The organism is Citrobacter sp. Cpo089 (assembly GCF_030332695.1).
In the GTDB taxonomy this organism is placed as follows: domain Bacteria; phylum Pseudomonadota; class Gammaproteobacteria; order Enterobacterales; family Enterobacteriaceae; genus Citrobacter; species Citrobacter portucalensis.
The window spans coordinates 57,672-173,014 of record NZ_JAOWHJ010000062.1 but is presented as its reverse complement, the minus strand read 5'-3'; the positions used below and the strand labels follow the sequence as shown (position 1 = coordinate 173,014).

At 52.2% G+C, this 115,343-nt stretch carries 106 protein-coding genes, 12 tRNA genes, 1 other RNA gene and 3 pseudogenes (2 of these 122 cut by a window edge); 68 read left to right on the top strand and 54 right to left on the bottom strand.

The genetic code is table 11. The features are described 5' to 3' along the window. The 18 genes from nadA to cydA all read right to left on the bottom strand — a co-directional run. Nucleotides 1–835 carry the 5' portion of a quinolinate synthase NadA gene (nadA, locus tag OGX92_RS14275; protein ID WP_149281364.1) on the bottom strand. It extends 209 nt beyond the left edge of the window, so only the first 835 of its 1,044 coding nucleotides appear in the window; it begins with the start codon at nucleotides 833–835; its stop codon lies beyond the left edge, outside the window. A 281-nt stretch (nucleotides 836–1,116) separates the two neighbouring features. After that, nucleotides 1,117–1,249: non-coding RNA, RtT sRNA (locus tag OGX92_RS14270), on the bottom strand. A 22-nt stretch (nucleotides 1,250–1,271) separates the two neighbouring features. After that, nucleotides 1,272–1,347 (bottom strand) — tRNA-Lys (locus OGX92_RS14265). Between the two features lie 32 nt (nucleotides 1,348–1,379). After that, nucleotides 1,380–1,455, bottom strand: a tRNA-Lys gene (locus OGX92_RS14260). Between the two features lie 146 nt (nucleotides 1,456–1,601). Further along, nucleotides 1,602–1,677, bottom strand: a tRNA-Lys gene (locus OGX92_RS14255). 3 nt (nucleotides 1,678–1,680) lie between these two features. Then, nucleotides 1,681–1,756 (bottom strand) — tRNA-Val (locus OGX92_RS14250). A 26-nt stretch (nucleotides 1,757–1,782) separates the two neighbouring features. Next, nucleotides 1,783–1,858: transfer RNA gene (locus tag OGX92_RS14245), tRNA-Lys, on the bottom strand. A gap of 165 nt (nucleotides 1,859–2,023) precedes the next feature. Further along, nucleotides 2,024–2,815, bottom strand: coding sequence for a cell division protein CpoB (gene cpoB / locus OGX92_RS14240; RefSeq protein ID WP_063940680.1), 792 nt, complete (start codon nucleotides 2,813–2,815; stop codon nucleotides 2,024–2,026). Nucleotides 2,816–2,824: 9 nt separating this feature from the next. Further along, a complete protein-coding gene (gene pal, locus OGX92_RS14235; RefSeq protein ID WP_003022983.1) occupies nucleotides 2,825–3,343 on the bottom strand; it encodes a peptidoglycan-associated lipoprotein Pal in 519 nt (172 codons plus the stop codon). A gap of 34 nt (nucleotides 3,344–3,377) precedes the next feature. Further along, complete coding sequence (tolB, locus tag OGX92_RS14230; protein ID WP_003022981.1) at nucleotides 3,378–4,670, bottom strand: Tol-Pal system beta propeller repeat protein TolB; 1,293 nt, start codon at nucleotides 4,668–4,670, stop codon at nucleotides 3,378–3,380. Between the two features lie 128 nt (nucleotides 4,671–4,798). After that, nucleotides 4,799–6,055: a cell envelope integrity protein TolA gene (gene tolA / locus OGX92_RS14225; protein ID WP_008784157.1), complete on the bottom strand. Its 1,257-nt coding sequence runs from the start codon at nucleotides 6,053–6,055 to the stop codon at nucleotides 4,799–4,801. Nucleotides 6,056–6,119: 64 nt separating this feature from the next. Beyond that, nucleotides 6,120–6,548, bottom strand: a complete 429-nt coding sequence (gene tolR / locus OGX92_RS14220; protein ID WP_003022978.1) for a colicin uptake protein TolR — start codon at nucleotides 6,546–6,548, stop codon at nucleotides 6,120–6,122. A 3-nt stretch (nucleotides 6,549–6,551) separates the two neighbouring features. Then, on the bottom strand, nucleotides 6,552–7,244 hold the full coding sequence (gene tolQ, locus OGX92_RS14215; RefSeq protein ID WP_003022976.1) for a Tol-Pal system protein TolQ: 693 nt from the start codon (nucleotides 7,242–7,244) through the stop codon (nucleotides 6,552–6,554). Further along, a complete protein-coding gene (ybgC, locus tag OGX92_RS14210; protein WP_003831439.1) occupies nucleotides 7,241–7,645 on the bottom strand; it encodes a tol-pal system-associated acyl-CoA thioesterase in 405 nt (134 codons plus the stop codon). The genes tolQ and ybgC overlap by 4 nt, the downstream gene beginning before the upstream one ends. A 275-nt stretch (nucleotides 7,646–7,920) precedes the next feature. After that, the gene (ybgE, locus tag OGX92_RS14205; RefSeq protein WP_063940682.1) at nucleotides 7,921–8,214 is read right to left on the bottom strand and encodes a cyd operon protein YbgE; all 294 of its coding nucleotides are present in this window, start codon (nucleotides 8,212–8,214) and stop codon (nucleotides 7,921–7,923) included. Then, complete coding sequence (gene cydX, locus OGX92_RS14200) at nucleotides 8,214–8,327, bottom strand: cytochrome bd-I oxidase subunit CydX (RefSeq protein ID WP_003022970.1); 114 nt, start codon at nucleotides 8,325–8,327, stop codon at nucleotides 8,214–8,216. The genes ybgE and cydX overlap by 1 nt, the downstream gene beginning before the upstream one ends. A gap of 14 nt (nucleotides 8,328–8,341) precedes the next feature. Beyond that, nucleotides 8,342–9,481: a cytochrome d ubiquinol oxidase subunit II gene (cydB, locus tag OGX92_RS14195; protein ID WP_003831431.1), complete on the bottom strand. Its 1,140-nt coding sequence runs from the start codon at nucleotides 9,479–9,481 to the stop codon at nucleotides 8,342–8,344. Between the two features lie 15 nt (nucleotides 9,482–9,496). After that, nucleotides 9,497–11,065, bottom strand: coding sequence for a cytochrome ubiquinol oxidase subunit I (cydA, locus tag OGX92_RS14190; RefSeq protein ID WP_003022965.1), 1,569 nt, complete (start codon nucleotides 11,063–11,065; stop codon nucleotides 9,497–9,499). 1,218 nt (nucleotides 11,066–12,283) lie between these two features. Between cydA and glmS the strand changes: the two genes are divergently transcribed. The 10 genes and pseudogenes from glmS (at nucleotide 12,284) to cobO (ending at nucleotide 23,491) form a co-directional block, all read left to right on the top strand. Then, nucleotides 12,284–12,733, top strand: coding sequence for a methylaspartate mutase subunit S (gene glmS, locus OGX92_RS14185; protein WP_240389146.1), 450 nt, complete (start codon nucleotides 12,284–12,286; stop codon nucleotides 12,731–12,733). Then, a complete protein-coding gene (gene glmL / locus OGX92_RS14180; protein ID WP_043015642.1) occupies nucleotides 12,733–14,121 on the top strand; it encodes a methylaspartate mutase accessory protein GlmL in 1,389 nt (462 codons plus the stop codon). The genes glmS and glmL overlap by 1 nt, the downstream gene beginning before the upstream one ends. Before the next feature lie 18 nt (nucleotides 14,122–14,139). Beyond that, nucleotides 14,140–15,585, top strand: coding sequence for a methylaspartate mutase subunit E (locus OGX92_RS14175; RefSeq protein WP_003022957.1), 1,446 nt, complete (start codon nucleotides 14,140–14,142; stop codon nucleotides 15,583–15,585). Then, a complete protein-coding gene (locus tag OGX92_RS14170; RefSeq protein WP_286586685.1) occupies nucleotides 15,585–16,826 on the top strand; it encodes a methylaspartate ammonia-lyase in 1,242 nt (413 codons plus the stop codon). The genes OGX92_RS14175 and OGX92_RS14170 overlap by 1 nt, the downstream gene beginning before the upstream one ends. A 3-nt stretch (nucleotides 16,827–16,829) precedes the next feature. After that, entirely contained in the window at nucleotides 16,830–18,200 is a 1,371-nt protein-coding gene (locus OGX92_RS14165) for an acyclic terpene utilization AtuA family protein (RefSeq protein WP_047412553.1), read from the top strand. Beyond that, nucleotides 18,197–18,514 (top strand): DUF4387 domain-containing protein, encoded by a 318-nt coding sequence (locus OGX92_RS14160; protein ID WP_043015639.1) that lies wholly within the window; start codon nucleotides 18,197–18,199, stop codon nucleotides 18,512–18,514. The genes OGX92_RS14165 and OGX92_RS14160 overlap by 4 nt, the downstream gene beginning before the upstream one ends. Nucleotides 18,515–18,682: 168 nt before the next feature. Further along, nucleotides 18,683–19,964: pseudogene (locus OGX92_RS14155) on the top strand (dicarboxylate/amino acid:cation symporter); the annotation flags it as partial. Between the two features lie 169 nt (nucleotides 19,965–20,133). Continuing rightward, nucleotides 20,134–21,135: a glutaminase A gene (glsA, locus tag OGX92_RS14150; RefSeq protein WP_286586682.1), complete on the top strand. Its 1,002-nt coding sequence runs from the start codon at nucleotides 20,134–20,136 to the stop codon at nucleotides 21,133–21,135. A gap of 91 nt (nucleotides 21,136–21,226) precedes the next feature. Continuing rightward, nucleotides 21,227–22,879 (top strand): class I fumarate hydratase, encoded by a 1,653-nt coding sequence (locus tag OGX92_RS14145; RefSeq protein WP_003831421.1) that lies wholly within the window; start codon nucleotides 21,227–21,229, stop codon nucleotides 22,877–22,879. A 9-nt stretch (nucleotides 22,880–22,888) separates the two neighbouring features. Beyond that, complete coding sequence (gene cobO, locus OGX92_RS14140) at nucleotides 22,889–23,491, top strand: cob(I)yrinic acid a,c-diamide adenosyltransferase (RefSeq protein WP_191221698.1); 603 nt, start codon at nucleotides 22,889–22,891, stop codon at nucleotides 23,489–23,491. A 57-nt stretch (nucleotides 23,492–23,548) separates the two neighbouring features. Here cobO and OGX92_RS14135 read toward each other — a convergent pair whose 3' ends face one another. Next, a complete protein-coding gene (locus tag OGX92_RS14135) occupies nucleotides 23,549–24,451 on the bottom strand; it encodes a LysR substrate-binding domain-containing protein (RefSeq protein ID WP_286586679.1) in 903 nt (300 codons plus the stop codon). 405 nt (nucleotides 24,452–24,856) lie between these two features. Here OGX92_RS14135 and cobA point away from each other — a divergent pair, with 405 nt between their 5' ends. Further along, a complete protein-coding gene (gene cobA / locus OGX92_RS14130) occupies nucleotides 24,857–25,645 on the top strand; it encodes a uroporphyrinogen-III C-methyltransferase (RefSeq protein ID WP_003831416.1) in 789 nt (262 codons plus the stop codon). On the opposite strand, the gene OGX92_RS14125 is transcribed toward cobA, so the two are convergent. The 9 genes from OGX92_RS14125 to sdhC form a co-directional block, all read right to left on the bottom strand. Next, nucleotides 25,624–26,517 (bottom strand): PocR ligand-binding domain-containing protein, encoded by an 894-nt coding sequence (locus tag OGX92_RS14125; protein WP_191221699.1) that lies wholly within the window; start codon nucleotides 26,515–26,517, stop codon nucleotides 25,624–25,626. The genes cobA and OGX92_RS14125 overlap by 22 nt on opposite strands. 311 nt (nucleotides 26,518–26,828) lie before the next feature. Further along, a complete protein-coding gene (gene sucD, locus OGX92_RS14120; protein ID WP_003022929.1) occupies nucleotides 26,829–27,698 on the bottom strand; it encodes a succinate--CoA ligase subunit alpha in 870 nt (289 codons plus the stop codon). Then, complete coding sequence (sucC, locus tag OGX92_RS14115) at nucleotides 27,698–28,864, bottom strand: ADP-forming succinate--CoA ligase subunit beta (RefSeq protein WP_003022927.1); 1,167 nt, start codon at nucleotides 28,862–28,864, stop codon at nucleotides 27,698–27,700. The genes sucD and sucC overlap by 1 nt, the downstream gene beginning before the upstream one ends. 90 nt (nucleotides 28,865–28,954) lie before the next feature. Beyond that, on the bottom strand, nucleotides 28,955–30,178 hold the full coding sequence (gene odhB / locus OGX92_RS14110; RefSeq protein ID WP_003022925.1) for a 2-oxoglutarate dehydrogenase complex dihydrolipoyllysine-residue succinyltransferase: 1,224 nt from the start codon (nucleotides 30,176–30,178) through the stop codon (nucleotides 28,955–28,957). A 14-nt stretch (nucleotides 30,179–30,192) separates the two neighbouring features. Next, nucleotides 30,193–32,994, bottom strand: coding sequence for a 2-oxoglutarate dehydrogenase E1 component (gene sucA / locus OGX92_RS14105; protein WP_003831411.1), 2,802 nt, complete (start codon nucleotides 32,992–32,994; stop codon nucleotides 30,193–30,195). Nucleotides 32,995–33,259: 265 nt separating this feature from the next. Beyond that, complete coding sequence (gene sdhB, locus OGX92_RS14100) at nucleotides 33,260–33,976, bottom strand: succinate dehydrogenase iron-sulfur subunit SdhB (RefSeq protein WP_003022921.1); 717 nt, start codon at nucleotides 33,974–33,976, stop codon at nucleotides 33,260–33,262. Nucleotides 33,977–33,991: 15 nt separating this feature from the next. Beyond that, nucleotides 33,992–35,758 (bottom strand): succinate dehydrogenase flavoprotein subunit, encoded by a 1,767-nt coding sequence (gene sdhA, locus OGX92_RS14095; protein WP_003831409.1) that lies wholly within the window; start codon nucleotides 35,756–35,758, stop codon nucleotides 33,992–33,994. After that, a complete protein-coding gene (gene sdhD, locus OGX92_RS14090) occupies nucleotides 35,758–36,105 on the bottom strand; it encodes a succinate dehydrogenase membrane anchor subunit (protein WP_003831408.1) in 348 nt (115 codons plus the stop codon). Before sdhD ends, sdhA begins: the two co-directional genes overlap by 1 nt. Next, entirely contained in the window at nucleotides 36,099–36,503 is a 405-nt protein-coding gene (sdhC, locus tag OGX92_RS14085) for a succinate dehydrogenase cytochrome b556 subunit (protein WP_286586678.1), read from the bottom strand. Before sdhC ends, sdhD begins: the two co-directional genes overlap by 7 nt. A 383-nt stretch (nucleotides 36,504–36,886) precedes the next feature. Between sdhC and OGX92_RS14080 the strand changes: the two are divergent. The 3 genes and pseudogenes from OGX92_RS14080 (at nucleotide 36,887) to OGX92_RS14070 (ending at nucleotide 39,706) form a co-directional block, all read left to right on the top strand. Continuing rightward, nucleotides 36,887–36,997: pseudogene (locus OGX92_RS14080) on the top strand (hypothetical protein). 203 nt (nucleotides 36,998–37,200) lie between these two features. Then, nucleotides 37,201–38,484 carry a citrate synthase gene (locus OGX92_RS14075; RefSeq protein ID WP_003831404.1) on the top strand — a complete coding sequence of 428 codons (1,284 nt, stop codon included), beginning with the start codon at nucleotides 37,201–37,203 and terminating at the stop codon, nucleotides 38,482–38,484. Between the two features lie 175 nt (nucleotides 38,485–38,659). Beyond that, nucleotides 38,660–39,706 carry an AbrB family transcriptional regulator gene (locus OGX92_RS14070; protein WP_003831402.1) on the top strand — a complete coding sequence of 349 codons (1,047 nt, stop codon included), beginning with the start codon at nucleotides 38,660–38,662 and terminating at the stop codon, nucleotides 39,704–39,706. Here the strand turns inward: OGX92_RS14070 and nei are convergent. Genes nei through ybgI form a run of 8 tightly spaced genes read right to left on the bottom strand, consistent with a single transcriptional unit; the run spans nucleotide 39,703 to nucleotide 45,996 of the window. Then, the gene (gene nei / locus OGX92_RS14065; protein ID WP_003831400.1) at nucleotides 39,703–40,494 is read right to left on the bottom strand and encodes an endonuclease VIII; all 792 of its coding nucleotides are present in this window, start codon (nucleotides 40,492–40,494) and stop codon (nucleotides 39,703–39,705) included. The two genes, OGX92_RS14070 and nei, sit on opposite strands and share 4 nt — an antisense overlap. 14 nt (nucleotides 40,495–40,508) lie before the next feature. Beyond that, nucleotides 40,509–41,153: a pyroglutamyl-peptidase I gene (pcp, locus tag OGX92_RS14060; protein WP_003831398.1), complete on the bottom strand. Its 645-nt coding sequence runs from the start codon at nucleotides 41,151–41,153 to the stop codon at nucleotides 40,509–40,511. 9 nt (nucleotides 41,154–41,162) lie between these two features. After that, entirely contained in the window at nucleotides 41,163–42,158 is a 996-nt protein-coding gene (locus OGX92_RS14055) for a DUF979 domain-containing protein (RefSeq protein WP_008784131.1), read from the bottom strand. After that, entirely contained in the window at nucleotides 42,155–42,877 is a 723-nt protein-coding gene (locus OGX92_RS14050) for a DUF969 domain-containing protein (RefSeq protein WP_063940693.1), read from the bottom strand. Before OGX92_RS14050 ends, OGX92_RS14055 begins: the two co-directional genes overlap by 4 nt. A gap of 52 nt (nucleotides 42,878–42,929) precedes the next feature. Beyond that, a complete protein-coding gene (gene pxpA / locus OGX92_RS14045; protein WP_063940694.1) occupies nucleotides 42,930–43,664 on the bottom strand; it encodes a 5-oxoprolinase subunit PxpA in 735 nt (244 codons plus the stop codon). Continuing rightward, on the bottom strand, nucleotides 43,654–44,586 hold the full coding sequence (pxpC, locus tag OGX92_RS14040; protein WP_194211053.1) for a 5-oxoprolinase subunit PxpC: 933 nt from the start codon (nucleotides 44,584–44,586) through the stop codon (nucleotides 43,654–43,656). The genes pxpA and pxpC overlap by 11 nt, the downstream gene beginning before the upstream one ends. Then, the gene (gene pxpB / locus OGX92_RS14035) at nucleotides 44,580–45,236 is read right to left on the bottom strand and encodes a 5-oxoprolinase subunit PxpB (protein ID WP_003831391.1); all 657 of its coding nucleotides are present in this window, start codon (nucleotides 45,234–45,236) and stop codon (nucleotides 44,580–44,582) included. Before pxpB ends, pxpC begins: the two co-directional genes overlap by 7 nt. A gap of 16 nt (nucleotides 45,237–45,252) precedes the next feature. Then, nucleotides 45,253–45,996 (bottom strand): radiation resistance protein YbgI, encoded by a 744-nt coding sequence (ybgI, locus tag OGX92_RS14030; RefSeq protein ID WP_003831390.1) that lies wholly within the window; start codon nucleotides 45,994–45,996, stop codon nucleotides 45,253–45,255. Between the two features lie 289 nt (nucleotides 45,997–46,285). On the opposite strand from ybgI, the gene dtpD reads away from it, so the two are divergent. Beyond that, nucleotides 46,286–47,767 (top strand): dipeptide permease DtpD, encoded by a 1,482-nt coding sequence (dtpD, locus tag OGX92_RS14025; RefSeq protein WP_003831389.1) that lies wholly within the window; start codon nucleotides 46,286–46,288, stop codon nucleotides 47,765–47,767. A gap of 47 nt (nucleotides 47,768–47,814) precedes the next feature. Here dtpD and OGX92_RS14020 read toward each other — a convergent pair. The 4 genes and pseudogenes from OGX92_RS14020 to OGX92_RS14005 all read right to left on the bottom strand — a co-directional run. Continuing rightward, nucleotides 47,815–48,183 (bottom strand): annotated as a pseudogene (locus OGX92_RS14020) (Rpn family recombination-promoting nuclease/putative transposase); the annotation flags it as partial. A 38-nt stretch (nucleotides 48,184–48,221) separates the two neighbouring features. After that, nucleotides 48,222–49,640: a deoxyribodipyrimidine photo-lyase gene (phrB, locus tag OGX92_RS14015; protein ID WP_003831379.1), complete on the bottom strand. Its 1,419-nt coding sequence runs from the start codon at nucleotides 49,638–49,640 to the stop codon at nucleotides 48,222–48,224. A gap of 18 nt (nucleotides 49,641–49,658) precedes the next feature. Further along, a complete protein-coding gene (locus OGX92_RS14010; RefSeq protein ID WP_003831377.1) occupies nucleotides 49,659–50,213 on the bottom strand; it encodes a DUF1722 domain-containing protein in 555 nt (184 codons plus the stop codon). Between the two features lie 97 nt (nucleotides 50,214–50,310). Then, nucleotides 50,311–50,517 carry a YbfA family protein gene (locus tag OGX92_RS14005; protein ID WP_003022870.1) on the bottom strand — a complete coding sequence of 69 codons (207 nt, stop codon included), beginning with the start codon at nucleotides 50,515–50,517 and terminating at the stop codon, nucleotides 50,311–50,313. Between the two features lie 308 nt (nucleotides 50,518–50,825). On the opposite strand from OGX92_RS14005, the gene kdpF reads away from it, so the two are divergent. From kdpF to kdpE, 6 genes are read left to right on the top strand one after another with little or no spacing between them, the layout of a single operon-like run. Continuing rightward, complete coding sequence (kdpF, locus tag OGX92_RS14000; RefSeq protein WP_001670793.1) at nucleotides 50,826–50,915, top strand: K(+)-transporting ATPase subunit F; 90 nt, start codon at nucleotides 50,826–50,828, stop codon at nucleotides 50,913–50,915. Then, nucleotides 50,915–52,594 (top strand): potassium-transporting ATPase subunit KdpA, encoded by a 1,680-nt coding sequence (kdpA, locus tag OGX92_RS13995; RefSeq protein ID WP_240389147.1) that lies wholly within the window; start codon nucleotides 50,915–50,917, stop codon nucleotides 52,592–52,594. Before kdpF ends, kdpA begins: the two co-directional genes overlap by 1 nt. Nucleotides 52,595–52,614: 20 nt before the next feature. After that, nucleotides 52,615–54,663 carry a potassium-transporting ATPase subunit KdpB gene (kdpB, locus tag OGX92_RS13990; RefSeq protein WP_003831372.1) on the top strand — a complete coding sequence of 683 codons (2,049 nt, stop codon included), beginning with the start codon at nucleotides 52,615–52,617 and terminating at the stop codon, nucleotides 54,661–54,663. A gap of 8 nt (nucleotides 54,664–54,671) precedes the next feature. After that, entirely contained in the window at nucleotides 54,672–55,238 is a 567-nt protein-coding gene (kdpC, locus tag OGX92_RS13985; protein WP_286586675.1) for a potassium-transporting ATPase subunit KdpC, read from the top strand. A gap of 10 nt (nucleotides 55,239–55,248) precedes the next feature. Then, complete coding sequence (gene kdpD / locus OGX92_RS13980; protein ID WP_240389148.1) at nucleotides 55,249–57,933, top strand: two-component system sensor histidine kinase KdpD; 2,685 nt, start codon at nucleotides 55,249–55,251, stop codon at nucleotides 57,931–57,933. Continuing rightward, nucleotides 57,930–58,607 (top strand): two-component system response regulator KdpE, encoded by a 678-nt coding sequence (kdpE, locus tag OGX92_RS13975; protein ID WP_286586674.1) that lies wholly within the window; start codon nucleotides 57,930–57,932, stop codon nucleotides 58,605–58,607. The genes kdpD and kdpE overlap by 4 nt, the downstream gene beginning before the upstream one ends. Nucleotides 58,608–58,707: 100 nt before the next feature. Here the strand turns inward: kdpE and pgm are convergent, their stop codons facing one another. Together pgm and seqA are read right to left on the bottom strand one after the other, a co-directional pair. Further along, complete coding sequence (gene pgm / locus OGX92_RS13970) at nucleotides 58,708–60,348, bottom strand: phosphoglucomutase (alpha-D-glucose-1,6-bisphosphate-dependent) (protein ID WP_016152262.1); 1,641 nt, start codon at nucleotides 60,346–60,348, stop codon at nucleotides 58,708–58,710. 24 nt (nucleotides 60,349–60,372) lie between these two features. Then, nucleotides 60,373–60,915, bottom strand: coding sequence for a replication initiation negative regulator SeqA (seqA, locus tag OGX92_RS13965; RefSeq protein ID WP_003022848.1), 543 nt, complete (start codon nucleotides 60,913–60,915; stop codon nucleotides 60,373–60,375). A gap of 193 nt (nucleotides 60,916–61,108) precedes the next feature. On the opposite strand from seqA, the gene ybfF reads away from it, so the two are divergent. From ybfF to OGX92_RS13920, 9 genes are all read left to right on the top strand, one after another. Further along, on the top strand, nucleotides 61,109–61,882 hold the full coding sequence (ybfF, locus tag OGX92_RS13960) for an esterase (protein WP_284969376.1): 774 nt from the start codon (nucleotides 61,109–61,111) through the stop codon (nucleotides 61,880–61,882). Between the two features lie 128 nt (nucleotides 61,883–62,010). Further along, a complete protein-coding gene (ybfE, locus tag OGX92_RS13955) occupies nucleotides 62,011–62,298 on the top strand; it encodes a LexA regulated protein (protein WP_003831362.1) in 288 nt (95 codons plus the stop codon). Between the two features lie 155 nt (nucleotides 62,299–62,453). Beyond that, nucleotides 62,454–62,984, top strand: coding sequence for a flavodoxin FldA (gene fldA, locus OGX92_RS13950; protein WP_003022839.1), 531 nt, complete (start codon nucleotides 62,454–62,456; stop codon nucleotides 62,982–62,984). Nucleotides 62,985–63,194: 210 nt separating this feature from the next. Continuing rightward, entirely contained in the window at nucleotides 63,195–63,281 is an 87-nt protein-coding gene (locus tag OGX92_RS13945) for a ryhB-regulated fur leader peptide (RefSeq protein ID WP_100247215.1), read from the top strand. Further along, nucleotides 63,274–63,720 carry a ferric iron uptake transcriptional regulator gene (gene fur, locus OGX92_RS13940; protein WP_003022836.1) on the top strand — a complete coding sequence of 149 codons (447 nt, stop codon included), beginning with the start codon at nucleotides 63,274–63,276 and terminating at the stop codon, nucleotides 63,718–63,720. Before OGX92_RS13945 ends, fur begins: the two co-directional genes overlap by 8 nt. Nucleotides 63,721–63,848: 128 nt before the next feature. Beyond that, nucleotides 63,849–64,775: a tricarballylate utilization LysR family transcriptional regulator TcuR gene (gene tcuR / locus OGX92_RS13935; protein ID WP_003831357.1), complete on the top strand. Its 927-nt coding sequence runs from the start codon at nucleotides 63,849–63,851 to the stop codon at nucleotides 64,773–64,775. A gap of 97 nt (nucleotides 64,776–64,872) precedes the next feature. Continuing rightward, nucleotides 64,873–66,276, top strand: coding sequence for an FAD-dependent tricarballylate dehydrogenase TcuA (gene tcuA / locus OGX92_RS13930; protein ID WP_284969378.1), 1,404 nt, complete (start codon nucleotides 64,873–64,875; stop codon nucleotides 66,274–66,276). Then, nucleotides 66,263–67,402: a tricarballylate utilization 4Fe-4S protein TcuB gene (gene tcuB / locus OGX92_RS13925; protein ID WP_193135159.1), complete on the top strand. Its 1,140-nt coding sequence runs from the start codon at nucleotides 66,263–66,265 to the stop codon at nucleotides 67,400–67,402. Before tcuA ends, tcuB begins: the two co-directional genes overlap by 14 nt. Before the next feature lie 53 nt (nucleotides 67,403–67,455). Then, nucleotides 67,456–68,751 carry an MFS transporter gene (locus tag OGX92_RS13920; RefSeq protein ID WP_218667556.1) on the top strand — a complete coding sequence of 432 codons (1,296 nt, stop codon included), beginning with the start codon at nucleotides 67,456–67,458 and terminating at the stop codon, nucleotides 68,749–68,751. Nucleotides 68,752–68,802: 51 nt separating this feature from the next. Here the strand turns inward: OGX92_RS13920 and OGX92_RS13915 are convergent, their stop codons facing one another. From OGX92_RS13915 to nagE, 4 genes are all read right to left on the bottom strand, one after another. Next, a complete protein-coding gene (locus tag OGX92_RS13915; protein WP_286586672.1) occupies nucleotides 68,803–69,135 on the bottom strand; it encodes a ChiQ/YbfN family lipoprotein in 333 nt (110 codons plus the stop codon). A gap of 49 nt (nucleotides 69,136–69,184) precedes the next feature. Further along, nucleotides 69,185–70,591, bottom strand: a complete 1,407-nt coding sequence (gene chiP, locus OGX92_RS13910; RefSeq protein ID WP_003831346.1) for a chitoporin ChiP — start codon at nucleotides 70,589–70,591, stop codon at nucleotides 69,185–69,187. Between the two features lie 435 nt (nucleotides 70,592–71,026). Then, the gene (gene glnS / locus OGX92_RS13905) at nucleotides 71,027–72,694 is read right to left on the bottom strand and encodes a glutamine--tRNA ligase (RefSeq protein ID WP_063940704.1); all 1,668 of its coding nucleotides are present in this window, start codon (nucleotides 72,692–72,694) and stop codon (nucleotides 71,027–71,029) included. Nucleotides 72,695–72,881: 187 nt separating this feature from the next. After that, nucleotides 72,882–74,831 (bottom strand): PTS N-acetyl glucosamine transporter subunit IIABC, encoded by a 1,950-nt coding sequence (gene nagE, locus OGX92_RS13900; RefSeq protein ID WP_003831342.1) that lies wholly within the window; start codon nucleotides 74,829–74,831, stop codon nucleotides 72,882–72,884. Between the two features lie 342 nt (nucleotides 74,832–75,173). Here nagE and nagB point away from each other — a divergent pair, with 342 nt between their 5' ends. The 12 genes from nagB (at nucleotide 75,174) to OGX92_RS13840 (ending at nucleotide 82,069) form a co-directional block, all read left to right on the top strand. Then, a complete protein-coding gene (nagB, locus tag OGX92_RS13895; RefSeq protein ID WP_003022803.1) occupies nucleotides 75,174–75,974 on the top strand; it encodes a glucosamine-6-phosphate deaminase in 801 nt (266 codons plus the stop codon). 61 nt (nucleotides 75,975–76,035) lie between these two features. Then, complete coding sequence (nagA, locus tag OGX92_RS13890) at nucleotides 76,036–77,184, top strand: N-acetylglucosamine-6-phosphate deacetylase (protein WP_003831339.1); 1,149 nt, start codon at nucleotides 76,036–76,038, stop codon at nucleotides 77,182–77,184. A gap of 8 nt (nucleotides 77,185–77,192) precedes the next feature. Further along, on the top strand, nucleotides 77,193–78,413 hold the full coding sequence (nagC, locus tag OGX92_RS13885) for a DNA-binding transcriptional regulator NagC (protein ID WP_286586671.1): 1,221 nt from the start codon (nucleotides 77,193–77,195) through the stop codon (nucleotides 78,411–78,413). Between the two features lie 57 nt (nucleotides 78,414–78,470). Continuing rightward, the gene (nagD, locus tag OGX92_RS13880) at nucleotides 78,471–79,223 is read left to right on the top strand and encodes a ribonucleotide monophosphatase NagD (RefSeq protein ID WP_003022792.1); all 753 of its coding nucleotides are present in this window, start codon (nucleotides 78,471–78,473) and stop codon (nucleotides 79,221–79,223) included. Nucleotides 79,224–79,474: 251 nt separating this feature from the next. Then, nucleotides 79,475–81,139 (top strand): asparagine synthase B, encoded by a 1,665-nt coding sequence (gene asnB, locus OGX92_RS13875; RefSeq protein ID WP_003831332.1) that lies wholly within the window; start codon nucleotides 79,475–79,477, stop codon nucleotides 81,137–81,139. A 223-nt stretch (nucleotides 81,140–81,362) separates the two neighbouring features. Beyond that, a tRNA-Met gene (locus tag OGX92_RS13870) sits at nucleotides 81,363–81,439 on the top strand. A gap of 8 nt (nucleotides 81,440–81,447) precedes the next feature. Then, nucleotides 81,448–81,532: transfer RNA gene (locus OGX92_RS13865), tRNA-Leu, on the top strand. Between the two features lie 23 nt (nucleotides 81,533–81,555). Next, nucleotides 81,556–81,630 (top strand) — tRNA-Gln (locus OGX92_RS13860). 37 nt (nucleotides 81,631–81,667) lie between these two features. Further along, nucleotides 81,668–81,742, top strand: a tRNA-Gln gene (locus tag OGX92_RS13855). A 21-nt stretch (nucleotides 81,743–81,763) separates the two neighbouring features. After that, a tRNA-Met gene (locus tag OGX92_RS13850) sits at nucleotides 81,764–81,840 on the top strand. A gap of 43 nt (nucleotides 81,841–81,883) precedes the next feature. Next, nucleotides 81,884–81,958 (top strand) — tRNA-Gln (locus OGX92_RS13845). A gap of 36 nt (nucleotides 81,959–81,994) precedes the next feature. After that, nucleotides 81,995–82,069 (top strand) — tRNA-Gln (locus OGX92_RS13840). Between the two features lie 120 nt (nucleotides 82,070–82,189). On the opposite strand, the gene ubiF is transcribed toward OGX92_RS13840, so the two are convergent. Then, complete coding sequence (gene ubiF / locus OGX92_RS13835) at nucleotides 82,190–83,365, bottom strand: 3-demethoxyubiquinol 3-hydroxylase (protein WP_003831329.1); 1,176 nt, start codon at nucleotides 83,363–83,365, stop codon at nucleotides 82,190–82,192. A 145-nt stretch (nucleotides 83,366–83,510) separates the two neighbouring features. On the opposite strand from ubiF, the gene miaB reads away from it, so the two are divergent. The 10 genes from miaB (at nucleotide 83,511) to rihA (ending at nucleotide 93,908) form a co-directional block, all read left to right on the top strand. Then, entirely contained in the window at nucleotides 83,511–84,941 is a 1,431-nt protein-coding gene (miaB, locus tag OGX92_RS13830) for a tRNA (N6-isopentenyl adenosine(37)-C2)-methylthiotransferase MiaB (RefSeq protein ID WP_126955852.1), read from the top strand. 206 nt (nucleotides 84,942–85,147) lie between these two features. Beyond that, nucleotides 85,148–86,194: a PhoH family protein gene (locus OGX92_RS13825; protein ID WP_003022776.1), complete on the top strand. Its 1,047-nt coding sequence runs from the start codon at nucleotides 85,148–85,150 to the stop codon at nucleotides 86,192–86,194. Beyond that, on the top strand, nucleotides 86,191–86,658 hold the full coding sequence (gene ybeY, locus OGX92_RS13820) for an rRNA maturation RNase YbeY (protein ID WP_003831323.1): 468 nt from the start codon (nucleotides 86,191–86,193) through the stop codon (nucleotides 86,656–86,658). Before OGX92_RS13825 ends, ybeY begins: the two co-directional genes overlap by 4 nt. 129 nt (nucleotides 86,659–86,787) lie before the next feature. Then, on the top strand, nucleotides 86,788–87,666 hold the full coding sequence (corC, locus tag OGX92_RS13815; RefSeq protein ID WP_003022770.1) for a CNNM family magnesium/cobalt transport protein CorC: 879 nt from the start codon (nucleotides 86,788–86,790) through the stop codon (nucleotides 87,664–87,666). 24 nt (nucleotides 87,667–87,690) lie between these two features. Then, the gene (gene lnt / locus OGX92_RS13810) at nucleotides 87,691–89,229 is read left to right on the top strand and encodes an apolipoprotein N-acyltransferase (protein WP_003831320.1); all 1,539 of its coding nucleotides are present in this window, start codon (nucleotides 87,691–87,693) and stop codon (nucleotides 89,227–89,229) included. Nucleotides 89,230–89,648: 419 nt separating this feature from the next. Further along, the gene (gltI, locus tag OGX92_RS13805; protein WP_003831318.1) at nucleotides 89,649–90,557 is read left to right on the top strand and encodes a glutamate/aspartate ABC transporter substrate-binding protein GltI; all 909 of its coding nucleotides are present in this window, start codon (nucleotides 89,649–89,651) and stop codon (nucleotides 90,555–90,557) included. Nucleotides 90,558–90,716: 159 nt separating this feature from the next. Then, entirely contained in the window at nucleotides 90,717–91,457 is a 741-nt protein-coding gene (gene gltJ / locus OGX92_RS13800; protein ID WP_126955854.1) for a glutamate/aspartate ABC transporter permease GltJ, read from the top strand. Continuing rightward, nucleotides 91,457–92,131 (top strand): glutamate/aspartate ABC transporter permease GltK, encoded by a 675-nt coding sequence (gltK, locus tag OGX92_RS13795; protein WP_003831315.1) that lies wholly within the window; start codon nucleotides 91,457–91,459, stop codon nucleotides 92,129–92,131. The genes gltJ and gltK overlap by 1 nt, the downstream gene beginning before the upstream one ends. Next, nucleotides 92,131–92,856, top strand: coding sequence for a glutamate/aspartate ABC transporter ATP-binding protein GltL (gene gltL / locus OGX92_RS13790; RefSeq protein WP_003022754.1), 726 nt, complete (start codon nucleotides 92,131–92,133; stop codon nucleotides 92,854–92,856). Before gltK ends, gltL begins: the two co-directional genes overlap by 1 nt. A gap of 116 nt (nucleotides 92,857–92,972) precedes the next feature. Then, the gene (rihA, locus tag OGX92_RS13785; protein WP_063940706.1) at nucleotides 92,973–93,908 is read left to right on the top strand and encodes a pyrimidine-specific ribonucleoside hydrolase RihA; all 936 of its coding nucleotides are present in this window, start codon (nucleotides 92,973–92,975) and stop codon (nucleotides 93,906–93,908) included. 96 nt (nucleotides 93,909–94,004) lie between these two features. On the opposite strand, the gene OGX92_RS13780 is transcribed toward rihA, so the two are convergent. Beyond that, nucleotides 94,005–94,487, bottom strand: a complete 483-nt coding sequence (locus OGX92_RS13780; protein WP_003022748.1) for a zinc ribbon-containing protein — start codon at nucleotides 94,485–94,487, stop codon at nucleotides 94,005–94,007. Between the two features lie 235 nt (nucleotides 94,488–94,722). Here OGX92_RS13780 and leuS point away from each other — a divergent pair, with 235 nt between their 5' ends. Genes leuS through nadD form a run of 4 tightly spaced genes read left to right on the top strand, consistent with a single transcriptional unit; the run spans nucleotide 94,723 to nucleotide 99,593 of the window. Then, nucleotides 94,723–97,305, top strand: coding sequence for a leucine--tRNA ligase (gene leuS, locus OGX92_RS13775; protein ID WP_286586669.1), 2,583 nt, complete (start codon nucleotides 94,723–94,725; stop codon nucleotides 97,303–97,305). Nucleotides 97,306–97,319: 14 nt separating this feature from the next. Then, entirely contained in the window at nucleotides 97,320–97,919 is a 600-nt protein-coding gene (gene lptE / locus OGX92_RS13770; protein ID WP_286586667.1) for an LPS assembly lipoprotein LptE, read from the top strand. After that, a complete protein-coding gene (gene holA, locus OGX92_RS13765; RefSeq protein ID WP_286586666.1) occupies nucleotides 97,919–98,950 on the top strand; it encodes a DNA polymerase III subunit delta in 1,032 nt (343 codons plus the stop codon). The genes lptE and holA overlap by 1 nt, the downstream gene beginning before the upstream one ends. Nucleotide 98,951: 1 nt before the next feature. Continuing rightward, the gene (gene nadD / locus OGX92_RS13760) at nucleotides 98,952–99,593 is read left to right on the top strand and encodes a nicotinate-nucleotide adenylyltransferase (RefSeq protein WP_122973951.1); all 642 of its coding nucleotides are present in this window, start codon (nucleotides 98,952–98,954) and stop codon (nucleotides 99,591–99,593) included. Here the strand turns inward: nadD and cobD are convergent. Beyond that, nucleotides 99,568–100,662 (bottom strand): threonine-phosphate decarboxylase CobD, encoded by a 1,095-nt coding sequence (gene cobD / locus OGX92_RS13755; RefSeq protein WP_126955858.1) that lies wholly within the window; start codon nucleotides 100,660–100,662, stop codon nucleotides 99,568–99,570. The genes nadD and cobD overlap by 26 nt on opposite strands. Before the next feature lie 96 nt (nucleotides 100,663–100,758). Between cobD and OGX92_RS13750 the strand changes: the two genes are divergently transcribed. From OGX92_RS13750 to lipA, 10 genes are all read left to right on the top strand, one after another. Next, complete coding sequence (locus OGX92_RS13750) at nucleotides 100,759–101,370, top strand: adenosylcobalamin/alpha-ribazole phosphatase (RefSeq protein WP_063940710.1); 612 nt, start codon at nucleotides 100,759–100,761, stop codon at nucleotides 101,368–101,370. A 254-nt stretch (nucleotides 101,371–101,624) separates the two neighbouring features. Continuing rightward, nucleotides 101,625–101,942 carry a ribosome silencing factor gene (gene rsfS / locus OGX92_RS13745; protein WP_003022728.1) on the top strand — a complete coding sequence of 106 codons (318 nt, stop codon included), beginning with the start codon at nucleotides 101,625–101,627 and terminating at the stop codon, nucleotides 101,940–101,942. Nucleotides 101,943–101,945: 3 nt separating this feature from the next. Next, entirely contained in the window at nucleotides 101,946–102,413 is a 468-nt protein-coding gene (gene rlmH / locus OGX92_RS13740; protein ID WP_003022725.1) for a 23S rRNA (pseudouridine(1915)-N(3))-methyltransferase RlmH, read from the top strand. Between the two features lie 30 nt (nucleotides 102,414–102,443). Further along, nucleotides 102,444–104,345, top strand: coding sequence for a peptidoglycan DD-transpeptidase MrdA (gene mrdA / locus OGX92_RS13735; protein WP_003831292.1), 1,902 nt, complete (start codon nucleotides 102,444–102,446; stop codon nucleotides 104,343–104,345). A 2-nt stretch (nucleotides 104,346–104,347) separates the two neighbouring features. After that, on the top strand, nucleotides 104,348–105,460 hold the full coding sequence (gene mrdB, locus OGX92_RS13730) for a peptidoglycan glycosyltransferase MrdB (RefSeq protein ID WP_003022718.1): 1,113 nt from the start codon (nucleotides 104,348–104,350) through the stop codon (nucleotides 105,458–105,460). A gap of 10 nt (nucleotides 105,461–105,470) precedes the next feature. Beyond that, complete coding sequence (gene rlpA, locus OGX92_RS13725) at nucleotides 105,471–106,580, top strand: endolytic peptidoglycan transglycosylase RlpA (RefSeq protein WP_286586665.1); 1,110 nt, start codon at nucleotides 105,471–105,473, stop codon at nucleotides 106,578–106,580. A 142-nt stretch (nucleotides 106,581–106,722) separates the two neighbouring features. Further along, entirely contained in the window at nucleotides 106,723–107,934 is a 1,212-nt protein-coding gene (dacA, locus tag OGX92_RS13720) for a D-alanyl-D-alanine carboxypeptidase DacA (protein ID WP_003022711.1), read from the top strand. Between the two features lie 106 nt (nucleotides 107,935–108,040). Beyond that, the gene (ybeD, locus tag OGX92_RS13715) at nucleotides 108,041–108,304 is read left to right on the top strand and encodes a DUF493 family protein YbeD (protein ID WP_003022706.1); all 264 of its coding nucleotides are present in this window, start codon (nucleotides 108,041–108,043) and stop codon (nucleotides 108,302–108,304) included. Between the two features lie 114 nt (nucleotides 108,305–108,418). Further along, on the top strand, nucleotides 108,419–109,060 hold the full coding sequence (gene lipB, locus OGX92_RS13710; RefSeq protein ID WP_003831286.1) for a lipoyl(octanoyl) transferase LipB: 642 nt from the start codon (nucleotides 108,419–108,421) through the stop codon (nucleotides 109,058–109,060). A gap of 206 nt (nucleotides 109,061–109,266) precedes the next feature. Beyond that, complete coding sequence (lipA, locus tag OGX92_RS13705) at nucleotides 109,267–110,232, top strand: lipoyl synthase (protein WP_063940711.1); 966 nt, start codon at nucleotides 109,267–109,269, stop codon at nucleotides 110,230–110,232. Nucleotides 110,233–110,330: 98 nt separating this feature from the next. On the opposite strand, the gene tatE is transcribed toward lipA, so the two are convergent. Further along, the gene (tatE, locus tag OGX92_RS13700) at nucleotides 110,331–110,534 is read right to left on the bottom strand and encodes a twin-arginine translocase subunit TatE (RefSeq protein ID WP_003022699.1); all 204 of its coding nucleotides are present in this window, start codon (nucleotides 110,532–110,534) and stop codon (nucleotides 110,331–110,333) included. Between the two features lie 128 nt (nucleotides 110,535–110,662). Continuing rightward, nucleotides 110,663–111,451 (bottom strand): deaminated glutathione amidase, encoded by a 789-nt coding sequence (locus tag OGX92_RS13695; RefSeq protein ID WP_286586663.1) that lies wholly within the window; start codon nucleotides 111,449–111,451, stop codon nucleotides 110,663–110,665. 90 nt (nucleotides 111,452–111,541) lie between these two features. On the opposite strand from OGX92_RS13695, the gene crcB reads away from it, so the two are divergent. Further along, nucleotides 111,542–111,925 carry a fluoride efflux transporter CrcB gene (crcB, locus tag OGX92_RS13690; protein ID WP_003831281.1) on the top strand — a complete coding sequence of 128 codons (384 nt, stop codon included), beginning with the start codon at nucleotides 111,542–111,544 and terminating at the stop codon, nucleotides 111,923–111,925. Between the two features lie 52 nt (nucleotides 111,926–111,977). On the opposite strand, the gene cspE is transcribed toward crcB, so the two are convergent. Then, entirely contained in the window at nucleotides 111,978–112,187 is a 210-nt protein-coding gene (gene cspE / locus OGX92_RS13685) for a transcription antiterminator/RNA stability regulator CspE (protein ID WP_000034825.1), read from the bottom strand. Nucleotides 112,188–112,376: 189 nt separating this feature from the next. Continuing rightward, nucleotides 112,377–112,940: a lipid IV(A) palmitoyltransferase PagP gene (gene pagP / locus OGX92_RS13680; protein WP_003831280.1), complete on the bottom strand. Its 564-nt coding sequence runs from the start codon at nucleotides 112,938–112,940 to the stop codon at nucleotides 112,377–112,379. A gap of 462 nt (nucleotides 112,941–113,402) precedes the next feature. Between pagP and dcuC the strand changes: the two genes are divergently transcribed. Then, entirely contained in the window at nucleotides 113,403–114,788 is a 1,386-nt protein-coding gene (gene dcuC, locus OGX92_RS13675) for an anaerobic C4-dicarboxylate transporter DcuC (RefSeq protein ID WP_003022136.1), read from the top strand. Nucleotides 114,789–114,904: 116 nt separating this feature from the next. On the opposite strand, the gene dpiA is transcribed toward dcuC, so the two are convergent. Continuing rightward, on the bottom strand, nucleotides 114,905–115,343 hold the 3' portion of the coding sequence (gene dpiA, locus OGX92_RS13670; protein ID WP_003831279.1) for a two-component response regulator DpiA. 242 nt of this gene lie beyond the right edge of the window; 439 of the gene's 681 nt are visible here — the last part of the coding sequence; its start codon lies beyond the right edge, outside the window; its stop codon occupies nucleotides 114,905–114,907.

Below are 115,343 nucleotides of genomic sequence, written 5' to 3'. Positions count from 1 at the left end.
ACTCTTTATCCGGAACAGCCTGCTGCATTTTGTAAAAAATGCCCCGGTCAGTAGCCACAATCAGCTGTTGATGCGGTAACGATTTAGCTGCGTTGATTAACTGGCTGGTTGAGCCAACCGCATCGGCCATATCAACGATAGACTGGGGGGACTCCGGGTGCACCAACACCGCAGCATCAGGGTAAAGCCCCTTCATGCGTGTTAAAGCCTGAGTTTTAAATTCGTCGTGGACGATACAGGCCCCCTGCCAACAAAGAACGTCTGCACCGGTCTGTTTTTGTACGTAGTTGCCCAGATGTCTGTCCGGAGCCCAGATGATTTTTTCACCTAAACTATCAAGATGCTCAATAAGTTCTACCGCGATACTGGATGTGACGACCCAGTCCGCACGTGCTTTAACGGCGGCTGAGGTATTGGCGTAAACCACCACGGTACGATCCGGATGCGCATCGCAAAACGCGCTGAACGCATCAATCGGACAGCCCAGATCTAATGAGCATTCCGCCTGTAGGGTCGGCATCAGGATGGTCTTTTCCGGGCTGAGGATTTTGGCGGTTTCCCCCATAAACCTCACGCCTGCAACCAACAGCGTAGAGGCAGAATGCTTTGAGCCGAAACGCGCCATCTCCAGAGAATCAGAAATACAACCACCGGTCTCTTCGGCCAACTGCTGAATTTCGGGATCGGTGTAATAGTGCGCGACCATAACGGCATCACGCTCTTTCAGCAGGCGCTTGATTTTTTCACGATAAAATTGCTTTTCATCCACACTCAGCGGGGCTGGCTTCGGCGGAAACGGATAAATTGCTGCTTCTGGATCAAACATCACGCTCATCTTGCTTTCTCGTTTTACTGGCTTAACGAAATAACCGATTAAAAGCGTGACGCACGCCGTATTCGGTTAGATTTGTTTTGTATGCTAAACAAGATAGCGGATTGGCGTAAGAAAGTCACAATAATTGCGTGTGATGAATGCCGGAAGGCGACTGACGTCTTATCCGGCCTACGTGAATAGTGTCGTCTGTAGGACTGATAAGCGAAGCGCATCAGGCAAGCAGGTTCGAATCTTATAAATCGCAGATAGCAAAAAGGCGCCTTTAGGGCGCCTTTTTACACTGGTGGGGCGTGCAGGATGACTCGCTTTGCTCGCCCTCCGGGCCGTCGCCGTAAACGGCTCCGTTGTCTCACTACGTGAGACCCGAACCTGCTGCAGGTTCGAATCGTTAATTCTGCGCATAGCAAAAAGGCGCCTTTAGGGCGCCTTTTTACACTGGTGGGGCGTGCAGGATTCGAACCTGCGACCAATTGATTAAAAGTCAACTGCTCTACCAACTGAGCTAACGCCCCCTTATGGGGTTTACTTCTTTATACTTTCAGGATGGTGGGTCGTGCAGGATTCGAACCTGCGACCAATTGATTAAAAGTCAACTGCTCTACCAACTGAGCTAACGACCCGCTCGGGTATAACCTGAAAATTTTTACTCGGTACCACCAATAAATTGGTGGGGCGTGCAGGATGACTCGACTTCGTCTCGCCCTAACGGGCCGTTGCTAAAGCAACGTTATCCTTCACGTTTAACATCTGAGTACGATGTTAAAGTTGGTGGGGCGTGCAGGATTCGAACCTGCGACCAATTGATTAAAAGTCAACTGCTCTACCAACTGAGCTAACGCCCCGAGTGGTGGGTGATGACGGGATCGAACCGCCGACCCCCTCCTTGTAAGGGAGGTGCTCTCCCAGCTGAGCTAATCACCCGATACTACGCTGGATACTGCATTAAGTGGTGGGTCGTGCAGGATTCGAACCTGCGACCAATTGATTAAAAGTCAACTGCTCTACCAACTGAGCTAACGACCCACTTTTTTTGCCGCTTTCGGGCTGTTTGATATCCCTTGGCAACGGCGGCATATATTACTGATTTCAGATTTTAGCGCAACAAAAATTTCGATGTAAATAACTCAACTGCTTAGGAATCACACGACGCGACCAGAATTAACACGATTTCTGGTCGCATGGTGTTCATTACATCGCGCCAAGGCGTTTTTGCGCTTGTTTCGCGCCATCAGTGCCAGGGTATTTAGTGATAACCTGCTGATAAACGGCTTTAGCTTTCTCTTTATCACCTTTGTCCTGCATGATGACACCGACTTTATACATCGCGTCTGCAGCCTTTGGTGATTTCGGGAAGTTTTTGACTACTGAAGCAAAATAGAACGCTGCATCATCTTTTTTCCCCTTGTTGTAATTCAACTGACCCAGCCAGTAATTAGCATTTGGCAGGTAAGTTGAGTCTGGGTACTTTTTAATGAAGTTCTGAAATGCTTCAATCGCGTCATCCTGGCGGGATTTATCCTGCACCAGAGCAATGGCCGCATTGTAATCGGTATTCGCATCGCCAGTTTGCACCGGAACGCCTGACGCTGCAGCTGCACCCGCATCAGGCGCAGGGGTTGCTGCTGCCCCACTCTGATCGCCGCCCGCTGATTGCGCCGCAGGTGCACTACCGCTGCCAAGATTATTCATCTGCAGCAATATCTGCTTCTGGCGTTCAACAACCTGATTCAGTTGATACTGATTTTCCTGAATTTGACCGCGCAGGGAATCAATATCGGACTGATTATCGGAGAGTTGTTGCTGGAGTTGGGTTAAAAGCTGACTGTGAGCGTTAGAAATACGCTCGAGTTGAGTGACACGGTCTTCGACCGAGCCAGAGCCGACACTACTGATTGGCGCCTGTGCAAAAGCGGCCCAAGGGGCCGCTATGCCAACCAGTAACGACAGACTCAACAGATGATGTCTGAAGTTACTGCTCATGCAATTCTCTTAGTAAACCAGTACGGCGCGACGGTTTTTGGCGTAAGCCGCTTCGTCATGACCCAGTACTGCAGGTTTTTCTTTACCGTAAGAAACGATGGAGATCTGGTCAGCAGAAACGCCTTTACCCTGCAGGTACATCTTAACGGCGTTCGCACGACGCTCACCCAGGGAGATGTTGTACTCAGGAGTACCACGTTCGTCCGCATGACCTTCTACGGTGACTTTGTAAGACGGGTTGCTACGCAGGAAGTTAGCGTGAGCATCCAGCATTGCAGCGAAGTCAGAACGGATATCGTACTTGTCCAGATCGAAGTAAACGATGTTGTTCTGCTGCAGCTGTTGCATCTGAAGACGCGCTTGCTCTTCAGAAGACATGTTGCCGCTGCCGTTTGCATCCATACCAGTGCCGGCACCCAGCATGCCTTCGCTGCCGTCATTGCTGGCGTTCTTGTTAGAAGAACACGCTGCAATAGCCATAACAGGCAGAGCAATCATCAGCCCTTTCAGCACTTTGTTCAGTTGCATTTCAATGATTCCTTTATTAATCAATTATTTATTATCACAGATACGGCGACCAGGCAGGGAATTTAACCTGTCCATCAGTTGCCGGAAGACGCGCTTTGAAACGCCCATCTGTAGAAACCAAATTCAGCACGGATCCCATCCCCTGAGAAGAGCTGTAGATTACCATAGTGCCGTTAGGTGCCAGACTAGGCGTTTCGTCCAGGAACGTTGACGACAGAACTTGTACGCCACCCGCTACCAGATCTTGTTTGGCAATGTGCTGCTGACCGTTGGCCGAGCTTACCATTACCATAAATTTACCGTCGCTGCTCACATCCGCATCCTGGTTTTGCGAACCTTCCCAGGTAATGCGCTGCGGAGCACCGCCGTTGACGTTAACTTTATAAACCTGCGGACGACCGGCCTGGTCAGAAGTAAAGGCCAGGTTTTGGCTGTCCGGGAACCAGGTAGGTTCCGTGTTGTTGCTACGACCATCCGTCACCTGACGGATCTGACCGGAACCAATGTCCATGACATACAGGTTCAGGCTACCGGTTTTAGACAGGGCAAACGCCAGTTTGCTGCCATCCGGAGAAAACGCAGGCGCACCGTTGTGACGTGGGAACGAGGCTACCTGACGAACCGCGCCGTTAGACAGTGTCTGAATAACCAGCGCAGAACGACCGCTTTCGAAGGTAACGTACGCCAGTTTTGAACCGTCCGGTGACCACGCCGGAGACATCAGCGGCTGCGGAGAACGGTGTACCACGAACTGGTTGTAACCATCGTAGTCGGACACACGTAATTCGTACGGGAACTGACCACCGTTGGTCTGAACAACATAAGCGATACGGGTACGGAATGCACCTTTAATGCCGGTCAGTTTTTCAAACACTTCGTCACTTGCAGTATGGCCCGCGTAACGCAGCCACTGCTTGTTCACTTTATAGGTGTTCTGTGCCAGTACGGTACCCGGTGCGCCACCGGTGTCAACCAGCTGATAGGCAACGCTGTAAGAACCATCCGGGTTCGGCGTAACCTGGCCGACGACTACGGCATCAATGCCCAGCGCAGACCAAGCGGCAGGTTGAACTTCCTGCGCGGTACCGGGCTGCTGAGGCAGACGAGAACGGTCTAACGGGTTAAATTTACCGCTGTTACGCAGGTCAGCACCTACGATACCACCGATATCTTCAGGTGCAGCACCCGGTCCTGCCCACTGGAAGGGGACAACACCAATCGGGCGCGCCGAGTCCACCCCCTGGGTGATCTCGATACGTACTTCTGCGTGCAGCACCGCTGCCCACAGCATCAGAAAACCAAATGCTACTCGTAATGCCTGCTTCATCATATCTCCCTTATCTGGACGGAAAGCCCACGATAATTTAGCAGAATGTTAACAAACTCAAATACACAAAACTACCAGAACTCTGTCTCAACCTTAGACCGTTTCCCCTGATTTCTCAGGGGTCGTTATTACAGTTTGAAGTCCAGTTTGGCATCTTTTACTTTTTCATAAACTGCCTGGCTAGGCGGTTTAGGAATTCTGGCGGTTTTCGCAGCCGTCAGCGCAGCCTGACACAATGCCGGATCCCCGCCCTCTTCGGTCACATCCAGTAACAGACCATCGGGTGCTAACTTGATATGTAATACGCAAGATTTACCTGCATACAAATCTGCACCATACAGACGGCTCTGGATCGCATTACGAATTTGAGATGCGTAAGCACTGATATCAGCGCCAGATGCACCGCCATTGGCACCACTTGTACCACTATCTTTCGCCGGTTGACCGTTTCCTTTCGCTCCACCGCCCGATTTCGGTGCATTCTTACCGGAGCTCAGGTCGCCCAACAAGTCGTCAACGCCAGAGGCTGCAGCGGCTTTTTCGGCCGCAGCCTTTTTAGCAGCAGCTGCTTTATCTGCCGCAGCTTTCTTATCGGCAGCGGCTTTCTCAGCTGCAGCTTTTTTGTCTGCTGCTGCTTTTTCTGCAGCGGCTTTCTTATCAGCCGCCGCTTTTTCAGCAGCGGCAGCTTTCGCGGCAGCGGCTTTTTCTGCTTTCTCAGCAGCAGCTTTCTCGGCTGCAGCTTGCTTAGCGGCTTCAGCCTGTGCTTTCTTCGCAGCGTCCGCAGCTGCCTTAGCAGCTTGTGCTTCTGCAGCTTTCTTCGCATCAGCGGCGGCTTTAGCGGCTTCAGCCTCAGCTTTTTTCTGTGCGTCCGCAGCGGCTTTCTTCGCGGCATCTGCCGCTTGCTTAGCCTGAGCATCAGCTTTAGCCTTCGCGTCTGCAGCAGCCTTCGCCGCAGCCTCTTCAGCCTGTTTCTGTTGCTCTTGCGCTTTCGCTGCGGCGGCTTCAGCTTGCTTCTGCTGTTCCGCCTGTTCGCGCACTTTTTCCTGCGCGGCTAAACGTTCTTTTTCCAGCTGCTTCAGTCGCTCTTGCTCAGCTGCCTGCTTCTCGCGAAGTTCTTCAGCTTGCTGCTGCGCCTGCTTTTCACGCTGCTCTTCAGCACGTTTCGCACTTGCCTGCTGTTGCTGCTGCCTGTCGTACTGTTGCACAACGGCGCCAGGATCGACCATAACGGCGTCGATGGACGAACCGCCACCGCCGCCGGCTGAAGCATCAATGTGCTCATCGAACGAACTCCAGATCAGCGCTGCAAATAAAATGACATGCAGCACCGCTGAAATAATTATCGCCCTTTTGAGCTTGTCGTTTTGTTCGGTTGCCTTTGACACTCTCGGTTCCCAAAAAACTGTTCGCCTGTTACGTGCTATCTTTCAAGCCAGCAAAACGCAGTCATCAGATTGGCTGCGTCATCAAGCCAACCGATTTTACGCCTGCACTGTGTAACAAGTTCAGCGCTTTAATTATTTCATCATAAGGCACGTCTTTCGCACCACCGATTAAAAAGACCGTTTTCGGATTGGTCTGCAGGCGGCTTTTCGCTTCCGCGATAACCTGCTCCGGCGGCAGTTGATCCATACGATCTTTCTCAACCACCACGCTGTATTGCCCAATACCGGAAACTTCAATAATGACCGGGGGTTCGTCGTTACTGCTGACGGCTTGCGACTCGGTCGCATCCGGCAGGTCGACTTCCACACTCTGCGTAATGATCGGTGCGGTTGCCATAAAGATCAGCAACAGCACCAACAGTACGTCGAGCAGCGGTACAATATTGATTTCGGACTTGAGTTCGCGACGACCTCGTCCACGCGTTCTGGCCATGGCTTACCCCTTGTTGCTCTCGCTAACGGTAAACGCCTGGCGGTGCAGAATCGCGGTGAACTCTTCCATAAAGTTGTCGTAATTCAGTTCCAGTTTGTTCACGCGCTGGTTCAGACGGTTGTAGGCCATAACCGCCGGGATTGCCGCAAACAGACCGATAGCCGTTGCAATCAACGCTTCTGCGATACCCGGTGCGACCATTTGCAGCGTCGCCTGTTTTACCGCGCCCAGCGCGATAAATGCGTGCATGATCCCCCAAACGGTACCGAACAGACCGATATACGGGCTGATGGAGCCAACGGTGCCGAGGAATGGAATATGCGTTTCCAGCGTTTCCAGTTCACGGTTCATCGAGATACGCATCGCACGGGAAGCCCCCTCTACGACCGCTTCCGGCGCGTGGCTATTTGCCCGATGCAAACGCGCAAATTCTTTGAATCCGCTATAGAAAATTTGTTCCGAGCCCGCCAAATTATCACGACGCCCCTGGCTTTCCTGGTACAGGCGCGACAATTCAATGCCGGACCAGAACTTGTCTTCAAATGCTTCGGCTTCACGCGAAGCAGCATTAAGAATACGGGTCCGTTGGATGATGATGGCCCAGGATGCGATTGAGAAACCAATCAAAATCAACATGATAAGTTTAACCAGAAGGCTTGCCTTCAGGAACAAATCAAGGATATTCATGTCAGTCACTGCTTAAACTCCGCGACAATAGACTTGGGAAGCGCACGAGGCTTCATTTTGAGTGGATCAACGCAAACAATCAGAACTTCGGCTTCATTCAGCACGGTGTTCTCTGCGTTGACAATGCGTTGCGTGAAAACCAATGAGGTGCCACGCATTGACGTAATTTCGGTTTGAACTTCGAGCATATCGTCGAGCCGGGCAGGCGCAAAATACTCGAGGGTCATCTTGCGCACCACAAAGGCTACACGTTCGGCCAACAGGACCTGCTGACTGAAGTGATGATGACGAAGCATTTCTGTGCGTGCTCTTTCATAAAAAGCGACGTAACTGGCGTGGTAAACCACCCCACCGGCATCGGTATCTTCATAATAGACACGAACCGGCCATCGAAACATATACTTATTCATTCCTACTGCCTCTTTGTTGGCTTCGCCCACTCGCACCAGTTACTTACCCTGGTAAGCGCCTGGTGACTCGCGTTCTTGCCGCCGCGATGCATCAAGAATGTCGTTGTATATCGCGCTGTCTTCACTGTACATCCCGGTAATGCAACAAAAGGTTAGTGCTTTCAAACTTCGCTACTATACGCGCGGGAATGGTGCTTTGGAATGGGGGAAAGTAAACGGAGAGTAAAAAATTATGGGCTTATGCAAGCCCATAAATATTTAAGGATGTTTCTTATTCAAAAGAAGAAGAAAATCAGACCAACAACGAGGACAATATCCGCGATCAGCGGGCAGAAGATGCCCTGCCAATGTACGGCGCGAGGACGGAAGCCAACGCCGTGAATCATGCCTGCGCAGACCGCCCACATCAGCAGGAAACCATGCCAGATTTCAAGCTCACTGGTTTTGGCCGCGAAACGAGACGGATCCCAGAATATGCAGCCAGCCAACACGATTGCCAGCACAAATGAAAGCGCCCGCAAGGGGCGCTTGTCCATCGCGTTGTATACCATCGCGATAATGTTGGTCATTAGCTATCTTCTTGCCCGGCTTTGCCTGATTCAACGTGCTCAAGCGCCAGCGCTGTGATTATCCCAAATGCACAGGCAAGAAGCGTTCCCAAAATCCATGCGAAATACCACATTTTAAGCTCCTTACTTAGTACAGAGAGTGGGTGTTGCTTTCAATATCTTCTTTAGTGATGCGACCGAACATCTTCCAGTAACACCAGCTGGTGTACAGAAGAATGATCGGTACAAACACCGCCGCGACCCAGGTCATCAGATTCAATGTACGCTGGCTGGAGGTGGCATCCCACATGGTCAAACTTGCGTTCATCATGGTGCTGGATGGCATCACAAACGGGAACATTGCGATACCGGCAGTCAGGATGATGCAGGCTAACGTCAGTGAGGAGAAGACGAACGCCCATGCCCCTTTCTCCATACGAGAAGTCAGGATGGTCAACAGCGGCAGAACCACGCCCAGTGCAGGAACCAACCACAGGATAGGTGCATTGTTAAAGTTCACCATCCATGCGCCAGCCACACGAGCAACTTCTTTGGTCAGCGGGTTAGAGGCGGCATGATGATCCAGTGCAGAGGTCACAACATAACCGTCAATACCGTAAATCACCCACACACCGGCCAGCGCGAAGCAGACCAGAGTCACCAGCGCCGCAACCTGTGAAGTTGCACGAGCACGCAGATGCAGTTCACCTACCGTACGCATCTGCAGATAGGTCGCACCCTGGGTGATGATCATCCCAACGCTCACGACACCTGCCAGCAGACCAAACGGATTCAGCAACTGGAAGAAGTTACCGGTGTAGTACAAACGCATGTAGTCATCTACGTGGAACGGAACCCCTTGCAGCAGGTTACCGAACGCCACGCCAATCACCAGCGGTGGCACGAAGCTACCTATGAAGATGCCCCAGTCCCACATGTTGCGCCAGCGCATATCTTCAATCTTAGAGCGGTAGTCAAAACCGACCGGACGGAAGAACAAGGACGCCAGAACCAGAATCATCGCCACATAGAAACCGGAGAACGCAGCGGCATAGACCATCGGCCAGGCAGCGAACAGTGCGCCACCCGCGGTGATGAGCCAAACCTGGTTACCGTCCCAGTGCGGGGCGATGGAGTTAATCATAATTCGACGCTCGGTATCATTACGACCGAGGAAACGGGTGAGCATGCCCACCCCCATGTCGAAGCCATCAGTGACCGCAAAACCAATCAGCAGAATGCCAACCAGCAGCCACCAGATAAAACGCAATACTTCATAATCGATCATTTGACGACTCCTGTCTTAGCGTGCCGGCTGAGAAGTCACAGTGGACTGCTCGTAGTGATAACGACCGGTTTTCAGGCTACTCGGCCCAAGGCGTGCGAACTTGAACATCAGATACAGTTCAGCCACCAGGAACAGGGTATACAGGCCGCAAATCAATAGCATCGAGAAGATGAGGTCGCCAGCAGTCAGCGAAGAGTTCGCTACGGCTGTTGGTAACACTTCACCAATCGCCCACGGTTGACGACCGTACTCTGCAACAAACCAACCGGATTCAATAGCAATCCACGGCAGAGGAATCGCATACAGCGCGGTGCGCAGCAGCCATTTTTTCTCACCGATACGGTTACGAAGCACGGTCCAGAAGGACACCGCAATGATTGCCAGCATCAGAATGCCGCATGCCACCATGATACGGAAAGCGAAGTACAGCGGCGCAACGCGAGGAATAGAATCTTTCGTTGCCTGCTGAATTTGCGCTTCGGTCGCGTCGGTGACGTTATCCGTATAGCGTTTCAACAGCAGACCATAACCCAGGTCTTTCTTCATGCTGTTGAACTGGTCGCGAACGGCCTGGTCGGTAGTACCAGCACGCAGTTCTTCCAGCAACTGATACGCTTTCATCCCGTTACGGATACGCTCTTCGTGCTGCACCATCAGGTCTTTCAGACCAATGACCGGTGTATCAACAGAGCGGGTGGCAATGATGCCCAGCGCATAAGGAATCTGAATCGCAAAATGGTTTTCCTGCGCATCCTGGTCCGGAATACCGAACAGCGTAAAGGAAGCTGGAGCAGGCTGAGTTTCCCATTCTGCTTCAATCGCAGCGAGTTTGGTTTTCTGCACGTCACCCATTTCGTAACCAGATTCATCACCCAGAACGATAACAGACAGAATAGCAGCCATACCAAAGCTGGCAGCGATAGCAAAAGAACGTTTAGCAAACGCGAAGTCACGACCGCGCAGCATATAGTAGGAGCTGATACCCAGAACGAACATCGCGCCACATACATAACCAGATGCCACAGTGTGAACAAATTTCACCTGTGCTACCGGGTTGAGCACCAGTTCAGAGAAGCTCAGCATCTCCATACGCATGGTTTCGAAGTTGAAATCCGCTGCGATTGGGTTCTGCATCCAGCCGTTCGCAACCAGAATCCACAACGCAGACAGGTTAGAACCCAGAGCCACCAGCCAGGTGACACACATATGCTGGACTTTACCCAAACGGTCCCAGCCGAAGAAGAACAGACCTACAAAGGTGGATTCGAGGAAGAAGGCCATCAAACCTTCGATCGCCAGCGGCGCACCGAAAATATCCCCTACATAGTGGGAGTAGTAAGACCAGTTAGTCCCGAACTGGAACTCCATGGTCAGACCGGTAGCCACACCCAGAGCGAAGTTGATACCAAACAACTTGCCCCAGAACTTGGTCATATCTTTATAAATCTGTTTGCCGGAAAGGACGTAGACCGTTTCCATAATGGCCAACAAGAACGCCATACCGAGCGTCAGTGGCACAAACAGGAAGTGGTACATCGCGGTCAAGGCAAACTGTAAGCGCGACAGTTCGACTATATCTAACATCATGACTCCTTGCTCATCGCATGAAGACTCCGAGAGTGAACCCCGTTAGAAAGGGTCACACGCATGCCCCAATACAAATTTATCTGCTTCCTTCCGCCGCTACCCTTCCCTCTCATTTGAAGAAAGGATAATGATGAAAAGTTACAAACATGTTAATAAAACACTCAAATTGATCCCGCAATTATATTACGCCGTAAAATCCTTACAATAAACAGGTTTTTATCGAGACAAATTTGCATTTTTCGATAGTGATCAATTTATAGCTAATTTACCACTTTCAGACCAATTTGATCTGAAGCAATTTAACCTCTTTTGATGCTGTTTTCCAAGTTTTAAACATTGATTTAAATCAATTTTCAAATTTAATGTTAATAGTGTTTAGCACTCACGCTACTAGTAAACGTTATGTTAACAACATGTTTTTCAATGAGTAATTGCCGTTACTACAAATGATAGGATATTTATTTAAATGTACACGATCTTTTAACCAGCCCGGCTGACTAAATTGATAGCAGATAAAGAATCACTAATGCTGGGTAGCTCACAGTTTTTTGTTTAGCAAGTCATGGATTTGTTATTTCACACAAATTATTCATTTAAATTTTACTTATAATTAACACCGAGATGTAACTATCTCAACTGGAAGCGAAAACGTTCCACAATGACCGATGCATTGCGTTTGTCGTTCTGCGAGAGAATGCTGACGTTTCGCTTAAATCATCACTGAAAGTTATCATTAACACCCCCTCTTCTCTTATGTGGCAAAGATTAAATATGCCACAAACATTTCCTTATCATTTTTATCCTAAATTTAACAAAAATGAATTATGACATATAAGATTAAAAAATAAAAAACCGTTATGTCGTTCACAAGTTAATTAGTAATTGGGATTTTTGAAATTATTTAAAACACGTCATAAATGGCGCGCATAACAAAATAAGATTTCGATCACAAACATGGCAAGTAATTTATTACCCAATTCTCTAATAAATTAAAACCAGTTAAAAAAACACATCGCATCACATTGATCACAAAGGGATTTTACACCAACTAAATATAACAATCATTTTGCGCAGGATATTTTGAAAATAGATCAATTGCTTCCTTTTCCGCTTCCACAGAAACTCCAACCCTATTAAGAGGTTGCCACAATCCATGTTCTAAATATTAGAAAACAATTTTCACTTATTGACCATCAGCCCTACAGAGGATTACCCATGAAGAAATCTACACTTGTTATTGGCGTCATCGGTGCTGACTGCCATGCAGTAGGTAATAAAGTTCTGGATCGCGTTTTTACAGCTCATGATTTTCACGTAATCAACCTCGGGGTGATGGTGAGCCAGGATGAATATATTGATGCCGCGATTGAAACAGGCGCCGATGCCATCGTGGTGTCCTCTATCTACGGTCACGGCGACATTGACTGCCTCGGGTTACGTGAGCGCTGCATAGAACGTGGCCTCGGCGACATTCTGCTGTACGTCGGCGGCAACCTGGTCGTCGGTAAACATGACTTCGCTGATGTGGAAGTGAAGTTTAAAAAGATGGGATTTAACCGCGTCTTCGCACCAAGCCATGACCTGGAAGATGTCTGCGCGCTTATCACTAATGATATTCACCAACACAATGGCCTTGAGCAGCGTTGCCTGGAAGAGGCTATCTGATGCAAACAGTTTCTGTCGATATCGGCTCGACATGGACCAAGGCTGCCCTCTTCGCCCATGAAGGCGAAGAATTAACCCTGGTAAACCATGTCCTGACCCCAACCACCACACATCATCTGGCAGACGGTTTTTTTGCCAGCCTGAATCAGGTGCTGAACGTTGCCGATGCTCGCCCGTTACTGAAAAGTGGTGAAGTGCAGTTGAAATACTCTTCTTCGGCCAAAGGTGGACTCGCCGTTGCAGCAATGGGGCTGGTGCCTTCCATTACGCTGGAATCGGCCAAAGTTACCGCCCATTCGGCAGGAGCGAAAATCGCGCAATATTATTCGTACAAGCTCAACCGTCATGACATTCAGGAGCTGGAATCTTCCCCCCCAGACATTCTGCTGTTTACCGGCGGTACAGACGGTGGCGAAGAAAGCTATGGCCTGGCGAATGCGCACGCGCTGGCAGGCTCAAAGCTTGATTGCGCCATTATCTACGCCGGAAACCGGGACATTCAGGACGAAATACAAACGATTCTCGGACATAAGGATCTGACCACGGTAGACAACATTCTGCCAGACCTCGATCACCCGAATCCGTTTGCCGCGCGCCAGGCGATTTGCGATGTGTTCTTGTCACGCATTGTCAAAGGCAAAGGTCTGGACGTCATTGTCGGCGAAACAGGCGAAGAGCCAATGCCGACGCCATGGACGGTATATGAGTTAGTTAAAGCCATTAGCGATTACGACAGCGCATGGAAGGAATTCATGCTGATTGATATGGGCGGAGCCACCACGGATGTCTATTCGGCCAGCGCGAATACCCTCTCCCCCGATACCGTCCTGCATGGTGTTCCTGAACCGTTCGTTAAACGTACCGTTGAAGGCGACCTGGGAATGCGCGTTTCCGCCGTCGTGGTGGGAGAAAGCACGCAGGAAATGGTGAAAGTCATCTTCGCCCAACAACCGCAGCGCGAGGAAGCGTTTTACCGCTACCTGCGTCACCTGGTTGGGCAACCGGATTACCTGCCACTCAGCGAGGAGGAGAAATATTTCGACACCCTGCTGGCAGGTTTGTGCGTGGGCTATGCCGCTGAGCGCCACGCGGGCACTAAAAAGCAGGTTTGCACCTGCGTGGGTAACGTGGATTTACAGATGGGTCGCGATCTCACCACCGTACGCAAAGTCGTCGGTTCAGGGGGATGGCTCTCTCGCGCCAGCCAGTTCGATATCCATAACTGGCTCAAATACCGGGAGCTGGACGACCAGGGTAAAAGAATTCTGTTACCGAATCAGTTTGAGTATTACCGCGATTCAAATGGCCTGCTCCCGCTACTGGCAAACGTTGCCAGACTGTACCCGCAAGCCGCTGCTCGCACCAGCATTCAGTGTTTAACCCTATAAAACTTAAGGCAGCTACGAATGGAACTTCGAAATAAAAAATTGACCCATGACGAATTCATGACCGAAAGGCATCAGGTGTTACAAACCTGGGAAACCGGCAAAGACGTTGAGAACTTCGAAGATGGCGTGAAGTACCAGCAATCAATTCCAGATAAAAAGCGCTTCTCCCTTGCCTTGCTGAAGGCCGATCAGGAAGGAAAAACCCTGAGCCAGCCGCGCGCAGGCGTAGCATTAATGGATGAGCATATTGCGCTGCTCAAAACATTGCAGGAAGAGTGCGACCTCCTGCCGAGCACAATCGATGCCTATACCCGTCTGAACCGCTATGAAGAAGCCGCTGTCGGGATCCAGAAATCTATCGAAGCAGGTACTTCCAAGCTGAATGGTTTACCGGTCGTCAATCACGGGGTTGCTGCCTGCCGCCGGATGACTGAATCGCTGGAAAAACCGATCCAGGTTCGCCACGGTACGCCGGATGCGCGCCTGCTGGCAGAAATCGCAATGGCCAGTGGCTTTACCAGCTACGAAGGCGGCGGTATCTCCTACAACATCCCTTACGCTAAACGCGTCACCCTGGAAAAATCCATCCGCGACTGGCAGTACTGCGACCGCCTGATGGGCCTGTATGAAGAGAACGGCATTCGCATCAACCGTGAACCGTTTGGCCCGCTGACCGGCACTCTGATCCCGCCGTTTATGTCCCATTCGGTGGCCATTATCGAAGGTCTGCTGGCGCTGGAACAAGGCGTGAAGTCAATTACCGTCGGCTACGGCCAGGTCGGCAGCCTGACGCAGGATATCGCCGCTATTCAGGCGCTGCGCGAACTGTCTCACGAATACTTCCATAACCACGGCTTCGACGATTACGAACTGAGCACCGTTTTCCACCAGTGGATGGGCGGATTCCCGGAAGATGAAGCGAAAGCCTTCTCCGTTATCGCCTGGGGCGCAGCGGTTGCAGGTATGTCGGGCGCTACAAAAGTGATCACCAAAAGCCCGCACGAAGCGTTCGGTATCCCAACGGCAGCAGCTAACGCTCAGGGCCTGAAAGCGTCACGCCAGATGCTCAACATGGTCAGCGACCAGAAATTCCCGCAGTGCGCTGCCGTGGAACAGGAAGTAGATCTGATTAAGAGCGAAGTCCGCGCGGTACTGAAAAAAGTCTTCGAGCTGGGCAATGGCGACATTGCGCGCGGCACGGTGCTGGCCTTTGAAGCTGGCGTGCTGGATGTACCTTTCGCTCCTGCCGCCTGTAACGCCGGTAAGATCCTGCCTGTTCGCGATAACACAGGCGCAATCCGTATTCTTGAAGCCGGTGCCGTTCCGCTGCCGAAAGATATTCTCGCCCTGCACCACGACTATGTCGCAGAGCGCGCACATTTTGAAGGCCGCAAGCCTTCTTTCCAGATGGTCATTGATGACATCAACGCCGTATCCCACAGTAAATTAATAGGAAGACCATAATGAAAATCAAAAAGGCCCTTTTCACCGCTGGCTACTCCTCATTTTATTTTGACGATCAGCAGGCCATCAAAAATGGCGCCGGTCATGACGGGTTTATCTATACCGGCGATCCGGTAACGCCTGGATTTACCTCTGTTCGTCAGGCGGGTGAATGCGTTTCCGTGCAGCTAATTCTGGAAAATGGCGCGGTAGCGGTGGGCGATTGCGCAGCGGTGCAATATTCAGGCGCAGGCGGTCGTGACCCGCTGTTCCTGGCTGAAAACTTTATTCCGTTCCTCAACGATCACATCAAACCGCTGCTGGAAGGCCGTGACGTTGATGCGTTCCTGCCAAACGCCCGTTTCTTTGACCAACTGCGTATTGACGGTCATCTGCTGCATACCGCCGTCCGCTATGGTTTGTCTCAGGCGCTGCTCGACGCTGCGGCGCTGGCTACCGGTCGTCTGAAAACTGAAGTGGTTTGCGATGAATGGCAACTGCCGTGCGTGCCGGAAGCCATTCCATTATTTGGTCAGAGCGGCGACGACCGTTATATCGCCGTTGATAAGATGATCCTTAAAGGTGTGGACGTCCTGCCGCATGCGCTGATCAACAACGTGGAAGAGAAGCTGGGCTTTAAAGGCGAAAAACTGCGTGAGTATGTACGTTGGTTATCCGACCGCATCTTAAGCCTGCGCACCAGCGAACGTTATCACCCGACGCTGCACATTGATGTGTACGGCACGATCGGTCTGATCTTCGATATGGATCCGGTGCGCTGCGCTGAATACATCGCCAACCTGGAAGTCGAAGCCCAGGGTCTGCCGCTGTATATCGAAGGTCCGGTTGATGCCGGTAACAAGCCGGATCAGATCCGCATGTTGACCGCCATCACCAAAGAGCTGACTCGTCTGGGTTCCGGCGTGAAAATTGTCGCCGACGAATGGTGTAACACCTATCAGGATATCGTGGACTTTACCGATGCGGGCAGCTGCCACATGGTACAGATCAAGACTCCAGATCTTGGCGGCATTCATAACATTGTTGATGCAGTGCTGTACTGCAACAAACACGCAATGGAAGCCTATCAGGGCGGTACCTGTAACGAAACGGAAATCAGTGCTCGCACCTGCGTACACGTCGCGCTGGCCGCGCGTCCTATGCGCATGCTGGTCAAACCAGGTATGGGTTTCGATGAAGGTCTCAACATCGTGTTTAACGAAATGAACCGCACCATCGCGTTGTTGCAAACTAAGGATTAAGAGATGGCACGCACATTTAAGATCTTATCGCCTACGGCTATCCTGGGTTATGGCTTCCCGGAAGAAAGTTTTCGTAAAGCCATGGAAGAGTCACCGGATCTTATTGCTGTTGACGCAGGTTCCTCCGATCCAGGCCCCCACTACCTGGGGGCAGGTAAACCCTTTACCGACCGGGCCGGCGTGAAACGCGATCTGCGCTATATGATTGTGGCGGGCGTTAAGAACAACATCCCTGTAGTGATCGGCACCGCCGGTGGTTCTGGCGCAGCTCCGCATCTGGAGTGGTGTCGCCAGATAATCCATGAGATCGCACAGGAAGAAAAACTGACCTTCTCAATGGCGCTGATCCCGTCTGATGTCGACAAAGAAATCGTCCATCAGGCACTGGATAACGGCAAGATTACTGCGCTCGATTTTGTGCCTGAATTAACTCACGAGGCAATTGAAGAGAGCACCTACATTGTCGCGCAGATGGGCGTCGAGCCTTTTCAGCGTGCGCTAGAAGCTGGCGCGCAGGTGGTCCTGGGCGGACGCGCCTACGATCCCGCCTGCTTCGCCGCGCTGCCGATAATGCAGGGCTTTGATGAAGGTCTGGCGCTTCATTGCGGTAAGATCCTTGAGTGTGCTGCCATTGCTGCCACCCCAGGCTCTGGCTCAGATTGTGCGATGGGGATCATTGACGACAACGGCTTTACGCTGAAGGCGTTCAATCCCAAGCGTAAGTTCACAGAAACGTCCGCGGCGGCGCACACGCTGTATGAGAAGTCCGATCCGTACTTCCTGCCAGGACCAGGCGGCGTACTAAACCTGAAAGCGTGCACCTTTACCCAGGTTAACGAGGGTGAGGTGTATGTCAGCGGTTCACGTCATGAAGAAACACCGTATGCATTGAAACTGGAAGGCGCGCGTCAGGTTGGCTTCCGCTGCCTGACCATCGCCGGAACGCGCGACCCGATTATGATTGCCGGGATTGACACCATTCTCGAAGAGGTACAGGCAAGCGTTGCGCGTAACCTCTCACTGAATGACGACAGTATCCGCATGACGTTCCACCTGTATGGTAAGAACGGCGTGATGGGCAACCATGAACCAATGAAAACCGCCGGTCATGAACTGGGGATTTTACTGGATGTCGTTGCGCCGACGCAGGATATCGCCAACAGCGTTTGCTCGCTGGTGCGCTCTACCCTGCTGCATTACGGCTATGAAAATCGTATTGCGACTGCGGGCAACCTCGCCTTCCCGTTCTCGCCATCTGATATTCAAAGTGGACCGGTGTATGAGTTCTCGATCTATCACCTGATTGAAGCGAGCGATGCGCTGCGTTTTGATTTCCACATTGAACAGGTGACGCCAGAAGGAGTTCAGGCATGAAACACTCAATTTGTTCACTGGCGCAGGTTATTCGCTCCAAAAACGCCGGACCGTACGAACTGGTTTTAGATATTTTATTTAAAACCAGGGAAGACTATCAGCGGGTAAAAGCCTGCGAGCAATTAACGCCGCAGCTGATTGCCGGTTTATATAACGTTGAACCAGACTTTATTCATAATATCGTGTGGTTCGATCCGGCGAATGCCGTAAAAATAGTCATGCCGCGCGATATTATTTCCGGCAACGTTGGTGACAATGATGTTTATGGTGCGCAGCAACACGCCCCATTATTAAGTATTGAGTTCGACTTGTAACAAAAAACACAATAACAACCATTGGAGCACAGAATTCAGCGGTATCACAGTGCTTCGAATTATTCATGCGGTTGGTCACAACAGGCGTGCGTCTGAGCTGCTGTCCAGGCTCAGGCGCGCACCACCCTACACAATTCCAATTACCAGCCTTTATCCGATGGAGTACACATGAAGAAAATAAGTTTAACGAAGATGATCATATTAGGCCTGATACTCGGCATGATTGCCGGGGTGGCCATAAATAATATGGCCGCGGCTGAAACAGCAAAATCCTATGCAGCAGATATTTCCATTTTCACCACTATATTTTTACGCATGGTGAAAATGATTATCGCGCCATTGGTTATTTCAACTCTGGTTGTTGGTATTGCCAAAATGGGCGATGCCAAAACGCTGGGACGTATATTTTCGAAAACCTTCTTCCTGTTTATTTGCGCCTCTCTGGTGTCAATTGCACTGGGTCTGGTTATCGTTAATATTTTCCAGCCAGGCGCTGGCATCAACTTTGTTCCGCATGACGTCGGAGCTGTTGCCGCCGTTAAATCAGAGCCGTTTACGCTGAAAGTGTTCATCTCGCACGCAGTGCCGACCAGTATTGTCGACGCAATGGCGCGTAACGAAATTCTGCAGATCGTGGTGTTCTCAATTTTCCTCGGTTGCAGCCTGGCCGCAATTGGTGAAAAAGCCGAACCGATTGTGAAGGTTCTGGATTCACTGGTGCACGTCATGCTGAAACTGACTGGCTACGTCATGCTGTTTGCGCCACTGACCGTTTTTGCCGCTATTTCAGGTCTGATTGCCGAACGTGGTCTGGGCGTGATGGTCAGCGCCGGGATCTTTATGGGTGAGTTCTACCTGACGCTGGGTATGCTGTGGGCGATCCTGATTGGCCTGTCAACTATGATAGTCGGGCCTTGCATCGCACGTTTAACGAAATCAATCCTCGAGCCGGCGCTGCTGGCCTTTACGACCTCCAGTTCTGAAGCCGCCTTCCCGGGCACGCTGGACAAGCTGGAAAAATTCGGTGTTTCTTCAAAAATCGCCAGCTTCGTTCTGCCTATCGGTTACTCCTTTAACCTGGTCGGATCCATGGCGTACTGCTCCTTTGCTACCGTCTTTATTGCCCAGGCGTGCAACATCGAACTGAGCATGGGCGAGCAAATCACCATGCTGTTGATCCTGATGCTGACCTCAAAAGGAATGGCAGGCGTACCGCGCGCATCAATGGTGGTTATCGCTGCAACCCTGAACCAGTTCAACATTCCAGAAGCTGGCCTGATTCTGCTGATGGGCGTCGATCCGTTCCTCGATATGGGTCGTTCCGCCACCAACGTTATGAGTAACGCAATGGGTGCTGCCATCGTGGGCCGTTGGGAAGGCGAACACTACGGCCAGGGTTGCCGTGGAACTGCGCCGGTGAAGACCCCGGAACAAGAACGTCCGGTTACCGAAACGGAAGTCGCTTTGTCCTGACAGTAGAAGAACGACTAATCGTAGGCCGGATAAAACGCGTCAGCGTTGCCATCCGGCAATTATACCGTGTTAACGCCGGATGGCGGCGTGAACGCCTTATTCGGCCTACAGGATAGTTTTCCCAACAACACCAACAGGAATGCATAATGAATAAAACAATTCTCGGCGTGAGTCTCTTTTCTTTCAGCGTCTTGTTTAGCGCAACCACATTCGCGCAAACCACGCCCGACTACGCCAAGCTGATAGAACAGGCTCATCAGAAGTACAAAAGTAACAACGATGGAAAAGTCGCCGACTACATCCCTGCTCTGGCGACCTATAGCCCGAAAAATTTTGCCATCACCATTGCCACGGTGGACGGCAAGATCTATCAGGTTGGCGATGTTAACAAACCCTTCCCAATGGAATCCCTGAGTAAAGTCTTCACCATGGCGCTCGCCATGGAACAGCACGGTCCTCAGGTCGTGCTGGATAAACTCGGGGCCAATGCCACCGGCATGCCTTTCAACTCCGGTTTAGCGATTGAGCTAACCAAAGGCGCGCCAGAGAACCCGCTGGTTAACGCCGGGGCGATGAGCGCCGTAAGCCTGATTGAAGCCAAAGACAAAACCGATCGCTGGAACAAAATCCTCGACAACCTGAACGTCTGGGCCGATGCCAAACTCACGGTTAACGAGCCGGTTTTCCAATCCGAGATGGAAACCAACCAGCACAATCAGGCGCTGGCGAAGCTGATGGAATCCTATAACAGCTTCTATGGCAACACTGACGAAGCCGTCGAAATTTATACCCGCCAGTGCTCGGTAGATATCACCGTTGAGCAACTGGCCAAAATGGGTGCCGTACTCGCGAACAAAGGCAAATCTCCGTTCAACGGTAAACAGTTGCTGAACGAGAAATATGTTCCGCAGGTGCTGGCAGAAATGGCAATCGCCGGGCTTTACGACGGTAGCGGTAAATGGCTGTACACCGTTGGCATCCCGGCGAAAAGCGGCGTCGGCGGCGGCATGGTTGCCGTTGTCCCTGGCGAATATGCGATTGCGGTCTATTCTCCGCCGCTGGATGCAGCCGGTAATAGCGTTCGAGCCCAGCAAACTATCGAATATGTCGCCGAAGCGACAAAAGCCAATGTCTTTTTAGCCAAATAACTTTACGCCGGATGGCGCTTCGCTTATCCGGCCTACGATTAGCGCATTTATTTACGCCGTCATCCGGCAAAATGAAAAGGTGAGAAGTACTATGTCTAAACCATTTGTCTGGCAGGAACTCTTTGTTCAGAGTAAAGATAGTACCGAGTATGAATTACTGAGTAACCAGCACGTTACGGTAACGGAGTTAGACGGAGAGGAAGTGATCAAGGTTGCACCGGAAGCGTTAACCTTGTTAGCACAGCAGGCGTTTTATGAGGCTTCATTTTTCCTGCGCGCCGGACATTTAAAACAGATTGCCAGCATTTTGCACGACCCACAGGCCAGCAGTAACGATAAGTACGTCGCATTGCAGCTGCTGCGCAATGCAGAGGTTTCAGCTAAAGGCGTACTGCCCAACTGCCAGGATACCGGGACGGCAACCATTGTGGCCAGCAAAGGACAACATGTCTGGACCGGCGGCGATGACGCAGAAGCATTAAGCAAAGGCGTGTATTCCACCTTTACCGAAAACAACCTGCGTTACTCGCAAAATGCCCCGCTGGATATGTATACCGAGGTCAATACCCAGACCAACCTGCCCGCACAAATCGATATTAGCGCCACCCCAGGTAACGAATACCGTTTCCTGTTCGTCAATAAAGGTGGCGGCTCAGCTAACAAAGCGGCACTGTACCAGGAAACCAAATCCATTCTACAGCCGGAAAAACTCACTGCGTTCCTGATCGAAAAAATGAAATCACTGGGTACAGCCGCTTGCCCGCCATATCACATCGCTTTTGTGGTTGGGGGCTTATCCGCCGACCAGGCGCTGAAAGTCGCCAAACTGGCTTCAACCAAATATTACGATAATCTGCCCACCAGCGGGAACGAGCTGGGCCAGGCGTTCCGTGATACGGCGCTGGAAGCCGAGTTGCTCAATGCCAGCCGCGAGTTTGGCATCGGGGCGCAGTTTGGCGGCAAATACTTTGCCCACGATATCCGCGTAATTCGCTTACCGCGCCACGGCGGCTCCTGCCCAATCGCGATGGCCCTCTCCTGCTCTGCCGACCGCAACATTAAGGCCAAAATTAATAAACACGGTATCTGGCTGGAAAAACTCGAGCATAATCCGGGCAAATTTATCCCCGATTCTCACCGGGTAGAAAACGGCGCTCAGACCGTACAACTGGATCTGAACCGTCCGCTGCGTGACATCCTGCATGACCTTTCAGCTCTGCCCATTGGTACACGCCTGTCGTTAAGCGGCCCGATTGTTGTCGCTCGCGATATCGCCCACGCGAACATCAAAGCGCGACTGGATAACGGCGAACCTATGCCGGAATACATGAAAAAGCATATCGTTTACTACGCTGGTCCCGCCAAAACCCCGGAAAATCAGGCCTGTGGCTCGATGGGGCCCACCACCGGCGGGCGCATGGATGGGTATGTCGATGCTTTCCAGGCACAAGGCGGCAGCCTCATTATGCTCACCAAGGGTAACCGCAGCCAGCAGGTCACTGATGCCTGTCACAAACACGGTGGATTTAGCCTCGGCAGCATTGGCGGTGCCGCCGCCCTACTGGCGCAGCAGTACGTGAAGAGTCTGCAGTGCCTTGAGTATCCCGAACTGGGAATGGAAGCGGTGTGGATGATGGAAGTTAAAAATATGCCTGCCTTCGTATTGGTGGATGACAAAGGTAATAACTTCTTCAGCCAGTTCGAACAGCAGCATCGCTGTGCAACCTGTCCGGCAGGGCATTAAGGAGTTTCCATGGAAGCGCGCGCCAATAACGACAGACACCGCCAGCGTCAGCAGAAACTGAAAGAACAGGTTGATACCCGCGTAGCGGCTGCAACGGAGAAGAAAGGGATCCTGATTGTCTTCACCGGCAACGGAAAAGGAAAATCAACCGCAGCCTTTGGCACGGCAACGCGCGCAGTGGGTCACGGAAAAACCGTTGGCATCGCGCAGTTTATTAAAGGTCAGTGGGATAATGGCGAGTACAACACACTGCACCCCCTCGGCGTCGAGTTCCATATTATGGGCACCGGATTTACCTGGGAAACCCAAAATCGGCAAGCAGATATCGAGGCGGCAACGGTCGTATGGCAGGAAAGTAAGCGCATGCTGGCTGATGCGCATTACGATTTAGTGATACTTGATGAGCTTACTTACATGTTGGCTTACCACTACCTTGATACGCAGGAGGTTATCAACGCCATCGAAAATCGCCCTGCGGAGCAAAGCGTCATCGTTACCGGACGCGGATGCCATACGCTGCTACTGGAACTGGCCGATACGGTCAGTGAAATTCGTCCGGTCAAGCACGCGTTTGACAGCGGGATTCAGGCGCAGGTTGGGATCGACTGGTAATCACTCGGCCTACAGTTCGCAGAGCTGTAGGCCGGTTCCAATGTTATGCCATCGCCATCAAACAGGCGACACCACCGATTTATTCAACAGCCAGTTACGAAAGATCTGTAAATGTTCGGACTCTGATTTCTCTTCACGCCACGTCATAATAAATCGATTCCCGGTACGCATTGGAACATCGCAAGGAATGACCATATCACCACTGTCCAGATCGTGCTGAATGGCAAAACGCGGGAGCAGCGCAACGCCCAGATTAGAACGGACCGCCGCGATCAGCATCGATAACAAATCAAATCTCGGACCTTTATTCACCAGCGGACTGCTGACATCTGACAGCGCAAACCACTCCTGCCACCCTTTGATGCGCGTACTTTGGTGCAAGAGCGGAAATTCGTTTAGTAATTCGTTCACCGCCAGTTTTCGTTCCGGTTCGGCCAGCAAACAGCGGCTGCATACCGGCAGAATTTCCTCTTCAAACAGGTACTCAACCCCTGACCATGGCGAATAAAAGTCTTCACGCATAATTGCCGCGTCATACTCTCGATTGAGAAAATCACCAATATTCGCCAGGGAATGAATGTTCACGATAATATCAGGATTAAGTTTGTTAAATTCACGCAGGTTTGGGATCAGCCAGTGCGTGCTGAACGTCGGATTCACCGCCAGCTCAATAACCTGTACCGTCGGTTGCCAGGTCATTATCGTCGTCGTATCTCGTTCAAGTTTATTTAACGTTTCTTTAACGATACTTAAATAGTGTTTGCCAGCCGCATTTAAAAAAATGCGTTTTTTGGCATGATTAAATAGCGCGGTATTGAGAAAATCCTCCAGCGCATTTACCTGGCGGAAAACAGCACTTTGTGTTAAAGCCAGCTCTTCAGCTGCCCGGGTATAACTTTCGTGACGCGCAACAACTTCAAAAGTTACCAGCAACTCCGTCTTAGGTATTTTTCCTCTCATAACCTCTTCCATATGCAGCGTGCAAAAATAGTTTAATTTATAAAAAATAATTCAAGATACCCAGATAAGCACCGAGAGTTATATTTTATTTCATCCATTAATGTCATTGATCCAATCCATGATTTGCTCACACTGATGGCGGATAAATATTAACCGATAATACTCAAGGGCAACAATAAACACAATTTAAATAAGGTTAAACCCAAGCAAATAGTGCCAATAAGTTCTTAATAATTTTTCAAGTTATCTTGTTTATTGCAGAAAAAACTTTGCGAGATTAATCAATATTATCAGTGCGATAATTTTGGATAATTTCACGTTATAACTTACGGGCAAACGACTGCTTTTTATCATTCCTTGATGTAGTTTCTGCCTTTTTTTGAATGATGTGATAAAGGACACAATGTGAAAACTTTCGGAAAGGTCTGGCTCGTTGGGGCAGGTCCCGGTGATATTTCATTACTTACCCTCAAAGCAATGATGTGCATTAAACAGGCTGATGTCATTATTTACGATCGGCTGGTCAATCCTAAAATTTTGGAATGGGCATTACCTGATTGTCTGCTTATCAATGTCGGCAAAAACCCAGGCTTCCATTGTGTACCGCAGGATGAAATCAATGCACTGCTTGTCCAGTATGCCCAAACGCACAATAATATTGTGCGTCTGAAAGGCGGCGATCCGTATGTTTTTGGACGTGGGGCTGAAGAAGTTGAGGATCTTGTCGAGACGGGAATCCCGTTTGAAGTGGTGCCGGGTATCAGCTCAACTATTGGTGGCCTGACCTATGCCGGGATTCCGGTAACACACCGCGATTTCGCCTCGGGATTTCACGTGGTAACCGGTCATACGCGGGAGGGCAACCAACAGCAGGACTGGCGTCAGCTGGCCAAACTGAATGGTACGCTGGTTATCGTCATGGGTATCGCCAATCTGGCGTTTATCTGTGAGGAATTATTGATGGGTGGAAAATCGGCAGATACACCTGCAGCGCTAATTATGTCCGCCACCCGGGATAACCAACGCCGACTGACCTGTACGCTCGGTTCACTACTGAGCAAGGCGCAGGAAGCTAACATTCTCCCCCCTGCGCTGATAGTGATTGGTGATGTGGTAACCCTGAGCGATCGGCTCTCTTTTATCCCTGAAGCCATCACGCTGCCAGAAAACCTTTACTGCGACAGTCTGGCATGACGAAAAGACTGGGGCGACGTTTGATGCGCCGCCCGGAAAACGCGGCAAAAGTAACTGGTTTGTGCGTATTGGAGTTTCCGGGCAATGCTGTCTATTGAATGAATGGGATCGTGCAATAACTCCCCCGCTTTTTGCATTTTTTTCTGATTCACCCAGGTTTTAAAGTTAACGCCCTGCCGTTTCTTAAAAAAACGGCTGAAATAGTTTGCGCTTAAGCAGACATGAGCCGCTACGGATTCCAGAGATAATTCACTATATAAATTCTCATCAATATAACGCAACGCTGCCAGAAGCTTTTTTTCGTGTCGGGAAGGTTCTGTAAAATAATGACGCGTGTAACTGGTCGGCGGAATAACAAACTCATCCAATTGCTGCTGTTCTGTCTCGAAATTATCAACAATAAAACTTAATAAATTAGCTGATGCCACCAGCGCATTATTATCTACTACCGCTACCTGACTCCATTCAGCTTTTATTTTTGGTTCATCCATCCATGAGCATTCATTATCAATAACGATAGTTTTATATTCCTGATATTTTGCCCGCACCTGCCCACAGAGCATAAAACCATACAGATGCCCCTCGCGAATTAATGGCATAGAAAACAGACTTAGCCCTGCGTGACAGGTGTGTATTCTGGGTTTAAGGTGTTTTAATCCTTCAAAAGCACAATACTTGTCGCACTTTTGGCAACTCACACAATAGCGTTCATCCGCCCGCATTAATGTGCAGAACGAATTAAAGTTATGGCAATCCGAGAGAGTTTTTCCGCTAACATCAACCACAACAGTGGCTAATCCAGTCGCACTGGAGAATACTTTTGCTATCGAGAAAAAACGTTGTAGGTAATCATCCTGGATTTTCAACGACACGGTATCCTCCGGCATTAATGAAATTAAAGCCGGTAATATGCAGAATTTCATCAGGAGAAAGAATGATGCTCACCGCAAAAAATAATCTCATTTATGCAGATGATTATGATCAAATTGCAAGATAAATATTGAATGCCATGATGGTTATTACCTACAGAAGAAAAATCGTATAGCTTTAAGCAGGTTATAAAAATAACGCACAGACAAAAGATGAATTGCAGACATAAAAAAGGCCATCATCAGATGGCCAACCATGTCGAAACGGGACCAGCCCTTGACTATGCAGAGAGTCAGGGCTGTTTTTTTATTTCTTACTTAATAACGGTTTTCAGCGCTTCGCCGATATCGGCCAGGCTACGAACAGTTTTCACGCCTGCAGCTTCCAGCGCAGCGAATTTCTCATCCGCTGTACCTTTACCACCCGCGATGATCGCACCCGCGTGACCCATACGCTTACCTTTCGGCGCAGTCACACCCGCGATGTAACCTACAACCGGCTTGGTTACATGATCTTTGATGTAAGCAGCCGCTTCTTCTTCCGCGCTACCGCCGATCTCACCGATCATGACGATCGCTTCAGTCTGCGGATCTTCCTGGAACAGCTTCAGGATGTCGATGAAGTTAGAGCCTGGGATCGGGTCACCACCGATGCCTACACAGGTAGACTGGCCGAAACCATAGTCGGTAGTCTGCTTAACCGCTTCATAGGTCAGGGTACCTGAACGGGAAACGATACCCACTTTACCCGGCTTGTGAATGTGGCCCGGCATGATACCGATTTTACATTCACCCGGAGTGATAACGCCTGGGCAGTTCGGGCCGATCATGCGTACGCCAGCTTCATCCAGCTTCACTTTCACGGTCAGCATATCCAGCGTTGGGATACCTTCGGTGATGGTGATAATCAGTTTGATGCCTGCATCGATTGCTTCCAGAATGGAGTCTTTGCAGAACGGGGCCGGAACGTAGATAACGGTGGCGGTTGCGCCGGTCGCTTCTACCGCTTCACGTACGGTGTTGAACACTGGCAGACCCAGATGCGTGGTGCCGCCTTTGCCCGGCGTAACGCCACCGACCATTTGCGTACCGTAAGCGATCGCTTGTTCAGAGTGGAATGTCCCCTGGCTACCGGTGAAGCCCTGGCAGATAACCTTGGTATCTTTATTAATTAAAACTGACATTATTTCCCCTCCACTGCGGCAACAACCTGCTGAGCTGCATCCGTCAGACTTTTCGCTGCAATAATATTCAGGCCGCTATCAGCCAGTTTTTTCGCGCCGAGTTCAGCGTTGTTACCTTCCAGACGTACCACGACCGGAACGTTTACACCTACTTCTGCTACCGCGCCGATGATACCGTCAGCGATCAGGTCACAACGTACGATACCGCCGAAGATGTTAACCAGTACGGCTTTAACATTGTCATCAGAGAGGATAATTTTGAACGCTTCGGTTACACGCTCTTTGGTCGCACCGCCGCCAACGTCGAGGAAGTTAGCCGGTTCGCCGCCGTGCAGCTTAACGATGTCCATGGTGCCCATTGCCAGGCCCGCACCGTTAACCATACAACCGATGTTGCCGTCCAGCGCAACGTAGTTCAGTTCCCACTGTGCAGCCTGCGCTTCACGCGGATCTTCCTGAGACTGGTCGCGCATTTCGCGCAGGTCAGCCTGGCGGAACAGTGCGTTGCCGTCAGCGCCCAGTTTGCCGTCGAGGCAGATCAGGTCACCCTGCTTGGTCACAACCAGCGGGTTGATTTCGATCAGCGCCAGATCGCGCTCCAGGAAGATAGTCGCCAGACCCATGAAGATCTTGGTGAACTGCTGAACCTGTTTACCTTCCAGACCCAGTTTGAACGCCAGCTCACGCCCCTGGTAAGGCATCGGGCCTGCCAGCGGATCGAGCGCCACTTTGTGGATCAGATGCGGGGTTTCTTCCGCCACTTTTTCGATTTCCACGCCGCCTTCGGTAGAGGCCATGAAGACCACGCGACGGGAGCTACGGTCAACAACTGCGCCGAGGTAAAGTTCTTTACCAATGTCGGTCGCGGCTTCAACCAGAATCTGATTTACCGGTTGGCCATGAGCGTCTGTCTGGTAAGTGACCAGACGTTTACCCAGCCAGTGTTCAGCAAAAGCGCGAATGTCTTCTTTGCTGTTTACCACCTTCACACCGCCCGCTTTACCACGGCCACCAGCGTGAACCTGACATTTCACTACCCACGGGCCAGCACCGATTTTAGATGCAGCTTCTTCGGCTTCACGCGGAGTAGTACAGGCATAACCCACCGGTGCCGGTAAGCCATAGCGGGCAAAAAGTTGTTTTGCCTGATATTCATGTAAGTTCATGTGTTCTGTCCATCCTTCAGGTAATCGTTATCTTTTACCCGTAGGTCTGATAAGCGTCCAGACCTACGGGGCAGGTGATACTCTTATTAACTACACGTCCAGCAGCAGACGCGTTGGATCTTCCAGCAACTCTTTAATGGTTACCAGGAAGCCTACTGACTCACGACCATCGATCAGACGGTGGTCATAAGACAGCGCCAGATACATCATCGGCAGGATTTCAACCTTGCCGTCTACCGCCATCGGACGATCTTTGATGGCATGCATACCCAGGATGGCGCTCTGCGGTGGGTTGATGATCGGCGTAGACATCAGGGAACCGAACACACCACCGTTAGTGATGGTGAAGTTACCACCCGTCAGATCTTCGACCGTCAACTTGCCGTCGCGACCTTTAACTGCCAGTTCTTTAATATTCTTCTCAATGTCAGCCATACCCAGCAGATCCACATCACGCAGGACCGGCGTGACCAGGCCACGCGGCGTGGAGACCGCCATGCTGACATCAAAGTAGTTGTGGTAAACCACGTCATCGCCGTCGATGGACGCGTTCACTTCCGGATAGCGTTTCAGCGCTTCAACAACCGCTTTCACGTAGAAAGACATAAAGCCCAGACGGATACCGTGGCGTTTCTCGAACGCATCACCGTATTGCTTACGCAGGTCCATGATTGGCTTCATGTTGACTTCGTTGAACGTGGTCAGCATGGCGGTAGAATTTTTCGCTTCCAGCAGACGCTCTGCTACGCGTTTGCGCAGACGAGTCATCGGAACACGTTTTTCGCCACGCGCGCCCAGTTGAGCCTGCGGTGCAGGTGCTGCAGCCGGGGCTTTTGCTTCGGCTTTCGCAGCCGGAGCTTTCGCCAGATGTTTTTCAACATCTTCACGGGTGATACGACCGCCGACACCGGTGCCGTTGATAGCGCTGGCTTCGAGGTTATGCTCACCCAGCAGGCGACGGATCGCCGGGCTCAGGGCATCGTTGTTCTGCTCAGCAAGAGACGCCTGCTGGCGCTGTGCCGGAGTAGAATCTTTCTCTTCAGACTTAGCACTGGTTTCTTTACCGGTGCTATTGCCTTCACGCAGGCGACCGAGGATCTGGCGAGAAGTGACGGTTGTCCCTTCATCTTCCAGAACCGCATCAAGAATACCGTCCGCTGATGCCGGTACTTCCAGTACCACTTTGTCAGTTTCGATTTCTACCAGTACTTCATCACGACGTACTGCATCGCCCGGTTTTTTGTGCCAGGTTGCAACCGTTGCATCCGCTACGGATTCAGGCAGGTCGGGAACAAGAATATCTACGCTACTCATTATTTATCCTTTATTTAATCGACGTTCAGCGCGTCATTTACCAGATCTTGTTGCTGCTTCTGGTGAACGGACATATACCCTACTGCCGGAGAGGCAGAGGCCGGGCGACCTGCATAACGCAGAGCTGACCCAAATGGAATTACTTCACGGAAATGATGCTGGCTGCAGTACCATGCGCCCTGGTTGAGCGGCTCTTCCTGGCACCAGACAAAATCATGTACATGAGCAAACGGTTTCAGCGCTTCCTGCACCGCTTTATGCGGGAACGGATAGAGCTGTTCGATGCGCACAATGGCGACATCTTTTTGGTCGTTCTTGCGGCGTTGCTCCAGCAGGTCGTAATAAACCTTACCAGAACACATCACGACACGCTTCACGCCTTTAGGATCAAGTTCATCTACTTCGCCAATGGCTGGCAGGAAAGTACCATTTGCCAGTTCGTCCAGCGTAGACACCGCCAGCGGATGACGCAGCAGCGACTTCGGTGACATCACCACCAGCGGACGACGCATACCTCGCAGCGCCTGACGACGCAGCATGTGGTAAACCTGCGCCGGGGTAGACGGGACGCAAACCTGCATGTTTTGCTCAGCGCAAAGTTGCAGATAACGTTCCAGACGCGCGGAGGAGTGCTCCGGACCCTGACCTTCATAGCCGTGCGGCAGCAGCATAACCAGACCGCACATACGGCCCCATTTCTGCTCACCGGAAGAGATGAACTGGTCGATAACGACCTGCGCACCGTTGGCGAAGTCGCCGAACTGTGCTTCCCAGATGGTTAGCGTGCGCGGTTCTGCTGTGGCATAACCATACTCGAACGCCAGCACGGCTTCTTCAGACAGTACGGAGTCCCATACGCGGAAGGTGCCTTGTCCGTTATGCACATGCTGCAGCGGAGTGTAGGTTGAACCGTTGGCCTGGTTATGAATTACCGCGTGACGGTGGAAGAAGGTTCCGCGACCGGAGTCTTCACCAGACAGACGGACCGGAATGCCTTCGTCAACCAGCGTGGCGTAAGCCAGATTCTCTGCACCACCCCAGTCAAACAGCTTCTCGCCTGCGGCCATGGCCTGACGGTCGCCGTAAATCTTGGCAACACGCGACTGCATTTCAACCGCTTCAGGTACAGTGCTGATGCGTTTTGCCAGCTCCTGCAGACGCTTCATCTCAACTTTGTTCGGGTAGTTTTCATCCCACTCGTGGTTGAGGTACGGCGACCAGGTGAAGGAGTGCATGTTCATTGGACGCCACTCTTTCACTACGCATTCGCCAGCATCCAGCGCGTCACGGTACAGATTGACCATTTCAGTCGCATCTTCCAGCGTGGCGACCTTGTCCGCTTCCAGCTTATCAGCGTAGATTTTGCGCGGGGTCGGATGCTTTTTGATTTTCTGATACATCAGCGGCTGGGTTGCGCTCGGCTCGTCGGCTTCGTTGTGGCCGTGACGGCGGTAGCACACCAGATCGATGAAGACATCGCGTTTAAAGGTATTACGGAAATCCAGCGCCAGGCGGGTCACGAAAGCGACCGCTTCCGGGTCATCCGCGTTCACGTGGAAAATCGGCGCCTGAACCATCTTACCGATGTCGGTACAGTACGGTGTAGAACGCGCATCCAGCGGGTTAGACGTAGTGAAGCCCACCTGGTTGTTGATAACGATGCGAACGGTACCGCCCACTTCGTAACCACGCGCTTTCGACATGTTCAGGGTTTCCTGAACCACGCCCTGCCCGGTAACTGCCGCATCACCGTGAATGGTGATTGGCAGGACTTTATTGCTGCTCGGCTCGTCCAGACGATCCAGACGTGCACGTACGGAACCGATAACTACCGGGCTAACGATTTCCAGGTGCGACGGGTTAAACGCCAGCGCCAGGTGTACCAGGCCGCCTTCGGTTTCGATATCAGACGAGAAGCCCATATGGTACTTCACGTCACCGGTGCCGAGGTGTTCTTTATGTTTGCCCGCAAATTCGTCGAACAGTTCCTGCGGGCGTTTGCCCAGTACGTTAACCAGAACGTTCAGACGACCACGGTGCGCCATGCCCAGTACCACTTCACGGGTACCGCTGTTACCGGCGTGGCGGATCATCTCTTTGAGCATTGGGATTAACGCATCACCGCCTTCCAGCGAGAAGCGTTTTGCGCCCGGGAACTTAGCGCCCAGGTAGCGTTCCAGACCTTCTGCTGCAGTCAGTTCGCTAAGGAAGCGTTTCTTCTCTTCGCTACTGAATGCGGCACGGCCAGACTCGATACGCTGCTGAAGCCAGCGTTTTTCTTCGGTGCTGGTGATGTGCATATACTCGGCGCCAATTGGGCCGCAGTAGGTTTGTTTCAGCGCGACAACCAGGTCGCTCAGCTTCATGGTGTCTTTGCCGCCGGCAAAAGAACCTACGTTAAAGCTTTCCTGGAAATCCGCATCGGTCAGATCGTGGAAAGACGGGTCCAGATCGGCCACATTTTCTTGTTGCCACAGTCCCAGCGGATCGAGATTCGCATGCTGATGACCGCGGAAACGATAGGCGTTAATGAGCTGCAGGACTTTAACCTGCTTCACATTGGCATCAGGGTCGGAAATAGAAGAAGAGTAACGTGGGGTAATCAACGCCTGTCGACGGAAATAATCACGTGTTTTTGAGTGGAGTTGATCCGGTTTGACTCCGGTACCAGGTAACTGCTGGAACGTCGAACGCCAGTTAGCATCTACCGAGTCAGGGTCGGTTAAGAAGTCTTCATAGAGCTGTTCTATCCAGCTCTGGTTAGAACCAGAGAGGTAAGAAGAGTCCAACCAGGCTTTCAAAGCGCTGTTCTGCATCGTGATCCCTTAAGCATTTGTATGCTTACTTCGCCGTGGATACTACCACGCACACCGATGTGCGTGCCGGGGTTCACTTGTTGCGGACTGTCGTGTTTTCTGCGTCCGCTAAGGAACCTTTAAAAACTGTCTAATAATGTGGCAGTTTTTAGAGGTTTCCTGCACTTATATTGCCTGATGGCGCTTCACTTATCAGGCCTACAAGGTACATAACCCGTAGGCCGGATAAGACGCTACGTCGCCATCCGGCAACCACTACAACAACTTACGCACTACGTTTGAGCAGCATCGACTTAATATGGCCGATGGCACGCGTCGGGTTCAGTCCTTTCGGACATACGCTGACGCAGTTCATGATGCTATGGCAGCGGAATACGCTGAAAGCGTCACTTAAACCTTCCAGGCGGCTGTCGGTCTCGGTATCGCGGCTATCAATTAAGAAGCGATACGCTGCCAGCAGGCCTGCCGGGCCAATAAACTTGTCCGGGTTCCACCAGAATGATGGGCAGGACGTTGAGCAGCATGCACACAAAATACATTCATACAGCCCATCGAGCTTCTCACGCTGCTCTGGCATTTGTAAATGCTCACGAGCTGGCGGATTTTTCCCATTATTCAACAAGTAAGGCTTAATCTTCTCATACTGTGCGTAGAATTGCCCCATGTCTACCACCAAATCGCGCACAACCGGTAAACCCGGCAGCGGGCGAATGACAATTTTTTTGCCCGGCTGATTCAGCGCAGAAATAGGAGTGATACAGGCCAGTCCATTTTTGCCGTTCATATTCAGACCGTCGGAGCCACAAACCCCTTCACGGCAGGAGCGACGAAACGACAGCGACGGATCTTTTTCTTTCAGCTGCATCAAGGCATCCAGCAGCATCATGTCACGCCCTTCTTCCGCCTCCAGGGTGTAATCCTGCATGCGCGGAGCGTCGTCAACATCCGGGTTATAGCGATAAACTGAAAACTCGAGTTTCATTGTCCTGTCTCCGCATTAATAAGTACGAATCTTCGGCGGGAATGCCGGGCGCAGCTTCGGTTCCATATTGACTTGACGTCGCGTCATGGATTCCGATTCTGGCAGGTACAGGGAATGGCACAGCCAGTTTTCATCATCACGTTCCGGGAAGTCGAAGCGGCTATGCGCGCCACGGCTTTCGGTACGGAAGTTTGCAGATACTGCAGTGGCGTACGCGGTCTCCATCAGGTTATCCAACTCCAGACACTCAACGCGCTGGGTGTTGAACTCGCTGGAGGTATCGTCCAGACGGGCATTTTTCAGGCGTTCGCGGATCGCTTTCAGCTCTTCCAGACCTTTCGCCATCGCATCGCCTTCGCGGAATACCGAGAAGTTATGCTGCATACATTCTTGCAGCGCTTTGCGAATCGCTACCGGGTCTTCACCGTTACGGTTACCGTTCCAGCGGTTCAGACGCGCCAGAGAAGCGTCGATTTCATCTTCGGTCGCATCCAGCAGGTCACCCTGCTCAGCGATGGATTCCTGCAGATGCAGACCAACCGCACGACCAAATACTACCAGGTCCAGCAGCGAGTTGCCGCCCAGACGGTTGGCGCCGTGAACCGATACGCAGGCGATTTCGCCGACGGCAAACAGCCCAGGGATCACCACATCTTCGCCCTGCTCATTCACGGTCAACGCCTGGCCAGTTACTTTGGTCGGAATACCGCCCATCATATAGTGGCAGGTTGGGATAACCGGAATCGGCTCTTTGACCGGGTCAACGTGAGCAAAGGTACGGGACAGTTCGAGAATACCCGGCAGACGGGATTCCAGCACTTCTTTACCCAGGTGGTCGAGTTTCAGTTTGGCGTGCGGACCCCACGGGCCGTCGCAGCCGCGACCTTCGCGAATTTCGATCATGATGGAACGCGCCACCACGTCACGACCCGCCAGGTCTTTCGCATTCGGGGCATAACGCTCCATGAAGCGCTCGCCGTGTTTGTTCAGCAGGTAGCCACCTTCACCACGGCAGCCTTCTGTTACCAGAACGCCTGCACCGGCGATACCTGTTGGGTGGAACTGCCACATCTCCATATCCTGCACCGGCACGCCAGCGCGGATAGCCATACCAACACCGTCACCGGTATTGATGTGGGCATTAGTAGTGGACTGATAAATACGGCCAGCACCGCCGGTGGCCAGCACGGTCGCACGGGCTTTGAAGTAAACCACTTCACCGGTTTCGATACACAGCGCGGTACAACCGACAACTGCGCCATCGGCGTTTTTCACCAGGTCCAGCGCATACCACTCGGAGAAGATGGTGGTATGGTTTTTCAGGTTCTGCTGATACAGCGTGTGCAATAGTGCATGACCGGTACGGTCGGCCGCTGCCGCTGTACGAGCCGCCTGCTCGCCGCCGAAGTTCTTCGACTGGCCGCCAAACGGACGTTGATAAATTGTGCCATTGTCGAGGCGAGAGAACGGCAGCCCCATGTGGTCCAGCTCCAGAATCGCTTCCGGACCGGTTTTACACATATATTCAATAGCGTCCTGGTCACCAATGTAGTCCGACCCTTTAACGGTGTCGTACATGTGCCATTCCCAGTTATCTTCATGGGTATTACCGAGCGCAACGGTGATGCCACCCTGCGCGGATACGGTATGGGAACGGGTTGGGAACACTTTGGAGAGCAGCGCACAGGTCTGACCGCTCTGGGAAATTTGCAGCGCCGCGCGCATACCTGCGCCGCCGGCACCAATCACAACAGCATCAAATTCTCTGACTGGCAGTTTCATTACACACCCCACACCACAACAAATCCATAAATGACGTAAACCACCAGCGCAACGACGATAGCCAGTTGCAGAATCAGGCGCACAGCCAGAGGTTTAACGTAGTCGGTCAACACCTGCCACATGCCGATCCAGGCATGAATCAAGATGGAGAAAAGTGCCAGCAGGGTGAAGACTTTGGTGAATGCCGATGAGAAGAAACCGGTCCAGACTTCATACGTCAGCTCGCCGCTGGTGGCGAAGAAACCGACCATATAGATGATGTATAACGTCAGAACGATAGCGGTAGCACGGACCAGAATGAAGTCATGTACGCCGTTGCGTCCTAATGCGGAGGCGTTGCTTACCATACGAGGACTCCTGCGAGAAGTGAAAGCACGACAATGATAACGAAACAAATTTTGGCAGAGCGTGTCCCTGCTTCGAGGGTTTCTTCGATATAGCCAAAATCCATCAACAGATGGCGAATGCCCATTACGGCGTGATATGCCAGCGCAATCAGGATCCCCCACAGAATTAACTCTACAAAGAAGTTATTCATAATGGATGACGCGGTGAGGAAACCTTCAGGGGAGGAAAGGCTGGTACCCAATAACCACAACAGAATCCCGACCGCCACGAAGGTGATCACTCCGGATACGCGATGGAGAATGGACGCTACCGCCGTGATTGGGAACCGGATCGTTTGCAGATCCAGATTGACAGGTCTTTGTTTTTTCACATTTCTTATCATGAATAACGCCCACATGCTGTTCTTATTATTCCCTTTAGACTTCGGGTACAGAAGATGAAGACACCTGTAGCCTGAAAGACGACGGGATTTCCTTCCTCCGGTCTGCGTGCGGGTCAGACAGCGTCCTTACTATAACTACGCGTCATATAAAACACTGCTTCCAGATGCTAAAACGACACGTTACAACGCTGGTTGGCTCGGGATTGCAGGGTATTCCGGAGACCTGGCGGCAGTATAGGACGTTCACAAAATCATTACAATTAACCTACATATAGTTTGTCGGGTTTTATCCCGAACAGTGACATAGGTCACGATAACAACATTATTTTAATTTTTAATCATCTGATTTGACAATCATTAAACAAAGTTGTTACAAACGACACCAGAAAAAGCATATAATGCGTAAAAGTTATGGGGTCACTCTTTCACCGGAGATTTAGTTATGTAACAGTGTGGAAGTATTGACCAATACCTTCAGGACAGTTATTAGTGATAGACAGGTTAAATAATTCGGATTGCTAAGTTCTTGATTTGCAGTTTATTCGCCATGAAAAGACCGTTTTACCTGCAAGCGCCCATAGCTCTGTACCCAGGTCATCCCCTCTTTCGCAGAGCGGCGAGCCAAATAACAAACTGGTAACGGTTTATTGATGCACGAAGGCAAATTTAAGTTCCGGCAGTCTTAAGCAATAAGGCGCTAAGGAGACCGTAAATGGCTGATACTAAAGCAAAACTCACTCTAAATGGTGACGCTGCTATTGAACTGGATGTGCTGAAAGGTACGCTCGGTCAAGATGTTATTGATATTCGTAGCCTTGGCTCAAAAGGGATGTTTACTTTTGACCCAGGTTTCACCTCTACCGCATCCTGCGAATCCAAAATTACTTTCATCGACGGTGACGAAGGTGTTTTGCTCCATCGCGGCTTCCCGATTGACCAGTTGGCGACCGAGTCCAACTATCTGGAAGTGTGTTATATCCTGCTGTACGGCGAAAAACCGACGCAGGAAGAGTACGACGAGTTCAAAACCACAGTCACTCGCCATACCATGATCCACGAGCAGATCACCCGTCTGTTCCACGGTTTCCGCCGCGACTCTCACCCGATGGCCGTTATGTGCGGTGTAACCGGAGCGCTGGCAGCGTTCTATCATGACTCGCTGGATGTAAACAACGCGCGTCACCGTGAAATCGCCGCCTTCCGCCTGCTGTCCAAAATGCCAACCATGGCAGCGATGTGCTACAAATATTCCATCGGGCAGCCGTTCGTGTACCCACGTAACGATCTCTCCTACGCCGGTAACTTCCTGAACATGATGTTCTCTACGCCGTGCGAAAAATACGAAGTGAATCCTATCCTGGAACGCGCAATGGACCGTATCTTAATCCTGCACGCTGACCACGAACAGAACGCCTCAACCTCTACCGTACGTACCGCGGGCTCTTCTGGCGCTAACCCGTTTGCCTGCATCGCAGCCGGTATTGCTTCCCTGTGGGGACCGGCTCACGGTGGCGCAAACGAAGCTGCGCTGAAAATGCTGGAAGAAATCAGCTCTGTTAAACACATTCCGGAATTTGTTCGCCGCGCGAAAGACAAGAATGATTCCTTCCGCCTGATGGGCTTTGGTCACCGTGTTTATAAAAACTATGACCCGCGCGCTACCGTCATGCGTGAAACCTGCCACGAAGTGCTGAAAGAACTGGGTACCAAAGATGATCTGCTGGAAGTGGCGATGGAACTTGAGCACATTGCGCTCAATGATCCGTACTTCATCGAGAAGAAACTCTACCCGAACGTAGACTTCTACTCCGGCATCATCCTGAAAGCGATGGGTATTCCGTCCTCCATGTTCACCGTGATCTTCGCCATGGCACGTACCGTTGGCTGGATTGCACACTGGAACGAAATGCACACCGACGGCATGAAAATCGCGCGTCCGCGTCAGCTGTACACCGGCTACGACAAGCGCGATTTTAAGTCTGATATTAAGCGTTAATTGTCTGCCGGATGGCGCTAGCGCTTGTCCGGCTTAAAGTTATAAACGCTCCCAGGCCGGATAAAGCAGTGATGCCTATGTCCGGCCTGTTTTTATTTGATCCACATTATTTTATTCTTATCGTGCTTTCTCTATGATTTACTGAGATTTCTCACATTTTACTCAGGAGCATGGGATGCCTGTTTTGCAGTGGAGCCTGTTGTTTGTGCTATCGCTCCTTCTTTCCCTGCTCTTTCTGTTTATCCATCTTCCAGGCCCCTTGCTGCTCGGTTCGATGATCGTCGGCATCATTTTCAGTATGCGCGGCATCTCGCTGCATCCTCCTCGCTGCACATTTCTTGGCGCACAGGCGATTCTCGGCTGCATGATTGCCCAAAATCTGACCGGTTCAATCTTTACAACCCTTGCAGCCCACTGGCCGATGGTGATTGTTATCCTGCTGGCAACCCTTATCAGCAGCGCGATAATCGGCTGGCTGCTGGTTCGCTACAGTAATCTACCGGGGAATACCGGTGCGTGGGGCTCGTCGCCAGGCGGTGCAGCGGCAATGGTCGCAATGGCCCAGGATTATGGAGCCGACATCCGGCTGGTGGCGTTTATGCAGTATCTGCGCGTACTGTTGGTGGTCGGCGCGGCAGCGCTGGTCACCCGGTTGGTGATGGGCGACCAGGTGCAAACGGTCAGTGAACAAATCATCTGGTTTCCACCGCTAAGCGGCAATCTTTTCAGCACTCTGATGCTGGCCGCCGTTGCCGGTACGGCTGGACGCCTACTGCGTATTCCCTCTGGCGTCATGCTATTGCCAATGCTGGTGGGTGCCTTGCTGAATGCAAGCGGAGTGATGGTGATTGAACTGCCGGAGTGGCTGCTGGCGATAGCCTACATGTCAATTGGCTGGCAAATAGGTCTTGGCTTTGATAAGCAGATCTTTTTAATGGCATTACGACCACTGCCGCAGATCCTGTTGTCCATTTTTTCACTGATGGCGATCTGCGCCGCCATGGCCTGGGGACTGGCGCATTACATGCAGATCGACTTTCTCACTGCCTATCTGGCAACCAGTCCTGGAGGAGTGGATTCTGTTGCGGTAATCGCCGCAGGAAGCCACGCAGATATGGCGCTCATCATGGCGATGCAAACCCTGCGACTGTTCAGCATTTTGTTAACTGGCCCCGCAGTCGCAAGGTTTATTTCGGTGCACGCGCCAAAACAGCCCGCTTAGTGCTGACATCCCGGACACCAGTAAAAGGGGCGCGAAGAGAGCATCGTTTTTTCGATGATTCCACCACAGCGCTCACAGGTTTCGCCGTCCCGATGAAAGACCTTAAAGCGAAACAACGCACCGTGATGTTTATTCTCATCGACCAGGCCACGGGTATTATAAGACAGGCGCGGAATATCAAGCAGCGCATGTGCCAGTTGATCCAGTTGCTCATCACTAAGCTGCGACGCTTTATGCTGCCCGGTCAACCCAACCTGCCAAAGGATCTCTACCCGCAGGTAGTTACCTAATCCCGCCAGAAACGCCTGGTCCAGTAGCAGACCAGAAAACTGGCGATTACGAAAACGCGGAGATAACAGACGCGCTTTAACCTCATCGGGCGTTAAACGTAAATCCAGTACATCCGGCCCTACCCGTTGCAGGAACGGGTGGGTGGCGAGCTGTTCTGGCGTCAGCATTTCGATGTCAGACGCGCTATAGAGCAGAATTGTCTTGTCATGTGTTTGCAGACTGACGCGCAGTACCCGCGAAGTTTGCGGGATTGTGCCGGTATCCACCACTCGCCACACACCATAGAGCTGATTGTGACTGTACAGCGTCAGGCCATTAGAAAAATGGGTCAGTAATGCTTTCCCCCGCGTTTCAAGCTGGGTAACACGTTGCCCAATTAGTTGAGATTGATACGGTTTTAACTGCTCAAAGGCAAACCAGACATCCGTCAGGGGTTTGCCTTTGACTGCCGCCTCCAGGTTATCCGCCGCACGGCGAATCTCCGGGCCTTCAGGCATAATGCTGTCCTTTGTTAATGTGTTGCGCCGCCCGTCACTGCGATATCGCTTTCCACCTGCAAGGCGGTGGCAATCGCAATCTCCAGCGCACGGCGCACCGTTTCTGTCGCCATACTTGGCGCCCCGGGATGCTGTGCAGCCTGTTGCGGCAAATAAGGGATATGAATAAAGCCGCCCTTCACCGCAGGTACGTCGCGTAGTTTATGCAGCAGGCCATACATCACGTGGTTACACACGAAAGTACCCGCAGTCTGGGAAACCGAGGCCGGAATTCCCGCGTTGCGCATGGCGACAACCATCGCTTTAATCGGCAACGTACTAAACCATGCCGCCGGGCCATCGACCACAATCGGCACATCTACCGGCTGTTGTCCCTGGTTATCCGCAATACGCGCATCGTCAACGTTAATCGCCACGCGTTCCACGGTGATATCCGTGCGACCACCCGCCTGCCCCACCGCCAGCACCAGTGATGGCGACAACGCGTCAATCGCGGCATTGAGTACGGCGAGAGACTCGCCAAATACACACGGTAGTTGGCGGGCAATAACGCGGCATCCGCCGATAATAGCATTGTCGAGGCTCGAGACCACTTCCCAGGAAGGGTTAACTGACTCGCCGCCAAAGGGTTCAAATCCCGTGATGAGTACTGTTTTCATCCTTCCTCCTTACAGGAACATCAGGAAATACATCAGGAACACGTTGACCAGTAGCAGCAGTACGCCGGTTGGCACCTGCGCTTTAATCACCGCGTTTTTGTCCGGTAGCTCCAGCAGCGCTGCTGGAACAATATTAAAGTTCGCCGCCATCGGCGTCATCAGCGTCCCGCAATAGCCGGAGAACATACCAATCGCCGCCATTACCGCTGGATTGCCGCCGTGTTGCAGTACAAGGATCGGAATACCAATCCCAGCGGTCACGATCGGGAAAGCAGCAAACGCATTACCCATGACCATAGTCAGCAATGCCATGCCGATGGTGTACACCGCCACCGCAATAAAGCGACTATCCACCGCCAGATATTCCTGCGTTAGGTATGAAATGCCGCTACCCACACCCGCCGCTGTAAACAGCAGCCCGAGCGTAGCCAGAATCTGCGGCAGAATGAACGCCCAGCCAATGGAGTCCAGCAGACGGCGCGCCTCCTGAATCGGTTGATGCACCCGCTCATGGGTCATTTTTATCGCCATCGCCAGACCAATCAACGATCCCGCTGTCATTGAAAAGAGCGTCACCAGCGTGGCGTGATTACCTGGCCCGAACAGCGCATCCTGTAAGCCAGGAATATGGTTGAACATCAATACGCCAATAACCGTTACCACCGGGATCGCCAACGCAGGGAAAAACAGGCGGTTGCCCAGGCGGCTGGCGCTTTCTTCGCGCTGTTGCTGCGTCCGTTGATGGTAGCTTCCAAGCTTCACACCCCCAAAACCTGCGATCAGGGCCAGCACGACCACCGCAACGCCGACGGCAATATGCACCGCGCGTTTATCGCCAAACAGCGAGTATGTCCAGTCACCAAGCAGAAACAGTACGCCGTATATGCCCCAAAACAGGCCTGTGGTGAAACGACGCGGGTTCGCTTTGTCCTGCCAGGACATCAGCGCCACAATCAGTAATACCGCACCCGCCAGCCAGTAGAGATAGCTTTGTTGAAAATTCATTTCGCTTCCCCTTTCGCTGCGGCATTCGCTTTCGCCACCTCTCGTTGCAAATAGCTATCCAGACGCCACAAACGCGTGCCGTGGATCAGGAAAGCACAAATTGCCGTTGGGATCCCCCACAAGGCGATATGCAACGGTTCAGTCTGGATCCCACCAGACTCCAGCATAAAGTTGTGCATGAATATGATCGCGCCGAAGGCAACAAAGATATCTTCACCGAAAAACAGCCCAACGTTATCGGTCGCCGCTGACATTGCGCGCAGTCGATAGCGAACCGCACCGGGTATCTCGCCGTGATTTTTCTCGGCGGCCCCTTCCGCCATTGGCGCCAGCAGCGGGCGCACCATCTGCGGATGCCCGCCCAGACTGGTCAGCCCTAACGCAGCGGTCGCTTCGCGAATGAACAGATAGACAATAAGCAGACGGCCACTGGTGGCGCTGCGGATTTTAGCAATCCACGCCTGAGCGCGCTCTTTGAGTCCGTGACGTTCCAGCAGGCCAATAACCGCCAGCGGGATCAGCAGGATAAACGGCAGGTTGCGGGTGTTAAGAAAACCTTCACCCAGCTTCTCGAGGATGGTGGCGATCGGCATATGCGCCGCCAGTCCCGTGACGATCCCGGCAATAATAACCACCAATACCGGATTAAAACGTAAAAGAAATCCGACCACAATGACGGCGATGCCCGTCAATGGCCAGAGAGAAATAGCCTCTCCCATAATTAAAACCCTTATGTTGTTGTGTAATATCTTATTGTTTTATATTAAAAAATTATGCGCTAATTTGAATATTGCATGCATTAAAGGCGCTACGCAAGCGACGGGCAAAAGCGAGTGCGTGCTCGCCATCCCCATGAATGCATACCGTCTGGGCGATCACGCTTGCCCATGTTCCACTTTGGCTTTTTACTCTGCCGGATTGCACCATTTCTAACGTTTGCGCCAGCGCCTGCTCTTCATCCTCAATCAGTGCGCCCGGCTGGCTGCGGGGTACCAGGCTGCCATCGGCCTGATAACCGCGATCGGCAAAAACCTCCTGACGCGTTATCAAGCCATAGTGTTCTCCGGCGCGAATCAGTTCGCTTCCCGCCAGCCCGACCAGAACCAGCGACGGATCGCAGGCATGAACCGCTTTAGCAATCGCATCGGCCAATTGAGGATCTTTCGCCGCCTGGTTATAGAGCATGCCATGCGGTTTGACATGACGCATCACGCCGCCTTCTGCCCGCGTGATGGCAGCCAGCGCGCCAATTTGATACAGCGTCTGTGCATACACCGTTTGTGCAGGCAGTGTCATGGCGCTACGGCCAAAATTTTCCCGATCCGGAAAGCTCGGATGCGCGCCTATCGCCACGCCATTTTTTAACGCTTCGCGCACGCTTGAGAGCATGGTTTGCGCATCACCGGCATGAAACCCACAGGCAATATTGGCTGAAGACACGAGTTGCAGCAGCGCTGCATCGTTCGCACATCCCTCACCGAGGTCCGCGTTGAGATCAATTTTCATTGTTAAGTCGCCATGTTAACTGTTCCAGGTAACGCTGCTGGTCGTACCGCGCCTTCAGCGCTTCCTCCAGCGAACACTGCACAAAGTGAATCGGTTGACCGAGCGGGATCTGCGCCAGATGATGCATATCTGCCTCGATGATACAGGCGATGCGCGGATAGCCACCCGTCGTCTGAGCATCGTTCATCAGCACGATTGGCTGGCCATTATGCGGAACCTGCACCACGCCGGGGAGCAAACCATGCGACAGCAACTCGCGATCGGTCGTGCGCGTCAGCGGCTGCCCCTGAAGACGATACCCCATACGGTTACTTTGTGGGCTAAGCTGCCACGGCGAGCGCCAGAAAGAGGCCTGCGATACCTCATCAAACTCCTGATACTCAGGGCCGGGCAGTGCGCGGATGAGATTACCCCACATCAGTTGTTTTACACCTTGTGGCCCGTTGAATTGCCGGGTAGATACGCCAATCTCCAGTCGATCGCCATCACGCAGCAGACGCCCTTCAAACCCACCAATGCCCACTTTCAGATCGGTACTGCGCGAGCCCATCACTTCGGGAACATCAATACCGCCCGCTACCGCCAGATAACTGCGCATGCCATGAAGCGGACGTTTTAGCGTCAGGCGCTGCCCGGCTTTTACCGGTAACCGCCATCCGCTCCATACGGGAGTTCGATCCAGATGCGCTTCGCATCCGGCACCGGTCAGGGCAAACCAGCCATCGGCTTCAAACTCCACCACCAGTTGCCCCAGCGTGATTTCCAGCGCTGCGGCATTCGCATCATTACCCACCAGCAGGTTAGCCACGTTCAGCGCCGGTTTATCCAGCGCGCCGCAGTGACTAATTCCGGATTGACGAAAACTATGGCGTCCCCCGTCCTGTACTGAGGTGTACATGCCAGCGCGGATGATGTTTAACATATCCCCTCCTTCTGCGGGACAAAACGCACGGTATCGCCAGCCCGTAACAGAATCGGCTCCTCCCGTTTTGGATCAAATAACGAAACGGAGGTACGCCCAATCAATTGCCACCCACCGGGTGTTGCAAGCGGGTAGATCCCCGTTTGAGATCCACCGATACCGACAGAACCTGCCGGAACAAGCAAACGCGGTTCCGCACGTCTGGGGGTATGCAGCTGTTCAGGTAAGCTCCCGAGATAGGGAAATCCCGGCTGAAAACCGATAAACCACACCACATAGTCAACTGACGCATGAAGTTCGACGACCTGCTTGTCGCTTAATCCACTGTGTCGGGCGACCTCTGCCAGATCAGGGCCAAACTCACCACCATAGGTCACAGGTATTTCAATAAAGCGTGAATCCGGCTCCAGTGCTTCACTCTCTTCCCACCAGCGCTGCAGGCGTTCAATCGCATCCAGCGCCAGTGTTTGCGGGTCGCGCAGGGTAACCGTGATATTGTTCATTCCCGGAATAGCTTCAAGCACATTCGGGGCGTCAACTAAACGCTGAGCCAGACGCCAGATGCGTTTCTGAGTCGCCAGCGTGATGGGGGGCTCCAGTTCAAGAACCACCGCCGTTTCACCTAACAGATAACAACGCGCTCGCTGCACTTTCATCCCTCTTTTATTACGCTGGATTAGGAATATCGATAAAGGTTACGTCCAGATCGGTATTTTCATTCAGCCATTCGCTTAATGCGCGAATGCCGCCGCGTTCGGTCGCATGGTGACCGGCAGCATAAAAATGCAGCCCCTGCTCGCGGGCTGAGTGAATGGTTTGCTCAGAGACTTCACCGGTAATAAAGGCGTCGACACCAAATCGGGCTGCGCTATCAATAAAACTTTGCCCCCCCCCGGTACACCAGGCAACGCGCTGAACTTTCTCCGGCCCGGTATCACCGCACCATAACGGTTTACGACCTAAACGCGCTTCAATCCACGATGCCAGCTCCAGCCCCGGAACCGGCATGGAGAGTTCGCCCCATGGCACCAGCGGTTCAATTTCACCCATCACGGTGATTCCTAGCAGCGCGGCCAACTGCGCGTTATTCCCCAATTCCGGGTGTGCATCCAGCGGCAAGTGCCAGCCATACAGGTTGATATCATTTTCTAACAGCGTTTTCAGACGATTGCGCTTCATGCCGCGAATAACCGGAGATTCGCCTTTCCAGAAATAACCGTGGTGAACGATAACCGCATCCGCTTGCTGGCGTACCGCCTCGTCCAGCAATGCCTGGCTTGCAGTCACACCGGTCACGATTTTATGCACCGTCTCTTTGCCCTCAACCTGCAAACCATTCGGCGCATAATCGCTAATGGCGGCGCTGTTTAGTTTGTCGTTGATCAGTTGTTCCAGTTCGGTGTTTTTCATCATCGTCCTCGTAGTCATCATTTCTGCCTGCCCAATCAGCAACACAGCTTAGGTTAAAATAGCGTCCCCGCCTGCGTTCGTCGATAGCCATTTCACTGACACATAAAGAAACAATCACACCCGCTTTGAACGTGATTTGCTTACCACTACGCGATCTAATTCATGTATATTTATGCAATCAGACAGCATATTGCAAAAATAATCAGATCTGTATCAAAGTTACAACTTTAAGGAAACACACTCGCGCAGCACGTTCAGCCAGTCGCGAGGCATTTACTTCGAGAAAATAATGAATAAACAAGCATCTCAACCACGGGCGATATACTACGTTGTCGCGCTACAAATCTGGGAATACTTCAGTTTTTACGGCATGCGTGCGCTGCTGATCCTGTATCTCACTAACCAGCTTAAGTACGACGATAATCACGCATATGAACTGTTCAGCGCCTACTGCTCGCTGGTCTATGTCACCCCTATTCTCGGGGGATACCTGGCCGATAAAGTGCTCGGCAATCGAATGGCGGTGATGATCGGCGCATTTTTAATGGCGGTGGGGCATCTGGTTTTGGGTGCCAGTGAAATGGCCCCGGCGTTCCTCTATTTGTCGCTGGCGATAATTGTCTGCGGTTACGGTCTGTTTAAATCAAATATCAGTTGCCTGCTTGGCGAGTTATATCAACCTGAAGACCCACGTCGCGATGGTGGATTCTCTCTGCTCTACGCCGCCGGTAACATCGGTTCGATCATCGCACCAATTGCCTGCGGATACGTGCAGGAAGAGTACAGTTGGGCGATGGGCTTTGCGCTGGCTGCCATCGGCATGCTGGCAGGGCTGGTGATATTCTTATGTGGTAATCGCCATTTCGCCCACACCACCGGCGTCAACAAGGCCGTTCTGTGTGCTAAAACCTTTATTCTGCCAAACTGGGCCTGGCTGTTAGTTTTGTTGGTTGCCGCACCGCTGCTGATTACCGTGCTGTTCTGGAAAGAGTGGTCCGTTTACGCACTGATTGTTGCCACCATTATTGGTCTGGCAGTTCTGGCGAAGATTTATCGCCAGGCACAGACGCAGAAACAACGCAAAGAGCTGGGGCTTATCGTCACGCTGACCTTCTTCAGCCTGTTGTTTTGGGCCTTTGCTCAACAGGGCGGCAGCTCGATCAGCCTGTATATCGACCGCTTCGTTAACCGCGATATTCTGGGGTATTCCGTCCCTACCGCGATGTTCCAGTCGGTTAACGCTTTTGCCGTTATGCTGTGCGGTATCGTACTGGCGTGGGTAGTCAAAGAAAGCGTGAGTGGCAATCGTACCGTACGTATCTGGGGTAAATTTGCCCTTGGCCTCGGCTTAATGAGCGCTGGGTTCTGTATTCTAACCTTGAGCGCTCGCTGGTCCGCTGCTTACGGCCACTCTTCGATGCCGCTGATGGTACTTGGGTTGGCGGTCATGGGCTTTGCCGAACTGTTTATCGATCCGGTGGCAATGTCACAAATTACGCGTATTGAGATCCCTGGTGTTACCGGCGTATTAACCGGCATTTATATGCTGCTTTCCGGTGCCATCGCCAACTACCTGGCAGGCGTTATCGCCGATCAGACCTCACAAGGCTCGTTTGATGCTGCGGGCGCTATCAACTACTCCATCAATGCCTATATTGATGTCTTTAGTGAAATTACCTGGGGCGCGCTGGCCTGTGTGGTGCTGGTGCTGATGATTTGGCTGTACCAGTCGCTTAAGTTCAGAAACCGTTCACTGGCGGTAGAATCCTGAGTGTAGGGGCCCGATGATGTAATCTGATTCGGGCTTTTTTTCAGGAATTACGCATGGCTGGCAGTCAACTCCTCTTCAGAAAGACCTGTAACCAGAAGCACCATGTTGCGATCTATTCCCTGCTCCAACATAGTTTGCGCTATACGTAATGCGGCTTCTCGTTTGCCTCGCTGCAACCCTTCCTGTAATCCATCTAAGCGTAACCGCTCGGCAATCGTCATCAGCTTCTCCTTATGTTGGGGGATCCGTTGCGCCATCTCTTGTATAAATTCATTAAAGCGAGATTCATCGCCGGATTGCAGGATGTAATTAAACATCGCCTGTAGTTGCGTGTCATTAGCGCACCCTGTAAGTAACAGCGTGGCCAGTTGATCTACCAGCCCCAGCAAATCCCGCTGACGGATATGTTTTTGCAGATCTGCTGGAAGGTATTACGCAGAAATCCGCTGCGCGCTTATCCCTTACGCGCCGCCTCATATGCCGCCAGCGTCGCCAGCCTCGCCTGTTTATGATCCACAATCGGGCGAGGATAACTTAGTGTCACCTGCGCTTTTTCAGCCCACGACCACGGTTCATGAATGGCTTTACCCGGCACGTCGCGCAGTTCCGGCACCCACTGGCGGATAAACTCACCGTCACGGTCGAATTTTTCGCCCTGCGTCGTGGGGTTAAAGATACGGAAATACGGTGCGGCGTCGGTTCCGGTTGAGGCTGCCCATTGCCAGCCGCCGTTATTGGCCGCCAGGTCGCCATCGATCAGTTGCGACATAAAATACTGTTCGCCTTTACGCCAGTCGATCAGCAGGTCTTTCACTAAAAAACTGGCGGTAATCATGCGTAAACGATTATGCATCCAGCCCGTTGCGTTAAGCTGACGCATGGCCGCATCCACAATGGGGTAGCCCGTATTCCCTGTTTTCCAGGCCTGCAAATGCGTCGGATTATTCTGCCATTGCACGCGATCGGTCCAGCGAATAAAAGGTTGATACCGACACAGCGACGGATGGTAAGTCATTAGATGACGATAAAATTCACGCCAGATAAGCTCATTCAACCAAACGCTACCTGCCCCATCCTCAAGCGCCTGCGGCTGCTCCACGAGCAGTCGATTCAGGCACTGGCGCGGTGATAGTCCTCCTGTCGCCAGGCTTGCGGATAATCGACTGGTTCCGTCAATCGCCGGAAAGTCACGCAGTTGTTCATATTCTCCGGCAGCCTGCTGGCAAAAATGGCGTAACTGCACGATGGCCAATTTTTCTTCTGCCGGAAATTGCTGCGTATCAAAATCCTGCTGCGGGTAGCTCAGCGAGATGGATGTTAATGGAGAGTCAAGAGCACCGCTTTCTCTCACCTTCGGCGCACTGACACATTCTGGGATCCCGTCTTTTATCCGCTTCAGCCAGGCATTTTTAAACGGCGTAAAGACTTTATACATCTCGTGATTACCGGTCATGACCGCCCCCGGAGGCAGAATCACGCTATCGTCAAACCCTTCGCACACCACCTGAGGTAATAACTTTTCGACGGCAACATCACGCTGGCGTTCGTTTATTTCATATTGATAGTTATAAAATATTCGACTGACGCCATGCTGTACGCAGACGTTTTTGACGGTTTCCACACTGGTCGCAAAATCAGCAACTTCATGAAACAGAAGCGGGATGCCCTTTTCTGCCAGCGCCGTTTGCAACGCATTCAGCTGCGCGTTAACCAATGCCGCCTGACGTGGGGCCATATCATGCGCCTTCCACTGTTCAGGCGTGGAAATATAGAGCGCGAGTACATGTGCAGAACGATCCCGACAAGCCGCCGCCAGCGCGAGATTGTCGTGCAGACGCAAATCACGCCGAAACCAGACCAGATGCGTGGTCATAACACTCCCTGATAAAAATTAATCATTGCCCTGTAAACGCCAAATCGCAGGCCAGAGTTCAAAATAACGTTGCCCGGACAACCAGGTGTTCGGGTGCTCAGCCATATAGTGTTTGAGGAGCATTAAGGGTGCAAGTAGCGGCTGCGCCTCGCGTCGATAGTTATCGATTATCGAGGTCAATTCCTGACGTTGACGCAGATCGAGCTGATTACGGAAATAGCCCTGTACGTGCATCAATACATTGGTATGGTTACGCCGGGTAGCAGGATTTAATAACAGATGGGTCAATCGTAGGCGATACTCGGTAAAAAAAGCATCGAGATCTTGCCATTCATGGATTGCGGCAACGAAGGGGCCAAGCTCCCGATACTCTGGCTGGGAATGCGCCAGTAGTACCAGTTTGTAGCGAGTATGATAGTCAATTAATGCGCCCCGCGTTAATTTTCGCTGACGCAGGCGGTGCAATTCATGCAAAGCGTAAACACGTATTAATGTATTTTCGTCGAACTGAGGTGCCTCACTCGCTTCTGTGGTCAGACAGGTGCGGATACCAACAGGAATTCTCGTGCTCATCGCCACTCCTTATCCGTTACTCAGATAAGTGTAGACGTCGGCGTATAAAAAAACCGCCACATTGCTGTTAGCGGTTTTCTTGAACAATAACGACAACTTAATAGAAGTCGCAGGTGGCTTTTTCAGCCTGCTCCATCCACACCGGTTTATCACTGGTTTTGGACCAGACGCGGTGCAGATAGCTGTAAAAACGGGCGCGGTCTTTCCAGAACAACATGACCGGCAGCGCCAGCACGCCCGCCACAACGGCAAAGGTACGGCGCAAGAAAACAATGTGTGCTGGATATTCTTTATAAAAGTCCATAATCCTCTCCCATATATCTGTTCGGTGAATCGCACCGGAAAAATAAACTTGGTTAACTGATGAAAATAATACCGCCTTGTGTGTAATTTTGCTACTCATCCGACCACTTATTTTTATCTATTGATGCTCCGTTTAGCTAAAAACCGTAATTAAGTTACATAAAAGTTAAATTAATACTAATCATTAGTTAAATAATGGTCTTTGCCATTTTTATACTTTTTTTACACCCCTCCCACTGATTTTTGCGAAATCTTTGCAAGCAAAAATCTACGCTCTGGTTATCACATTTATGCCACTGGAGGTGCACCGTGAGTGCAGGCGTGATAACCGGCATTGTGCTGGTCTTTTTATTATTAGGTTATCTGGTGTATGCCCTGATTAATGCGGAGGCGTTCTGATGGCGGCCCAAGGATTTTTACTCATTGCCAGTTTCTTGCTGGTACTGTTTATCATCGCCAGACCGCTGGGTTTTGGCTTGGCTCGGCTGATCAATAATACGTCCCTGCCGGGCCTGTCTGGCGTGGAACATCTGCTCTGGCGCGGTCTGGGCATCTCGCAGCAGGAGATGAACTGGCGGCAGTATCTGTTGGCGATCCTCGCGCTCAATGTGCTGGGGTTGCTGGTCCTGTTTTCAATGCTGATGGCGCAAAACCTGCTGCCGCTAAATCCGCAACAGCTACCTGGGCTTTCGTGGGATTTGGCGCTCAACACGGCGGTAAGTTTTGTCACCAACACCAACTGGCAATCCTATGCTGGCGAAACCACCTTAAGCTACTTCAGCCAGATGGTCGGGCTGACCGTGCAGAACTTCCTGTCAGCGGCAACCGGGATTGCGGTGATTTTTGCCCTGGCCCGTGCCTTTACTCGCCAGAGTATGAACACGCTGGGCAACGCCTGGGTCGATCTGGTTCGCATTACGCTGTGGATCCTGCTCCCCATTGCATTGCTCATTGCGTTGTTCTTCATTCAGCAAGGTGTGCTGCAAAACGTGTTGCCCTATCAGCCCATTACTACCCTTGAAGGGGTGAAACAGGTGCTGCCGATGGGGCCCGTCGCCTCACAGGAAGCGATTAAGATGCTTGGCACTAACGGGGGCGGGTTCTTTAACGCTAACTCATCACATCCGTTTGAAAACCCTACCGCGTTGACCAATCTGGTACAGATGTTGGCCATTTTCTTAATTCCTACCGCGCTGTGTTTTGCCTTTGGTGATGTGGTTGGCGATCGTCGCCAGGGGCGGACCCTGCTGTGGGCCATGTCGCTGATATTTGTGGTCTGCGTAGCCGTGGTGATGTGGGCCGAAGTTCAAGGTAACCCGCACCTGATGGCATTCGGTGCAGACAGTAATATCAACATGGAAGGCAAAGAAAGCCGCTTTGGCGTGCTGGCTACGAGTCTTTTTTCCGTCGTGACGACAGCGGCATCTTGCGGCGCTGTCGATGCGATGCATGACTCCTTCACCGCGCTGGGTGGGATGGTGCCGATGTGGCTAATGCAGATTGGCGAAGTGGTCTTCGGTGGTGTCGGTTCGGGCCTGTACGGCATGCTGCTGTTCGTGTTGTTGGCGGTGTTTATCGCGGGCCTGATGATTGGTCGCACGCCGGAATATCTGGGTAAGAAAATAGACGTGCGTGAAATGAAAATGACCGCACTGGCGATTCTGGTCACCCCTGCGCTGGTGCTGCTCGGTACGGCGATAGCGATGATGAGCGATGCCGGACGCAGCGCCATGCTCAACCCTGGTCCACATGGCTTTAGTGAAGTGTTGTACGCCGTATCGTCTGCCGCGAACAACAACGGTAGCGCCTTCGCCGGATTAAGCGCCAACAGCCCGTTCTGGAACTGTCTGTTGGCCCTGTGCATGTTCTTCGGCCGTTTCGGCGTGATCATTCCCGTGATGGCAATTGCCGGATCGCTGGTCAGTAAAAAGATCCAGCCAGCAAGCCCTGGCACGCTGCCTACTCACGGTGCACTGTTTGTCGGGTTGTTAATCGGTACGGTGTTACTGGTTGGCGCCCTCACCTTTGTTCCTGCCCTGGCACTTGGCCCGGTCGCAGAATACCTGTCATTACACTGAGTGATGCGGAGCACATGACTATGAGTCGCAAGCAACTGGCGCTGTTCGAACCCTCTCTGGTCGCACAGGCGCTGATGGACGCCGTGAAAAAATTAAGCCCACATACCCAGTGGCGCAATCCGGTGATGTTTATCGTCTGGCTGGGCAGTCTGCTGACAACCCTGTTAACGCTGGCAATGGCCACAGGCCATATGCAAGGCAATCCGTGGTTTACCGGCGCGATAAGTCTGTGGCTGTGGATTACCGTTCTGTTCGCCAACTTTGCCGAAGCGCTGGCGGAAGGACGCAGTAAGGCTCAGGCTAACAGTCTGAAAGGAGTTAAAAAAACCGCTTTTGCTCGCAAACTCCGCGAACCGAAATACGGTGCCGCCATGGATCACGTTCCGGCGGAGGATTTGCGCAAAGGAGATATCGTGTTAGTAGAAGCGGGCGATATTATCCCGTGTGACGGCGAGGTCATCGAAGGTGGCGCATCGGTGGATGAAAGCGCCATTACCGGTGAATCCGCGCCGGTCATTCGTGAATCCGGTGGTGATTTCGCCTCCGTCACCGGCGGGACCCGCATCCTCTCCGACTGGCTGGTGATCGAATGTAGCGTAAACCCTGGTGAAACGTTCCTCGACCGGATGATCGCCATGGTTGAAGGCGCGCAGCGGCGTAAAACGCCGAATGAAATCGCCCTGACGATCCTGTTGATAGCCCTGACCATCGTTTTTCTGCTGGCGACCGCCACGCTGTGGCCGTTTTCCGCCTGGGGTGGTAGCGCGGTTAGCGTCACGGTACTGGTTGCCCTGCTGGTGTGTCTGATCCCCACCACCATCGGTGGGTTGCTCTCTGCTATTGGCGTCGCCGGGATGAGCCGCATGTTGGGCGCGAACGTCATCGCCACCAGCGGACGTGCAGTGGAAGCGGCGGGTGACGTGGACGTACTGCTGCTGGACAAAACCGGCACCATTACGCTGGGCAACCGCCAGGCTTCAGATTTTCTGCCCGCCCAGGGGGTGGATGAAAAGACGCTGGCCGACGCCGCGCAGCTTTCATCACTGGCCGATGAAACCCCTGAAGGCCGCAGTATCGTGATTCTGGCAAAACAGCGCTTTAATCTGCGTATTCGCGACGTGCAATCGCTGCACGCCACCTTTGTACCGTTTACCGCCCAAAGCCGAATGAGCGGGATCAACATCGACAACCGCATGATCCGCAAAGGGTCGGTCGATGCTATTCGTCGTCACGTCGAAGCCAACGGCGGCCACTTCCCTGCCGACGTGGAGCAGAAGGTCGAAAACGTCGCACGCCTTGGCGCTACGCCGCTGGTGGTTGCCGAAGGCTCCCACGTGCTGGGCGTGATTGCCCTGAAAGATATCGTAAAAGGCGGAATCAAAGAACGTTTTGCCCAACTACGCAAAATGGGCATCAAAACGGTGATGATCACCGGCGATAACCGCCTGACCGCCGCCGCGATTGCGGCAGAAGCCGGGGTAGATGACTTCTTAGCTGAAGCCACGCCGGAAGCCAAGCTGGCGCTGATTCGTCAGTATCAGGCGGAAGGTCGCCTGGTGGCGATGACCGGCGACGGAACCAATGACGCCCCGGCGCTGGCGCAAGCCGACGTGGCGGTCGCCATGAACTCCGGGACCCAAGCGGCGAAAGAAGCAGGCAACATGGTGGATCTCGACTCTAACCCCACCAAGCTGATTGAAGTGGTGCACATTGGTAAACAGATGCTGATGACGCGTGGTTCGCTGACCACCTTCAGTATCGCCAACGACGTGGCGAAGTATTTCGCCATTATCCCGGCCGCGTTCGCCGCCACCTACCCGCAGCTCAATGCGCTTAACGTGATGGGCTTGCATTCGCCGGACTCGGCGATCCTCAGCGCGGTTATCTTTAATGCGCTGGTTATCGTCTTACTGATCCCGCTGGCGCTTAAAGGCGTGGGCTACAAACCGTTATCCGCATCCGCAATGCTGCGCCGTAATTTGTGGATCTATGGTCTGGGTGGTCTGGTTGTGCCGTTTATCGGTATCAAAGCAATTGATTTACTGCTGACCCTACTGGGTCTGGTGTGAGGTTTCAGATGAGTGGATTACGTCCTGCATTATCAACATTGATTTTCCTGATGCTTATCACCGGCGGAGCTTACCCGTTGTTGACCACCGCGTTGGGGCAGTGGTGGTTTCCCCACCAGGCTAACGGCTCGCTTCTACGCGAAGATCAAGTCGTTCGCGGCTCTGCGCTCATTGGGCAACATTTTACCGCGGCCGGTTATTTTCAGGGACGTCCGTCAGCTACAGCAGAAATGCCCTATAATCCAATGGCTTCAGGCGGCAGTAACCTGGCAGCCAGCAATCCGGAACTGGATAAACAGCTGCAAAGCCGGATAGCCGCACTGCGTGCTGCTAACCCGCAGGCAAATCCTGTCGTTCCGGTAGAGCTGGTAACGGCTTCTGCCAGCGGGTTGGATAACAATCTGACGCCAGCCGCGGTGGCCTGGCAAATCCCCCGCGTGGCGCAGGCTCGCAACCTCAGCGTTAAAGAGGTCACGCGCCTGGTTGCACAATACACGCAAAAGCCGTTGGTCAGTTTTATCGGCCAGCCGGTGGTAAACCTGGTAGAACTTAATTTAGCGCTGGATAAGCACTGAGAAAAAGGACATGCATAACGAACCCTTACGCCCCGACCCCGATCGCCTGCTGGAGCAGACCGCTGCCCCGCACCGCGGAAAACTGAAAATTTTCTTCGGCGCGTGTGCAGGCGTCGGTAAAACCTGGGCCATGCTGGCAGAGGCCCAACGGTTGCGGGCGCAGGGGTTAGATGTGCTGATTGGGGTGGTGGAAACCCACGGACGCAAAGAGACCGCCGCGTTGCTGGACGGTCTCAGCATCCTGCCGCTAAAGAGACAGGCGCGCCATGGTCGTCATATTAGCGAGTTCGATCTCGACGCGGCGCTGGCCCGCCGTCCGGCGCTCATTTTGATGGATGAACTGGCGCACAGTAATGCGCCTGGCTCACGCCACCCTAAGCGTTGGCAAGACATTGAAGAGCTGCTCGAAGCCGGTATTGACGTTTTTACTACCGTCAACGTGCAGCATCTGGAAAGCCTCAATGATGTGGTCAGCGGCGTCACCGGCATTCAGGTTCGCGAAACCGTCCCCGATCCTTTTTTCGATGCCGCCGACGATGTGGTTCTGGTCGATCTTCCCCCCGACGATTTGCGCCAACGCCTGAACGAAGGCAAGGTCTATATCGCCGGTCAGGCGGAAAGAGCCATCGAGCATTTCTTTCGCAAAGGGAACTTGATCGCGCTACGTGAGCTGGCCCTGCGCCGCACGGCCGATCGGGTTGACGATCAGATGCGTGCCTGGCGAGGGCGTCCGGGGGAAGAAAAAGTCTGGCATACCCGTGACGCCATTTTACTGTGCATTGGACACAATACCGGCAGCGAAAAGCTGGTTCGTGCTGCCGCGCGTCTGGCAGCGCGCCTCGGCAGCGTCTGGCATGCAGTATATGTCGAAACGCCAGCGCTGCACCGACTGCCCGAAAAACAGCGCCGCGCAATTTTAAGCGCTCTGCGGTTAGCCCAGGAGCTGGGTGCAGAAACCGCCACCCTTTCCGATCCCGCTGAAGACAAGGCTGTAATCCGCTACGCCCGTGAGCATAATCTGGGAAAAATTGTCCTCGGACGTCCGACTACACGACGCTGGTGGCGCAGTGATTCTTTTGCTGACAAACTGGCCCATCGCGCACCAGATCTCGACCTGATGATTGTTGCGCTCGATGAGCCACCTTCGCGCCCTGTGCTACAAACTGCAGATAACCGCACCTTTAAGGATAAATGGCGGGTACAAATTCAGGGTTGTGTGGTTGCCGTCGCGCTGTGCGCCATCATTACGTTGATTGCCATGCAGTGGTTGATGGCCTTTGACGCCGCCAACCTGGTGATGATCTATTTATTAGGCGTGGTGGTTATCGCCCTCTTTTACGGACGCTGGCCGTCGGTGCTAGCAACTTTTATTAACGTCGCCAGCTTCGATCTCTTCTTTATTGCTCCACGCGGCACGCTGGCCGTTTCCGACGTCCAGTACCTGCTCACCTTCGCCGTGATGCTAACGGTAGGGCTGGTAATCGGTAATCTTACCGCCGGAGTGCGTTATCAGGCGCGGGTAGCCCGTTATCGCGAACAACGTACGCGCCATTTGTATGAGATGTCGAAAGCGCTGGCCGTCGGACGGAGTCAGCAAGATATCGCCGCCACCAGCGAACAGTTTATTGCCTCAACGTTCCAGGCCCGCAGCCAGGTTTTACTGCCCGGTGAGAACGGTAAGCTGGCCCCTCTCACCCATCAACAAGGCATGACACCGTGGGATGATGCCATTGCCCAATGGAGCTTTGATAAAGGGCAACCGGCTGGCGCAGGTACTGACACGTTGCCAGGAGTGCCGTATCAAATTTTACCGTTAAAAAGTGCCGACAAAACGCATGGGCTGCTGGTTGTTGAACCGGGAAATTTACGCCAGCTGATGATCCCCGAACAGCAACGCCTGCTGGAAACTTTCACTTTACTGGTCGCCAGTGCGCTGGAGCGTCTGACGCTAACCGCCAGCGAAGAGCAGGCCCGGTTTGCCAGCGAGCGCGAAAGCATTCGCAACGCGCTGCTCGCCGCCCTTTCCCACGATTTACGTACGCCGCTAACGGTGCTGTTTGGTCAGGCAGAGATCTTAACGTTGGATCTGGCAAGCGAAGGATCGCCGCACGCGCGCCAGGCCAGTGAGATTCGCCAGCACGTCCTTAATACGACCCGACTGGTTAATAACCTGCTGGATATGGCGCGAATTCAGTCCGGCGGCTTTAATCTTAAGAAGGAGTGGTTAACACTGGAAGAGGTGGTCGGCAGCGCCCTGCAGATGCTGGAGCCAGGACTCTCTGATCCTATTAATTTGTCGCTACCAGCACCGTTGACGCTGATCCACGTCGATGGCCCACTCTTTGAACGGGTGCTGATTAATCTGCTGGAAAATGCCGTTAAATACGCAGGTCCAGCGGCGCAAATCGGTATTGATGCCAGCGTCAATGGCGAGCACCTGCAACTGGACGTCTGGGATAATGGCCCCGGCATTCCATCGGGTATGGAGCAGCGAGTTTTTGACAAGTTTTCCCGGGGAAACAAAGAGTCATCGGTACCGGGCGTTGGGCTGGGGCTGGCAATCTGTCAGGCCATTGTGGACGTGCACGGCGGTACGATTTCCGTCCACAATCGCGCACAGGGAGGAGCATGTTTCCGTGTTACACTGCCCCAGGAAATCCCCCCTGAACTTGAAGATTTTCATGAGGATATGTGACGAACGTACTGATTGTTGAAGATGAACAGGCTATCCGTCGCTTTCTGCGCACCGCGCTGGAAGCCGATGGTCTGCGAGTATATGAAGCGGAAACGCTGCAACGTGGTCTGCTGGAAGCCGCCACGCGAAAACCCGATCTCATCATTCTCGATCTCGGTCTGCCGGACGGTGACGGCATTGATTTTATTCGTGACCTGCGACAATGGAGCGCGATACCGGTAATTGTGCTCTCAGCCCGCAGCGAAGAAAGCGATAAAATCGCTGCCCTGGATGCCGGCGCCGATGACTATCTCAGTAAACCCTTTGGTATTGGCGAACTACAGACGCGATTGCGTGTGGCATTGCGTCGCCACGCCAGCGGCACGTCTCCCGAGCCGGTGGTGCATTTTTCCAACGTAAAAGTAGATATCGCCGCCCGGCTCGTACATCGCGGTGATGAAGAGATTCATCTGACGCCGATTGAGTTTCGCCTGTTAGCAGTACTGCTAAATAATGCCGGAAAGGTACTAACGCAACGCCAGTTGTTAAATCAGGTTTGGGGACCGAACGCCGTCGAACACAGCCACTATCTGCGAATTTACATGGGACATTTGCGCCAGAAGCTGGAACTGGATCCGGCACGTCCGCGTCATTTTCTGACCGAAACCGGGATTGGTTATCGGTTTATGCCGTGAATCTAAGCCGAATTAAAAAAGCCGGATCAGCATATTAGCTGTCCGGCTTTTTCATTATTCATGCCGGATAGCGACGCTAGCGTCTTATCCGGCCTACGGTTTACGCGTTCTTCAGCACTTCGCTGACGATCTCAACCGCTTCTTTTTCGATCTGCTTGCGATGTTCTTCACCGAGGAAGCTCTCGCAGTAGATTTTGTAAGCGTCTTCCGTACCTGACGGACGTGCGGCAAACCAGCCGTTGTCAGTCATCACTTTCAGACCGCCGATAGAAGCACCGTTACCCGGTGCCGCCGTCAGACGTGCGGTGATCGGATCGCCCGCCAGCGTGCTGGCGCTCACCATTTCCGGAGACAACTTAGACAGCGCCGCTTTCTGTGCGGAGGTCGCGCTTGCTTGCAGGCGGTTGTAGCTCGGCGCACCAAAGCGGGCAGCCAGTTCGTTGTAGTGCTCCTGCGGATTCTTACCGGTCACTGCGGTAATTTCTGCCGCCAGCAGGCACATGATGATGCCGTCTTTGTCGGTTGACCACGGTGTACCGTCGAAACGCAGGAAAGATGCCCCCGCGCTCTCTTCACCACCAAAGCCAAAGCTGCCGTCGAACAGACCGTCAACAAACCATTTAAAGCCAACCGGCACTTCGACCAGTTTACGCCCTAAATCATTCACCACACGGTCAATCATCGCCGAGGACACCAGCGTCTTACCAACGGCAACGTCTTTGCCCCACTGCGGACGATGCTGGAACAGGTAGTTGATCGCCACCGCCAGATAGTGGTTCGGATTCATCAGCCCCGCCGGGGTGACGATACCGTGACGGTCGTAGTCTGGGTCATTGGCAAAGGCCAGATCGAACTTGTCGCGCAGCGCCAGCAGGCCCGCCATCGCGCACTCGGAGGAGCAGTCCATGCGGATTGCGCCATCTTTGTCGAGATGCATGAAACGGAAAGTCTGATCAACGTGATCGTTAACGATAGTCAGGTTCAGGTTGTAGTGCTTAGCAATACGCTTCCAGTATTCGATACCGGAACCGCCCAGCGGATCGACACCCAGCGTCAGACCCGCTTTCTGGATCGCCGCCATGTCGACGATGTCAGCCAGTCCTTCAACAAACGGCTGAACCAGATCCTGCTCTTTTACATGACCAGATGCCAGCGCCGCGTCCAGCGACATGCGCTTCACGCCTTGCAGACCATCAGCCAGTAGCGCGTTGGCTCTGTCTTCCACCACTTTGGTGACGTTGGTATCGGCCGGACCACCGTTTGGCGGGTTGTATTTAATGCCGCCATCTTCCGGCGGGTTGTGGGACGGCGTGATCACAATGCCGTCAGCCAGCGGGCCGCCTTTTTTGTTGTGGACCAGGATAGCATTCGACACAGCAGGGGTTGGCGTAAAGCCGTTATTTTCCTGCACGATGACGTCAACGCCGTTCGCCGCCAGCACTTCCAGTACAGAGATGAAAGCCGGTTCAGACAGCGCGTGGGTATCCTTGCCCACATAGCACGGGCCAGTAATCCCGTTTTTCGCACGTTCTTCAGCAATCGCCTGAGCGATAGCCAGAATATGCGGCTCGTTAAAACTATGACGACCTGCACTGCCGCGATGTCCGGACGTACCGAACTTAACGGCGTGCTCAGCGTTCCCTGCCGTTGGTTTCAGTACATAGTACTGTGCCGTCAGTTGGGCGACGTTAATCAAATCACTCTGTTGCGCAGGTTGACCTGCGCGGTTGTGGATTGCCATTGCCTGGTCCTTCTAATGCAAGGATTAAATTGTTCCGCAAACCTTTTCAATCAATTCCGCGGGGAATTGCATTGACTGCATGATGTGTTCAACCATGCTGCATTTACGGCCGGTATTGGTGTTGGTGATCACCCAGTACGGCGTGCCTGGCACGTGTTTCGGTTTGGTTTGATTACCATTTTTCAGCAGCGTCTGTTCATCTGCTGCAAAATAAACGCGCGTACGGCCATGCAACGATTCCGTTGCTTCGGCAAACGCGTTTTGATCCAGTGAATAGAGTGTAGACAGCACCAGCATAAAGCGATTTACTGCTTTCTTCTGTTCCGCGTATTCGTCGGACAGCAGCAGTTCACGCATCGCGCGCACTTTATCTTTTACGGGGTTAACCGGCTTAGCTTCCACGACAGGTTGCACAGCGCGGACTTCTTTGACTATCGGAGTGACAGGCTGTGATGCGGCGGAAAATTTCAACATACGCCGTAAAATGTCGGATGCGCTCTCGCCAATATGCTTGGTGTGGCTGGCAATATAGCTATAGAGTTCATCATCAACTTCAATCGTTTTCATCTTAATCCAGTGCAGTGTTTAGCTGAATACAAGTTGTCGGGTCAACACACGTAGTGTAAAGGCAAATCCCAACAGCGGATAGCGTCAAGCCTGGTGGCCAGCAAAACTCAGAGTAACCGTAGTTGTTGCAGCCATGTGGCAGAATGGTCAACATGATACCCTAACCCGTGAGTGTGAAAAAAAGAACTTTGCCATGAAATTGAATATCCGAGCGCAATCTGCGCAAAACCTGCACAATAATTCTCCCATCGTCCTGGTTCACGGCCTGTTTGGCAGTCTGGATAACCTGGGGATCCTGGCGCGCGATCTGGTGGTCGATCACGATATCATCCAGGTCGATATGCGAAATCATGGCCTCTCCCCTCGTTCCCCTGAGATGAATTATCCGGCCATGGCGCAAGATTTGCTGGATACGCTGGACGCTCAGCAAATAGAAAAGGCGACCTTTATTGGTCACTCGATGGGGGGAAAAGCCGTCATGGCATTAACCGCGCTGGCTCCTGATCGTATCGATCGACTGGTGGCCATTGATATTGCACCGGTCGACTATCAAGTTCGCCGTCACGATGCGATCTTTACCGCTATTAATGCCGTAACCGATGCCCAGGTCACTTCGCGTCAGCAGGCGGCCAGCGTCATGCGTCAGCATCTGCATGAGGAAGGCGTAATCCAGTTTCTGCTGAAATCTTTCGTCGACGGCGAATGGCGTTTTAACGTTCCCGTGCTGTGGGATCAGTATCCTCATATCGTCGGTTGGGAAACCATTCCTGCGTGGGAGCACCCGGCGCTGTTTATCCCTGGCGGCAACTCACCGTATGTTACCGAAGCGTATCGCGAACAGCTGCTGGCGCAATTTCCGCAGGCTCGGGCGCATGTTATTGCTGGAGCCGGTCATTGGGTGCATGCGGAAAAACCGGAGGCGGTGCTGCGCGCCATCCGTCGTTATCTGAACGAACAGGCTAACTGATTAAAAACTCAGCGTCTGCGCGCGATTACGCGCGTGGGCGTTGGCGTGTCACCCCTGCTGATGTATTATGGCGCGCTATCCATCCGGGCAGACGCCTGGCTGATTGTTTCCCCGAAGTCACCAAGATCATGGCCAAAGAACAAACGGACCGTACGACATTAGATCTGTTCGCGCAGGAGCGTCGCCCGGGACGACCCAAAACTAATCCGCTCTCGCGTGATGAACAGTTACGTATTAATAAACGTAATCAGCTTAAACGCGATAAAGTTCGCGGGCTTAAGCGTGTCGAACTGAAACTGAACGCTGATGCCGTTGACGCTCTGAACGAGCTGGCTGAGGCGCGCAACATGAGTCGCAGTGAACTCATCGAAGAGATGCTGATGACCCAACTCAGCACATTGCGCGGTCAGGCATAGTCTGAATTTCTGCTCTAAATCATAAATCGTGTAGCACAGAGTGCAGTCCTGCGTGTTTGCTGTTTCCGCATGCCTGACTGTTCTGCTATGATTGCCCTTATCCGTGGGCAATGCGCCACCACCATTTCAATAAGTTTCAAGAGGTTATTTAACTCATGGCAATCACTGGCATCTTTTTCGGCAGCGACACCGGTAATACCGAAAACATCGCAAAAATGATTCAAAAACAGCTTGGTAAAGACGTTGCCGATGTTCATGACATTGCAAAAAGTAGCAAAGAAGACCTCGAAGGTTATGACATTCTGCTGCTCGGCATCCCAACCTGGTACTACGGTGAAGCGCAGTGTGACTGGGATGACTTCTTCCCTACCCTCGAAGACATTGATTTTAACGGCAAACTGGTTGCATTGTTCGGCTGTGGCGACCAGGAAGATTACGCAGAGTATTTCTGCGATGCGTTAGGCACAATTCGCGACATCATCGAACCGCGCGGTGCAACCATCGTTGGTCACTGGCCGACTGCGGGTTATCACTTTGAAGCGTCTAAAGGCCTGGCTGACGACGACCACTTTGTCGGTCTGGCTATCGATGAAGATCGCCAGCCAGAACTGACAGCAGAACGCGTAGAAAAATGGGTTAAGCAGATCTCTGAAGAGCTGCACCTCGACGAAATCATTAATGCCTGATTTCGTGCGGCGTAGATTTCCATCTGCGCCGCATCAATAGATAAAACCAATCAAAATAATTGCTACAAATTTGTAACTTTTTCGTCTGACCCTGTACAATGGCTGGATGCCAATCGGGTGTTGCACAGTGTGTTTGTCGGCGATACCACGTTTTGATTAACAATATATGCCAGAGACTTGCAGTTTTCATTTAGCCATGGCAGTTCTATAATGATACGCATTATCTCAAGTGCAATTTCTGTCACTTCTGTTAATGAAGTGAATCGTTTAGCTACAGGACAGATTCCGCATGACTGACAACAATACCGCATTAAAGAAGGCTGGCCTGAAAGTAACGCTTCCTCGTTTAAAAATTCTGGAAGTTCTTCAGGAACCGGATAACCATCACGTCAGTGCGGAAGACTTATACAAACGCCTGATCGATATGGGTGAAGAAATTGGTCTGGCGACCGTGTATCGCGTGCTGAACCAGTTTGATGATGCCGGTATCGTGACCCGCCATAATTTTGAAGGTGGTAAATCCGTCTTCGAACTGACTCAACAGCATCATCACGATCACCTCATCTGCCTTGACTGCGGCAAAGTGGTCGAGTTCAGCGATGATTCCATCGAAGCGCGCCAGCGTGAGATTGCGGCTAAACATGGCATTCGCTTAACTAACCATAGCCTCTATCTTTACGGTCACTGCGCCGAAGGCGATTGCCGCGAAGATGAGCACGCCCACGACGGCAAATAATGTAATGCTTTCTGAAAAGCCAACCCTCCGGTTGGCTTTTTTTATGGGCGTTACCTGCCCTTTTCCCCTTCCCTCCGCTCCTGTGTTGCTTTAATGTAAAAATCAATTGCCCCTTCCGGAGAGTCGAAATGGAACTTCGCCAGCTACGCTATTTTGTGCGCATTGTAGAAACCGGCAGCATGGGTAGCGCGGCGCTCGATCTCAATATCGGGGTTTCGGCACTCAGCCAGCAAATGTCGCGTCTGGAAAACGAACTCGCTATTCGCCTGCTGCAACGCACCTCACGAGGCGTGACACCCACCAGCGCCGGGCTGGCTTTTTACTCCCAGGCGCAGCTGGCGCTTCGTCACGCAGACGACGCGATCCTCGCCGCACGCGAGTCCCGACTTTCCGGGCACGTCAGCGTCGGCATGGCTCCCAGTACCGCTTCCGTTCTCGGAATGCCGTTTATCAACGCCATGCAGGAAAGCTACAGTGATGTCCGTCTGCATGTGGTGGAAAGCCTCTCTGGCAATCTGGAGCGGATGATTAATACCCGCCAGATTGATCTGGCTGTCGTGTTTCAGAAAGAAAAGATCCTGCGCTGGAGCGCCATACCGATTCTCGAAGAGCGGCTGTTTTTGATTGGGACTCATGCCTTACTGGCTGATATTGCCGATGACAATATTGCTCCAGCCCAGCTGGCAAGTATCCCATTGATAATGCCAAGCCCGGGCCACGGTCTGCGCGGCAGGCTGGAAGCGATTTGTCAGGAACACGCGCTGAACATTGAGATCGCCACGGAAATTGATGGTCTGGCGCTACTCATGCGTGCCGTGCGCAGTGGCATTGGTGCCACTCTCCAGCCCGGCGCGGCAATTTCCCATCTCGATAAAGAGACGCTAAGAGTGATCGGCGTCCACAATCCAATACTTAGCCGCCCCAACTTTCTGGTGAGTCTCTCAGACGATGAACTCACCCCGGCAGGCCTCGCGGCCCGTGTGGTGCTGACGAAAGTGATGCATCAACTGGTGGAAGCAGGAAGCTGGCCTGGCGCCATCCTTTACAATAACTAAAGTACCGTTTAGCACTACGTCATAGCGCCCGCACAAGCTGCGCGTATACATTTCAATTACAAATTTAACAATTAGTTAAATGGTAATGGAGTATACGATGGTTGATGTTCTGGTGATTGGCGGTGGCAATGCTGCCTTATGCGCTGCCCTTACCGCCCGGGAGCAAGGCGCTTCCGTTTTACTACTCGAAGCGGCTCCCCGGGAATGGCGTGGGGGAAATTCCCAACACACGCGTAATCTGCGCTGTATGCATAATGCGCCGCAGGATGTGCTGGTGGAAAGCTATCCGGAAGAGGAGTTCTGGCAAGACCTACAGCGCGTAACTGAAGGAAATACCAACGAAGCCCTGGCGCGTCTGGTGATCCGTACCTCATCACAGTGTCGCGACTGGATGCGCCAGCACGGCGTCAATTTTCAGCCCCCACTATCTGGCGCTCTACACGTGGCGCGAACCAACGCTTTTTTTATGGGGGGCGGTAAAGCTCTCGTGAATGCCTATTATCGCAGCGCAGAAAAGCTGGGCGTGCAAATCCGCTATAACACACCGGTGCAGGCGCTTGAACTGCACAACGGCGAGTTCGTGGCGGCGCTGGCAGGCAAAGAGCGTATCACAGCGAAATCCTGCGTGCTTGCAGCTGGCGGATTCGAATCTAACCGGGAGTGGTTGCGCGAAGCCTGGGGGGAAAATGCCCGCGGCGAGTGGCCTGCGGATAACTTTCTAATTCGCGGCACGCGTTTTAATCAGGGCGTACTGCTCAAATTTATGATGGATGCTGGCGCAGACATTATCGGCGATCCCTCCCAGTCACACTGTGTGGCAATTGATGCCAGAGCGCCATTATATGACGGCGGGATTTGCACCCGCGTGGACTGCGTTTCGCTCGGTATTGTGGTGAACCGGGACGCTGAGCGTTTTTATGATGAAGGTGAAGATTTCTGGCCCAAACGCTACGCCATCTGGGGACGTCTGGTCGCTCAACAGCCAGGACAGATTGGCTACTCCATCATCGACAGTAAAGCTATCGGACACTTCATGCCTCCGGTCTTTCCTGGCACGCAGGCCAATACGCTGGCTGAACTGGCCTTTCAGTTAGGACTGGATGCCGAACGCTTTACCCACACCGTGACAGAGTACAACAACGCCTGCCAGCCAGGTCAGTTCGACCATACCGTTCTGGATAACTGCGCCACTAAAGATTTGCTACCCGCGAAAACGCATTGGGCGCGACCGCTGGATCAACCGCCTTACTACGGCTACGCCCTGCGGCCAGGAATCACCTTCACTTATCTTGGGTTAAAAGTGAACGAACGCGCCGCTGTACATTTTGCAGGGCTTCCAAGCCGTAACCTGTTCGTCGCCGGAGAGATGATGGCGGGCAACGTGCTGGGCAAGGGTTACACCGCAGGCGTGGGGATGTCGATCGGCACGACCTTTGGCCGCATTGCCGGAAAAGAAGCCGCGCTGGCCGCACGTAAGGAGACACGTCATGAAGCAGCTTGAGAAACTGATCATCGAAGCGCAAATTATCACCGAACCGGAAGCGGAAGTTGAACGCGTGATGCAGGTGTGTAACGCCTGCCGCTATTGCGAAGGCTTTTGCGCCGTGTTCCCGGCCATGACTCAGCGTCTGGAATTCGGTAAAGCGGATATCAATTATCTGGCAAACTTGTGCCATAACTGCGGCGCTTGCCTGCACGCGTGTCAGTATGCCCCGCCTCATGAATTTGCCATCAACGTGCCGAAGGCGATGGCGGAAGTCCGGCTCGAAACCTATCAGCATTACGCGCAGCCCGCCGCTTTTGGAGCGCTATATCGTCGCGCAGGCGTAACCGTGACGCTGGCGCTGGTATTCGGTCTGATCCTGTTTTTACTCCTCGCTATAGGTTTGAAAGGTTCACTATTACATCCACCGCTGGCCGGGGATTTCTATCAAATTTTCCCGCATAACCTGCTGGCCTGGATGTTTGGTTCGGTCTTTGTTCTGGCGATCGGTTTGCTGATGGCAGGCGTGATCCGCTTCTGGCGCGAGATTTCTCCGGGCATGCCGCGTTCCGCCGAGATTGCTGAAGCCTCACACAATGCGCTGACGCTGAAGTATCTCGATGGAGGCCATGGCAAAGGTTGTAACGAAGCGGATGATGCTTTCACCCTGATGCGTCGCCGTTTCCACCACTTCACCTTCTACGGTTTTCTGCTCTGCTTTGCCGCCACCGTGGTGGCAACAGGCTATCACTACTTTGCCGGCATAGAAGCACCCTACCCGTTCTTCAGCGTTCCGGTCATGCTGGGCACGTTGGGTGGCATTGGCCTGGTTGTCGGCCCGGCTGGCTTGCTATGGCTTAATCTCAGGCGCTCACCGCTACACGGCGACGCCCGGCAAAAACCGATGGATCGCGGTTTTATTTTGCTGCTGCTGCTGACCAGTCTGACCGGTCTGGCGCTGCTGGCAGGAAGAGATACCTCATGGATGGCTATTTTACTGGCCATTCATCTCGGCGTGGTCATGGCGCTTTTTCTGACCATTCCTTACGGAAAATTTGCCCACGGATTTTACCGCTGCGCAGCCTTACTCAAATGGGCGATTGAGAAACGGCGCGGCAAACAGGCGGGAGTCTCAGGCGACTAACCCGCAAACTCTTACCTCTATAAATATTATGATAAGACAGTGGAGCAAACCCAATGACACAACAACCATCGCGCACCGGAACTTTCGGCGCAATACTGCGGGTAACCAGCGGTAATTTTCTCGAACAGTTCGACTTTTTTCTGTTCGGTTTTTACGCCACCTATATCGCCAGGACTTTCTTTCCTGCGGAGAGTGAATTTGCCGGGCTCATGTTGACCTTTGCGGTTTTCGGTTCGGGTTTTTTAATGCGGCCCGTTGGCGCAATCGTGCTGGGTGCTTATATCGACAGAATTGGTCGCCGCAAAGGACTGATGGTGACGCTGGCGATCATGGGCTGTGGGACCCTGCTGATTGCCCTGGTTCCCGGTTATCAAAGTATTGGCCTGCTGGCTCCTGTGCTGGTATTAGTCGGTCGATTATTGCAGGGCTTCTCTGCGGGCGTAGAGTTGGGCGGCGTTTCGGTTTATCTTTCTGAAATCGCCACGCCTGGCAATAAAGGTTTCTACACCAGCTGGCAGTCCGCCAGCCAACAGGTTGCCATTGTGGTGGCAGCGCTGATTGGCTACGGCCTGAATGCCACGCTGGGGCACGATGAAATCTCTGAATGGGGCTGGCGCATTCCGTTCTTTATTGGTTGTATGATTATTCCGTTGATCTTCGTCCTGCGCCGCTCGCTTCAGGAAACGGACGCATTTTTACAACGTACACACCGTCCCGACACCAGGGAAATTTTCACCACTATCATCAAAAACTGGCGTCTGATCTCAGCGGGTACGCTGCTGGTGGCGATGACCACAACGACGTTTTACTTTATTACCGTCTATACCCCGACCTATGGCAGGGCTGTACTCCATCTGAGCGCTCGCGACAGCCTGGTCGTCACCATGCTGGTCGGTATTTCTAACTTTATCTGGCTGCCGATTGGCGGAGCGATTTCTGACCGAATTGGTCGCCGCCCGGTATTGATGGGGATTACCGTACTCGCTCTGATCACCACCTGGCCGGTCATGCACTGGCTCACCGCCGCGCCAGATTTTATGCGCATGACGTTGGTCCTGCTTTGGTTCTCGTTCTTTTTTGGTATGTACAATGGGGCAATGGTCGCGGCACTCACCGAAGTGATGCCTGTCTATGTCCGTACGGTGGGTTTTTCACTGGCCTTCAGTCTGGCTACGGCGATTTTTGGCGGTCTGACACCCGTCATATCCACGGCACTGGTTCAGCTAACCGGAGATAAAAGCTCACCGGGATGGTGGCTGATGTGCGCGGCACTTTGCGGACTCGCCGCCACGGCAATGCTGTTTGTCCGGCTGAGTCGGGGTTATCAACCAGTGGAAAATAAGCTCTGAAATGCAAACGGGCGGAAAATTCTCCGCCCGTTGTCTTTTTCATTTTTTGAATTACTGTGCGGCATTCTTGCTGCGAATTTCCTGCCAGACCTTATCACAATCAGCATTAACGTACTGACCGTTACCCGTGCGCGTGGCCTGGATACACTGCTGATAATCCAGCACACGTACGCTTTCTTCATTGGCAAACTGCTGGTGCTGTTTTTCTTTCTTCAGTACATTCAACACGCTTTGGCAGGCTTCTATTTTTTCCGGCGATCCTTGAGCGGTATTAATACACGCGCTGTAGGCTTCTTTCAGACGGCTGTCCTCTTTCGGCGCAGGAGATTGCGCACACGCCACCAGCCCTGATGCCATAACGGCAATGAGTATCAGTTTTTTCATAGCACTTTCCTCAACGAAGCGGCAGGCCCCTGGCCTGCCGCTGTTGGCATTAGAAGATGGTGAACGGAGCAATAACGATGAACTTCACGTCGCGCTCATCCTGGAACATGTTGCCGTAGCCACCGCCCCAGCTCGGAATGTCTGAATGGTTGTCGTACTGAGTGAAGTGCAGCTTAAACATGGTGCCCTTCGCACGACCATCCTGCAGGGTGTAGACCGCATCCAGGCTGTAAGAAGATTCTTCGATAGTCCGGTTTTTGTCGTAGTACGCATCCGGGTTAAGCTGCCAGGTTGATGGCTTAGCATCCCATGCGTAAACGTAGGACGCGCCTACCGCCCAGCCCGGCAGATTCCAGTTCTTCAGGTCATACATTGCGCCGAAGAAGACTGCCTTTTCACCGTTGGCGTTGAAGTCAGAACGGTTATCCCACCAGACATCCAGACGACCGTTTGAAGAGGCATAGGTTGGGGTCATACGCTGCAGGAAGTAACCCTGCTGGCCGTCCGCTTTAACCCAGGTCCCTTCCAGACGAAGGTCAACGACTTCTGCCACTTTGTAGCCAAAGGTCAACGCCTGCAACCAGGCTGTGCCATCATAAATATCGTTCACGGTACGATCATCAACCTTGTCGCGTGCACCGTAGAACTGGTAGCTGGTGGTAAATGGGTTACCGCCTAAATCGAATTTGTAGCTGGCTTTTGCGAAGTACTGATCGACGTAACCTTCAGACTGACCAAATGCCGCTTCCAGCAACAGGTTATTTTTGAAGTCATATTTCGCGCCAATTGAGTGCAAGTAATCAACGCTGGTCTTTTTATCAGCCTGATAGAATTTATCGACTTCGGTGTGCCACGGTGCTTTATATTCGTTAGCCCACATATAGGAGAAGCTCAGCGCGCCAGCATCACCATAGTCGAAGTTGGCACCGGCTTCAGCACCCTGATAGGTACCTGGCATAAAGCTCCAATGCGGTGCCAGCAGAGTCTGCCCGGTTGGTTGAATGTAACCGGCGCGCGCCCAGGTTGGGCCGTATTTAAATTTGGCTGCTGCTTTATAAAGGCTAATCCCGCTCTTATCTCCGGAGTAATCCTCGTCATAGCCTTTATTTTTGGAAGAGAATGCGATTTCGTTTGGATGGCCGCTTTCGCTACTTTCGTTCATTTCAATAGCGGTAAATGCTGCGATATCAATACCAAACATATCGGCCGCATAACCGGACTGGAAGTCGAGGTTAGCGTTCCAGGTGGAGTGAGAAAGGTTGGTTTTGTATTTGTCATGATCGGTCACATCTTTACGGTCACGCTCACGCTGCCAGTAATAGATGCCGCCGGTTAAGGTTGAGTCATCAATAAATCCTTCGGCGTGTACCTGGGGAGCAACAACAAAACCCGACATTGCTGTGATACCGGCGATAGCCAGCGCCAGCGTACTACGTTTGCCACTAAACGTACGCATATGTTAATCCTCTTTGACGTATAAAATGCTGCCGACAAAAGCGGACAGCGAAAAAACAAAAAATAAAAAAAGTAGCGCTAAGAAAACCTCAGTGACTACAATGAATAGACTATTTTTCGCGACGCGAATTATCAATCTCTTTCTGTAACGAGTATGTAATAGTATGAGCAACCGCACATATTTCATTGCTTTCTGTTACATTTTCATTGGAAGATAAAAAAGCGTTGAAAAATGAAGAAAGCGCTTGTTTTCCATGGAGATGAAATCGGTTTCAGCCCATTTCACATTGAGGTAAGTTATTTAAACGCAAAAACATTCAGCTAAGCCATTATTACAAGCATGTAATTAATTCGCTCCGCAAATGGAGCTCGTTACACGGTTTTTTTGCGAAAAAAACGCCGCATGAAGCGGCGTTTAGACAGGATGTGTTGCGGCTTATTCGCCCGCTTTAGCCCACGTATCACGCAGACCAACGGTACGGTTAAACACCAGCTTTTCAGCCGTTGCATAACGGCTGTCCAGGCAGAAGTAACCTTCACGCTCGAACTGGAACGCTTTACCTGCAACCGCTGCCTGCAGCGACGGCTCACCGTAACCCTGCTTAATGACCAGCGATTCAGGGTTAATAACAGACAAGAAGTCTTCCGCCGCACCTGGATTTGGCACGCTAAACAGACGGTCGTACAGACGGATTTCAATCGGTAGCGCATGGGACGCGCTCACCCAGTGAATAACGCCTTTGACTTTACGACCATCGGCCGGGTCTTTGCTCAGGGTGTCGGCATCGTAGGTGCAGAAAATGGTGGTGATATTTCCTTCCGCATCTTTCTCAACACGTTCGGCTTTGATCACATAAGCATTACGCAGGCGTACTTCTTTGCCCATCACCAGACGCTTGTACTGCTTGTTCGCTTCTTCACGGAAGTCTGCGCGATCGATCCAAATTTCACCGCTAAATGGCACTTCACGGCTGCCCATTTCCGGTTTGTTCGGATGGTTAGGCATGGTGACCAATTCGCTTTCGCCCTGCGGATAGTTTTCGATAACCAGTTTAACCGGATCGATAACCGCCATCGCGCGCGGGGCGTTTTCGTTCAGATCTTCGCGGATACAGGATTCCAGAGAAGCGATCTCAATGGTGTTGTCTTGCTTGGTCACGCCAATGCGTTTGCAGAACTCACGGATCGCGGCAGCGGTGTAACCGCGACGACGCAGGCCAGAAATCGTCGGCATACGCGGATCGTCCCAGCCTTCAACGTGCTTGTCGGTCACCAGCAGGTTCAGCTTGCGCTTGGACATCACGGTATATTCCAGATTCAGGCGCGAGAATTCGTACTGACGCGGATGAACCGGAATGGTGATGTTGTCCAGCACCCAGTCGTACAGACGACGGTTATCCTGGAACTCAAGCGTGCACAGGGAATGCGTAATGCCTTCCAGCGCATCGCTGATGCAGTGGGTAAAGTCGTACATCGGGTAGATGCACCACTTGTTGCCGGTCTGGTGGTGTTCGGCGAACTTAATGCGGTACAGCACCGGATCGCGCATCACAATAAACGGCGACGCCATGTCGATTTTCGCACGCAGGCACGCTTTACCTTCTTCAAAACCACCGGCACGCATTTTTTCGAACAGCGCCAGGTTCTCTTCGACGCTACGATCGCGGTACGGGCTGTTTTTGCCTGGCTGAGTCAGCGTGCCGCGGTATTCGCGGATTTCGTCCGCTGACAGTTCGTCAACGTACGCCAGTCCTTTATTAATAAGCTCTACCGCATAGGCGTGAAGCTGATCGAAGTAATCCGAAGAGTAGCGAATATCGCCAGTCCAGTGGAAACCTAACCATTCAACGTCGTTTTTAATCGACTCAACGTACTCGATATCTTCTTTAACCGGGTTCGTATCATCAAAACGCAGGTTGCACTGGCCCTGGTAATCTTGCGCAATGCCAAAGTTCAGACAAATGGATTTCGCGTGGCCAATGTGCAGATAGCCATTTGGCTCCGGCGGAAAACGGGTATGGATAGTGGTGTGCTTACCACTGGCCAGATCTTCATCGATGATCTGACGAATAAAGTTACTCGGGCGGGCTTCAGCCTCACTCATCGTGGATTCCTCAAAGCGTAAACAACGTATAACGGAGTATGATCTTATAAGCGACGTCAGGAGACAACTATTAGTTGCACAAAAAAGGTGTTTCAACAGGATATATGAGGGCATTTGCTGCAAAAAAAAGCGGCGGAGGAATATCCCCCGCCGCTTAAGGCACTTAACTCACTTTACTCAGGAGCAGTTATTTACCTTTAATCTCATATAGTGGTGTTTGACCGGCAACCACATGACCTTCGGCTTTAATAACCAGAGCGCCGAAATCATCGCTGTTGCTGCACACAACCGGGCTTATCATGGAACGTGCGTTAGCGTTCAGGAACTCCAGATCCATTTCCAGAATCGGTTGGCCTGCAGTAACTTCCGCACCTTCTTCGACCAGACGCTTGAAGCCTTTACCTTCCAGCGCTACGGTATCGATGCCCATATGGACCACGATTTCCGCGCCTTTAACCGTTTCCAGGCAGAACGCATGGTTAGTGTTGAAGATTTTCACGATGGTGCCCGCAGCCGGAGCAACCACGATTTTATCCGTTGGTTTCACTGCCACGCCGTCGCCTACAGCTTTACTGGCGAAGGCTTCATCAGGAACCTGTTCCAGCGCAACTACGTCACCAGTAATCGGAGAAACCAGCGCTTCAACGGTGACTGCATTCGCTACAGCCTGCGGTTTTGCTACTGGGGCCGCTGCTGCTGGCGCACTTTCACCAGATGCTGCTGCCACTGGGCCACGCGCGACAACTTTCTTCATTTCGTCGCCGATGGATTCGGCTTTCGCACCCACGATGACCTGGATAGTTTGCTTGTTCAGCTTGACTACTCCAGATGCACCTAAACGCTTACACATCGCATCGTTTACGCGACCGGAGTCGGCAACAGTCAGACGCAGACGAGTGATACAGGCATCAATCGCTTTCAGGTTATCAGTACCGCCAACCGCTGCAATGTAGTTGGTTGCCAGTTGAGCCAAACCTTCTTCAGTGTTGCTGTTGGCTTCTTCAGTAACGATATCGTCTTCTTTATCTTCGCGGCCCGGCGTTTTCAGGTTAAACATACGAATAACCGCGCTGAACAGCACAAAGTAGATAACGAAGAACACCAGCCCCATCACCACCAGCATCCAGACGTTCTGGCTTGCTGCCGGCAGGTTGTACATCAACACGTAGTCGATAGCACCTGCGGAGAAGGAGAAGCCTGCGTGGATCCCCAGCAGTGTTGCAACGAACAGGCTGATACCCGTTAACAGTGCGTGCAGGAGGTACAGCAGTGGAGCCAGGAACATGAACAGGAATTCCAGCGGCTCGGTAACACCGGTCAGGAACGCGGTGATCGCAACGGACAGCAGCATACCGCCAACCATCGGACGACGAGCTTTAGGAGCCGCGAAGTACATCGCCAGCGCCGCACCCGGCAGACCAAACATCATGATTGGGAAGAAGCCAGACATGAACATACCCGCAGTGCCGTCACCCGCGTAGAAGCGGTTGATGTCACCGTGGAATACGGTACCTGCAGCGTTAGTAAATTCGCCAATCTGGAACCATGCGATGGTGTTCAGCACCTGATGCAGACCGGTTGGGATCAGCAGACGGTTGATGAAACCAAAGATACCGGAACCCAGCGCACCAGCGCCCACGATCCACTCACCACCCGCATGGATGGCATTCTGTACCGGCGGCCATACGTAACCGAAGATAGCAGCCAGCACCAGACAGAAGAAACCAGTGGCGATCGGCACAAAGCGTTTGCCGCCAAAGAAGCTCAGGAAGTCAGGCAGTTTGATACCAGACCAGCGGTTATACACGGCACCGCCGACCAGACCGGTGATGATACCAGCCAGCACGCCCATATTGATTGCAGGGTTAATGGTAACCATTGCTTTGGTCAATATGAAATAACCGACCGCACCTGCCAGCGCTGCCGCACCTGCGCTGTCTTTTGACCAGCTGGAAGCAACACCGATCGCAAAAATTAACGCGAGGTTATCAAAGATGGCCCCACCCGCTTGCGCGATGAAGGGTACGTTAAGTAAATCTGGTTGGCCGAATCGCAGCAGCAGTGCCGCGACTGGCAGCACAGCGATGGGGAGCTGTAACGCCCTACCCAGCCGCTGGAAAAAACCTAAAATATTCATTTTATTCCCCCTACGAGACCCCGATTAGGCTTCTTTGAAGCCATATTTTTATTGTGCGACCATTCCTGACAGCAAGATTCTGGAACAACGATATTAACCATTCATCTACATTCAGAGTGTGTGAAAAATTAATTCGTATCGCAAATTAAACGCGTGTTTTTTGTGATTCCAGTCACCAAATATCGTTATTAACCCTCCCTTTCACTGGCTAACTACGAAAACTTATTTTATCATTCAAAAAATCGAAACGGATTGATCCTTACCGATGCAAAACCAGGTTACGCTTATTACTGCACAGAGACTCAATCCGCCAATTGCTTACATTTACTTTTGAGGTGAAGAATGAGACTGATCCCCCTGAATACCGCTGAACAAGTCGGCAAATGGGCTGCTCGCCATATCGTTAACCGTATTAACGCGTTCAAACCAACGGCAGATCGTCCGTTCGTTCTGGGCCTGCCGACTGGCGGTACTCCGCTGACAGCTTATAAAGCATTGGTTGAAATGCACAAAGCGGGCCAGGTGAGCTTCAAGCATGTTGTTACTTTCAACATGGACGAATATGTTGGCCTGCCGAAAGAGCATCCGGAAAGCTACCACAGCTTTATGCACCGCAATTTCTTTGATCACGTTGATATTCCAGCAGAAAATATCAACCTCCTCAATGGTAACGCGCCGGATATTGATGCAGAATGCCGTCAGTATGAAGAAAAAATCCGTTCTTACGGTAAAATCCACCTGTTTATGGGCGGTGTAGGCAACGATGGTCACATCGCGTTCAACGAACCAGCTTCCTCTTTGGCTTCCCGTACCCGCATCAAAACGCTGACTCACGACACACGTGTTGCTAACTCACGCTTCTTTGACGGCGACGTAAGCCAGGTGCCTAAATATGCGCTGACCGTTGGCGTGGGTACCCTGCTGGATGCTGAAGAAGTGATGATCCTGGTTCTGGGCCACCAGAAAGCACAGGCGCTGCAAGCCGCCGTTGAAGGCAACGTTAACCACATGTGGACCATCAGCTGCCTGCAGTTGCATCCAAAAGCCGTTGTGGTCTGCGATGAGCCTTCCACCATGGAACTGAAAGTGAAGACGCTGAAATACTTCAACGAGTTAGAAGCGGAAAATATTAAAGGTCTGTAATTGATGTCTCCGCCCTGTCGATAAGTTGCAGGGCGGCATTTTTTTGAAATCGGGGGTCGGAATGTATGCTTTAACCCAGGGCCGGATCTTTACCGGTCACGAAATTCTTGATGACCATGCGATTGTTGTCGCCAATGGCCTGATCGACAGCGTTTGCCCACTGGCTGAATTACCGTCAGGGATTGAACAGCGCTCACTGAATGGGGCCATTGTTTCCCCCGGTTTTATTGATGTACAGCTGAACGGCTGCGGCGGTGTGCAGTTTAATGATACGGCAGAAGCCGTGACCGTTGAAACGCTGGAAATCATGCAGAAAGCCAATGAAAAATCTGGCTGCACCAACTATTTGCCAACGCTTATCACCACCAGCGATGACCTGATGAAACAAGGTGTTCGCGTGATGCGTGAATACCTGGCGAAACACCCGAATCAGGCATTAGGTCTTCATCTTGAAGGCCCGTGGCTGAACCTGGTGAAAAAAGGCACCCATAATCCGGGATTTGTCCGTCAGCCAGACGCTGCGTTGGTTGATTTCCTGTGCGATAATGCGGATGTGATCACCAAAGTCACACTGGCACCAGAAATGGTCCCGGTAGAGGTCATCACCAAACTGGTGAATGCGGGTATCGTGGTTTCTGCGGGTCACTCCAATGCAACGGTAAAAGAAGCAAAAATCGGATTCCGTGCAGGTATTACCTTTGCAACGCACCTGTTCAACGCGATGCCGTACATTACCGGCCGCGAACCCGGTCTGGCGGGCGCTATTTTGGATGAAGCCGATATCTACTGCGGTATCATCGCCGATGGCCTGCACGTTGACTACGTTAACATCCGTAATGCTAAGCGCCTGAAAGGCGACAAGCTGTGCCTGGTCACTGACGCAACCGCGCCAGCAGGTGCAAACATTGAACAGTTCATTTTCGCTGGTAAAACAATATACTACCGCAATGGACTGTGTGTTGATGAGAACGGTACGTTGAGCGGTTCATCATTAACCATGATTGAAGGCGTACGCAATCTGGTCGAGCATGCAAATATCGCCCTCGACGAAGTCTTACGCATGGCAACGCTCTACCCTGCTCGCGCCATCGGCGTCGACAAACAACTCGGCAGCATCGCGCCAGGCAAAGTAGCCAACCTGACTGCGTTCACGCACGACTTTAAAATCATCAAGACCATCGTTAATGGCAACGAGGTCGTTACTGAGTAAGAGAAAGAATGACACCAGGCGGACAAGCTCAAATAGGTAATGTTGATCTCGTAAAACAGCTTAACAGCGCGGCGGTTTATCGCCTGATTGACCAGCATGGGCCAATCTCGCGAATTCAAATTGCCGAGCAAAGCCAGCTTGCCCCCGCCAGCGTAACCAAAATTACGCGTCAGTTGATCGAACGCGGGCTGATCAAAGAAGTCGATCAGCAGGCCTCCACCGGGGGCCGCCGCGCTATCTCTATCGTCACAGAAACCCGCAATTTCCACGCCATCGGCGTACGCCTGGGTCGCCACGACACAACGCTCACGCTCTATGATATGAGCAGTAAAGTGGTTGCTGAAGAGCATTACCCTCTCCCGGAGCGCACCCAGGAAACGCTGGAATATGCTCTGCTCAACACCATTGCCATCTTTATTGAGAACTGCCAGCGGAAAATCCGTGAGCTGATCGCAATTTCTGTCATCTTGCCAGGCCTTGTCGATCCTGAAAGCGGCGTCATCCGCTATATGCCACACATTCAGGTCGAAAACTGGGGACTGGTCGAAGCGCTCGAAAAACGCTTCAAGGTTACCTGCTTTGTCGGTCACGATATCCGCAGTCTGGCGCTGGCCGAGCACTATTTCGGGGCAAGCCAGGATTGCGAAGACTCCATTTTGGTGCGTGTGCACCGCGGAACCGGGGCGGGAATTATTTCTAATGGCCGAATTTTTATCGGTCGCAATGGTAACGTGGGTGAGATTGGTCATATTCAGGTAGAGCCGCTGGGTGAGCGCTGTCACTGCGGTAACTTCGGCTGTCTGGAAACCATTGCCGCCAATGCCTCCATCGAACACCGCGTGCAGAACTTATTGAAACAGGGTTATCCAAGCCGGCTCACGCTGGATGATTGCAGCATCAAAGCTATCTGTAAGGCGGCAAATAAAGGCGATAATCTGGCAGCAGAAGTTATTGAGCACGTTGGTCGCCACCTGGGTAAAACTATCGCCATTGCCATCAACCTGTTTAACCCGCAAAAAATCGTCATTGCGGGCGAAATTACCGAGGCGGATAAGGTGCTGCTGCCTGCGATAGAAAGCTGTATCAACACGCAGGCGTTGAAAGCGTTTCGCCATAATTTACCGGTGGTTCGGTCCACGCTGGATCACCGCTCCGCCATTGGCGCCTTTGCGCTGGTGAAGCGCGCAATGCTCAACGGGACATTGCTGCAACGTTTGCTGGAAAGCTAATGCTCTCATATAGTAGTCGATTACTATCAGACTCATAACGAATTCCCTGGGTAGTCCATGGCCATTAAGAATGTAATTTGTGATATCGACGGCGTGCTGATGCACGACAATGTTGCTGTACCGGGTGCGGCAGAATTTTTGACTGGGATCCTGGAAAAAGGTTTGCCGTTAGTCCTGCTGACTAACTACCCTTCGCAAACCGGGCAAGATCTGGCAAACCGCTTCGCCACCGCGGGTGTGAATGTCCCTGATAGCGTCTTTTATACTTCCGCGATGGCTACCGCTGATTTTCTTCGTCGCCAGGAAGGGAAAAAGGCCTACGTGGTGGGTGAAGGCGCGTTAATTCACGAACTGTATAAAGCTGGATTTACCATTACCGACGTGAACCCCGATTTTGTGATTGTTGGCGAGACACGTTCCTATAACTGGGACATGATGCATAAAGCAGCCTATTTTGTCGCCAACGGCGCGCGTTTTATCGCCACTAACCCGGATACCCACGGTCGCGGCTTTTATCCCGCCTGTGGAGCACTCTGTGCCGGTATTGAGAAGATCTCAGGTCGTAAACCGTTTTATGTCGGCAAACCCAGCCCGTGGATTATTCGCGCGGCTCTCAACAAAATGCAGGCGCACTCGGAAGAAACCGTTATCGTTGGTGACAACCTGCGTACCGATATTCTGGCTGGTTTTCAGGCGGGTCTGGAAACTATCCTGGTACTGTCTGGCGTATCCAAGCTTGATGATATTGACAACATGCCGTTCAGACCAAGCTGGATTTACCCATCCGTTGCTGAAATAGACGTCATTTAATCTCTTTAGCCGGATAACAACATCTGTAAGTTATCCGGCCTGAAAAATACATCCATTCAATAAAATCACCACTTCACTGTTGATTCATCAATAATAGCGCTCATTACATAATCTTTTTTCACCAATCCACAATGACTATTGCGTTTTTTATTTTCTGACCCGTAATTCGCTTGCGCCCTCTCCAGCTTTGCGGCATTTTCTTTATCAAGCAAACATAAAAAGCATCACGCAACAGGTTAACGGAGAAGGTTATGTGTTCTATTTTTGGCGTATTCGATATTAAAACTGACGCAGTTGAACTGCGTAAAAAAGCCCTGGAACTGTCTCGTCTGATGCGCCACCGCGGCCCGGACTGGTCAGGTATTTACGCCTGTGATAACGCCATTCTGGCGCACGAACGTCTGTCCATCGTCGACGTCAATGCCGGTGCTCAGCCGCTGTACAACATGAAGAAGACACATATCCTGGCGGTTAACGGTGAAATTTATAACCACCAGACACTGCGTGCTGAATACGGCGATCGCTACCAGTTCCAGACCGGTTCCGACTGCGAAGTTATCCTCGCGCTGTATCAGGAAAAAGGACCCGCTTTCCTCGATGACCTGCAAGGGATGTTCGCTTTTGCCCTGTACGACAGCGAGCAGGACGCCTACCTGATCGGTCGTGATCATATCGGGATCATCCCGCTGTATATGGGTTACGACGAGCACGGTAACTTCTACGTTGCGTCTGAAATGAAAGCGCTGGTTCCTGTCTGCCGCACAATCAAAGAATTCCCGGCCGGTAGCTATTTGTGGAGTAAAGACGGTGAAATTCGTCAGTACTACCAGCGCGACTGGTTTGAATACGATGCCGTCAAAGACAACGTTACCGATAAAAACGAGCTGCGCCAGGCGCTGGAAGATGCGGTGAAAAGTCACCTGATGTCAGATGTTCCTTATGGAGTTCTGTTGTCCGGTGGTCTGGATTCATCCGTCATTTCCGCGATCACTAAAAAATACGCGGCACGCCGTGTTGAAGATCAGGAACGTAGCGAAGCCTGGTGGCCACAGCTGCACTCCTTCGCCGTCGGCCTGGAAGGCGCTCCGGATCTGAAAGCTGCGCAAGAGGTGGCGAACCATCTGGGGACCGTGCACCATGAGATCCACTTCACCGTCCAGGAAGGTCTGGATGCGATCCGCGACGTGATTTACCACATCGAAACTTACGATGTCACGACGATTCGCGCCTCGACGCCAATGTACTTAATGTCGCGTAAAATTAAAGCGATGGGCATTAAAATGGTGTTGTCGGGTGAAGGTTCGGACGAGGTGTTTGGCGGCTACCTCTATTTCCACAAAGCGCCAGATGCAAAAGAACTGCACGAAGAAACTGTACGCAAGCTGCAAGCGCTGCATATGTTCGACTGCGCCCGTGCCAACAAAGCCATGTCGGCCTGGGGCGTGGAAGCTCGTGTGCCTTTCCTGGATAAGAAATTCCTTGATGTGGCGATGCGCATCAACCCGCAGGATAAAATGTGCGGCAACGGCAAAATGGAAAAACACGTTCTGCGCGAATGTTTTGAGTCCTACCTGCCGGCAAGCGTCGCATGGCGTCAGAAAGAGCAGTTCTCTGATGGTGTCGGTTACAGCTGGATTGACACGCTGAAAGAGGTGGCTGCAGAACAAGTTTCAGACCAACAACTGGAAACTGCCAGCTTCCGTTTCCCATACAACACGCCATCGTCTAAAGAAGCGTATTTGTACCGTGAGATTTTCGAAGAGTTATTCCCGGTAGCAAGCGCTGCCGAATGCGTGCCTGGCGGGCCGTCGGTTGCCTGTTCTTCTGCCAAGGCGATCGAATGGGATGAGGCGTTTAAAACCATGAACGATCCGTCTGGCCGCGCCGTTGGCGTACACCAGTCCGCTTATAAATAAGTTAATCCTTAGATAAGAGCCCTGCGGGGCTCTTTTTTTATGTTTGTTTTCTGTGCAAAAAAACAATTAATAACTAATAATTGCCGAATATTGCGTCATGCTGTTCGCAACCTAACCAAACAGTCACATTCCAGCTATTTTCAATGAAAAAGGGGTTGACGCTTCAAGGCTCAATACGCATAATGCGCCCCGCAACGCCGATAAGGTTACGCGAAAAAAAGATGGCTACGTAGCTCAGCTGGTTAGAGCACATCACTCATAATGATGGGGTCACAGGTTCGAATCCCGTCGTAGCCACCATCTTTTTTGCGGGAGTGGCGAAATTGGTAGACGCACCAGATTTAGGTTCTGGCGCCGCAAGGTGTGCGAGTTCAAGTCTCGCCTCCCGCACCATTCACCCGTAAGCGTTGCACGGATGGGGTATCGCCAAGCGGTAAGGCACCGGTTTTTGATACCGGCATTCCCTGGTTCGAATCCAGGTACCCCAGCCATTTTTTCTTCGATATAGCGGTTCACCGCAACGGTCATTGGGGTATCGCCAAGCGGTAAGGCACCGGTTTTTGATACCGGCATTCCCTGGTTCGAATCCAGGTACCCCAGCCATCGAAGAAAATGTTAGTATTTGGCTACGTAGCTCAGCTGGTTAGAGCACATCACTCATAATGATGGGGTCACAGGTTCGAATCCCGTCGTAGCCACCATATTAAGGACGTATCGACTCGTTCGGTAAATCCAAAAAATTGTTGGGGTATCGCCAAGCGGTAAGGCTCTGGTTTCTGATACCAGCATTCCGAGGTTCGAATCCTCGTACCCCAGCCAATTTCAAAAAGTCGTCCACTCTGTGGGTGCACCCGTTGGGGTATCGCCAAGCGGTAAGGCTCTGGTTTCTGATACCAGCATTCCGAGGTTCGAATCCTCGTACCCCAGCCATATTAAAAAAGCTCGCTTCGGCGAGCTTTTTGCTTTTCTGACGCCGGATGACGACAAGCTTTACCCGGCCTACATGAGCTGTAGGCCTGATAAACGTAGCGCCATCAGGCACCACTCGAACTACAACCCTAACGCATACTTCAGTGCCTGACGTTTCAGTACGCCAGCGCGCTCTGCGGCCATGAGCCCGAGATTACGCATGATGCGCAGCGGCTGCAGGTTATTGCTAAATCCAGCATAGAACAGATCCATACCGCTTTGCATGATGAAATTGTCAGTCATACGGCGATTCTGATAGCGCTTGAGCACCGGCTGACTGGCCCAGGATTCACCGTAGCTGCGCGCGTTCACCAGCACATCAATCAACGCATCAACATCACGAAAGCCCAGATTGACGCCCTGCCCCGCCAGCGGATGAATGGTATGCGCGGCATCACCTACCAGCGCCAGCCCCGGTTGCACATATTGCAGCGCATGACGACGCGTAAGCGGGAACGCCCCCGCAGCCACTGGCATCACCTTACCGAGTCGCGATGGAAAATGTTTAGCAATCTCCGTCTGCAATTGCGGCATATTCAGCGCTTGCAATTGGCGGATGCGAGCCGGTGAGTCGTACCACACCAACGAGGCCCAGTTATCAAACAGCGGTAAAAACGCGCGCGGGCCGTCAGGCGTAAATTGCTGCCAGGTGCTGTCTCCCGGTGAGTTTTCGCATTGCACGGTTATCAACATACAGGACTGCGCGTACTGCCAGGCATGGATACCAATCCCGGCCATTTTTCGCACCTGAGAGTTGGCACCATCGGCGCCGATAACCAGCTTCGCGCTGATGGTTTCGCCGCCTGCCAGCTCAAGCTCATGTCGATCGTTATGTTGATGCAAAGAAATCAGGGACGCCGGTACGCGCAGCGTGACTTTAGGGTGAGCTTCCAGAGCCTGCCAGAGCGCCTGTTGCAGGACCGTGTTTTCCACCATATAGCCCAACAGAGGCAGCTTAAGCTCGGCGGCATCAAACATCACATGGGCATTTTCCCACTCCCACGTTTCCAGTCGACGATAAGGATGGCTGCGCATCCCCTGCACCGTATCCCAGACGCCCAGCCCTTTTAGCAACGACACCGATGCGGAACTTATGGCAGAAATTCTGACATCAGGCTGTCCGTCAGCCACAAACGGCGCGGGAACGGCATGCTCAATGACCGTTACCGTAAATCCATGCTGCGCCAGTCCAAGCGCCAGCGCGCCGCCGACCATCCCCCCGCCGACAATGGCAATTTCCGTTGGTTGATTTGTCATGGTCAATTATCCAGTTACATGTATTGTGTAAGTTTACAGGATTTTTTACCCCTTGAGGCTGACATCCGTCATACTGGTCACAACCGCGCCAAAGCAGTACACTATGCGCCCTGCATTTCAGCCACAATTTCGCAAGAGCAAGTCGATGACCAAAAAACTCCATATTAAAACCTGGGGCTGTCAGATGAACGAATACGATTCATCGAAGATGGCCGATCTGCTGGATGCCACTCATGGGTATCAACTGACTGACGTGGCGGAAGAAGCGGATGTGCTGCTGCTGAATACCTGCTCAATCCGTGAGAAGGCTCAGGAAAAAGTGTTCCATCAACTGGGCCGCTGGAAACTGTTAAAAGAGAAAAATCCCAAGCTCATCATTGGGGTCGGTGGCTGTGTTGCGTCTCAGGAAGGCGATCATATTCGCCAGCGCGCGCATTACGTCGATATTATTTTTGGGCCGCAAACGCTGCACCGCCTGCCTGAAATGATCAACAAAGTGCGTGGAAGCACGACCCGTAGCCCGGTGGTTGATATCAGTTTCCCGGAGATCGAAAAGTTCGACCGCCTGCCGGAACCGCGTGCTGAAGGTCCAAGCGCGTTTGTGTCCATCATGGAAGGTTGTAATAAATATTGTACTTACTGCGTGGTGCCCTACACCCGCGGTGAGGAAGTCAGCCGTCCGGCGGATGATATTCTGTTTGAAATCGCCCAGCTTGCAGCCCAAGGCGTGCGTGAAGTGAACCTGCTGGGGCAAAACGTGAACGCCTGGCGTGGTGAGAACTACGACGGCACGATCGGATCTTTTGCCGATCTGTTACGTCTGGTCGCAGCGATCGACGGTATTGATCGTATCCGCTTCACCACCAGCCATCCGATCGAATTCACCGATGATATCGTTGAAGTTTATCGCGATACGCCAGAGCTGGTGAGCTTCCTGCATCTGCCGGTACAGAGCGGTTCAGACCGCGTACTGAACCTGATGGGGCGTACCCATACCGCGCTGGAATACAAAGCGATCATCCGCAAACTGCGCGCTGCGCGTCCGGATATCCAGATTAGCTCCGACTTCATCGTTGGCTTCCCGGGTGAGACCACGCAGGATTTCGAGCAGACCATGAAGCTGATTGCTGACGTCAATTTTGACATGAGCTACAGCTTTATTTTCTCTGCGCGTCCTGGCACCCCTGCCGCCGATATGGTTGACGACGTACCGGAAGAAGAGAAGAAACAGCGTCTGTACATTCTACAGGAGCGTATCAACCAGCAAGCTATGGCCTGGAGCCGCCGTATGGTCGGCACGACCCAGCGCATTCTGGTTGAAGGCACATCGCGTAAGAGCATCATGGAACTGTCAGGCCGTACCGAAAATAACCGTGTGGTGAACTTTGAAGGCAACCCGGATATGGTCGGTAAGTTCGTGGACGTAGAAATTACCGATGTCTGGACTAACTCCCTGCGCGGTAAAGTGGTGCGTACCGAGGACGAAATGGGCCTGCGCATCGCAGAATCCCCTGAGTCGGTTATTGCGCGTACGCGCAAAGAAAACGATCTGGGCGTCAGTATTTATCAGCCTTAATCCTGCTGAAAAACGTAAACAAGGCCCGATGGCACTATGCTTATCGGGCCAACACTCCCAGGCTCGCTGCTCCAGCGGGCCTTGTAATCTGCCCTATCATCCCCATATTTGCTGCAATGCTTGCGCCTTTCCCCCATGGCGTGAATAATTTCCTTAGATGCCGGTAAATGTTCAGCGTCCGGCGAGACATGCATAAGAGGAACAGTTTGAACATAGACACTCGCGAAATAACCCTTGAACCCGCAGACAACGCCCGCCTGTTGAGCCTTTGCGGCCCATTTGATGACAACATCAAACAGCTGGAACGTCGCCTCGGCATCGAAATTAACCGCCGTGATAACCACTTTAAACTGACCGGTCGTCCAATTTGCGTCACCGCTGCGGCAGATATTTTACGTAGCCTGTACGTCGATACCGCCCCAATGCGCGGTCAGACGCAGGACATCGAGCCTGAACAAATTCATCTGGCGATCAAAGAAGCGCGTGTGCTTGAGCAAAGCGCAGACAGCGTGCCTGAATTTGGCAAAGCGGTGAACATCAAAACCAAGCGTGGAGTAATTAAGCCGCGCACGCCGAACCAGGCACAGTACATTGCGAATATCCTCGACCACGACATTACATTTGGCGTTGGCCCTGCGGGTACGGGTAAAACGTATCTCGCGGTTGCCGCTGCGGTTGATGCGCTTGAGCGTCAGGAGATCCGTCGCATTCTGCTGACCCGTCCGGCAGTGGAAGCGGGCGAAAAACTGGGATTCCTGCCAGGAGATCTCAGCCAGAAAGTCGATCCGTATTTACGACCGCTGTATGACGCGCTTTTCGAAATGCTTGGCTTTGAAAAGGTTGAAAAGCTGATTGAGCGTAACGTCATTGAAGTTGCGCCCCTGGCCTACATGCGCGGTCGTACGTTGAACGATGCGTTCATCATTCTTGATGAAAGCCAGAACACTACCATCGAACAGATGAAAATGTTCCTGACCCGTATCGGCTTTAACTCTAAAGCGGTCATCACAGGTGATATCACCCAGATTGACCTGCCGCGTAGCACCAAATCTGGTCTGCGTCATGCCATTGAAGTACTGGCTGAAGTCGACGAAATTAGTTTTAATTTCTTCCATAGCGAAGACGTGGTGCGCCACCCGGTGGTCGCCCGTATCGTCACGGCGTATGAAGCCTGGGAAGAAGCAGAACAGAAACGCAAAGCCGAGCAGGCTGCAGAACGCAAGCGCGAAGCTCAGGAGCAGGAACAAAAATGAGTCAGGTTATCCTCGATTTACAGCTGGCATGTGAAGACGAATCCGGTTTACCAACAGAAAGTCAGTTTCAGGGCTGGCTGGATGCGGTGATCCCGCAGTTTCAGGAAGAATCAGAGGTGACCATTCGTCTGGTCGATGACGCGGAAAGCCACGACCTGAACCTGACCTATCGCGGGAAAGACAAATCCACCAACGTGCTCTCTTTCCCGTTTGAGGCTCCGCCGGGCATCGAGATGCCGCTGCTGGGCGATTTGATCATCTGCCGTCAGGTGGTTGAGAAAGAAGCGCAGGAGCAAGGCAAACCGCTTGAGGCCCACTGGGCGCACATGGTGGTGCACGGTAGCCTACATTTACTCGGCTACGACCATATTGAAGACGATGAAGCGGAAGAGATGGAATCCCTCGAAACAGAGATTATGCTTGCTCTGGGCTATGAGGATCCGTACATTGCCGAGAAAGAGTAAGCATTTCGACATCTTGTAGGCCTGATAAGGCCTACCTGGTTTGAAGTACAATGAAGAGATATGCCGTCAACAGCTGAGTAAACGCATGACGCGCTTTGTATTAACTAACATGAGAACCCATACGACGCCATGAGCGACGACAATTCACACAGTAGTGACACCTTAAACAGCAAAAAGGGATTTTTTTCCCTGTTACTGAGCCAACTTTTCCACGGTGAACCGAAAAACCGCGACGAACTGTTGGAGCTGATCCGTGATTCCGGGCAAAACGACCTTATCGATGAAGATACGCGCGATATGCTCGAAGGGGTAATGGATATTGCGGACCAACGTGTTCGCGACATCATGATCCCTCGCTCCCAGATGATTACCCTGAAACGCAACCAAACTCTGGACGAATGCCTCGATGTCATTATCGAGTCTGCCCACTCGCGTTTCCCGGTAATTAGCGAAGACAAGGATCACATTGAAGGGATTCTGATGGCCAAAGATCTGCTGCCGTTTATGCGTAGCGATGCCGAAGCCTTCAGCATGGAGAAAGTGTTACGCCAGGCGGTTGTCGTCCCTGAAAGCAAGCGGGTTGACCGCATGCTGAAAGAGTTCCGCTCCCAGCGTTATCATATGGCTATCGTCATCGACGAGTTTGGCGGTGTCTCAGGTCTGGTGACCATTGAGGACATCCTTGAACTGATTGTCGGTGAAATTGAAGACGAGTACGACGAAGAAGACGATATTGATTTCCGTCAGCTCAGTCGCCACACCTGGACTATTCGTGCGCTGGCGCCGATTGAAGACTTCAACGAAGCTTTCGGCACGCATTTCAGCGATGAAGAAGTGGATACCATTGGCGGGTTGGTCATGCAGGCCTTCGGTCATCTGCCCGCGCGTGGAGAGACCATCGACATTGATGGTTACCAGTTCAAAGTGGCAATGGCCGATAGCCGTCGTATTATTCAGGTTCATGTCAGAATTCCGGACGACTCACCCCAGCCCAAACTGGACGAATAAACCCGAAACTGGATCTAAGACTACATGGCATTTGCCCCATTAATTGAACGCCAGCGCATTCGCCTGCTGCTGGCGTTATTATTCGGTGCCTGCGGGACACTGGCTTTCTCACCGTATGACATCTGGCCCGCTGCGATTGTTTCGCTGATGGGTCTGCAGGCTCTCACCTTCAACCGCCGTCCGCTCCAGTCTGCCGCTATCGGCTACTTCTGGGGACTGGGACTGTTTGGCTCAGGCATCAACTGGGTTTACGTCAGTATCGCGCAGTTTGGCGGTATGCCGGGCCCCGTTAACGTCTTCCTCGTGGTTCTGCTTGCTGCTTACCTTTCCCTCTACACCGGCCTGTTTGCCGGCGTTTTGGCGCGTCTGTGGCCGAAAACTACCTGGACACGCGTAGCGATTGCCGCGCCGGTAGTCTGGCAAATCACTGAATTTCTACGCGGCTGGGTACTGACCGGTTTTCCGTGGCTGCAGTTCGGCTACAGCCAGATCGACGGTCCGTTAAAAGGGCTGGCGCCGGTAATGGGCGTTGAGGCGATTAACTTCCTGCTGATGATGGTTAGTGGCCTGCTGGCACTTGCGCTGGTAACGCGTAACTGGAAGCCGCTGGCTGCCGCCGCAGTTCTTTTCGCTCTGCCCTTTCCGCTACGTTATATTCAGTGGTACACGCTGGAGCCGGAAAAAACCACCCAGGTCTCGATGGTGCAGGGTGACATCCCGCAGTCGCTCAAATGGGATGAAGGCCAGTTACTCAACACCCTGAAGATTTATCTCGACGCCTCCCAGCCTGAGATGGGCAAATCACAGCTCATCATCTGGCCAGAATCCGCTATTCCTGACCTGGAAATTAACCAGCAGCGTTTTCTGAGTATGATGGATGACCTGCTGAAATCGAAAAACAGCACGCTGATTACCGGTATTGTAGACGCGCGTCTGAACAAGCAGAATCGTTACGACACTTACAACACCATCATCACACTGGGTAAAGACAGCCCATACAGCTACGACTCCAGCAACCGCTACAACAAAAACCATCTGGTACCGTTTGGCGAGTTTGTCCCGCTGGAATCTATCCTGCGCCCGCTAGCGCCATTCTTTGACCTGCCAATGTCTTCGTTCAGCCGCGGTCCTTATGTACAGCCACAGTTGCATGCACACGGGTTTAAGCTGACCGCTGCCATCTGCTACGAAATCATTCTTGGCGAACAGGTACGGGATAACTTCCGCCCGGATACGGACTACCTGCTGACTATCTCCAACGATGCATGGTTTGGTAAATCTATTGGCCCGTGGCAGCACTTCCAGATGGCGCGTATGCGTTCCCTGGAGCTGGCGCGACCTCTGCTGCGTAGCACCAACAACGGTATTACGGCGGTGATTGGTCCGCAGGGCGAAGTGCAGGCGATGATCCCGCAGTTTACCCGCCAGGTGCTGACCACCAGCGTGACGCCAACGACGGGCTTAACCCCTTATGCCCGTACCGGAAACTGGCCGCTCTGGCTGCTAACCGCGCTGTTTGGCTTTGGCGCAGTGGTAATGAGTCTGCGCCAACGTCGTAAATAAACCAGTACCCCATCAAATGTAGGCCGGATAAGGCGGTACGCCGCCATCCGGCAGTTGTGCCGCATCGTGCCTGATGGCGCTACGCTTATCAGACCTACTCCCCCCTTCCGCTCTTCCAATGCCCATTCTGGCACGTCTATTGCTTTGTTCTACAAGGCAAACGCTGTTTTGGCTGAATGTGCAACCTGGTCGCACCAAAGTTGAGCGCCGGTAGCACCTGAAAAGTGCAACAAGATATTTTTGCCCCCAAATGGTGCGGCGCACTTCGCAAAAATAAACAATAACACAGCAAATTCTTTACATTCATCCAAACTAAATGTTAACAAACACATACAAGACTGCACGTTTTAGTAGCAAACAATAACAACATCACAATGGGTATCAATGCGTCCCTGGCGCAGACGATAAAGGAGTTGGATATGCAATTACGTAAGCTCGCCACTGCCATGCTGGTCATGGGAATGTCCGCCGGTCTGGCGCACGCAGAAGACGCAGCACCAGCGGCAGGCAGCACGCTGGATAAGATCGCCAAAAATGGCGTAATCGTTGTCGGCCACCGTGAATCATCAGTACCGTTTTCTTACTACGATAATCAGCAAAAAGTGGTCGGTTATTCACAGGATTACTCCAACGCGATCGTTGACGCCGTGAAGAAAAAGCTGAACAAGCCTGATCTGCAGGTGAAACTGATCCCGATTACTTCTCAAAACCGTATCCCGCTGCTGCAAAACGGCACCTTCGATTTTGAATGTGGATCCACCACCAACAACGTCGAGCGCCAAAAACAAGCGGCTTTCTCTGACACCATTTTCGTTGTCGGCACCCGTCTGCTGGCGAAAAAAGGCGGCGACGTCAAAGATTTCGCCGATCTGAAAGGTAAAGCCGTAGTCGTGACTTCGGGTACCACCTCCGAAGTTCTGCTGCACAAGCTGAATGAAGAACAAAAAATGGATATGCGCATCATCAGCGCGAAAGACCACGGTGACTCTTTCCGTACTCTGGAAAGCGGTCGCGCCGTTGCCTTTATGATGGATGACGCCCTGCTGGCTGGCGAGCGCGCGAAAGCGAAGAAACCAGACAACTGGGAGATCGTCGGCAAGCCACAGTCTCAGGAAGCCTACGGCTGTATGTTGCGCAAAGATGATCCTGAGTTCAAAAAGCTGATGGACGACACTATCGCCAAGGCGCAAACCTCAGGCGAAGCTGAGAAATGGTTTGATAAGTGGTTTAAAAATCCAATTCCACCGAAGAACCTGAACATGAATTTCGAACTGTCAGACGAGATGAAAGCTCTGTTCAAAGAACCAAATGATAAAGCGCTTAACTAACTAAAATAAATGGGAGGCTTCCCCTCCCTCTCGATTGTTACTCGGCACGGACAGACTATAAGCCTGATGGTCGTTCCCCATCAGGCCTGAAAACCGCAAAACGCCGAATAACAATCTTCGAGGGTAGCGCTGCTACCCTTTTTTTTCTGGAGTAGATTTATGTCTATAGACTGGAACTGGGGTATTTTTTTACAACAAGCCCCGTTCGGCAACACCACCTATCTCGGCTGGCTCTGGAGTGGTTTCCAGGTCACTGTCGCGTTATCCATCACCGCCTGGATTATCGCTTTCCTCATAGGCTCTTTATTCGGCATCTTACGTACCGTTCCAAATCGTTTCCTTTCTGGGATCGGCACGCTGTACGTTGAGCTGTTTCGTAACGTTCCGCTCATCGTCCAGTTTTTTACCTGGTATCTGGTTATTCCGGAACTGCTGCCGGAAAACATTGGGATGTGGTTCAAGGCTGAGTTGGATCCCACCATCCAGTTCTTCCTCTCATCAATGCTTTGTCTGGGGCTGTTTACCGCCGCGCGCGTCTGCGAACAGGTTCGCGCCGCAATTCAGTCTCTGCCTCGTGGGCAGAAAAACGCCGCACTGGCGATGGGGCTAACGTTGCCGCAGGCCTACCGCTATGTTCTGTTGCCAAACGCCTACCGCGTGATTGTTCCGCCAATGACCTCAGAGATGATGAACCTGGTGAAGAACTCCGCTATCGCCTCCACCATCGGCCTGGTCGATATGGCGGCACAGGCGGGCAAACTGCTGGATTACTCCGCCCACGCATGGGAATCGTTTACCGCTATCACTCTGGCTTACGTCCTGATTAACGCCGTCATCATGCTGGTGATGAATCTCGTTGAACGTAAAATCCGCCTGCCTGGCAATTTGGGAGGCAAATAATGTACGAATTTGACTGGAGTTCTATCATCCCTTCCCTGCCGTATCTGCTGGATGGGTTAATCATCACGCTGAAAATCACCGTTACGGCGGTAGTCATTGGTATTGTCTGGGGAACCATCCTTGCAGTAATGCGTCTGTCCAGCTTCGCGCCGATTGCCTGGTTTGCGAAAGGCTACGTCAACGTATTTCGTTCTATTCCGCTGGTCATGGTGCTGCTGTGGTTCTACCTGATTGTGCCCGGCTTCCTGCAAAACGTACTGGGTCTGTCGCCAAAAACCGATATTCGCCTGATCTCAGCAATGGTCGCGTTTTCGATGTTTGAAGCCGCGTACTATTCCGAGATTATCCGTGCCGGTATCCAGAGTATTTCTCGTGGGCAATCCAGCGCCGCGCTGGCTCTGGGGATGACCCACTGGCAGTCGATGAAGCTCATTATTCTGCCGCAGGCATTCCGCGCGATGGTACCGCTGCTGCTAACCCAGGGCATCGTACTCTTCCAGGATACCTCGCTGGTCTATGTATTAAGTCTGGCAGACTTCTTCCGTACCGCCTCTACCATTGGCGAGCGTGACGGCACACAGGTTGAAATGATCCTGTTTGCTGGCGCCGTTTATTTTGTATTCAGTCTGAGCGCATCGTTGTTGGTCAGCTATTTGAAGAAAAGGACAGTTTAATGATTACCCTGAAAAATGTTTCTAAATGGTATGGTCACTTTCAGGTGCTGACCGACTGCTCCACGGAAGTGAAAAAAGGTGAAGTGGTGGTGGTCTGCGGCCCGTCAGGTTCAGGTAAATCAACGCTTATCAAAACGGTGAACGGGCTGGAGCCGGTACAGCAGGGCGTCATCACCGTTGATGGTACCGTGGTGAATGATAAAAAAACTGATCTGGCCAAACTGCGCTCTCGCGTTGGTATGGTGTTCCAGCACTTTGAACTGTTCCCTCACCTGTCGATCATTGAGAACCTGACTCTGGCGCAGGTAAAAGTGCTCAAGCGCGATAAAAAGCCGGCCCGCGACAAAGCGCAAAAGTTACTGGAACGCGTTGGTCTGTCAGCACATGCCGAAAAGTTTCCAGCTCAGCTCTCAGGGGGCCAGCAACAGCGTGTCGCTATCGCCCGGGCGCTGTGCATGGATCCTATCGCCATGCTGTTTGACGAGCCGACGTCGGCGCTTGATCCTGAAATGATCAACGAAGTACTGGACGTTATGGTTGAACTGGCCAATGAAGGGATGACCATGATGGTGGTAACCCACGAAATGGGCTTTGCGCGTAAAGTGGCGAACCGGGTGATCTTCATGGATGAAGGGAAAATTGTTGAAGACTCACCGAAAGAAGAGTTCTTCGCTAATCCGAAATCGGACCGCGCCAAAGACTTCCTCGCGAAAATACTGCACTAATCTTGCTGGCGCGCACCTCCATGTGCGCGCCACCTCACGCTTTATATCTTCGCCTCTCGAAACACATACAGCCCAGCGTTAACCTTGTCACAAAGTCCCACTTACAAGGAGCAACAATGGCACTTCCTATCCTGTTTGATTGCGATCCGGGTCATGACGACGCTATCGCAATTGTTCTCGCCCTCGCCTCACCAGAACTGGATGTGAAAGCGATAACCTCATCAGCCGGTAACCAGACACCAGACAAAACACTGCGTAACGTGTTGCGCATGTTAACGTTGCTCAACCGTACGGATATACCAGTAGCTGGTGGCGCAGTGAAACCACTAATGCGCGATCTGATTATCGCCGATAACGTTCACGGCGAGAGTGGGCTGGATGGCCCGGCGCTGCCGGAACCCGCTTTTGCGCCACAAGACTGTACCGCCATGGAACTGATGGCGAAAACCCTGCGTGAAAGCCCGGAACCGATGACGATTGTCTCCACCGGGCCGCAAACTAACGTCGCATTGCTCCTGAATAGCCATCCTGAGCTGCACGCCAAAATCGCCCGTATCGTGATTATGGGTGGTGCGATGGGCCTCGGAAACTGGACGCCCGCCGCCGAGTTCAACATCTTCGTGGATCCCGAAGCCGCCGAAATCGTATTCCAGTCGGGTATTCCGGTGGTAATGGCAGGGCTTGACGTCACACATAAAGCGCAAATACATCGGGAGGATACCGAGCGGTTCCGCGCTATCGGCAATCCTATTTCGACGATCGTGGCTGAACTACTCGACTTCTTCTTTGAATATCACAAAGATGAAAAATGGGGATTCATCGGCGCACCGCTGCATGATCCATGCACCATTGCCTGGCTGCTGAAACCTGAACTGTTTACCACCGTTGAACGCTGGGTCGGCGTGGAAACTCAGGGTAAATATACCCAGGGAATGACCGTGGTGGATTACTATTTCCTGAGCGGCAGGAAGCCAAACGCCACCGTAATAGTAGACGTTGATCGTCAAGGGTTTGTCGATTTGCTGGCAGAACGGCTGAAGTTTTACGCCTAATACACGCCGGATGGCGCTAACGCTTATCCGGCCTACAAAATCGTGCAATTTGTAGGCCGGATAAGACGCTTTGCGTCGCCATCCGGCAAAAAGCGATCACGGCTCAAACGGTCGGCGCTGGAACTGATCGTGTCCGCATTTTGGACACAGCGGCAGCACATCCGGGGTGTAAACCGCTAAATGGAAGTGGCACTTCTCGCAGACCAGATTACCTAATCCGACCACCTCACCGCTGTGATAAACCCCGTGATGACTGAGATCCTGGAACACTTCTCGCCATTCGAGCTGCGTTTTATCGGTAATATCGGCCAGTTCCTGCCAGATACTCTCCTTGATAACCCGCATAAAGACGCTGTCTGTCTCCTCATCGAGACTTTCTTCATAGCTCAGAGCAAACTCTTCCAGGTCACGTCTGACGGCCCGGGTGAGCTCTTCCACCTCGGTTCGCGTTAACTCCCCGGTCTGCATAACTCGTTGACGCGCTTGCTCCACCAACGCATCAATATCGCGTTCGCCATTACGCAGACGTTCGCTCAGTGAAGCCACCAGTTCACGGTAATATTGAGCAACCTTGTTCATCGCTTCGCCTCCTGGGTCGTTAACTGTCTATAATAATAGACGTTATTTACGCTACGCTTTGCAAGACTGTCCACAGAGTGTGTAAATTCGTGCAAGAATTATCCTTGCGGGAATTCAACGCTGAATGCGCGAAAGGCTGTTTTGGCGCGGGCGTTTGGGCTATGCTATGCGGATCTGAAACACCACATCTAGAGCTACGTTTGTAGCTGTATTGAAAACAGGACCACTGGCTGCCATGCAAGAGCAATACCGCCCGGAAGAGATAGAATCCAAAGTACAGCTTCACTGGGATGAGAAGCGCACATTTGAAGTTACCGAAGACGAGAGCAAAGAGAAGTATTACTGCCTGTCTATGCTTCCCTATCCTTCTGGTCGACTACACATGGGCCACGTACGTAACTACACCATCGGTGACGTGATCGCCCGCTACCAGCGCATGCTGGGCAAAAACGTACTGCAGCCAATTGGCTGGGATGCGTTCGGTCTGCCTGCAGAAGGCGCTGCGGTTAAAAACAATACCGCGCCAGCACCATGGACGTACGACAACATCGCATACATGAAAAACCAGCTCAAAATGCTGGGTTTCGGTTACGACTGGAGCCGTGAGCTGGCGACCTGCACCCCAGAATACTACCGTTGGGAACAGAAATTTTTCACCGAGCTGTACAAAAAAGGCCTGGTGTATAAGAAAACGTCTGCGGTCAACTGGTGCCCGAACGACCAGACCGTACTGGCGAACGAACAGGTTATCGACGGCTGCTGCTGGCGTTGCGATACCAAAGTCGAGCGTAAAGAGATCCCACAGTGGTTCATCAAAATCACCGCTTACGCTGACGAACTGCTGCGTGACCTGGATAACCTGGATCACTGGCCTGACACCGTGAAAACGATGCAGCGCAACTGGATTGGCCGTTCTGAAGGCGTGGAAATCACCTTCGATGTGAACGGTTACGACAACACGCTAACCGTTTACACCACCCGCCCGGACACCTTTATGGGTGCGACCTATCTGGCCGTTGCCGCAGGTCACCCGCTGGCGCAGAAAGCTGCTGCAAATAATCCAGAACTGGCCGCCTTCATTGACGAATGCCGCGACACCAAGGTTGCTGAAGCCGAAATGGCAACCATGGAGAAGAAAGGCGTCGACACGGGCTTTAAAGCCGTTCACCCGCTGACTGGCGAAGAAATCCCCGTTTGGGCGGCAAACTTCGTCCTGATGGAATACGGTACGGGCGCAGTCATGGCCGTTCCGGGCCACGATCAGCGCGATTACGAGTTTGCGACAAAATATGGCCTGACCATCAAGCCAGTAATTCTGACCGCTGAAGGCGCAGAGCCGGATCTGTCCGAACAAGCTCTGACCGAAAAAGGCGTGCTGTTTAACTCCGGCGAGTTTGACGGCCTCGGCTTCGAAGCTGCCTTCAACGCCATTGCTGACAAGCTGGTAGCGAAAGGCGTGGGTGAACGTAAAGTGAACTACCGTCTGCGTGACTGGGGTGTTTCCCGTCAGCGTTACTGGGGGGCGCCAATTCCGATGGTGACGCTGGAAGACGGTACCGTACTGCCGACGCCAGAAGATCAGTTGCCGGTTATTCTGCCGGAAGACGTGGTTATGGACGGCATCACCAGCCCAATAAAAGCCGATCCGGAGTGGGCAAAAACTACCGTTAACGGCATGCCTGCGCTGCGCGAAACCGACACCTTCGATACCTTTATGGAATCCTCCTGGTACTACGCGCGCTATACCTGCCCGCAGTACAACGAAGGGATGCTGGATCCAGAAGCCGCAAACTACTGGCTGCCAGTTGATATCTACATTGGTGGTATTGAACACGCCATCATGCACCTGCTCTACTTCCGCTTCTTCCACAAGCTGATGCGCGATGCGGGCATGGTCAACTCTGACGAACCGGCCAAACAGCTGCTGTGCCAGGGTATGGTGCTGGCTGATGCGTTCTATTACGTTGGTGCAAACGGCGAGCGTAACTGGGTTTCTCCGGTTGATGCCATCGTTGAGCGCGACGAAAAAGGTCGTATCGTCAAAGCTCAGGACGCAGAAGGCCATGAACTGGTCTATACCGGCATGAGCAAAATGTCCAAGTCGAAAAATAACGGTATCGACCCGCAGGTCATGGTTGAACGTTACGGCGCTGACACGGTACGTCTGTTCATGATGTTCGCTTCTCCGGCTGATATGACGCTGGAATGGCAGGAATCCGGTGTTGAAGGGGCGAACCGCTTCCTGAAACGTGTATGGAAGCTGGTTTACGAACATACTTCCAAAGGCGATGTTGCTGCCCTGAACGTTGATGCGTTGAGCGAAGACCAAAAAGCGCTGCGTCGCGACGTACATAAAACCATTGCTAAAGTTACCGATGATATCGGTCGTCGTCAGACTTTTAACACTGCAATTGCGGCGATTATGGAGCTGATGAACAAGCTGGCGAAAGCACCGCAGGAAGACGAACAAGACAGAGCCCTGATGCAGGAAGCGTTACTGGCCGTCGTTCGCATGCTGAACCCGTTCACCCCACACGTTTGCTTCACGATGTGGGAAGCACTGAAAGGCGAAGGCGATATCGACAACGCACCGTGGCCGGTGGCAGACGAAACCGCAATGGTTGAAGACTCGAAGCTGGTTGTTGTTCAGGTGAACGGTAAAGTCCGTGGCAAAATTACCGTTCCGGTAAATGCGACAGAAGAACAGGTTCGTGAACGTGCTGGCCAGGAGCATCTGGTGGCAAAATATCTTGATGGCGTTACCGTACGTAAAGTGATTTATGTACCGGGTAAACTCCTCAATCTGGTCGTTGGCTAAGCGCGGGAGGAAGCGTGCGACTTCTGACAACATTGTTGTTATCTCTGGCGGTGCTTGTCACCGCCGGATGTGGATGGCATCTGCGTAATACTACGCAGGTCCCACCCTCAATGAAAACCATGATTCTGGACTCTGGGGATCCAAACGGCCCATTAAGCCGCGCGGTTCGTAATCAGCTGCGTCTGAACGGCGTTACGCTGCTAGAGGACGGCTCAATGCGTAAAGATGTGACGTCCTTACGTCTGGGCGCGGTCAGCATATCGCAAGATACGGCGTCGGTATTCCTGAACGGTCAAACGGCTGAATACCAGATGGTGATGTTCGTGAGTGCATCCGTGCTGATCCCAGGTCATGATATTTATCCAATCAGCGCCAAAGTTTATCGTTCGTTCTTTGACAACCCACAGGCTGCACTGGCGAAAGATAACGAGCAGGACATGATCATCAAAGAGATGTATGACAAAGCGGCTGAACAGTTAATTCGTAAGCTGCCAAGCGTACATCTTGCCGATACTCTGTCATCCAATGCTGATGATGATGCTAAGCCAGCGGCGACAAAAGCCGCAGAGCCTGCGTCGTCTCCGGCGCGTGTTTCCACCACGCTGGGTAACTGATGCTCAAGTTGTACCCTGAACAACTCCGCGCACAGCTCAATGAAGGGCTGCGCGCGGCGTATTTGCTCTTAGGTAACGATCCTCTCTTATTGCAGGAAAGCCAGGACGCTATCCGTCAGGCAGCAGCAACGCAAGGATTCGAAGAACACCACGCTTTCACCCTGGACAATAGCACCGACTGGGGAGATATTTTTTCACTCTGCCAGGCGATGAGCCTGTTTGCCAGCCGTCAAACCCTACTTTTGCAGTTGCCTGAAAATGGCCCCAATGCCGCCATTAACGAACAGCTCGCTTCACTCGTCACACTGCTACATGACGACCTGCTGCTGATTGTTCGCGGCAACAAACTGACTAAAGCGCAGGAAAACGCCGCATGGTATACCGGACTTGCCAATAATGCGGTGCAGGTAAGCTGCCAGACGCCGGAGCAAGCACAGCTTCCTCGTTGGGTCGCTGCCAGGGCGAAGCTTAACAATCTACAACTGGATGACGCAGCCAATCAGCTGTTGTGCTATTGCTATGAAGGTAATCTGTTAGCGCTGGCGCAAGCGCTGGAACGGCTAGCGTTGCTTTGGCCTGATGGCAAACTAACGCTGCCTCGCGTGGAGAAAGCCGTTAACGATGCCGCGCACTTTACCCCGTTCCATTGGGTGGATGCGCTGCTGATGGGCAAAAGCAAACGCGCGCTGCACATTCTGCAACAGTTACGTCTGGAAGGCAGTGAGCCGGTTATTTTGCTACGTACGATACAGCGTGAATTACTGCTGTTGGTCAACTTAAAACGGCAGTCAGCCCATACGCCTTTGCGCACGTTGTTTGATAAACACCGGGTGTGGCAAAATCGCCGGGGTATGATGGGAGACGCGCTAAACCGGCTGAGTCCTTCGCAGTTGCGTCAGGCGGTAACGTTGTTAACGCGTACGGAAATTACGCTTAAACAAGACTATGGTCAGTCAGTGTGGGCGGAACTTGAGGGGCTTTCCCTTTTGCTCTGCCATAAATCGCTGGCCGATGTTTTTATTGATGGTTGATATGAAATCATTGCAGGCTCTGTTCGGTGGCACCTTTGATCCGGTGCATTATGGTCATCTTAAACCGGTTGAAATTCTGGCGAATCTGATTGGCCTTTCCCGGGTCATTATCATGCCCAATAACGTGCCGCCGCATCGTGCGCAACCCGAAGCGTCCGGCGAACAACGTCAGCGCATGGTTGAACTGGCCATTGCCGATAAGCCGCTGTTCTCCCTTGATGAACGCGAACTGAAACGCGATACCGCCTCCTACACCGCGCAAACGCTCAAAGAGTGGCGCGAGGAGCAAGGACCGGAAGTACCGTTAGCGTTTATTATTGGCCAGGACTCACTGCTTACCTTTCCGTCCTGGCATGACTACGACACGATTCTGGGTAACACCCACCTCATTGTCTGCCGACGTCCGGGCTATCCGCTCGAAATGGCGCAGGAAAAGCACCAGCAGTGGCTGGAGGATCATCTGACCCATTCGCCAGATGACCTGCACAACTTGCCTTGCGGGAAAATTTATCTGGCTGAAACGCCGTGGTTTAACATCTCCGCCACGCTCATCCGTGAGCGTCTGGAAAAAGGCGAGCCGTGCGACGACCTGATGCCAGCTGCAGTGCTTGACTATATCAATCAGCAAGGGTTGTACCGCTAAGCACCTTGTGTAAAGCCGCCAACAGGCGGTTATTCTCTTCCTGGCTGCGAACGGCTACCCGATAATAGCGCGCATCCAGCCCCGGATAATTAGCACAACTGCGAATCAAGACATGTTGCTCCAGCATTGCGCGTTGCAGATCAATATCCGCCCGCTCGGAGCGCAATAAGCGATAATTTGCCCTGCCAGGATACACCGTCAGGCCGGGCAGTTCTTTCAACTGCCGATCAAACCTTGCACCCTCTTGCTCCAGCCACTTCCACGTTGCCTGCTGATATGCGCTGTCGTGTAAAATAATCTCGCCTGCCAGTGCAGCAAATGCGTTAATTGACCACGGCATTTGTCGACGGCGCATCTGTGCAACAGCCTGTTCATTACTGTTGACCAGATACCCCAACCGGAGCCCCGGTATCGCATAGAACTTGGTGAGAGAGCGCAGCACCCAAATATGCGGGTTATCACGAAGCAGCGGAATAAACCCCGGCTCCCCGGCAATAAAATCGATAAACGCTTCATCAAGGATCAGATTGATCCCAAGCAACTCACAACGCGCGGCTATTTCGCGCAGCAGGCGATTATCTGGCAGCAAGCCAGTGGGATTGTTGGGCGTACAGAGAAGCAGGCAGTCCAGCTCTGAGGTTAACGCATCGATGATTGCATCAGTAAGCTGCCAACCATCGTCTTCGCGTAGCGCAAACTCATGGATCGTACAGTCTTCCCATTGCAGCGCCCGACGATATTCAGCAAACCCGGGCGTCACGATCATCGCATGGCGTGGTTTAAGACCTTGCACCAAAGTGAAAATCGACTCAGTCTCGCCGTTTCCGGCAAGTATCCATGAGGCAGGAATCTGATGATGCTCCGCCAGCGCCGCATGCAGTTTAGCGTAATCAACATCCGGGTAATGCTCCGCGCAGTCCAGATTGTCGACGATCGCGCGTTTTAAACTTGCCGGCATACCCAGCGGATTAATATTCGCGCTAAAATCCAACAATTGCTCAGGCGAGATGCCCAACAGTTCGGCGGCTTCTCGGGTATTGCCACCATGCGCGCTCTTCAATAAAGACATCGTGCCGCTCCACGCAAAAAAAGGTATTTTAGTGAAAAATCTCTGCGCAATCAGGGCAAACATCATGTTTTGTGCGAATAACCTCAAGAGGAAAAAATGAGACTCTGGTTAGTACGTCATGGAGAAACTGAAGCCAATGTCGCTGGTTTATACAGCGGCCACGCCCCCACACCGCTAACGGGACGGGGTATCGCTCAGGCGCAAACACTGGGTACGCTGTTACGCCATGTGCCTGTCGACAACGTTCTGTGCAGCGAGTTGGAACGTGCCCGCCATACAACGCAGTTGATCTTAGGCGATCGCGAGGTTCCTGTGCGCAACATGCCTGAGCTCAATGAGATGTTTTTTGGTGACTGGGAAATGCGCCATCATCGCGATCTGGCGCGAGAAGACGCCGAAAACTACGCCGTGTGGTGTAACGACTGGCAGAATGCGACGCCAACCAATGGTGAAGGTTTTCAGGCGTTTTCCCAGCGCGTGGAACGCTTTATTGCTCAGCTCGCTGATTACAAAACGAGCCAAAACCTGCTGGTGGTGAGTCATCAGGGTGTTCTGAGCGTGTTGATCGCCCGTCTGCTGTCCATGCCGGCTGCAGCAATGTGGCATTTTCGCGTCGAACAAGGTTGCTGGAGCGCAATTGATTTTTGCGACGATTTTGCGGTTCTTAAAGTGCTCAACAGCCGGGCAGTATGGCACGACGGGGAGTGAACGCACTGTTTTTTCTGCCGAAGGGCTTCTCTCCCATTGACACCCCATGACAGGCTGTTATTCTCCGCAACCTGACTTTTCCCGCCCTTCAGAGCTTTGCAGAAATTGTTTTACAAAAATGGCGATGCATTCTGCGGCGTGGGGTGGGATGATAGCGCACTTCAAAAGCGCTTTCGGAGACATTTGTCCCGATATCGCCTCTGGTTCAGGTATACTAACAGACGTTTTTAACTCTTTTCACCCAGGGGGAACACTTGCAGGGTAAAGCACTTCAGGATTTTGTAATCGACAAAATTGATGACCTGAAAGGTCAAGACATCATCGCCTTAGACGTTCAGGGCAAATCCAGCATCACTGATTGCATGATTATCTGCACCGGCACGTCCAGCCGCCATGTAATGTCTATCGCAGACCACGTTGTTCAGGAGTCCCGCACAGCTGGCCTGCTGCCGCTCGGCGTAGAAGGCGAGAACGTTGCAGACTGGATCGTCGTTGACCTCGGTGATGTGATTGTCCACGTGATGCAGGAAGAAAGCCGTCGCCTGTATGAACTGGAAAAACTCTGGAGTTAATGCGTGAAGCTGCAACTTGTCGCTGTGGGTACGAAAATGCCTGACTGGGTGCAAACCGGGTTTACGGAGTATCTCCGTCGGTTTCCGAAAGATATGCCCTTTGAGCTGATCGAAATCCCGGCAGGAAAACGCGGCAAGAACGCGGATATTAAACGCATTCTCGACAAAGAGGGTGAGCAGATGCTGGCTGCCGCAGGCAAAAATCGCATCGTCACCCTTGATATCCCTGGTAAACCCTGGGACACGCCGCAACTGGCGACTGAACTGGAACGCTGGAAACTGGACGGTCGTGACGTCAGTCTGTTGATTGGCGGGCCGGAAGGTCTCTCTCCTGCCTGTAAGGCGGCAGCGGAACAAAGCTGGTCACTCTCTGCGTTAACCCTTCCTCACCCTCTTGTTCGGGTTCTGGTTGCGGAGAGTCTGTACAGGGCGTGGAGCATCACCACCAACCATCCTTATCACCGTGAGTGATCATTGATTCTTGAGTAGATTAAGCAGCGGATGAAACTACAGAATTCTTTTCGCGACTATTCGGCTGAGTCCGCGCTGTTTGTGCGCCGGGCGCTGGTCGCTTTTTTGGGGATTTTGCTGCTCACCGGCGTGCTGATCGCCAACCTTTATAATCTGCAAATCGTTCGCTTTACTGATTACCAGACCCGCTCGAACGAAAACCGCATCAAACTGGTGCCTATCGCCCCCAGTCGCGGCATCATTTATGACCGTAACGGAATTCCGCTCGCCCTTAACCGCACCATTTATCAGATAGAAATGATGCCGGAAAAGGTCGACAACGTTCAGGATACCCTCGACGCGCTGCGTAACGTCGTAGACCTGACGGACGACGACATTGCCGCCTTTAAAAAAGAGCGCGCCCGTTCACACCGCTTCACCTCCATTCCGGTAAAAACTAACCTGAGTGAAGTGCAGGTGGCACGGTTCGCCGTTAATCAATATCGCTTTCCCGGCGTCGAAGTTAAAGGCTATAAACGCCGCTATTACCCCTACGGCTCTGCGCTGACCCACGTCATTGGCTACGTATCGAAGATCAACGATAAAGACGTGGACCGCCTGGACAAAGACGGCAAGCTGGCCAACTACGCGGCAACGCACGACATCGGTAAGCTGGGTATTGAACGCTATTATGAAGACGTACTTCACGGCCAGACCGGTTATGAAGAAGTTGAAGTGAACAACCGTGGCCGCGTCATTCGCCAGTTGAAAGAAGTGGCGCCGCAGGCCGGGCACGATATCTACCTCACCCTTGACCTGAAACTCCAGCAGTACATTGAAACGCTGCTGGCGGGCAGTCGTGCCGCGGTGGTAGTCACCGACCCGCGTACCGGTGGCGTTCTCGCACTGGTGTCCATGCCGAGCTACGACCCGAACCTGTTTGTCGATGGTATCTCGAGTAAAGATTACTCCGGGTTGCTCAATGACCCGAATACCCCATTGGTTAACCGCGCGACTCAGGGTGTCTACCCTCCTGCTTCGACGGTTAAACCTTACGTCGCGGTTTCTGCATTAAGTGCGGGCGTCATCACCCGCAATACTGGTCTGTTCGATCCGGGTTGGTGGCAATTACCGGGCTCTGAAAAACGTTACCGCGACTGGAAAAAATGGGGGCACGGCCATCTGAACATCACCCGTTCTCTGGAAGAGTCGGCGGATACGTTTTTCTATCAAATTGCCTATGATATGGGGATAGACCGCCTTTCAGAATGGATGAGCAAGTTTGGCTACGGCCAATATACGGGTATCGATCTTGCCGAAGAGCGCGCCGGAAACATGCCAACCCGCGAGTGGAAGCAAAAACGGTTTAAAAAGCCATGGTACCAGGGTGATACCATTCCGGTCGGCATCGGTCAGGGTTACTGGACGGCAACCCCTATCCAGATGAGTAAAGCGCTGATGATCCTTATCAACGACGGTTTGGTAAAAGTCCCGCATCTGCTGATGAGCACAGCAGAAAACGGCAAGCAAGTGCCGTGGATACAGCCACACGAACCACCTGTTGGTGACATTCATTCCGGTTATTGGGAAATCGCAAAAGACGGCATGTACGGTGTAGCCAACCGTCCTAACGGTACTGCACACAAATATTTCGCTGGCGCACCTTACAAAATTGCGGCGAAATCCGGTACTGCACAGGTCTTTGGCCTGAAAGCCAATGAAACCTATAACGCACATAAGATCGCCGAGCGCTTACGTGACCACAAGTTGATGACGGCCTTCGCACCCTATGATAAGCCCCAGGTTGCTGTCGCCATAATCCTTGAAAACGGTGGCGCGGGCCCGGCTGTGGGTACCATTATGCGCCAGATCCTTGACCACATTATGTTGGGCGACAATAACACCAATCTGCCTGCAGAAAACCCCGCGGTTGCAGCAGCGGAGGACCAATAATCGTGACGGATAATCCGAACAAAAAAACATTCTGGGACAAAATCCACATCGATCCCACGATGTTGCTTATTTTGCTGGCGCTGCTGGTTTACAGCTCGCTGGTCATCTGGAGCGCCAGCGGCCAGGATATTGGCATGATGGAGCGCAAGGTCGGTCAGATCGCGATGGGCCTGGTCATCATGGTGGTGATGGCGCAAATCCCGCCCAGGGTTTATGAGGGCTGGGCGCCCTATCTCTACATCTTTTGCATCATTCTGTTGGTGGCGGTAGATGCCTTCGGCGCTATCTCCAAAGGTGCGCAGCGCTGGCTGGATTTGGGGATTGTGCGTTTTCAGCCCTCCGAAATCGCCAAGATTGCCGTGCCGCTGATGGTCGCGCGCTTCATCAACCGTGATGTTTGCCCGCCATCGCTAAAAAATACCGCCATTGCGTTAGTGCTGATATTTATGCCCACCCTGCTGGTGGCCGCCCAGCCAGACCTCGGAACTTCAATTCTGGTCGCCCTTTCCGGTCTGTTTGTTCTGTTCCTTTCTGGTTTGAGCTGGCGTTTAATCGGTGTTGCAGTGGTCCTGGTTGCGGCGTTTATCCCGATACTGTGGTTCTTCCTGATGCATGATTATCAACGTCAGCGCGTCATGATGTTACTCGATCCGGAAACTGATCCGCTGGGTGCGGGTTATCACATCATTCAGTCTAAAATTGCTATTGGCTCCGGCGGTCTACGTGGTAAGGGCTGGCTACACGGTACGCAGTCGCAGCTTGAGTTTTTACCCGAACGTCATACAGATTTTATCTTCGCGGTATTAGCGGAAGAACTGGGTCTGGTAGGGATCTTAATTCTGTTGGCGCTGTACATTTTGCTGATTATGCGCGGATTATGGATCGCTGCCCACGCGCAAACCACCTTTGGTCGCGTTATGGCGGGTGGTTTAATGTTGATATTATTCGTTTATGTCTTCGTAAATATTGGTATGGTGAGCGGTATTCTGCCCGTGGTTGGCGTTCCTCTCCCACTGGTCAGTTACGGAGGCTCGGCACTTATCGTGCTGATGGCTGGGTTCGGGATTGTTATGTCGATCCATACCCATAGAAAAATGTTGTCGAAAAGCGTGTAAGGGGTACGCAATGCGTAAGCAGTGGCTTGGTATCTGCATCGCAGCAGGAATGCTCGCGGCGTGTTCGAGTGATGATGGTCAGCAACAGGGTGCTGTCGCGCCGCAGCCTGCGGTGTGTAATGGTCCGATTGTTGAAATCAGCGGGGCCGATCCGCGCTTTGAACCCCTGAACCCAACGGCGAATCAGGACTATCAGCGTGATGGTAAGAGCTACAAAATCGTCCAGGACCCTTCCCGCTTTAGCCAGGCAGGGCTTGCCGCTATCTATGATGCGGAACCCGGAAGCAACTTAACCGCGTCTAGTGAAGCGTTCGACCCGATGCAGTTAACCGCTGCGCATCCGACGCTGCCAGTCCCAAGCTATGCCAGAATAACTAACCTGGCAAATGGCAGGATGATTGTCGTGCGCATTAACGATCGCGGCCCTTATGGCAACGATCGCGTGATTTCACTTTCACGTGCAGCAGCCGACCGTCTGAATACCTCCAACAATACCAAAGTGCGTATCGACCCGATCATCGTCGCCCAGGATGGTTCCTTGTCCGGGCCGGGAATGGCTTGTACCACGGTAGCGAAACAAACCTATGCCCTGCCCGCGCGTCCTGACTTAAGCGGCGGTGGCAATATGGGCAGCATGCCTGCGCCATCGGATGCGGGTCAGCCGCAAGGCGATATTCGTCCGATCAGCAATTCCACGTTGAAAAGCGATGATACAACCGGTGCGCCAGTGAACAGCAGTGGATTCCTCGGTGCGCCGACCACGCTCGCTGCTGGCGTGCTGGAAGGTAGCGAGCCGACTCCGGCTCCGCAACCGACCACCACCGCACCGGTAACACCAACCGCACCAGCAGCAACACCAGCCGCCGTCGCTGCACCTGCGCCAGCGGCAGTAGCCAACGGACGCTACGTGGTTCAGGTTGGCGCAGTCAGCGAGCAGTCGCGTGCGCAGCAGTATCAAAAACGTTTAAGCCAGCAATTTGGCGTCCCAGGTCGGGTGGTACAAAACGGCGCAGTCTGGCGTATCCAGATGGGGCCGTTCGCCAGCAAAGCTGAAGCCTCCACATTGCAGCAGCGTCTTCAAGCCGAGGCGCAATTACAGTCCTTCATCACCGGCGTGTAATAACGTAAATCAGGTATCTGAACTGTCAGTTTCTGTAAATGACATTAACAAAGTCACGCGGAAAGTCAGATGCCTGCCCGTTTTGCATTTGCTATAGTAGGGCACTTTTTTTAATTTCATCACGGACGTCGTAGTTCAGACCATGAAGACCACTTTTTCCGCTCGTTTCGTGCAGCGTATGGCGCTCACCGCGGCTCTCTGCGCAGCTTCTCTCTCTGCTGCCCATGCCGATGACCTGAATATTAAAACCATGATCCCGGGTGTTCCGCAGATCGATGCGGAGTCATATATCCTGATTGATTACAATTCAGGCAAAGTTCTGGCAGAACAGAACGCTGACACTCGCCGCGATCCCGCCAGTCTGACCAAAATGATGACCAGCTACGTCATCGGCCAGGCGATGAAAGCCGGGAAATTCAAAGAAACTGATCTGGTCACCGTCGGCAATGACGCCTGGGCTACAGGTAACCCGGTCTTTAAAGGTTCATCATTGATGTTCCTGAAACCTGGCATGCAGGTTCCTGTTTCTCAGCTTATCCGTGGTATCAACCTGCAATCCGGGAATGACGCGTGCGTGGCAATGGCGGACTTCGCAGCCGGTAGCCAGGATGCTTTCGTCGGTCTGATGAACAGCTATGTGAACGCGCTGGGCCTGAAAAACACCCACTTCCAGACCGTTCATGGTCTCGATGCTGACGGTCAGTACAGCTCGGCTCGCGACATGGCGATGATTGGTCAGGCGCTGATTCGCGACGTGCCTAACGAATACTCTATCTATAAAGAAAAAGAGTTCACCTTTAACGGCATCCGTCAGTTAAACCGTAACGGCCTGCTGTGGGATAACAGCCTGAATGTCGACGGTATCAAAACCGGTCATACCGACAAGGCTGGCTATAACCTCGTTGCATCCGCAACCGAAGGTCAGATGCGTCTGATCTCCGCCGTCATGGGTGGCCGCACCTATAAAGGTCGTGAAACCGAAAGTAAAAAACTGCTGACCTGGGGCTTCCGTTTCTTTGAAACCGTGAACCCACTGAAAGTCGGTAAAGAGTTTGCTTCAGAGCCCGCCTGGTTTGGTAATACCGATCGTGCATCGTTAGGCGTAGATAAAGATGTCTACCTGACTATTCCGCGCGGCCGCATGAAAGATCTGAAAGCAAGCTATGTGCTGAACACCACGGAACTGCACGCACCGCTGCAGAAAAACCAGGTTGTCGGCACCATCAACTTCCAGCTGGATGGCAAAACTATTGAGCAGCGCCCGCTGGTAGTCCTGCAGGAAATCCCTGAAGGCAACTTCTTTGGGAAAATCATTGATTACATTAAATTAATGTTCCATCACTGGTTTGGCTAAAAATCGAACACTTGAAAGTGTGATTTACGTCCCCATATACTAGGTATCCAGATAACTCCCACGCGCTGTGGGAGTTATTATTTATTGATGTAACGCCGGAGCTGACATGAAAACCAAACTTAACGAACTGCTTGAATTCCCTACTCCATTTACTTACAAAGTAATGGGGCAGGCGTTGCCTGAGCTGGTTGATCAGGTGGTTGAAGTGGTACAGCGCCATGCGCCAGGTGATTACTCTCCGACGGTAAAACCGAGCAGCAAAGGCAACTACCACTCGGTCTCAATCACTATTACTGCTACACATATTGAGCAGGTTGAAACGCTGTACGAAGAATTAGGCAATATCGATATCGTACGCATGGTACTGTAAAAACCTGTTGGTTACCCGCTGCATCCCCGCTCGGGTAACCCCTCCCCCCTGTGATATACTTTTCCCCCTCTTTTATATTCTCTACTCTATGTGAGTATCTACGGAGATGCCGTTTTGTATCAGGATAAAATTCTTGTCCGCCAGCTCGGTCTTCAACCTTACGAGCCAGTTTCTCTGGCCATGCACGAATTCACCGATACCCGCGATGAAAACAGTTATGACGAAATCTGGCTGGTAGAGCATTATCCTGTTTTTACCCAGGGTCAGGCAGGTAAAGCAGAGCACGTACTGATGCCGGGAGATATTCCGGTGATCCAGAGCGATCGTGGCGGTCAGGTGACTTATCACGGGCCGGGCCAGCAAGTCATGTATGTGCTGTTGAACCTGAAGCGTCGTAAACTTGGCGTTCGCGAACTGGTTACGCTGCTGGAGCAAACCGTTGTGAATACCCTTGCGGAAATCGGTATTGACGCCCACCCGCGAGCCGATGCGCCTGGCGTATACGTTGGAGAGAAGAAAATCTGCTCTTTGGGGTTACGTATTCGTAAAGGTTGTTCATTTCACGGTTTAGCGCTCAATGTGGATATGGACTTGTCGCCTTTCCTGCGTATCAATCCTTGTGGTTATGCCGGAATGGAAATGGCGAAGGTATCGCAGTGGGATAGCACTGCCACGACCGAGAGCATTCGCCCAAGGCTGCTGGCCAACATTCTGGCGCTGTTGGGTAACCCACCGCACGAGTACATTGCGGACTGAAAATACGCGCATACTTTGCCACGGCATATGTTGTGGCAAATGGCACAAAACAACAACTATTTTACATTTTGCCAGCCTGTCAGGCTGCTTTCTGGCCCGTTTCAATGATATACTGCGTATCACTAATTCAAAAATAGTTGATAAATGCAACATTCCCTTGAATTGAAACGCTTTCCTTCGTAATTCGCAACTGGAACACGCAAGCTATGAGTAAACCCATTGTGATGGAACGCGGTGTTAAATACCGCGATGCCGATAAGATGGCTCTTATCCCGGTAAAAAATGTGGCAACAGAGCGTGAAGCCCTGCTGCGTAAACCGGAATGGATGAAAATAAAACTGCCAGCGGACTCCACTCGCATCCAGGGCATCAAAGCGGCAATGCGCAAAAATGGCCTGCACTCTGTCTGCGAAGAAGCTTCCTGCCCTAACCTGGCTGAATGTTTCAATCACGGAACTGCAACCTTTATGATCCTCGGCGCAATCTGTACCCGCCGTTGCCCATTCTGTGACGTTGCCCATGGCCGTCCGGTTGCTCCTGATGCTAACGAGCCGTTAAAACTTGCTCAGACGATTGCTGACATGGCGCTGCGCTATGTCGTCATTACCTCCGTTGACCGCGACGATCTGCGTGACGGCGGTGCTCAGCACTTTGCTGACTGCATCACCGCTATTCGTGAGAAAAGCCCGTCGATTAAAATCGAAACGCTGGTGCCTGACTTCCGTGGTCGTATGGATCGCGCGTTGGATATCCTCACCACCACGCCGCCGGATGTGTTTAACCACAACCTCGAAAACGTACCACGTATTTATCGCAATGTACGCCCCGGGGCTGACTACAACTGGTCACTGAAGCTTCTGGAACGTTTCAAGGAAGCGCACCCGGAGATTCCGACTAAATCAGGTCTGATGGTCGGTCTGGGCGAAACCAATGCGGAAATCATTGAGGTCATGCGTGACCTGCGCAGCCATGGTGTCACCATGCTGACATTGGGACAGTATTTACAGCCAAGCCGCCATCACCTGCCGGTTCAACGCTATGTGAGCCCGGATGAGTTCGATGAGATGAAAGCCGAAGCTATGGCCATGGGCTTTACCCATGCAGCCTGCGGTCCATTCGTTCGCTCTTCATACCATGCTGACATGCAGGCCAAAGGGCTGGAAGTGAAGTGATCGTGTAATACTCACTTACATTTCGGCAATAAAAAAACCGGCAAATTGCCGGTTTTTTTTCATGCAGAGTATGCAGTATGAGCATCATGCTCCTGACATTACTCTTTATGAGAAAGCTTCTCAGCCTGAACGCTACCATCAGCATCTTTCTTAGCATCGGCATTATCGTCGTTCATTGCTTTCTTGAAGCCCTTGATTGCCGTTCCCAGGTCTCCACCCAGTGTACGTAACTTCTTGGTACCAAACAGCAGAACAACCAGTGCGGCAACCACCAGCAGTTTGGTAATACTAATCTCACCCATAGATACCTTCTTGACTTAAACCAGGCTGCATAAAGCGCCATATTAACCTGAGAATATTAACGGCCTTTCGACGCGCGCACACAATAGCAATCTGTAACAAGGTGAATCAAGCCTTGTTTAAAAAAACGTCATAATAATTGCGGTGGCGCAAAGCGTCGGTTACTTAACACCGGGAGTTGTGCCCTAACCTGCCTCACCCGCTCGGCGGAAACCTCGGCCATAATTAGCGTGGGCGTTTCTGCCGCAGCAGCAATGGTCACACCAAAGGGGTCGATGACCCTGCTTTGGCCGATATTCTTGTTACCGCACTCTCCCGCCGCAATCAAGTAACACGTCGCATCTAACGCTCTTGCCGCCAAAAGCGTAGCCCAGTGATGTTCTTTAAGCGATCCCCGAACCCAGGCTGCGGGTAAGACAAGAATTTCCGCTCCCTGCAATGCGTGCGCCAGCGCCAGTTCAGGAAAGCGCAGATCATAACAGGTCATTAACCCTACTTTTAACCCGTCTACGTCCAGCAGCGGCGCTATGGCGTCCCCTGCATCCACATTACGTGACTCCTGAATCGAAAAGGCATCATAGAGATGTAATTTAGCGTAATGGGCCACGACCTGACCTGCCCGTAGCGCCACCAGCATGTTAAACGCCCGGCCTGGCACAGAAGGAACATGAATTGTCAGGATTGTCGTCATCTCGTGTTGCGCGCTTTCTCGCAGCAAGCGCGTCAAAAATCCGCCCTCCAGCAGTTGAGCTGATTTCACTGACAGGTCTGGGTCCAGATCGTCACGGGCCAGAAGCGCCTCCGGTAATACCAGCAGCGACGCCCCCTCTCCTGCAGCCTGTGACATCAATAAGACGCAGGTTTCTGCATTTTTTTCCCATGAAGGTCCCACGGCAAATTGCCCTGCTGCAACGAACATATTCCCTCCAGAAAACGTTGTTAGGCTCGCCAACCACGATTATTCAGAGTTACACTCATCCTATATACAATCAAATAGCAGGATTATGCAGTGTTACAACTCCTTTTAGCGGTTTTTATCGGTGGTGGTACAGGTAGTGTAGCAAGATGGATGTTGAGCATGAGGTTTAACCCGCTACATCAGGCCATCCCATTCGGCACGCTGGCTGCAAACTTACTTGGCGCATTTATCATTGGTATGGGTCTGGCATGGTTTAATCGCATGACAAACATTGATCCAATGTGGAAGGTACTGATTACCACTGGCTTTTGCGGGGGACTGACAACGTTTTCCACTTTCTCAGCTGAGGTGGTGTTTTTGCTACAGGAAGGACGCTTTGGTTGGGCTATGGTGAATGTACTGGTTAATCTGTTGGGATCATTTGCGATGACCGCCCTGGCATTCTGGCTGGTTTCGGCCTCTCCCGCGCACTGAAGCGAAAAAAAACCCGCAATTAAGCGGGTTTTGAATGCTTGCTGTCGTATGCTTACAGAGCGATTACGTTTGCAGCAGAAGGGCCTTTGGCACCGTTAGTGATTTCGAACTCTACACGCTGACCTTCAGCCAGAGTTTTAAAACCATTGGTCTGGATTGCAGAGAAGTGTACGAACACGTCTTTGCTGCCATCTTCCGGAGTAATGAAACCGAATCCTTTGGACTCATTAAACCACTTAACGTTACCTTTAATCTTAGACATCAAAATTACCTTTACATGAAAAATAGACACAAATGCTGTGTCGGGTATCAGTACAACAATTGTGGTGGACTTTGTCCAGTCGAACTTTATCAAAAAGTGATAAATGTCGCGTTATTTTTCAGTTAAAGTTAATATCACACTGTTTTTAAAAGACTTTTTAATAATCCACCTGACAATACAGGTAGTCCATCAAAACTGGAAACGCATCCATGCAAAGTAGACGTTACCGTTGTTGTACGTTCCCGGAATGTAGGTCATCTGGAACGTTGCCGGACCATACCCTATCGATGCCAGCGGTAACAGCACGGGTACCGGAATGTAGTTCCAGTTATCACGCGCGGTAAAACCAGCGGTAAAACCGAGACCTGTATGGAAATTTTCATCTGCCAGCGGTCGCCAGGTTTTTTCCCAGCCATAACCACCAATGGGTTCCCATTTATTGTAGGAATCCTTAAAGGCCATTATATAAAGCCCGTGCCAGTTACCTTTATCATCCCAACGAGATTGACCAAAGCCCGCCCCCCATGGGCGTTCATTGTAGCGATCCGTTTTTTCTTTATCATAAGCAAAACGCGCATGCCAGGTAATAGCCGGCACGTACAGATCATAATGTTCTGGCTGCTGCCAGGTTTCACTGACATTGTCTTTAAAAGTAGCGAACCAACCTTTATCTTCAGCAGCGCCCTGGGGAATGAAAGCTAACTGAATAAAAAGAAATGAAAAAATGAGAAAATATCGTTTAGCGACAATCACAACTTAATTACCATCCTGGGATTTATTATTAATTGTAGCAAACCCAACCTTAATGTTAGCTTAACAAAAATTCGCAGCTAAAAAATCAGAATAATCCTCAGCCTATAATTTTTAAGATAAATATCCATGAATTTATTGAGTCATCTGATAGGAACTATTTTCTCTTTATTGCCAATAAATTGTTCTTTCCTCCGAAAAAAGTTAAATATCATCACAATAAATTAACAATTAACAATCAATATCGCCACAAAACACACACATCAGTGCTGCGCTTCACAGTTTCTTATTGTGAGATTCTTTTTTTAACCACGATGCTGAAAAAACGGCTTAGCCATCGCTTGAATCCGTATTTTTATTGATTTTAATCAGCAAGAGTTATCGGTTTATTAGGCACATTCTGTCACCACTTTTTACTTTTTTTAGTTTTTTTACTTTCTGGGCAGCAATGCGACAGGGGAAACGATGTTGACATTTATTGAACTCCTTATTGGGGTTGTGGTTATTGTGGGTGTAGCGCGCTACATCATTAAAGGTTATTCCGCAACAGGCGTACTGTTTGTTGGCGGTCTGGTTTTGCTGATTATCAGTGCGCTGATGGGGCATAAAGTTTTGCCGTCCAGCGCGGCATCGACAGGCTATACGGCAACAGACATTGTTGAATATATTAAAATTTTGCTGATGAGCCGTGGTGGCGATCTCGGCATGATGATCATGATGCTGTGTGGTTTTGCCGCTTATATGACCCATATTGGCGCGAACGATATGGTCGTTAAGCTGGCCTCCAAGCCTCTGCAATACATCAACTCTCCTTACCTGCTAATGATTGCCGCCTATTTTGTCGCCTGCCTGATGTCACTGGCGGTTTCGTCAGCAACCGGTCTGGGCGTATTGCTTATGGCAACACTGTTCCCGGTCATGGTTAACGTAGGGATCAGCCGTGGCGCCGCAGCGGCCATTTGCGCCTCCCCTGCTGCAATTATTCTTTCACCAACATCCGGTGATGTGGTGCTGGCGGCAAAAGCTGCGGAAATGCCGCTGATCGATTTCGCCTTTAAAACCACGCTGCCAATTTCCATTGCCGCCATCATTGCTATGGCGATTGCCCACTTTTTCTGGCAGCGTTTTCTGGATAAAAAAGAGAACATTTCTCATGAAATGTTAGATGTAGCTGAAATCACCACGACTGCCCCGTCATTTTACGCCATTCTGCCGTTTACCCCGATTGTTGGCGTCCTGATTTTTGATGGTAAATGGGGCCCGCAGCTGCATATCATTACGATTCTGGTTCTGTGCATGCTCATCGCAGCTATTCTGGAGTTCGTACGTGGGTTCAACACCCAAAAGGTTTTCTCTGGTCTGGAAGTCGCTTACCGTGGCATGGCGGATGCCTTTGCTAACGTGGTGATGTTGTTAGTCGCTGCGGGTGTTTTTGCCCAGGGTCTGAGCACAATCGGCTTTATTCAGAGTCTGATTTCTATCGCCACCTCGTTTGGTTCGGCGAGCATTATTCTGATGATGGTGCTGGTGATCCTGACTATGCTGGCGGCAATGACTACGGGTTCCGGTAACGCTCCGTTCTATGCCTTCGTTGAGATGATCCCTAAGCTGGCGCATTCCTCCGGCATTAACCCAGCTTACCTTGTTATCCCGATGCTGCAGGCGTCAAACCTTGGACGCACAATCTCCCCGGTCTCCGGCGTGGTGGTTGCTGTTGCAGGTATGGCGAAGATTTCTCCGTTCGAAGTGGTGAAACGTACTTCGGTTCCGGTTCTGGTTGGGCTGTTGGTTGTGATTATCGCAACTGAAGTGATGGTACCAGGCTCTTCTTCAGCCGTCGTTGGCGGCTGATACTCAGTGAAATGTAGGCCGGATAAGGCATTCACGCCGCATCCGGCATTTCGACTGCAACGTTGCCGGATGTCGATGCTAAAGCATCTTATCCGGCCTACGTCAGAAATTAGCATTTAGCCGCCGTGATAGATACGCTGCGGCCTACCCACCTTACCGTGAATAATCTCCGCAATAATCAAATGACGGCTGGCACAGTACTCCAGGTAGCGTCTGGAAGTCGTTCGGCTGATGGTGAGCGCCTGGGCGATCGTTTCTGCTGTATGGTGTACCGTCGGATCGGCGAATAATTTCAACACTGCATTCAGCGTTAACGCATCAATCCCGGTCGGTAAATCCCCTTTCGGCTCGCCCCGCGCGTAGGCATTAAACATCTCATCTATCTGCTTTTGACTGGCGCTATCATTACCGGCCAACATGCGTCGACGCTGTTGATAACGCGTCAGGGTCTGCCCCAGCCGCTCGTAGGCAATGGGTTTGACCAGGTAATCAAACGCGCCGCTGCGCACAGCTTCGGAGACTGTTTCCATGTCGCTGGCCGCCGTGGTAAACACC

Excerpts from the sequence above, each read along its gene's own strand:
- cpoB (WP_063940680.1), bottom strand. The coding sequence starts at position 2,815 with ATGAGCAGTAACTTCAGACATCATCTGTTGAGTCTGTCGTTACTGGTT.
- pal (WP_003022983.1), bottom strand. The coding sequence starts at position 3,343 with ATGCAACTGAACAAAGTGCTGAAAGGGCTGATGATTGCTCTGCCTGTT.
- tolB (WP_003022981.1), bottom strand. The coding sequence starts at position 4,670 with ATGAAGCAGGCATTACGAGTAGCATTTGGTTTTCTGATGCTGTGGGCA.
- tolR (WP_003022978.1), bottom strand. The coding sequence starts at position 6,548 with ATGGCCAGAACGCGTGGACGAGGTCGTCGCGAACTCAAGTCCGAAATC.
- ybgC (WP_003831439.1), bottom strand. The coding sequence starts at position 7,645 with ATGAATAAGTATATGTTTCGATGGCCGGTTCGTGTCTATTATGAAGAT.
- ybgE (WP_063940682.1), bottom strand. The coding sequence starts at position 8,214 with ATGACCAACATTATCGCGATGGTATACAACGCGATGGACAAGCGCCCC.
- cydX (WP_003022970.1), bottom strand. The coding sequence starts at position 8,327 with ATGTGGTATTTCGCATGGATTTTGGGAACGCTTCTTGCCTGTGCATTT.
- cydB (WP_003831431.1), bottom strand. The coding sequence starts at position 9,481 with ATGATCGATTATGAAGTATTGCGTTTTATCTGGTGGCTGCTGGTTGGC.
- cydA (WP_003022965.1), bottom strand. The coding sequence starts at position 11,065 with ATGTTAGATATAGTCGAACTGTCGCGCTTACAGTTTGCCTTGACCGCG.
- glmS (WP_240389146.1), top strand. The coding sequence starts at position 12,284 with ATGAAGAAATCTACACTTGTTATTGGCGTCATCGGTGCTGACTGCCAT.
- glmL (WP_043015642.1), top strand. The coding sequence starts at position 12,733 with ATGCAAACAGTTTCTGTCGATATCGGCTCGACATGGACCAAGGCTGCC.
- OGX92_RS14175 (WP_003022957.1), top strand. The coding sequence starts at position 14,140 with ATGGAACTTCGAAATAAAAAATTGACCCATGACGAATTCATGACCGAA.
- OGX92_RS14170 (WP_286586685.1), top strand. The coding sequence starts at position 15,585 with ATGAAAATCAAAAAGGCCCTTTTCACCGCTGGCTACTCCTCATTTTAT.
- OGX92_RS14165 (WP_047412553.1), top strand. The coding sequence starts at position 16,830 with ATGGCACGCACATTTAAGATCTTATCGCCTACGGCTATCCTGGGTTAT.
- OGX92_RS14160 (WP_043015639.1), top strand. The coding sequence starts at position 18,197 with ATGAAACACTCAATTTGTTCACTGGCGCAGGTTATTCGCTCCAAAAAC.
- glsA (WP_286586682.1), top strand. The coding sequence starts at position 20,134 with ATGAATAAAACAATTCTCGGCGTGAGTCTCTTTTCTTTCAGCGTCTTG.
- OGX92_RS14145 (WP_003831421.1), top strand. The coding sequence starts at position 21,227 with ATGTCTAAACCATTTGTCTGGCAGGAACTCTTTGTTCAGAGTAAAGAT.
- cobO (WP_191221698.1), top strand. The coding sequence starts at position 22,889 with ATGGAAGCGCGCGCCAATAACGACAGACACCGCCAGCGTCAGCAGAAA.
- OGX92_RS14135 (WP_286586679.1), bottom strand. The coding sequence starts at position 24,451 with ATGAGAGGAAAAATACCTAAGACGGAGTTGCTGGTAACTTTTGAAGTT.
- sucD (WP_003022929.1), bottom strand. The coding sequence starts at position 27,698 with ATGTCAGTTTTAATTAATAAAGATACCAAGGTTATCTGCCAGGGCTTC.
- sucC (WP_003022927.1), bottom strand. The coding sequence starts at position 28,864 with ATGAACTTACATGAATATCAGGCAAAACAACTTTTTGCCCGCTATGGC.
- odhB (WP_003022925.1), bottom strand. The coding sequence starts at position 30,178 with ATGAGTAGCGTAGATATTCTTGTTCCCGACCTGCCTGAATCCGTAGCG.
- sucA (WP_003831411.1), bottom strand. The coding sequence starts at position 32,994 with ATGCAGAACAGCGCTTTGAAAGCCTGGTTGGACTCTTCTTACCTCTCT.
- sdhB (WP_003022921.1), bottom strand. The coding sequence starts at position 33,976 with ATGAAACTCGAGTTTTCAGTTTATCGCTATAACCCGGATGTTGACGAC.
- sdhA (WP_003831409.1), bottom strand. The coding sequence starts at position 35,758 with ATGAAACTGCCAGTCAGAGAATTTGATGCTGTTGTGATTGGTGCCGGC.
- sdhD (WP_003831408.1), bottom strand. The coding sequence starts at position 36,105 with ATGGTAAGCAACGCCTCCGCATTAGGACGCAACGGCGTACATGACTTC.
- sdhC (WP_286586678.1), bottom strand. The coding sequence starts at position 36,503 with ATGTGGGCGTTATTCATGATAAGAAATGTGAAAAAACAAAGACCTGTC.
- OGX92_RS14075 (WP_003831404.1), top strand. The coding sequence starts at position 37,201 with ATGGCTGATACTAAAGCAAAACTCACTCTAAATGGTGACGCTGCTATT.
- OGX92_RS14070 (WP_003831402.1), top strand. The coding sequence starts at position 38,660 with ATGCCTGTTTTGCAGTGGAGCCTGTTGTTTGTGCTATCGCTCCTTCTT.
- nei (WP_003831400.1), bottom strand. The coding sequence starts at position 40,494 with ATGCCTGAAGGCCCGGAGATTCGCCGTGCGGCGGATAACCTGGAGGCG.
- pcp (WP_003831398.1), bottom strand. The coding sequence starts at position 41,153 with ATGAAAACAGTACTCATCACGGGATTTGAACCCTTTGGCGGCGAGTCA.
- OGX92_RS14055 (WP_008784131.1), bottom strand. The coding sequence starts at position 42,158 with ATGAATTTTCAACAAAGCTATCTCTACTGGCTGGCGGGTGCGGTATTA.
- OGX92_RS14050 (WP_063940693.1), bottom strand. The coding sequence starts at position 42,877 with ATGGGAGAGGCTATTTCTCTCTGGCCATTGACGGGCATCGCCGTCATT.
- pxpA (WP_063940694.1), bottom strand. The coding sequence starts at position 43,664 with ATGAAAATTGATCTCAACGCGGACCTCGGTGAGGGATGTGCGAACGAT.
- pxpC (WP_194211053.1), bottom strand. The coding sequence starts at position 44,586 with ATGTTAAACATCATCCGCGCTGGCATGTACACCTCAGTACAGGACGGG.
- ybgI (WP_003831390.1), bottom strand. The coding sequence starts at position 45,996 with ATGAAAAACACCGAACTGGAACAACTGATCAACGACAAACTAAACAGC.
- dtpD (WP_003831389.1), top strand. The coding sequence starts at position 46,286 with ATGAATAAACAAGCATCTCAACCACGGGCGATATACTACGTTGTCGCG.
- phrB (WP_003831379.1), bottom strand. The coding sequence starts at position 49,640 with ATGACCACGCATCTGGTCTGGTTTCGGCGTGATTTGCGTCTGCACGAC.
- OGX92_RS14010 (WP_003831377.1), bottom strand. The coding sequence starts at position 50,213 with ATGAGCACGAGAATTCCTGTTGGTATCCGCACCTGTCTGACCACAGAA.
- OGX92_RS14005 (WP_003022870.1), bottom strand. The coding sequence starts at position 50,517 with ATGGACTTTTATAAAGAATATCCAGCACACATTGTTTTCTTGCGCCGT.
- kdpA (WP_240389147.1), top strand. The coding sequence starts at position 50,915 with ATGGCGGCCCAAGGATTTTTACTCATTGCCAGTTTCTTGCTGGTACTG.
- kdpB (WP_003831372.1), top strand. The coding sequence starts at position 52,615 with ATGAGTCGCAAGCAACTGGCGCTGTTCGAACCCTCTCTGGTCGCACAG.
- kdpC (WP_286586675.1), top strand. The coding sequence starts at position 54,672 with ATGAGTGGATTACGTCCTGCATTATCAACATTGATTTTCCTGATGCTT.
- kdpD (WP_240389148.1), top strand. The coding sequence starts at position 55,249 with ATGCATAACGAACCCTTACGCCCCGACCCCGATCGCCTGCTGGAGCAG.
- pgm (WP_016152262.1), bottom strand. The coding sequence starts at position 60,348 with ATGGCAATCCACAACCGCGCAGGTCAACCTGCGCAACAGAGTGATTTG.
- seqA (WP_003022848.1), bottom strand. The coding sequence starts at position 60,915 with ATGAAAACGATTGAAGTTGATGATGAACTCTATAGCTATATTGCCAGC.
- ybfF (WP_284969376.1), top strand. The coding sequence starts at position 61,109 with ATGAAATTGAATATCCGAGCGCAATCTGCGCAAAACCTGCACAATAAT.
- ybfE (WP_003831362.1), top strand. The coding sequence starts at position 62,011 with ATGGCCAAAGAACAAACGGACCGTACGACATTAGATCTGTTCGCGCAG.
- fldA (WP_003022839.1), top strand. The coding sequence starts at position 62,454 with ATGGCAATCACTGGCATCTTTTTCGGCAGCGACACCGGTAATACCGAA.
- OGX92_RS13945 (WP_100247215.1), top strand. The coding sequence starts at position 63,195 with ATGATACGCATTATCTCAAGTGCAATTTCTGTCACTTCTGTTAATGAA.
- fur (WP_003022836.1), top strand. The coding sequence starts at position 63,274 with ATGACTGACAACAATACCGCATTAAAGAAGGCTGGCCTGAAAGTAACG.
- tcuR (WP_003831357.1), top strand. The coding sequence starts at position 63,849 with ATGGAACTTCGCCAGCTACGCTATTTTGTGCGCATTGTAGAAACCGGC.
- tcuA (WP_284969378.1), top strand. The coding sequence starts at position 64,873 with ATGGTTGATGTTCTGGTGATTGGCGGTGGCAATGCTGCCTTATGCGCT.
- tcuB (WP_193135159.1), top strand. The coding sequence starts at position 66,263 with ATGAAGCAGCTTGAGAAACTGATCATCGAAGCGCAAATTATCACCGAA.
- OGX92_RS13920 (WP_218667556.1), top strand. The coding sequence starts at position 67,456 with ATGACACAACAACCATCGCGCACCGGAACTTTCGGCGCAATACTGCGG.
- OGX92_RS13915 (WP_286586672.1), bottom strand. The coding sequence starts at position 69,135 with ATGAAAAAACTGATACTCATTGCCGTTATGGCATCAGGGCTGGTGGCG.
- chiP (WP_003831346.1), bottom strand. The coding sequence starts at position 70,591 with ATGCGTACGTTTAGTGGCAAACGTAGTACGCTGGCGCTGGCTATCGCC.
- glnS (WP_063940704.1), bottom strand. The coding sequence starts at position 72,694 with ATGAGTGAGGCTGAAGCCCGCCCGAGTAACTTTATTCGTCAGATCATC.
- nagE (WP_003831342.1), bottom strand. The coding sequence starts at position 74,831 with ATGAATATTTTAGGTTTTTTCCAGCGGCTGGGTAGGGCGTTACAGCTC.
- nagB (WP_003022803.1), top strand. The coding sequence starts at position 75,174 with ATGAGACTGATCCCCCTGAATACCGCTGAACAAGTCGGCAAATGGGCT.
- nagA (WP_003831339.1), top strand. The coding sequence starts at position 76,036 with ATGTATGCTTTAACCCAGGGCCGGATCTTTACCGGTCACGAAATTCTT.
- nagC (WP_286586671.1), top strand. The coding sequence starts at position 77,193 with ATGACACCAGGCGGACAAGCTCAAATAGGTAATGTTGATCTCGTAAAA.
- nagD (WP_003022792.1), top strand. The coding sequence starts at position 78,471 with ATGGCCATTAAGAATGTAATTTGTGATATCGACGGCGTGCTGATGCAC.
- asnB (WP_003831332.1), top strand. The coding sequence starts at position 79,475 with ATGTGTTCTATTTTTGGCGTATTCGATATTAAAACTGACGCAGTTGAA.
- ubiF (WP_003831329.1), bottom strand. The coding sequence starts at position 83,365 with ATGACAAATCAACCAACGGAAATTGCCATTGTCGGCGGGGGGATGGTC.
- miaB (WP_126955852.1), top strand. The coding sequence starts at position 83,511 with ATGACCAAAAAACTCCATATTAAAACCTGGGGCTGTCAGATGAACGAA.
- ybeY (WP_003831323.1), top strand. The coding sequence starts at position 86,191 with ATGAGTCAGGTTATCCTCGATTTACAGCTGGCATGTGAAGACGAATCC.
- corC (WP_003022770.1), top strand. The coding sequence starts at position 86,788 with ATGAGCGACGACAATTCACACAGTAGTGACACCTTAAACAGCAAAAAG.
- lnt (WP_003831320.1), top strand. The coding sequence starts at position 87,691 with ATGGCATTTGCCCCATTAATTGAACGCCAGCGCATTCGCCTGCTGCTG.
- gltI (WP_003831318.1), top strand. The coding sequence starts at position 89,649 with ATGCAATTACGTAAGCTCGCCACTGCCATGCTGGTCATGGGAATGTCC.
- gltJ (WP_126955854.1), top strand. The coding sequence starts at position 90,717 with ATGTCTATAGACTGGAACTGGGGTATTTTTTTACAACAAGCCCCGTTC.
- gltK (WP_003831315.1), top strand. The coding sequence starts at position 91,457 with ATGTACGAATTTGACTGGAGTTCTATCATCCCTTCCCTGCCGTATCTG.
- gltL (WP_003022754.1), top strand. The coding sequence starts at position 92,131 with ATGATTACCCTGAAAAATGTTTCTAAATGGTATGGTCACTTTCAGGTG.
- rihA (WP_063940706.1), top strand. The coding sequence starts at position 92,973 with ATGGCACTTCCTATCCTGTTTGATTGCGATCCGGGTCATGACGACGCT.
- OGX92_RS13780 (WP_003022748.1), bottom strand. The coding sequence starts at position 94,487 with ATGAACAAGGTTGCTCAATATTACCGTGAACTGGTGGCTTCACTGAGC.
- leuS (WP_286586669.1), top strand. The coding sequence starts at position 94,723 with ATGCAAGAGCAATACCGCCCGGAAGAGATAGAATCCAAAGTACAGCTT.
- holA (WP_286586666.1), top strand. The coding sequence starts at position 97,919 with ATGCTCAAGTTGTACCCTGAACAACTCCGCGCACAGCTCAATGAAGGG.
- nadD (WP_122973951.1), top strand. The coding sequence starts at position 98,952 with ATGAAATCATTGCAGGCTCTGTTCGGTGGCACCTTTGATCCGGTGCAT.
- cobD (WP_126955858.1), bottom strand. The coding sequence starts at position 100,662 with ATGTCTTTATTGAAGAGCGCGCATGGTGGCAATACCCGAGAAGCCGCC.
- OGX92_RS13750 (WP_063940710.1), top strand. The coding sequence starts at position 100,759 with ATGAGACTCTGGTTAGTACGTCATGGAGAAACTGAAGCCAATGTCGCT.
- mrdA (WP_003831292.1), top strand. The coding sequence starts at position 102,444 with ATGAAACTACAGAATTCTTTTCGCGACTATTCGGCTGAGTCCGCGCTG.
- rlpA (WP_286586665.1), top strand. The coding sequence starts at position 105,471 with ATGCGTAAGCAGTGGCTTGGTATCTGCATCGCAGCAGGAATGCTCGCG.
- dacA (WP_003022711.1), top strand. The coding sequence starts at position 106,723 with ATGAAGACCACTTTTTCCGCTCGTTTCGTGCAGCGTATGGCGCTCACC.
- ybeD (WP_003022706.1), top strand. The coding sequence starts at position 108,041 with ATGAAAACCAAACTTAACGAACTGCTTGAATTCCCTACTCCATTTACT.
- lipA (WP_063940711.1), top strand. The coding sequence starts at position 109,267 with ATGAGTAAACCCATTGTGATGGAACGCGGTGTTAAATACCGCGATGCC.
- tatE (WP_003022699.1), bottom strand. The coding sequence starts at position 110,534 with ATGGGTGAGATTAGTATTACCAAACTGCTGGTGGTTGCCGCACTGGTT.
- OGX92_RS13695 (WP_286586663.1), bottom strand. The coding sequence starts at position 111,451 with ATGTTCGTTGCAGCAGGGCAATTTGCCGTGGGACCTTCATGGGAAAAA.
- cspE (WP_000034825.1), bottom strand. The coding sequence starts at position 112,187 with ATGTCTAAGATTAAAGGTAACGTTAAGTGGTTTAATGAGTCCAAAGGA.
- dcuC (WP_003022136.1), top strand. The coding sequence starts at position 113,403 with ATGTTGACATTTATTGAACTCCTTATTGGGGTTGTGGTTATTGTGGGT.